The sequence below is a fragment of the Streptomyces sp. ME02-8801-2C genome (genome assembly GCF_033793965.1).
Taxonomy (GTDB): domain Bacteria; phylum Actinomycetota; class Actinomycetes; order Streptomycetales; family Streptomycetaceae; genus Streptomyces.
Genome location: NZ_JARAXP010000004.1, coordinates 403,701 through 518,505, shown reverse-complemented (window position 1 = coordinate 518,505; position 114,805 = coordinate 403,701). Strand labels below are relative to the sequence as shown.

Below are 114,805 nucleotides of genomic sequence, written 5' to 3'. Positions count from 1 at the left end.
CCTCAGGCTGACAGAGCCGGGCCCGGGCATCAGCCCCAGGTAGTCGGTATTTCGGCTGATCCGCGAGGGCCGCTGCGAACCCGACGATGAAGGGGTTACCGGCCGGGCATGGATCTGAACCGCGCCCGGCGCTGCCCGTGCCTTCGATCGGAGCAAGAACTCGTGATCACCCTGCCGCCCGTTTCCCGCACTCCCGCCGTGGCCGCCCGCGCCACCGAACTCTCCAAGGTCTACGGAGAGGGCGACACCAAGGTGGTGGCGCTCGACCAGGTCAGTGTCGGCTTCGGGCAGTCACAGTTCACCGCGATCATGGGGCCCTCCGGGTCCGGCAAGTCCACGCTGATGCACTGCGTGGCCGGACTGGACTCGTTCTCCTCCGGCTCGGTCCGCGTCGGTGACATCGAGTTGGGGTCGCTGACGGACAGGCAGCTCACCAGACTCCGCAGGGACAGGGTCGGCTTCATCTTCCAGGCGTTCAACCTGCTGCCGACCCTCACCGCGCTGGAGAACATCACGCTGCCGATGGACATCGCGGGCCGGACACCGGACCAGGAGTGGCTGGACACCGTCATCCAGATGGTCGGTCTGTCCGACAGGCTCAGCCACCGCCCCGCCCAGCTCTCCGGCGGCCAGCAGCAGCGGGTCGCCGTCGCCCGGGCCCTCGCCTCCAAGCCCGAGATCGTCTTCGGGGACGAGCCGACCGGGAACCTGGACTCGCGCGCGGGGGCCGAGGTTCTCGCGTTCCTGCGTGACTCCGTACGGGAGTTGGGCCAGACCGTCGTCATGGTCACCCATGATCCGGTCGCCGCCTCCTACGCGGACCGGGTCATCTTCCTCGCCGACGGGCAGATCGTCGACGAGATGTACGAGCCCACCGCGGACGGGGTCCTCGACCTCATGAAGTCCTTCGACACCAAGTTCCGCACGCGCTGAGCCCTCCCGGCCGGCACATCCCCAAGTCGCCACCGACCCGCGGCCGTCGCTGTCGCAGCCCGCCGCCGGCCGGCCCACCCCTCTGCTCCCCCCTCACCCACCAGGACCACACCACCATGTTCCGCACAGCCCTGCGCAACGTCCTCGCGCACAAGGCCAGACTCCTGATGACCGTGCTCGCCGTCATGCTCGGCGTCGCGTTCGTCTCCGGCACCCTGATCTTCACCGACAGCTACAAGAACGCTTCCAACAGCCAGACGGCCAAGAGCTACGCCCAGGTGGACGTCCAGGTCGACGAGAACACCGCCTACAACGGTGAATCCTCCGGCATCAGTCCGAAGACGCTCGACGAGGTCGCCCGGGTCGACGGGGTCGCCGACGCCGCCGGACGGGTCGACGGGAGCGCCTACGTCGCCGACAAGCAGGGCGGGCTCATCGCCGGTGGCCTGTTCAACTCGGCCGCCAACTTCGCGCCGGGCAAGGACGGCAAGGACCCCCTCTACGAGTTCACCGACGGCAGCGGGCCCACCCGGCCCGGGCGGATCGCGCTCGACAAGGGCACCGCAGATACGGGCGGCTACCACGTCGGCGACACCGTGCCCGTCGCCCTCACGGGTCCGGCGAAGACGTACAAGCTCTCCGGCATCTTCACCACCGACAACGAGGACGTGGCCGCAGGCGGCAGCCTGGTGCTGTTCGACACCACGACCGCACAGCGGCTCTTCCTCCAGCCGGGCTTCTTCGAGAACCTCACCGTCAGCGCCGCCCCCGGCGTTTCGAGCCCCGACCTCGCCGCCGCCATCAACAAGGTGCTTCCGCACTCCGCGAAGGCCAAGACCGGCCGGCAACTCGCCGATGAACACGCCAAGTTGGTGTCGGGAGACGCGACGACACTCAATGGGATCCTGTTCGCATTCGCCGGCGTCGCGCTCTTCGTCAGTGTCTTCCTGATCGCCAACACCTTCACCATGCTGGCCGCCCAGCGCACCAGGGAACTCGCTCTGCTGCGCGCGGTCGGCGCCTCCCGCAGGCAGGTCACCCGGTCCGTGCTGATCGAGGCGATGGTGGTCGGCGCCGTCGGCGCGGCCGCCGGGCTCGGGCTCGGTGCGGCCATGGCCGCCGTAGCGAGTGCCACGGTCGACTTCGACGGCGGGACACCGGACGGCCCGTTGATCATCACGTCGACGACCGTCCTGGTCGCGGCCGTCGTCGGTGTCCTCGTCACCATGGTGGCCGCCTGGCTGCCGGCCAGGCGCGCCGCGAAGATCCCGCCGGTCGCGGCGATCGGCAGCGCACATCTGCCGGCCACCACGAGGTCCCTGGTCCTGCGGAACGTGTTCGGCGGCATCCTCACGCTGCTCGGCGCGGCGGTCGTCGCCGCAGGTGCAGGGTCAGGCGCAGGTGTCGGCAGCTCCAGGGGCGGAGCGATCGTCGGGTTCGGGGCCTTCCTCACCGTGACGGGTGTGCTCGTGCTGATCCCCTTGCTGTCCCGGCCGCTGATCGCGGTCGTACAGCCGCTGCTGCGGCGCGGCTTCGGAGTCTCCGGCACGCTCGCGGGCCGCAACGCGGTACGCAGCCCGCGCCGCACCGGCGCCACCGCCTCCGCCCTGGCCATCGGCCTCACCCTGGTCAGCGCCCTGACCGTGCTCGGAGTCACCATCGGCCAGTCCATGAACGCGATGACCACGGACATCGTCAAGGCCGACTACATGGTCACGGCCGGTGGAGCACGCCTGGACGCCTCGGCGGTCACCGCCCTGCGCAAGGTACCCGGCGTCAGCGCCGTGTCGCAGGAGCAGCAGGGGTGGATGCAACTCGGCGGCAGCCAGCAGGACGTCACCGCCGTCATCCCGGCGGACCTCGACAAGGTCCTTCACCTCCCGGTGGTCTCCGGCTCGCAGGACACGCTCGCGAAGGGGCAGGTCGCCGTCGACGAGAACCTCGCGCGCTCGCACGGCTGGAAGGTCGGGGACACCCTGTCTGCGGTGTACGAGGACTCCGCCAAGGGCCGCAGGCTGACCGTCGGGGCCGTCTTCAAGTACAACGAAGTCGTCCTGCCGGTCGTCGTCTCCGCAGACGTGATCGACGCGAACGCCCCCGCGACGTCCTTCTCGAAGATCTACGTCACAACGGACGGCACCACGAACGAGAAGGCACTCGCCGACGCCCTCCGCGGCCGTCCCGGGATCAGGATCGACGACCGGCAGGACATCCGCAGCGAGCTCGGCGGCGTCTACGACACCCTCCTGAACGTCCTGTACGGGCTGCTCGCGATCTCCCTGATCATCGCGGTCCTGGGAGTGGTGAACACCCTCGCGATGTCGGTCTTCGAACGGCAGCGGGAGGTCGGCATGCTGCGAGCGGTCGGGCTCGACCGGCCGGGGGTGACACGGATGATCCAGCTGGAGGCCGTGGTCATCTCCCTCTTCGGCGCGGTGATCGGCATCGGGCTCGGTTCCTTCCTGGGCTGGGCCATCTGCGAGATCACCAAAGCGGACATCCCCGGCTACGCACTGGTGCTGCCCTGGGGCCGGTTCGCCCTCTTCCTGCTGCTGGCAGCGCTGGTCGGCCTCCTGGCCGCCCTGTGGCCCGCCCGCAGCGCGGCCAGGCTGAACCTGCTCACCGCCATCAAGACCGAGTAGCCGGAGCGGGCCGCTGCCTGCGGACCACGGACCACTGAGGCGCGCGGTCAGCTTGCGCCGGCCGGCTCGACGCCGTCTTCGGCGGCGGCGCCCGCTGCCGGCGCCGGCTGTGGCGTCGTTCCTCGGTCCCGGCCTGTTGGCTTCGACCGCCCCAGGGCGCCGGCAGCGCGGCCGCCGCCCTGGTCATGGTCGGCAAACTCGTCGAGTCCGCACTCAGCCCGGCAACAGGGCCGGCGCGTCGGACCGATGAGTTTGCCGGTTGCCTGAAGTCTTCCCTGTGACAAGTCCGCCCCGTCGGCGGATCAGGGAACGCCGGATCCGGTGCCATGGAGGTGCCAGGAGAGACGGAGTCCAGGATGAACAATCCGATTCGGCTGTACATGTCGATGTCGCTCGACGGCTATGTCGCCGGCCCGGACGATCGGCCGGGGCAGGAGCTCGGACGTGACGGTGGACGGCTCTTCAACTGGCTCGACGACCGGGAGTCCGACGGTCCGAGCGGCCAGGTCTACCGCGAGGCGACGGCGACCGGCGCGGTGATCTCCGGCCGTCGGACCTTCGAACTCGCCGGCCGCTGGCAGGGCGACCACCACGACGGCGTGCCGATCTTCGTCCTCACCCACGAGGTGGACGACGGGGACGTGCCACCCGGCCACGCGCGTTTCGTCACCGATGTCGAGGACTGCGCCCGCCAGGCTCGCGCAGCCGCAGGGGACCGGCCGGTCATGGTCCATGGGGCGGGGGCGGCCCAAGCACTTCTGCGAGCCGGTCAGTTGGACGAGATGGAGATCCACCTGGTTCCGGTCCTCCTCGGGGACGGCAGACGGCTGTTCGACCACCTGGGCGGCGATCACATCGAACTCGACCTGGTCCGACGGCTCGAGGACCGGGACGTCACACACCTGCGCTACCGGGTACGTCGACCCGAGGAGGCGGCGTGAAGACGCTCTTCGTCTCCTACCGCGTCACCGACCTGGACCGCTCGCTCGGTTTCTACACCACTCTGGGCTACGCCGAACTGGGCAGGGTCCAGGTCGGCGACGCGGCTCAGCTCGTGATCCTCAAGTTCCCCGACGAACCGGCGGCCTCGCTCGAACTGGTCCACCGCCCCGGCGCCGGACCGGTCGACGTGGGCAGCGGTTTCGACCATCTCGCGATCCAGGTGGAAACGCTCGCCACCACCCTGGAGACGCTGGCCGAAGCCGGCCTGAGGCCCGAACCCCTCCAGTACCCCGGCGGCCCCCACGGCCCGAAGACGTCGTGGCTCACGGACCCGGACGGCTACCGGATCGAGCTGGTGGAGTGGCCGTCCGGACATCCCGACGGCATCACGGCAGCAGACTTCGCCTGAGGCGCCGGCAGGTCGTGCGTTTGACCGGGCAGGGCTGGTGAGAGCCACAGCGTCCGGCCGGCCGTTCGGGTCCGTGACGACCTCCAGGTGTGGTCGCTGTCGGCGCAGGTATGCCGGAGCGATCACCGCACCCGCGGACGGCCGGAGTTCGCAGCCCCGCAGCGGCGATCTTTGCTTCCGCTTGGCGCCACGTATACCAGCCGCATAAAACGCGCTCCCTAGTGTCGATCATGTCGATTGGCATGTGCATAAAGAGGTGCACGCGGTAGTGCCACGAGGTGGGTCTACGGGGGCTGGTCATATGTCGGATCTGGCGAAGGAAGCCACATCGATGCACAAGGCCGCGTCGGGACTCCGGACAGTGGGACAGCACACGGCCAAGCCCTTGCAGGAGTTCACGGCGGCCTCGTACGCCCTGGACGCGTTGGGGGCGCTCGGGTCGCTGTTGGGCGCCAAGGCCGAGATAGAGAAGGGCATGACCACCCTGTCCGAGCTGACCAGGCAGCTGGAGGAGGAGTGGGAGGCGGAGGCGAAGCTGATCGGTGACGTGTCCGACGCCTTCGATCTGCTGGATCTGCTGCTGGCGGCTCAGGCCCGGGCGCAGAAGGGCTGAGCGGCCGGCTCATGGTGGACCTCAACCCGCTGCACTACATCAACAAGTTCAACCACATGTTCGGCGACTCGGTCGCCAGTGAACTGGAGTTCCTGGGGATCTCGGATCCGGCGGTGGATCCGGACGGGGTACGGGAGATCGCGAAGAAGTGGCGGCGACTGGCCACCGGCCTGGAGGACGCGTCGGCTTCCGCTGACCGGGCGTTGGCGGACGTCGTGTGGGAGGGAAAGGCGGCCAAGGCCTTCCACAAGCGGTCCAAGGCGGCCGGTAGGAGCGCGACGGAGATGGCGCACTCGCTCCGGGAGGGTGCGAAGGCGCTGGACGACTTCGCGGACAAAGCCCATGAGTTGCTGTCCGAGATCGGTGTGATCCTCGCGGAGATCGTCGAGTTCGAGATCGCCGGCCTGGCGCTGTCCGTCCTGACCGCGGGCGCGTCGGAGGTGGCCTCGACGCTGGTGGCGGGCGAGCGGGCGCTGAAGGTGATCGCGCTGATCGGCCGGATCGAGGAGGAGGGCACAGCCCTCGGCTCTGTCGTACGCGGGGTGATGGAGGTCATCCGGAACGTCGAGCGGACGCTGAAGGCGTTGCAGGAGATCCGGGGCGTGGCGGCGGCCGGGAAGATGGCGATGGACGGGGCGAAGTTCTCCGCGTTCGAGACGCTGCTCAAGGACCCGGCGGCGTTCAAGGACCCGGCGAAACTGGCGGGAATCCTCACCGAGGGCGCGCTGGTCGGCATCGGATTCGGTGTCCTCGGCAAGACCCTCGGGAAGGGCCTCAAGGCGCTCAGGCCCAGCGAACTCGCCAAGCTGGCCAAGGCGTTGAAGCTCGGCGGAAACGATCTGTCAGGGCTCAGGCTGCGGCCCGGTGAAGCCGAGGAACTCGAAGCGGCCATCCAGGCGGCGGAGAAGGAGTGCAAGCTCGACCCGATCGACGTGGCCACCGGCGACATGCTGCTGCCCCAGACCGACGTCGAACTGCCCGGCGTCCTGCCGCTGGTGCTGCGGCGCGCCCACGTCTCCTCCTACCGGTGGGGCGGCTGGTTCGGCCCGTCCTGGGCGTCCACGCTCGACCAGCGTCTGCAGGCGGACGACGACTCCATCACCTATGCGGCACCGGACGGCTCCCGGCTCGTCTATCCGCTCCTGGACGCCGACACCGATGGGCCCGTCTACCCGGGGGCCGGTCCCAGGATGCCGCTGTCCTGGGACACCGAGGTCGACGGCGCCCTGCGCCTGCTCGACCCCGGCACCGGTGTCTCCTACGTCTTCCACACGCCCGGGCCCGCCGACGACGGCAACGCGATAGAACTGCCGCTCCAGTTCATCGTGGACCGCAACGGACAGCGCATCACGATCCAGTACGACCGCACAGGCACGCCCGTGGGCATCACGCACTCCGGCGGCTACCGCATCGCGATAGACCGGCACCGCGAACTGCCCCGCGTCACAGCCCTGCGCCTCCTGAACCCCGACAGCACCAACACCCCCAACAGCCCCGACAACGCGGAGAACGCGGAGAACGCGGAGAACGCGGGCAGCCACGGCACCACCCTGCTGACGTACGGATACAACGAGGCCGGCCGGCTCACCGAGGTCACCAACTCCTCCGGTCTGCCCCTGCGGTTCACCTACGACGCCGAGGGGAGGATCACCTCCTGGACCGACCGCAACGACACGTCGTACACCTACACGTACGACGAGCGCGGCCGCGTCGTCCGCGCCGAGGGCAGCGGCGGCTATCTGTCCGGCACGCTCGCCTATGACGACACCACCCGCACCACGACCACCACTGACGCGCTGGGCAACGTCACCCGCTACGAGCACGACGAGGCGTTCCGCCTCATCCGCACCACGGACCCGCTCGGGCACGTCACCCGTCAGGAGTGGGACGCGAACCACCGGCTGGTGGCCGTCACCGACCCCCTGGGACAGACAACCCGCCCGGTCCACGACGACCTCGGACGCCTGAGCGGCGTCATCCGCCCCGACGGCAGCCGGATCCACACGGAGTACGACGATCTCCATCTGCCCACGGCCGTGACGGAACCCGATGGCACCGTCTGGCGCTATGAACACGACGAACGCGGCAACCGCACCGCCGTGATCGACCCCACCGGCGAGGCAACCCGCTACACCTTCGGGCGCAACGGCGCGATCAGGGGTGTCACGAACCCGCTCGGTGAGCGCGTCGAGATCACCTCCAACGCGGCCGGGCTCCCGCTGGCGGTCTCCGACTCCTCCCGGGTGCTCAAGCGGTACACGTACGACGCCTTCGGCCGACCGGTGCGGGTCGCAGGTCCCGGCGGAGGGACCACCCGCCTGACATGGTCCGTGGAGGGCCGGCTCAACTCCCGTACGGGCCCGGACGGTTCGGTGGAGAGGTGGGTGTACGACGGCGAGGGGAACTGCACGAGCCACACGGATCCGCTCGGCGCGACGGTTCGCTGGGAGTACGACGTCTTCGACCTGCTGACGGCCCGGGTGGATCCCGACGGGACGCGTCACACGTTCTCCTACGACAGCGCACGACGCCTGACGGCGGTGACCGACCCCCAGGGGCTCACCTGGGTCTACCGCTACGACCCTGTCGGACGGCTCGTCGAGGAGACCGACTTCAACGGTCACACCATGACCTACGAGTACAACGCGGGAGGGCTTCTGGTGCGGCGGACCAACTCCGCCGGTCAGACCGTCACCTACGGCTACGACTCCACGGGGCAGCTCGTCGAGAAGGCCGCCGACGGCCGCACCACCCGCTTCGAGAACGACCCCGCCGGCCGCCTGCTGCGTGCCACCGGCCCCGACTCGACACTGGAGTACCGGTACGACGCGGTGGGACGCGTCATGGCGGAGACCGTCGACGGCCGTGTCCTCGCCACCTCCTGCGACGCCGCAGGACGCCGCACCCGGCGCACCACTCCCGCCGGCGTCACAACGACGTACTCCTACCACCCCGGCGGAAACTACGAAGCCCTCACCCTGTCGGGCCGCACGTTCTCCTTCACGCACGACGCGGCGGGCCGTGAGATCCAGCGCACTCTGGACGACCGGTTCACTCTCGCCTTCGCCTGGAACGATCAGGGCCGCTTCACCGGCCAGACCCTCACCCTCCCCGGCAGCGACCAGGCGCGCATCCAACGGACGTACACCTACCGAGCCGACGGACACCTCACCTCCGTCACCGACGAGCACACCGGCAGCCGCACCTTCACCCTTGACCGGGCCGGCCGCGTCACGGCCGTTCGCGCCGCGGACTGGGAGGAGTCCTACACCTACGACGACGCGGGCAACCAGACCCACGCCTCGTGGCCGGATCACCATCCGGGCGGCGAGGCCCGCGGCCCGCGAAGCTACACCGGCACCCGGCTGACCAGCACCGGCGGCACCCGCTACGAGTACGACGCGGCGGGCCGCACGATCCTGCGCCAGAAGACGCGCCTGTCACGCAAACCCGACACCTGGCGCTACACCTGGGACGCCGAGGACCGCCTCACTTCGGTCACCACACCGGACGCCACCGTCTGGACCTACGTCTACGACCCGCTCGGCCGCCGCATCGCCAAGCAGCGTCTCACCGCGGACGGAGCGGCCGAGGAGACCCGTTTCACCTGGGACGGCAGCACCCTCACGGAACAGACCACCCGCGTCACCGGGGCGGCGGAACTCGTCACGCTGACCTGGGATCACGACGGGCTCGCGCCACTCGCGCAGACGGAGACCAGGTCGTCGGCCTCGGCCCCGCAGGAGATCATCGACCAGCGGTTCTTCGCCATCGTCACGGACCAGATCGGCACGCCCACCGAACTCGTCGACGAGAACGGCGACATCGCCTGGCGTACTCGCTCCACTCTCTGGGGCACGACGACATGGAACCACGATGCCACGGCCTACACCCCGCTGCGCTTCCCGGGCCAGTACCACGACCCCGAAACCGGTCTGCACCACAACTACTTCCGCCACTACGACCCGGAAACCGCCCGCTACCTCACCCTGGACCCACTCGGCCTCGACCCGGCGCCGAACCCCGTCGCGTACGTCGACAATCCGCACACCCTGTGCGACCCGCTCGGGCTCACGCCCTGCGACGAGGCCGACGTCACCTGGGGCGGTCGTGTCCGCTACGGTGCGCCCGGCCCGGGCGGACGCGCCACCGGCATGGAGGCCACCATCGAGGCGGACATGACCGGCGGGAAAACCAACCCCCAGGTCAACGTGCCGGGCTACCAGAAGTACATGAAGCTCAACAAGACACACCTGCTCGGCGCCCAGATAGGCGGCTCGAACAAGGACGTACGCAATTTCGTCACCATGCACCGGTTCGCCAACTCACCGGTCATGAGGAAGGTCGAGGACCAGATCAGAGCGGCGGTCGACCGTGGCGAGACCATCGAGTACTCCGTCACCCCCGTCTACCGGTCCGAGGATCCGAGCGACGTCGTACCGCTGGGGCTCACCGTGAACGTCCGGGGCGACAACGGCTTCGCCTTCACCCCCTACGAAGGCGGCAGCGCGACGAACTCCGTCACTATCCTGAACGTCCCCAAGCACTAGAACCGCTCTGGAAACCACCCTCGAAACCGCCCCCGTAACCGTTGCAGAAGGGATCCGGCCGCCATGCACCCCGCGGTGGAACGCCTGACCGAGATCATTCCGCCTGGCGCTCCGCGCCGCCCGCGCGACTGGGCGACCGCCGAGCAACAGCTCGGCACGCCGCTGCCGGAGGACTACAAGGAACTCGTCGAGACCTACGGGGGCGGCGTCTTCGACGAGACCATCTGGCTGCTGGACCCGGAATGCCCCGACGAGGACTACAACCTCCTCGAACAGGCCACGGCACGCGCCGAGATCCTCGCCGATCTGTGGCAGACCGAAGCCAGGCCGACCGAGCTTCAGCACGATGCCGAAGCCCAGGTCCTCCCCTGGGCCTATATCGAGGAGAGCGGCGCGTACCTGTACTGGCTGCGGCGGCCGGCGCAGAAGCCGGGCGAGTGGACGGTCATGCTCAACGAAGGCCGCGGCCCCGAATGGGAACACCACGCCGGCCAGTGCGCCGCCTTCCTCCTGTCCGTCCTGACAGGCGAGGCGGACACCGAGTACTTCCCCGAACTTCCCGCCGAGAGCCACCAGTTCGACTCCAACGACAACATCCTCACTTGACACGCTCCTCAATCCGAAGAGCCGGACGGGGTCGACTCGAACGCGAGGCAGATGTCCTCAGGACGAGGCATCCGAGTTGCCCGCCAGGCCTCGAGAACCTCCTCGTTTCAGCACGGGGCCGCGGTCAGGGTGTCCTCGATGCCGCGCCGGAGTCAGCCTGCGGCGCGGCCCTTGGCAGCGAGCACGATGTGGGTCTGGGTCGTCTGTCCCACGAGCCGGTCCTCGTCGTCGCGCAAGTCGGTCTGGACCACCACGAGGGTCCCGCCGACGTGTAACGGGCGAGCGGTGGCGTGGACATGTCCGGTGGTGAGAGGCCGCAGGAAGTTGGTCTTGGACTCCACCGTGGAGGTCCCGGCTGCTGCGGGGAGGTTGAGGTAGGCGCACACGGCGCCGACAGAGTCGGACAGAGCCATCAGTGCCCCGCCGTGCAGGACGCCGCCCACCGTGCAGAGTTCCGGCGACCAGGGCAGACTGCCGACGGCGCGATCGGCGGTGGCCTCGTGGAGTTCGACGCCGAGCCGGGTCGCGAAGGGCATGGCGGCCAGGAGCTCGGCGGGGCGCGGGCCTGCTGACTCGATGGAGGTCATGGTGTGTTGCCTTTCCTGTGCGGATGGGTGGACGTGTCCTCGGCGAGGATCGGTCGGCGTGTCGTCGGCAGTGCGCCGGCGCGGCTGTCGGGTCGGCTGAGACAACGGATGAGGATGCGCCGTTCGCTGCCGGCGGCGCGGGGGTGCCGTCGGTCGCCGGAGGCTTTGCTGTGGGGCTCCGTCGTCATGGGGCGGCCGGGGGCGTCAGGTGGTCGCGAAGATGCGGTCCAGGTGGTGGCCGAGGACCGCGACGGCCGACGTCGGCCCGCGCTGGCCCACGAGGATGCTGGTCCCCATGGCCGCCGTCATGGCGAGGAGGCTGATCGCCTCCGTGCGCGCGTCGATGTCGCGGCCCGCCAGACCCGTTTCCTGGGCTTTTTGCAGCTGGCTGGTAATGGCGTCCTCGGCGGCGTCGGGGCTGTCGATGAAGGGTTGGGCGGCGAGCGCCTCATCGGTCACGGACAGGATCGCGTACGAGCTGTAGAGGAGGTGAAAGGTACGGCTCTCGTCATCGGTCGGGAGAGAGGCCAGGAGCAGCGCCTCGATGGTCGCGCGCGGGCCGGGGTCCCGACCGGCGGCACCGAGGCGGGCTCCCACCCGCGCGGTGAACCTGTCGGTCAGGTGCTGGAGCCCGTAGAACAGCAGTTTTTCCTTCGTCTGGAAGTAGTACTGCACGAGTCGGAGTGACACTCCGGCTTCGACTGCCACATCACGCATGCCCACCGCGTGCAGTCCGCGCCGTCCGGCGACCCGGATGAGCGCCTCGGCGATCTGGGCACGCCGTTCTTCGTGGTCCACGCGTTTCGGCATGGGGGTGTCTCCGCCCGTCAGTGGTGATGCTCGTCCGGCTCCCCGAACCCGTTTATGGTACCGCCGTATCAACATCATGATACGGTCGTATCACGAAAATCGGATCTCCCCGGAGGCGCCACCGTGCCCGAGAACACGACCCGAAGCCGCCCGCGACGCGACATCGGCCGCTACGTCAACGACACCTTGCGCGACCGCTACTTCGCCACCTGCGACGCCCTCTTCGCCATGGGCGCGCCCGCCCGCTCCGAGACTGACGTCGAGACGAGCTTCGGCACCACACACGTCTACCGGTACGGCCCCACGGACCCCGCCGGCGAATCCCGTACGCCGATCGTCCTGATCCACGGCGCCGGAGGCTGCTCCGCCCAGTGGTACCCCAACACCGGCGGGCTCAGCGCCGAACGCCCCGTCTACGCGCTCGACACCCCGGGCGACCCCGGCCGCAGCGTCCAGCGCGAGCCGATGTGGCAGCCCGAGCGCGCGGCTCAGTGGCTCGACGAGGCGCTCGACGCCCTCGACCTCGACCAAGTGCACCTCGTCGGCTCCTCCTACGGGGGCTGGCTGGCCCTCAACCAGGCGCACCGCAGGCCCGGCAGGCTCGCCTCGGTCACCCTGCTCGACCCCGGCGGCCTGGAGAAGGTGGGCCTGCGCTTCTTCGTCTGGATCTTCGCCAGCCTCTTCGCGACCTTCGCCCCCAAGGCGCTGCGCCCGCGTCTCGCCTCCTGGCTGGAACAGCCCGTACTGGTCGTTCCCGAGCTGCGCGCCTGGATCCACGCGAGCCGTCGGGCCTTCCGGATCCGCCGCCCCGCGCCGCTGCCGCTGTCCGAGGAGGAACTGTCCACCATCCGCACCCCGCTCTACCTCGTACTCGGCAAGCACAGCCTCCTCGTGCACCCTCGGCGCCAGGTGGAACGCGTGCCGCGCCTGATACCGGGCACCCGGGCCGAGATCGTCTCCGACACCGGCCACACACCCCAGTTCGACCACGCCGAGGAGATCAACCGTCGGATGCTGGCCTTCATGGCCTCGATCGACGGACGGATGACGGGTGCTTCTTCCTCCCATGAGTGACTGGGGTCTCAACGCAGAGGGAAGTCCCCAGCGTTGAGCGGCTTGCGGGGGACCTCGTGCTTCCGCGTGCGACGTCTCCGGACGGACGGGCGCGGCCGGCGAATACATCCTGGCCGAACCCCAGGCCATCAGCACCGCCCCCAGCGGCACAGACCTGGTGCCGGAAGCCGCCCTGCCCGCGGTCGGCATCGCCGCACTGCGCGCCCTGCGGGACACCCTGCGCCTGCGCTCCGGCCAACGGCTGCTCATGGTCGGCGCGAGCGGCGGCGTCGGCAGTACGGCGGTCCAGCCGGCCCACGCCTGGGGCGCCCACGTCACCACCGTACCGGCGCCGCCAACGCCCCGTTCTGCCGCGAACTCGGCGCCGACGTGGCCCTGGACTACGCCACCACCCCAACGAACGCCCTCAAAGGGCAGTTCGACGCCATCCTCGACTGCCACGGCTCGTCTGTCCGCGACTACCGACGCGCCCTCCGCCCCGGTGGTCGCATCGCTTCGCCCGCCGCCGACGCCATACCCTTCGCCCTGCTGTCCATCGTCCTGCCAGGTCCACGCGTACGGCTGATCATGGCCAGCCCCCGACGCGCGGACCTGAAAACCCTCGCCGATCACGTCGACAAGCAAGGCCTGCGTCCGGTCATCGAGCGCGTGTATCCCCTGGACGAGATCCAGGACGCCCCCCGAGCCACCGAAACCGGCCATGCCCGCGGCAAGCGCGTCATCCGCCTCGTTCAGCGCCTGTGCTTCCGCCTACTCCCAGGCCCGCAAGAGCCCCCTGACGACCCTCTCATCAGCTGCGAGACGTGGCTCCTGTACCAGGATCGCCAGAGGGGCAGCACCGGCAGAAGCTGGATCCATGAGCGGCCCGGGCCGGGGTGGAGTACCGAGGTTCACACCCCGGCCCGGGTTTCAACGGATGCGCTTCGCGGGCTTGGTGGCGGCGTTGAGCAGGTACTCCAGGGGGCCGCGGCGGAAGAAGCGGGACCAGATCGCGGCGAACAGGATGGCTGCGAGGACGTACATGATCAGGGGCAGCCAGGACTGCTGGGTGCCGGTTCCGGCGGGCGCGGACAGTGCGGTCTGTGCGAGGAAGTGGCCGACGTAGGCGGTCAGGGACATGGTGCCCACGGCGATGACCGGCTTGGCCAGGCGGCGCAGTCGCGGCAGGCGGTCCATCGCCACCGTCGCGCCCACGATCACGAGGATGGCGATTCCGACGCTCCCGATGATGTCGAACGTCGTGCCGCTGTGCGGGCCGGCCGTCAGGAGCATCGACGACGGCATGTCGGGGAACGACCCCCCGTCGGGCATCGATCCGCTGCCGAGGGACATCGACCCGGAGCCGGACGACGACCCGTCCTCCGCGAGGCTCCGCAACGCGCCCTTGCCGGCGAGCAGCAGGGACATGCCGTAGGCGGCCGCGGTGAGGCTGGCGCCGAGCGCGGCCAGGCGCTTCTGGACGGTGGCGCAGGAGAGGTCGAGGCGGCCCAGCGCCATGCCCGCGATGACGAAGGACAACCACGTGAGCGCCGGGTAGAAGCCGGTGAGCAGCAGATCGAGGACGCCGACCTCGCTGAGGTGCCGGAGCGGGTCGTAGGTGTTGATGCTCAGCTGGACCGACGGGGTCAGCAGCGAGTTGAGGACGAACGCCAGCTGCGGTGCGACGAGCGCGAACGCGGCCGCGACGATCGCGAGGGTCCTGGCGCTCAGTCGTACCAGGGGCAGGGCGAGGAGGAAGTAGAGGCCGTAGAAGCCGAGGATGATCACTCCCCCGTACTCCATCGCCATCACGGTGCCCAGCGCCAGCAGGATCACGGCGCGGATCGCGATGCGGGCCCTCGCCTGCCGGCCCGCCTGGCCGGTCTTCGGCTCGCGGCGGCCGGCGAGCAGCATCAGTGAGAACCCGGCGAGGGTGGCGAACAGGACCGACGAGTGGCCGTCCGACATGTATCGGATCCAGCTGGCGACGCCGGTCGTCGCGGACAGCGGGGGGCCGATGTGCACGACGTACATACCGAACACCGCCACTGCGCGGGCCAGGTCCACCCCGACGAGGCGTCCCATCGAGGGACCGGCCGAGGCCGGGGACTCGGGAGAGGTCCGGGGTGGCGGAGGCGAGTTCTCCTGCGGGGCTGACGTCTCCTGCGGCGGCTGTGTCTGTGTCATACGGAGAACCTCGCGTGGGCGTGCTGCCACACGGCACGGGCAGGGCTCATCGGCCGGCCTCCGACCGCGTGCGCTCGTCGAGCAGCCCGGCCCGCTGTGCGAGCAACGCGGCCTGCACCCGGCTCGTCACCCGCAGCTTCGTGAGGATCGCGCTGACGTGGTCCTTCACCGTGCCGGCCCCCAGGTGGATGCGCGCCCCTATGTCGGCGTTCGACAGCCCCTCCGCCACCAGGACGAGGACGTCGCGCTCCCGCGCGGTGAGCAGCCGGACCCGCGCGGCCTCCTCGTCGACGGCCGCCTCGGTGCCGGGGTGGCTGTGCAGCAGCGTCCGCGACGCCTTGGGCGACAGCACCACACCGCCCGCGACCAGGGTCCGCACCAGGTGGGCCAGCTGTTCCGGCTCCGTGTCCTTGAGCAGGAAACCGGCCGCACCGGAGTGCAGCGCGGTCAGGATGTACTCGTCGGCGTCGAACGTCGTCAGCATCGCCACCACCGGCGGATCCGGCATCGTCCGCAACTCGCTCAGGACGGTGAGCCCGTCGACGTCCGGCATCCGGATGTCCAGCAGCACCACGTCCGGCCGCTCCCGCCGGACGGTCTCCACCGCGTCGCCGCCGCTCGCGGTCGCGACGACCTCGATGTCCTCGGACGCGCCCAGAATGAGTTCGAAGCCCGAGCGGACGAGTGCCTCGTCGTCGACCACCACTACCCGGATCACGCGCTCCGCCTCTCCCTCGTTCATGCCTACGGCCCATGCCGACTCGACCCTAAAGTCACGTAGAGCCCTTGCGACCCGGCGAACGGCAGCTCCAGCCACACGGCGGGGTATCACCCACCACTCGGCAGGGACACGGCAGCCTTCTGCCGGATAGTTCACGCTCGGCCCGCAGAGTCGGGCAGCACTGTGCGTATCTCTTGCAGATGGTCCAGTAATGCAAATTTGACGGGTTTCGGCTTCTCATCGCAGACGGGCGCGCGGGGTACGCGGAACTCGGCGCTCGGGTCGAACTGTCGGGCGACGCGGTGCGTGAACGGCTGAAGCGTCTGATCGCCGACGATGTCATTCAGGTGATCGGCAGCGTCTCCCCGACCACGGTGGGCCTGGACAGCTTCGCGTTGGTGGGAATCACGGTGCCGGGACGACCGGGAACTGCTGCGGGTCCTCGACGAGTCGGTGCGTGGCATTCCGGGGAGTACTCGGTAGAGGGGGCCGCCGCTGTCGCCGCTGCGGGCGGCTTCCTGGCCGTCCATCTGCTCGCCCTCCATCAGGTCCTCGGAGTCGTTCCAGTAGAAGAGCACCTTGATGTTGCAGACCGGGCCGCCGGTGGCCCCGGCGCTGGTGAACCCGGACTGGCAGAGGTACTCACCGGGGTAGGTCCAGTGAGGCGCGGCGGTGATGTCCCGCCTCTCGACAGGCTCCGGATACGGCGGAACGCCCGGCCGAGGAAACTCGGCCGGGCGTTCCGGATGAACGGCTACACCTCCGCGGTCAGAGCTCGCCGCGGCGTGCGAGCTGCTTCAGCGCGTTCTCACGGATGATCTCGTTCTCGTCGTCGCGCAAGCCCTCGAGGGCCTCCCGGGCCTCCGCGCCGGTAATGGCGCCGAGAGCCCAGATCGCCTTCACCGCGAGCGCCCGGTTCTCGTCCCAGTCCAGGTACTCGGGAACCCAGCGAGCCGCCTCGCGCAGCGCCGGCACCGCCCTGGGCGAGCGGAGCTTGCCCAGCATGCGCACGACGTCCTCGTGGCGAGTGTGCCAGTCGGCACGGGACAGCTCGATCAACGGCTCCAGGAACTCCTCGCCCGAGGCGTCGGCGGCGGACTTGACGATCAACGCCATCTCGACGTCGTCGGCGTCCCGGCGCTCCATGGCGTCCCGGAGCAGCCGGAGCGCCAGGGCCCCACCGTCGGACTCGCCGAAGTGGGCGAGCACCTCGTCGAGCGTGCGCGTTCGGCCTTTACCCGGTACGAGCACGAGGCCCATGACCAGATCCTGCTCCTCTGGGGTCATCGCCTGACCACCTCCCATGCGGTGATGTTCTCATTGAAGAGCTTGAGCGCCTTACCCCTGCCCAGGCCTATGTTGATCTGGTCGCCCTCTTGCTTGAACTGGGCGTGATTCCTGTTCCATTTGTTCACGGTCTTGATCGAGGGCATGTTCGGGTACGCCGCCCTGACCATCCCGGATTCGTCCCGCACCCCGATCTTTGCGAGGGCCGCGGTGGTGCCCGGCTTCACCGTGAACTTGATGAGAACACCGTCGTAGTCCTCCGAGAACGCCTGCGTAGGGGACGTGAACGTCTCGCCGGTCCCCGACAGACCGCCACCGTCCTTCAGGGTCTGGTAGTGCTCCTCGCTGATCGTCCGGTAGAAGGTTTCCCCGTCGGGGTCGCCACCACCACCATCGGCCTTACCGGAGCCGCCGCCACCGCTGGAGCCACCGTTGCTGCGGGAGGAGCCGCCGGACTTGCCGCCGCCTCCGCCGCCAGAGCTCTTGCCGTTGCCGGCGCTGGGCTTGCGCTGCGGCATGGAGGAAGGCTTGGGTGCCGCCTTCGCCTGGGCCTGCTTGTGGGTGTTGTTACCCGTCTTGCGCTTCGCCGCGGCTGCCGCGTCGGCCTTTCTCTTGGCTGCTTCGGCGGCCTTCTTCTTGGCCCGTTGCGCGGCCTCCTTCTTGGCCCTCTCAATGGCGGCCTTCTTGGCTCTCAAGGCCGCTGCCTCGGCGGCCTTGGCGGCCTTGAGGACGATCTCGGCGGCCTTCTTCGCCGCCTTGAACGCCTGGATGGCGGAGATCGTACGGTCGATCGCCTTGATGACCGCCGGGATCTTTCCGATCTTGCCCCAGGGAATGGCATCGAGGATCAGGCCGCCGCAGGACCACATGTCGCCGCCGAAGCAGGCCATGGCGTCGCTGATGCCGATGAAGTCCTTCAGCGTCGCCCACGCGATGGAGAGGATCACCGAGGACAGCGACTTGCCCATCATGGACTGTGCCTGGGCGACCTGTGCCGGGGACAGTCCCGCGCCGCTGAGGGCGGCGCCCCGCTCCGAGGCGGTCAGGGTGATCGCGAGTCCGCTCGGGTCGGCGTACGTGAGCGGGTTGTTCTGCGCGTACGCGTACCCGTTGGACTGCAGGGGGTCGTTCAGGTCGATCTCCGGGTCGACGGACAGGAAGCGTCCGACCACCGGGTCGTAGAGACGAGCTCCCAGCGGCTGGAAGCCGGAGGCGTCGTTCCGCGTCTGGCCCAGGAACCCCTTGTTGGTCTGGAGGTTCTGCCCTGTCCTGTCGGCACCACGCTGGTTGCCGAAGGGGTCCTGCTTGCGCACCCGCACCGGCATGCCGGTGTTGAGCACGACCTCCGTGTACACACTGCCCTGGTGATCCGTGGCGAGCGCGGTGAGTGTCTCGGAGCCCGTGCCGTTGGCGTAACGCAGGATCGCGCCGTCGGGCGCCGCGTAGGTGCGCTCGGTGCGGACCAGGACGCCGCCCTGCTGGACGGTGACCTGCGCCTCGCCCAGGTCCAGCGTCGCCTGCTTGCCCTGGATGGTCAGCAGGCGGCCGCCGTCGGGCCCGTAGATGTGACGGGTGTCGTTCTGCGGCAGCCACTGCTGGGCCGTGGACGCGGCGTCGCAGGTGGCGAGCACGATCGGCGTCGAGTTCGCGTTCGCCGCGCCCTGCACCGCGAGGCACAGGCCGGAGGCGAAGTGAGTCAGCTGATTGGCAGCGTTGCGCTTCAGGTGCTGGGCGCTGGTGCCGTTGCACTTCTGCAGCTGGAGCGCGGAGCCCGCCGTGTTGGCGGCCGGCTGGAGGCACCAGTTGCCGTAGACCTTCAGGGTGCCCAGGTTCGGGTCCGCCTGCGGGGCCTCCGTCGAGCCGGGAACCGGCTCGAACTGCCAGCTCTGTGCCACCGTGCCGTTGCAGGTGTACAGCTGGATGGCCTGGCCGGCGGACGCGAGACCGGACTTCAGGTCGAGGCACTTCTGGCCGAGACCCACGTACGGGGTCTTGCCACCGGTGCCCTGACCGGTGATCCGGTCCACCTGACCGTCATAGGTCCAGGTCAGTTCCTGCTTGTCACCGTTACCGACCGAGGTGATCGTCTTGGTCTCACCGGTCAGCTCGTACAGACGCGTGGCCTCGGCCTTGACCTGCTGACCCGCGGGGGTCGTGTAGGTCTTCGACACCTTGGTCAGCGTGTGCGGCTGGCTGCCGTCGGCCTTGCCGTAGGCATAGGTGCTGACGGCGTCCTTGGCGGTGTTGCCGGAGAGATCCTTCTCGGTGAGCTTGGTGCGGTTGCCGAGCAGGTCGTACTCGTACTCCTGCCAGTAGCCGGAGCCGTCGGTGCCGGACACGGCATTGAGCGTGCCGTCGGTGTTCTTCGGCGTGGTGCAGCCCTGCGTCGCCGGTTCCTTGTTGGTCCAGGCGGACTTCAACTGACCCATCGGGTCGTAGCTGAAGCACTGACGCTCGTCGATCCCGACGGACTTCTCCTGGATCGAGGTGACGTTGCCGGCCGGGTCGTAGGTGTAGGCCCGGTTCGAGACCAGGGTGCCGCCGACGAGGCTCCTGTCGGCGGTGGTGTCGTTGGGGCCGCCCTTCTCGCGGTGGACCGACTGCTCCTTGAGCTCACCGCTGCTCTCGTCGTACGTGTTCTGCGTCCACACCCGGTACGGCATCGCGCCCAGGGTGGAACGGAGCACCTGGCCGTAGGGCGAGTAGACGGTTTCGGAGCCGTACCAGTCCTTTCCGGAGATCGAGAGCGGCTTGCCGTCCTTGTTGTAGCGGATGACCATCTTCTCGCTGGCGAACTTGCCCGCTGCGGGAAGGGTGGTCTCGTTCAGCATGCCGTTGTCGGAGTACACGTAGTCGTACGTGTAGTCCTTGGCGAAGCCCCACGTGTCGACGATGGACTGCGGCAGGGACAGGGTGGTCGAGGTCGGCTGGTAGTCCTTCGTGTAGCCGTTGACCTTCTGCGTGTAGGCCAGCGTGTCCGTGTAGCGGGTGGCGGTGGCTGGCATGCCCTTGCCGCCCGGAACGTTGTCGTAGGTGAGTTCGGTCAGGACCTTGCCGGTGGAGCTGTTCTCACGCGTCTGGATCGGCCGCGACAGATCGTCGTAGCCGTTCCAGACCTTGACGCCACGGGCGTTGGTCGTGGTCAGCGGACGGTCGAAGGAGTCGTACTCGATCCGGGTCGTGCCCTTGTCCGGGTCGGTCGTGGTCTCCATGTTGCCGCGGTTGTCGTACGTCCAGGTCCATGGGTGCGTCGGGTCCGCCGAGGCGGACGCTTTCACGGGCTGGCCCTGCGTGTCGTACTCGTAGCGCGTCGACGTGAAGCCGCCCGGCGCCGCGGGGTTGAACGTGTCCGTCCGGACAGTGCGGCCGGTCGCGTCGGTCCAGACGCGGTAGGACGAGTCGCCCTGCGGCTGGATGACCTTCGACCAGTCCGAGCCGTACTCGTAGCGGACGGCCTTCTCCGGGACCTCCTGCGAGATGGCCTCGGTCGTGCCCGGGAGCTTGACCTTGAGGACCGGCATCTCCTCGAGCACGCGGCCGAGACCGTCGTACTTGTACCGGGTGATGTTCGGGACGGTGGTGTCCGCCAGCGGCGTGAACAGCTCGCTGCTCGGGGCGTCCTGGTTCAGGTAGGCGTTGTTGGTCTGGTAGATCTCACCGGCCCTGTTGTACAGCGTGTCGGTGATCAGACGGCCACCGCCGTCCGCCTCCTCCTGCGACTGCCGCTCGCGGCCCAGACCGTCGTAGATCGTGACGGACTTCTCGACCCGGTCCTCGTAGCCACGCGTGTACGTGGTGACGTACGGAGGCTTGCGGATCTTGCCGCCGTTCGGGTCGCTCGGGTCCGGCTCCTCGGCCGGGACGACGTACTCGGCCCTGAAGTCCGGCACGCCCGAACCCGGGGCCCGGCCCGGGGCCCAGGCCTCGGCCAGACGGCCCAGCGGGTCGAACAGCGCCTCGCTCACGTGCCCGTTCGGGTCCGTGGTCTTGACCGTGGTGGCGCGGCCCGGCTCCAGCTCCTGGATCTGGCTGTGGCCGAGCTCATTGGTCGTGGTGACCTTGAAGATCTGGCCCGTGGCCGGTCCGATGGACTCGTAGCTGATCGTGGAGGACTTCGGAGGTACCTTGGCCAGCTGCTCCGCGTTGGTCTGCCGGATCACCCGGCCGATCTCGTCGAAACCGGTGGTGCCGTTGGTCTGGAAGTTGGTGCCGGTGCGGTTCAGCGACCACGACTCGGTGGCCAGGGCGCGGGTGGTGGAGATGAGCGACGTCTGGTTCGCGTCGAACGGCTGGCCGTCGTACGCCGTACGCTGCGCCCCGCTGAGGGTGGACAGGTTGGTCCAGTTGGCGTTCGCGCAGGTCGTCGGGGACACCAGGACCTGCTTGGACAGACCGATCAGGTTCTTGTCCGTGCGGTGCAGGTACTCCAGCTTGGTGCAGGACTCATCGCCGGTCTTGGTGGGATCGGCGTCCCCGAGGGACTCCACCAGCGTCGGCAGACCGTACGTCGACTCGTAGGTCGTGTGGGTCTTGACCGTCCGCAGCGTCCGCGTGTCGTCGCCCGTTCCTGAGGACTTCGTGTACGCGATCTCCTCGGGCTCCGTGACCCGCCACGCCTTCAGCGGCTTGAGCCCGTCGCCGAGGTCGCGGCTGGCGAGCTCGGTGGCCTCCGGGATCGTGATGCTGCGGGTCAGCCAGTTGGTGTCCGCGTCCGTCGCGTTGGTGTAGGACAGCTCCTCGGCGATGCGGCCGGCGAAGGCGTCACGGTCGTACACGGGCTGGCCGTTGTACGTGATCGTGTTGCCGTGGACGTCCTTCACGGGGACGGTGTCGCCCATGCCGCGGTAGAAGCGGGTGACGGCCTTGGTCTTCGGGCCGTCGACGCCGGGAATCTCCTCCGCGGGGCTGGTGCCCTCACCGCTGTCGGCCGTGGCCTTGCGCTCGCCCGTGGTGACCGTGGTCTGCTCGAAGCCGGCGAACTGCGAGTAGGTCCGGGTGGACTTCTTCGTGAACTCGGCCTCGGCCAGCTTCCAGCCGGCGTTCTTGTAGTCGTAGCCGGTCAGCGTCGAGTACGAGCCGTCGACGTTCGGCAGCTCCTCGATCGTGTCGACGACGTACTTGTTGAACCAGTCGATGTCCTCGATCTCGGCGTCCGGGTGCCAGAACACCGGGTAGCAGAGACGGTTGTTGGACTTCAGCGCGGCGGTCTCGGTCTTGCCCGGCAGGTTCGTGCTGTCCTGGCACGCGGTCTCGCGGGGCTTGTAGGTGACGACCGTCTCGCCGCCGTACTCGTTGACGACACGCGCGATGCGCAGACGCGAGAAGCCGGGTCGCGGATCCGTCGCGGCGCTGCCGCGGTAGACGCGGTTGGGCATGTCGTCGGAGTTCGACTCGAACCGCACCGCGTTCAGCTTCACCGAGGCGTCGGTGGAACCGTTGCGGGCGTAGCCGGTGCGCTGGATCGACTCCAGCCAGAGCGCGGTGTTGGCGCCGGTCTTCAGGACCGGGAAGCTCTGCTTGAGCTGGTACTCGTCGACGACCTGGCGCGCGGTGGTGTCGGTACGACGCTGCGTCGAGGTGGTGATCTTGTCCAGTTGCTTGCGGGTCCAGAACGTCGGGCCGGCGTTCCAGCACTTGCGGGTGTACGTCGAGGTGACGGCCTTGCAGTTCAGGTCGGCCGGGGTGTCGTACCAGATGCGGTACTTGCCCGGGTCCTTGTCCGTGAACTCCGCTTCCGAGCAGGTCAGACCGGCCTCGGGGTAGCAGCGCTCGGCGACGGTGAAGCCGACGCGGGCCGGCGCCGGCGCGGAGAAGAGCGATTCCTTGCGCTGGCCGTAGTAGATGTGAGACAGGTAGCCGCCGCGGTGGTACTTGACCGGGCCCTTGAAGTAGAAGTTCTTCGCGTAGTAGTTCTCCTCGCGCTCCCAGAAGAGGGACATGGCGTTGCCGTGGATGTCCTCGACGTAGTCGAGGTTCCACCGCCAGGCCTGGAGGCAGGAGGAGTTCTTCCAGTTGGTGGTCCCCGCGCCCGCGTAGCAGGGCTCGCCCGAGTGGTTGCCGTACACCGGCACCGAGAGGACGGAGTCGGTGTACGGGTCGTCGGTGGCGGTGCCGTTGTCCGACCAGTTCGGGAGCTTGTTCAGACCGAAGTGGTAACGGGTGCCGTCCTTGGTCGTGACGACCCAGTACTCGCCGTCCTCGTCCTTCAGCACGCCCGAACGCGGGTCCTTGGACGTGTCCTTGAGCCGCTCGATCTTCGAGCCGTCACCGTTGGCGGTGAACCACTGGCCGACGGGCTTCCCGTCGGAGCCGAGCGGGCCCTTGTCCTTGTCCCACACCAGCTCGGTGGTCATACCGCCCAGCGACAGGGTGGCGTTCTCCGAGCCCCAGCACAGGTCCGCGGTCTTGTGGTCCGTGTTGTTGGCCCCGGCCCGCTTGGAATCCTGGCGGCAGTTGTTGTACGTCCGGGTGATCGAGCCGGCGTTGTAGTCCCAGCCGTCACCGATCCACGAAGCCTGGTTGTTCGTCGACGACGTGCGACCGTCGACCGACTGCGAGTTGTACGACAGGCTCACCTTCGGCATCAGGCCGCCGGCGGTCTCCGGGACCTGCACCTGGTACGAGTAGGTGAAGGCACCGTTCGAAGAACCCGCCGCCCAGGAACCGGAGGACAGCAGCGGCGAGGCGGTGAAGTCACCGGACGCCGAGGAGCCGGTGTCCATCGCGCCGACGACCTGGCGGCCCGAGGCGCCCACGTTCGACGCGAAGGCGGCTGTGCGCACGGAGGCGCCCGAGGCCGTCGGCTGGGCGTTCTCGTCCGGCAGCAGGTTCGCGACCGGAACCGTGCCGGAGAGGATCTGGCGGGTCGCGGCGTTCTTGGTCTTGCCGGACGTCGCCTTCAGCTTGGTCTTGGCCGCCGGCACCTCCTTGACGGTGCTGCGCAGCCGCTCGACCTCGGCGTCCGGCTCGTCCCCGATCGACATGGTCTGGATGCCCGTGTCCGGCGCGCAGTCGTCGGCCTCCGGGGAGTCGATGACGCAGTTGGGCAGCAGGACGAGGCCGAAGCGCTCGGCGGCAAGCTGACCGTAGCGGTCCTCGAAGGCGGTCGTGTCGACGTCGACGAGCACCTGCGCCGTCGGGTCCGCCGTCACCGGCGGCACGATCTCCATGATCATGCCGGGCACGCCGGCGTCCTCGGACGTGGTCGTCGCCTTGACGGCGACCTGCCAGTCACCGGCGATGGTCGCCGGGTCCTGACCGACGGGCACACCGACACCGACCGGCAGGAGCGCCTGAGTGGTCGTGTTCTTGACCTGGACCGTGGTGCCCGGCGTGGCCGTCGACGGGTTCGCCTGGCCCGCATCCGCCGCCCAGGGGTCCGTGGCGACCGGTGCGTAGGCCGTGATCGGGTTCTCCGGCGCCGTGCTCAGCGTCTTCGGAGCCTGCGCGTTGTCGGCGAGCGTGGTGCTCGGCGGAATGTCGGGGAGGTCGACCTCAGAGGTCGTCTCCTCACGGGACATCCCGGGCCCGGGCACCGCCAGGGCCTCGGAGCCCAGGCTGGTCACCGTCAACGTCGAGGACAGCAATAGGACGATCGCCGCGCGGCTTCGCCGACGGCGCCGTCGTTGTGACTCTGTCATGGCCAGGCGATTTCGCCCCAGCCATGACAGTGGACCTGAAGCACGCATACGCGCCGACTCCCACCCAGACGAACAAGACAACGGAGGTGCGGAAACACCAAAGAGCACGCGTCCGGATCAGGCGCGTGCGTGCGCACTCTCTGTCATGCCCGCCACACTTTCAAGATCGGGTAAAGCGAGCAGAGCGGTCTCGACGTGAGATTCACCACGGTGCAATCGCAAACAGACTGCCACATTGCCAATCTTCGCCGCGGATCAGGCATCAGGGGCAAATCGAACGTAATACTCCATCAAATCACCCGAATACCGATGCCTTCACAAGGCATCAGATTCTGACGCGACGACACATAACAGCTTCATAAATCCTTAAAAAATGGACGTTGCATGACCTTCGTGTGATCGTGTGCGCGCCTATGCCCCGTGGTCTGCGCCACGGGGCTGTCTGTGCTGTCCGAAATCCTCTGGTTCCTACGGGAGTAGACCGCCGTGCCAGCGCCGCCTCGTCTTCTCAGCCCATTCGTGCGCACGCGCGCACGGCTGAGCCTCACTCTCGGCCTTGTCCTGGCCGCACTCACCGCCGCGCTCCTGCCCTGGTGGCAGCCGAGCGGGCCCACGACCGCCGACGGCGGCACGCCCGCCACCGATGCCCGGCAGGCGTCGACCGGTCCGCGCGACGAGGCCGCTGCCGCGGCCGAGGCCAGGCGGACCGGGAAGAAGGTGCTCGTCGACACGGCGACCACCGAGAACCAGCTCATCTGGGCACTGCCGAACGGCAAGATGCGCACCCAGATCGACGCCCAGCCGCAGCGTGCGAAGAACGCCCAGGGCAAGTGGGCCCCGATCGACACCACGCTGCGCCGGACGAAGGGTGCCGGTTCGCTGAGCATCCGTCCGGTGAACGCGGTCGTGCCGGTGCGTTTCGCCGGCGGTACCCGGTCCGCGGACCGCGCCGACCGTTCGTACGTCCGCTCCCCGCTGGCCGGCGAGACCGTCCTCGCCGAGGTCGACCTGAACGGCCACACCGTCGCGTACACCTGGCCGGACACCCTGCCCGAGCCGGTGCTCGACGGCCCGCGCGCCCTCTACCCCGAGGTGTTCCCGGGTGTCGACCTGCTGCTGGTCGTGCGCGCCGAGGGCGGCTTCGGCCAGCTCCTCATCGTCAAGGACGAACAGGCCGCGCGGAACAAGGACCTCGCGACCGTCTCGTACGGGCTGCGTTCGAAGACGGCCGTGTTCCGGCAGGACACGAAGGCCAACCGGATCCGGGTCCTCGGCAAGGACGGCAAGGAGGCCGGCAGCATCCCGACCCCGTTCGCCTGGGACTCGGCCGGCCGCGACCCCGAGCTGCCCCCGGGCGCGCCGCAGCGCACCTCCGTGACCACCACGGCCGACGTGCTGAAGCTGTCGGGCCTGACGGGCATCGAGCCGGGCGCGAAGTCCGCCCAGCTCCCCGTCGTCCTCGACGGTGACGGCACCGGCTCCGCGACGCTGAACCTGGACGTCGCGGCCACGGGCCTGTTCACCGACAAGGACACGCGGTTCCCGGTCTTCATCGACCCGCCGCTCAACAGCGACTGGCTGGCCTGGACCGTGGCGTACAAGAAGTACCCGAACTCCAGCTTCTGGAACGGCACGAACTTCTCCTCCGGCACCTCCGACGCCCGCGTGGGTTACGAGAGCGACACCGGCGGTCTGGCCCGCTCCTTCTGGCGGATGAGGTTCTCCACCAGCTACGAGGGCGCCAAGTTCGACTGGGCCACCTTCAAGATCGTGAACAACCACTCCTGGTCCTGCACCGACCGTCAGATGGAGTTCTGGCTGACGGGCGGCATCTCCTCGGGTACGACGTGGAACGCGCAGCCGAGCTGGTCGAGGGTGCTGCAGAAGAAGTCCTTCGCGCACGGCTGGTCCTCGTCGTGCCCGGACGCGTGGGAGTCCTTCAACGTGACCTCGGCGGCCCAGGAGGCCGCGGACAAGGGCTGGGCGAACCTCACCCTCGGCATGCGGGCCACGTCCGAGACCGACACCCAGACCTGGCGCAAGTTCGCCGCGACCGGTGCCCGGATCGAAGGCGAGTTCAACCGCCCGCCGAACCAGCCGACCTCCGGCACCTCCTCGCCGGGCGGTGCGTGCGTGGCGGGCCCGACCGCCAGCGCGCTGATCGGCCGTACGACCATCACGCTGAAGGCCAAGGGCTCCGACCTGGACGGCGCTCCGCCGAAGCTGCGCTTCCGCTTCTGGAAGGACGGCAGCACCACCAAGAAGGAGTACGTCGCCACCGCGGACAGCACCGGGTACGGCAAGATGGTCATCGAGGCGACGGACCCGCTGCTCAGCAGCATCACCACGAACACCCTCTACAAGTGGGACGTGCGCTCCGAGGACTCCACGTACCCGGCCGCGGGCTCCACCTCGACCTTCTACCCGGCCGGCACCGAGCCGTGCCAGATGACCGTCGACCCGACCGCCCCGCCGCAGCCGGACATCACCAGCACGGTGTTCACCGAGTCCACTCCGGACGGCAAGACCTGGGCGCAGGTGAACTTCGGCAAGCCCGGTGACTTCACCTTCACCGCAGCCGGTGCGTCGAAGTTCCGGTACGCCTTCGAAAGTCAGGGCTACGTCGACGCGCCGACCCCGGTCAACGGCAAGGTCACCATCACCGGTGTCACCCCGCCGCACGCGGGACCGGTGACGATCAACGTCTACGCCTACGACGCCAACGGCAACCAGAGCATCCGCGGCGACTACGGCTTCTACCTGCCGCCTCGTGACACCGCCGACGGCCCGATGGACACGGGCGGCGACAACATCGCCGACCTGCTCGTCCTCTACGCGGACGGCAGGCTGAAGAACTGTGTCGGCGCCCCCGCCGACCCGGCCGTCCCCGGCACCGGCGGTGAGTTGTACAACTGCCTCGCCGCGTCCTACGTCACCGCCGGCAAGAAGATCGACCCGGCGAACCACTGGATCGACGCCGCCGGCACTCCGTCGCTGATCGCGCACTACAACGACGCCTACCCGGGCGACGGGTCGACCGACCTGTTCGCCGTCACCCCGGACAAGCAGTTCTGGCTCTACCCGGGCGACGGCTACGGCACCTACAACGTCGACCAGCGCATGAAGATCCGGCTGCCGTCCAACGCCCCGGCGCCGTCCACGTGGACGCAGATGAAGGCGATCGGCGACATCACGGGTGACAAGCACCCGGACATCGCCCTGCGCGCGGGCACCGCGTTCTGGATCCTCTCCGGCTACACCGGCGGCAGCTTCCAGTCCGCCACGCTCATGGAGGGCACCGCCTGGGCCACCACCGCTCGCGACATCGTCAACATCGCGGACATGAACAAGGACAACACGCCCGACCTGCTGTGGCGGAACGTGTCCAACGGCAACATGTACGTCCGCCACGGCAAGCCCGGCCCGGTCGCCGGCAGCGTCGACCTGGAGTCGATCAAGCTCGCGGCCAACTCGGTCAACGGTGACGTGCCGTTCGGCACCAACTGGACCGCGACCAACATCACCGCCGCGATCGGCATCCCCGACGTCAACAAGGACGGGGTGCCCGACATCTGGGCCCGAGACGGCGCCACCGGCACCATGAAGCTGTACAACCCGTCCACCACCAACACCAACGCCCCGGTCAAGACGGTCCTGTCCACCGACTGGAGCACTGTCAAGGCCTTCGGCTGATCCCGCCCGCCCGCTGACGACACCGAGCCCCCGGCGCCACCCGCGCCGGGGGCTCACCCCATGTCATCGGCCGTCCAGGTCGGTCAGTCCTCACTCGCTGTCAGCTTCTCCAGCGCGGCGACCAGCTCGGCACGCCGCTGGTCGGACGTGTTCTTCTGCTCCTGCGATGTCCAGGCGAGCGCGAACCGGTCGACCTGCCGCCAGTCGCCACCGGCCGTTTTCATTTCCTTGACCCGGTTCGCGGCGACTGCCGGCGTCCCGTACTCGTAGATCGAGACGGTGTAGGTGGCAATGAGCTGGACGCAGTCGTTCTTGTGCGGCTCTTTGCCGGCAGCCTCGTTGGAGCACAACCTGGTGTTGTCGGTCTGGTCGCCGAGGTCGACGACGCCGGTCGCGTCGGCAAGTTCGGCCGCGACTTCTTCGGCGGTGAGGCGCTCGGGCTCGTCGTTGCTGGAGCAGGCGGTAAGTGCGAGCGCGGTGATCGCTATTGCGGTGACGGTGTGGCGGTGGCGCATGTTCTCCCCAGGAACGCGATGGTTGCGGAGGAATCATGCCGCACCCGGGACAGGATTGGTTTCCGGGCATGCCTGATCCGGTACTGCCGCGCCTCGCGACAGTCGTTGCCCGCCCCGGCCCACGGCTCGGTGGCCGCGCGAGCAGGGCAAAACGGGCGGTAGGCTGCGGACACGTGATGGTCAACAGACGACAGCCCGAACGGGACCGTGTCCCCCTGTACGGCTTCCAGCCCCCGGTCGGCACGCCCTTCGGCCTCGAGGTGACCACCGTCGAAGCCTTCTTCGCCCAGCACGACGACTGGCCGTGGAACCCGCCGGTCCCGGGCCGGGCCACGTTCCACTACCTCATCGCGGTCACCGAGGGCGAGTTGTCGCACGACGTCGACCACGTCACGCGGACCGCGGCCCCCGGACAGTGGCTGTGGGTGCGCCCCGGGCACACGCAGTGCTGGCACCCGCCGGGCTCCGCAGGCGGCCCGTTCATCCTGTTCGAACCGGAGGTGCTGCGGCCCGACATCGCCCGCCTCCTGGCCCCGCTCACCGCGCACGACGCCCCGCCCCTGCTCACCCCACACCCCGACGACGCAGCATGGCTGCAGCAGACCGCGCTCCAACTCCTGGACGAACACCGCGCGTTGGGCCGCCGCCCGCTGGACTCCCACCACGCGCTGCGGCGCAGCCTGCTCGAAGCCCTGCTCCTGCGCCTCGCCTACTCGCCGGGCGTCCCCCGGGCCACTCCCCCCGCTGCTCCCGACACACCTACAGGCGGTTCCTGGACACCCTGGAACTGCACTTCCGCGAGAAGCACCGGGCCTCGGAGTACGCCGAACTCCTGGGCTGTTCCGTACGCACCCTCAGCCGCGCCACCCAGCAGGCGACCGACAAGGGGGTACGCGACCTCATCGACGAACGACGCCTCCTCGAAGCGCGTCGCCTCCTTGGCACCGCCGGCTGGAGCGCCCGCGCGGTGGCCGCGCATCTCGGCTTCGGTGACACCTCCAACTTCGGCCGCTTCTTCCGCCGCCACACCGGCCTCGCCCCCGCCGCCTACGCGGCCCGCGAGGTGACGGACCGTCCGGTCACGGACGGCTCCGGCGGGCCGAGGGCCTGTTGAGCACATCGCGCAGGTAGCGGCTGGTCACACTGTCCGCGCTGTGGGCGACCTGTTCCGGGGTGCCGGTGGCGACAATGCGCCCGCCGTCGACGCCGCCGCCGGGCCCGAGGTCCACGACGTGGTCGGCGTTGGCGATCATTTCGAGGTCGTGCTCGATGAAGACGACAGTGGCGCCGTGGTCGACCAGACGTTCCAGGACGGTGAGCAGGACGCGCACGTCGAGGGGGTGCAGCCCGACGCTGGGTTCGTCCAGGACGAACAGGGCGTCGTGCTGGTCGCGGTCGAGTTCGGAGGCGAGCTTGAGTCGCTGAGTCTCACCGCCCGACAGGGCCGGAGTGGCTTCGCCGAGCGTGAGATATCCGAGCCCGAGGTCCTGCAGAATCTGCAGGCGGGAGCGGACCTTCTTCAGGTCGCCGACGTGCTCGACGGCCTGGGCGACGGTACAGGCGAGCAGCTCAGGCAGGGTCGGTCCGGGCTCGTCGTCACTCCCCTGCGGGGTACGGCGGATCGCGTCGGCCTCGGGGGCATAGCGGCGCCCCTCGCAGTCGGGGCAGACGATGTCCACGTCGGGCAGGAACTGGACGTCGAGTTCGATATGGCCGGTTCCCTCGCAGGTGGGGCAGCGCAGGCTGCCGGTGTTGTACGAGAAGTCGCCCGCCTTCAGGCCCCGGTCCCTGGCGGCCGGGGTGGCGGCGTACGCACGGCGCAGATCGTCGAGGACACCGCTGTACGTGGCCACCGTGGAGCGGACGTTGATGCCGATCGGGGAGGCGTCGACGACGTTGACGCGGGTGATGCCGTCGGCGATCAACTCACGTACGTGTGAAGGGAGTTCAGCGCCTGCCGCGTGGGCCTTCAGGGCCGGGACGAGGCTTTCCAGTACGAGGGTGGTCTTGCCCGAGCCGGAGGCGCCGCTGACGGCGGTGAGCCGTCCGCGAGGGATGTCGAGGTCCAGGGCGTGCACGGTGTGCAGCGGGGCCGTCCTCACCTGGATGCGGCCCGTCTTGAAGACGTCGTCCGCGTCGGGGCGGGCGCGCACGAGGATGTCCTCGCGGCCGGTGAGGAATCCACCGATGCGGGAGTTCTTGTCACCGCCGATGCCGGCCAGGGTGCCTTCGGCGATGACGGTGCCGCCGTCGCGCCCGGAGCCGGGCCCGATCTCGATGAACCAGTCGGCCTGGCGCAGGACCTGGGTGTCGTGGTCGACGACGACCACCGAGTTGCCGTCGGCGAGCAGGCTGCGGATGACATCGAGCAGCCCGTCGACGTTGGCGGGGTGCAGGCCGATCGAGGGCTCGTCCAGGATGTACAGGACGCCTGTGGTGCGGTTGCGGACGGCGCGGGACAGTGCGACGCGTTAAATGAACGTTTCCGCAGGTCAGGTGCCTGCCGAAGTGGGGCGGGTGGGACTCGAACCCACGGCCGACGGATTATGAGTCCTTTGAGGATCTTGGCGGTCCTTGCCGATCATTGCCGATTCACGCCGTTCTTGCAGGTCAGACGCGCCGATCCGTGTCAGCCCTGTGCAGTGCCTGTCTGCCTGTTCCTGTCCTGGTGGCCCCCCGATGGCCCCTGGCAGTCGACGAGTTGGACACTTGCCACAGCAGCAGCCGCGTCCACCCAGTTCAGCCAAGGGGCTGGAACCCTTCGCGCAGCGGAGTCCCTTACCGACGCGATGATGCTCCATCCCAGGCCACCGGGGTGGAGCATCGTCCCTGACCTCACTGGTCGATCCCGCCCACCGGACCGCGCATCGAGCTGGGTAGCGGCGCGTCGATCGGGTCAGCCGAGGACGTAGCTCTCATCACCGAAGTCAGCGACGATCTTCAGCTTGCCGCCGAGCGCCTTGACGTACGCGGCGAGGGTGTCGACCTCGCTGCGCTCCAACTGACCCTTCTCGATGCGCGAGACGCGGGCCTGGGTGACACCCATGGCTTCGGCGACCTGCACCTGTGTGGTGTGCTGCCGCTTCCGCAACTCGGCGAGGCGGTGCACACGAGAGGCCAGGACCATCGCCTGCGCCCCCTTCTGGATCTGGTCCTTTTCGGCATCGGTGAAGGCGAAATCCTCGGCCAGATCTCCCCAGGAGACGGCCTGCGGGTCCTTGAGGTGATCAGTCATCGTGCCCCGTCCTCTCCATCGATTCGCTTCAGATGCTCCGCGTACGCCTGCTCCGCCTGGGGCACCGCCACGCGGTACCAGCCGGACCAGTTGCCTGCCGTGTCACCGCCGACCAGGATCACAGCCTGGCGGTCCGGGTCGAACACGAACAGCAACCGCACTTCCGTGGCCCCTGCCGAGCCGGGGCGGAGCTCCTTAAGGTTCGACAGCACCGAGCCCTTGATCGTGTCCACCAGAGGCCGGCCCAGCGCGGACCCTTCCTCCTGAAGGGCAGCGACAGCCTGGCTGACCTGAATCAGGGTGTCGCGGTCAGTACGGCGCAGGCCGTGAAGCCACGAAAGAGCCGGCTCAACCACGACGATCTTCCACGTCACGCATGAGCCCCATCTGCAATTATTACGCTTGCAGCATACACCACTGACGTCATAACGGGAGGGACGCGGTTCTCGCAGTCACCTGCGTGCTCGACGACACGCCACGACGGCAGGAGTCGTCCCCGACATTTGGCCGGGCAGTGCTGCAGTCCGACGCGAGGGCCCTCGCGGAGACGTCGCGGGCGCGGCCGGTCAGCCGCGTTGCCGGCGGGCGCGCAGCGCCGCCCAGTGGCGCAGGCGCTCGGTGATCTGGGCTTCGTAGCCGTTGCGGGTGGGCTGGTAGTACGTCTCGCGGTCCATGTCGTCGGGGAAGTAGTCGTCACCGGAGAAGCCGTCGGCTGTGTCCGGGTCGTACCGGTAGTCCTTGCCGTAGCCGAGGTCTTTCATCAGCCGGGTCGGGGCGTTGAGGATGTGGGCGGGTGGCATGAGTGAACCGGTGTGCCGAGCTGATCGGTGTGCGGCGTTGAAGCCGCGGTAGACGGCGATGGACTTGGGGGCGGTGGCGAGGTGGACGACGGCCTGGGCGATCGCCAACTCACCCTCGGGGGAGCCGAGTCGCTCGTACACGTCCCAGGCGGCGAGGGCCTGCTGGACGGCGTGCGGGTCGGCCATGCCGATGTCCTCGTTCGCGAAGCGGACCAGGCGGCGGGCTACGAACAGCGGGTCCTCGCCGCCGTCGAGCATGCGGGCGAGCCAGTACAGGGCTGCGTCCGGGTCGGAGCCGCGCATCGACTTGTGCAGCGCGGAGATCAGGTTGTAGTGGCCCTCCTGCGCCTTGTCGTACAGCGGGGCCCGCTGCTGGATGTGATGGGCGAGCCCGGCGGTGTCCAGGGTGGTTTCGGTGTCCGGGAGGGCTTGGAGCTGTTCGGCCATGTTGAGGAGGTAGCGGCCGTCTCCGTCGGCCATGGCGATCAGCGCGCGGCGGGCGTCCTCGTCCAGGGGCAGAGGGTGACCGGTGAGCTGCTCGGCGCGGTCGAGGAGCGTGGACAGTGCGGCTTCGTCGAGGCGTTTGAGGACGAGGACCTGGGTGCGGGAGAGGAGGGCTCCGTTGAGTTCGAAGCTCGGGTTCTCCGTGGTGGCGCCGATCAGGGTGACGGTGCCGTCCTCGACGTAGGGCAGGAAGCTGTCCTGCTGGGCGCGGTTGAAGCGGTGGATCTCGTCGACGAACAGCAGGGTGCCCTGGCCGATGCCGCGTCGGCTTCGTGCGGTGGTGAAGACCTTGCGCAGGTCGGCCACGCCGGAGAAGGTGGCCGACACCGGTTCGAAGGCCAGGTCGCCGGCGTTCGCGAGGAGGCGGGCGATGGTCGTTTTCCCGACGCCGGGCGGGCCCCACAGGATGGCGGAGCTGAGGCGTTGCTGGGCGACCATGCGGCCCAGCGGGGCGTCCGGGGCAAGGAGGTGGTCCTGCCCGACGACCTCTTCCAGCTGGGTGGGGCGCAGGCGGTCGGCGAGGGGCCGGGCGGGCTCCTCGCCGAAGAGCGGCAGGGTCGGTTCCATCGGTCTCTCGGGTCGGAAGCGGACGTATCAGGACGCGGTGAGTGGTGCACGGGGCGCTGACAGGCGTCGGCTCAGCCTCTCGCGGGGAAGCTCGCTGCGCTCATCGGGCACTGGGCCGGTCGCGTCGCGGCAGCCGCTCGGCGACCAGGTCGTAGGAATCCTCGACCGCGTCTGCGATCAGCCGCTCGGTGATGCCGGGTCCCGGCCCCAGCGAGATCCAGTGGCGTTTGTCGAGGTAGCGGCCCGGGATGATCGAGGCGAAACCGCGCTCCAGTGCCCGCGCGTGCTCAGGTTCGCACTTGACCGTGATGATCTGTTCGTCCGGGTCGTCGGTGACGATCAGGAACACCCTGCCCGCGACCTTGTACACGTCGAGTCCCGGGGTGAAGGGGTAGCCGTGGCTGACGTCGGCCAGGGCCAGGGCCGCGCGGCGGGCGGTGTCCTGGAGCCGGTCACCTGCCGTGCTCACCTGGCCTTCCGCGTGCCGGTGCCGTAGGTGTGCGGGTCGACGGGCTGCTCGGCCTTGGGCAGGTGGGCGACGACGAGCCGGTAGGAGTCGGTGACGAGCTCCCGGACGAGCTCCTCGTCGACGCCTTCTCCGCTCTCCAGGGTGATCCAGTGCTTCTTGTTCATGTGGTAGCCGGGGGTGATGTGGCTGTACTGCTCCCGCAGGGCGTGGGCCTCGCCGGGGTCCGCCTTGAGGATCACGACGGGCCGCCCCGGGACTTCGGTCATCAGAAGGAACACCTTGCCGCGTACCTTGAAGACCTCCCAGTCAGGGCCGAAGGGATGTTCCAGCTCGGCTCCGGGGAGTTCCTCCGCGCAGTCGGCGGCGGTCGTGTGCAGGGTTGATCCGTTCATGGGTGGTGTGCCTCCTGGGGTGGTGACGGACTGTGGCATCGAAGGAAGCGGAGGGCGCGCCGCGCGGGCGGTGGCACGTCCCATCCTTGCGTCGAAACCGACGACAAGGGCTGTAGGCTGCGGACACGTGATGGTCGACAAGCGACACTCCGGGCCGGGCAGACAGGCCGGACCAGTTGCGGTTCCGCTGTACGGTTTCCAGCCCCCGGTCGGTACTCCGTACGGCCTTGAGGTGAGTACCGTCGAGGACTTCTTTGCCCAGCACGACGACTGGCCGTGGAATCCGCCTCGCCCGGGCCGTGCCACCTTCCACTACCTCATCGGGGTCACCGAGGGTGAGCTGCGGCACGACGTCGACCATGTCACGCGGACCGTCGCGCCCGGCCAGTGGCTGTGGGTGCGTCCCGGGCACGCGCAGTGCTGGCATCCGCCCGGCGCGGCCCGCGGCCCGTTCATCCTGTTCGAACCGGACGTGCTGCGGCCCGACCTCGCCCGCCTCCTGGCACCGCTCACCGCGCACGAGGCCCCCGCCGTGCTCAGCCCACACCCCGACGACACCGCCTGGCTCCAGCAGACGGCACTCCAACTTCTGGACGAACACCGCGCGCTGGGGCGCCGCCCCCTCGACATCCACCACGCCCTGCGCCGCAGCCTGCTCGAATCGCTGCTGCTGCGCCTGGCCAACTCCCCGGGCATCGCCCCCATCGGCACGGCCACGGCAGGCACTGGCCGTGCCGACCGGTACGGGTGCTTCCTGGACGCCTTGGAGCTGCACTTTCGCGAGCTGCACCAAGCCGCCGACTACGCCGAACTCCTCGGCTGCTCGGTCCGCACCCTCAGCCGCGCCACCCGGGACTCCACCGGCAAGCGGGTACGTGAACTCATCGACGAGCGGCGCCTGTTGGAAGCCCGGCGCCTGCTGGGAGGTGCCCGGTGGGATGCCCGGACCGTGGCCGTCCACCTCGGCTTCACCGATCCCGCGAACTTCGGCCGCTTCTTCCGCGACCGCACCGGCCTCACCCCGGCCGCCTACGCAGCCGGTGAGGCTGCGACCGGCCCCCCTCTTCTCCCTCGTTGACAATGTGAGCGGTGACCGGCCGAGTCTCAGTCGGCTGCCTCGACGGTGACGTCGACCGCGCCGTCGTACTTCTGCAAGGCACCGGCCCCCGAGTCGATTTCGCCGAGGACGATGATGCCGGGGGCCGGGATAAACTCGCCGTCTTGGTCGTAGAAGATGGCGATGTCGGGACCGGGTGACCAGTAGGCGATGTTGCCGATCTCGTAGCTGGACCGCGGCTCGCCGCCCGCGGCGAGAGACCGGGGCAGGTGAGCGTACTTCTCACGCTTGAACAGGTCGTTCATCGGCAGCGTCAGCGGAAGCAATGCGGCAAAGTCGCGTGCCGTCGGATTGTCGTCGAGGGTTGCGTGGAGGACGGCCCCTCCGGCAGTCAGTCGGCAACGCGGTCCCCGCCGCGAGGCCGCCGCCGTCGCTGACTCCGGTGACCATGATCCGCTCGGGGTCGATCCCGAGCTCGGCCGCGTCCTTCGCCATCCACACCAGCCCCGCGTAGCAGTCCTCGACCGGTGCGGGATCGGGGTGATCCGGCGCCAGTCGGTACTCGACCGACACGACGACCGCACTCCCATCGATCACATGGGGAAGGCTCCTTCGGAACCGACGGGAGCGGCGACGCTCATCGCCGGGCTGAGGCACCCACCACGCACGGTGTGTGCGATGACCTTGTCGCGTCCCGCGATCAGGTTTCAGTCGTCCAGGACGACGACATGCTTGCCCGGAGTCCCGCCGGATTCGAGGTCGGCCTGGGCGTCGCGGACCTGTTCCAGGCCGTGGTAGGTCTTCGCGACCGGGACGTTGAGACGTCCGGCGGCGATGGCCTGGAGCTGGTGGGCGAGGACGTCGGCCGGGAGGTCGGCGGCCTGACCGCTGTAGGAGGTCAGCCCCACCCCGCCCGGGATCATGAACGGGCTGAAGTCGGGGATCGTCCACTGGCCCGCCAGGGCTCCGGTGAAGCAGACCGTGCCGTGGCGGCGGACGGCGTTGAGGGTGTCGGGGAGGGCCGAGCAGCCGACCAGTTCCAGGGCGGCGTCGACGCCGTCCGGGATCAGCTCGCGCACCTGGTCGGCGAGGATGCCGTTGTCGACGAGGGGGTGGTCGACGCCTGCGGCCCTCAGTTCCCCTGACCTCGCCGCGGTGCGGGTGGTGGACAGCACGGTCGCTCCCAGATCCTTCGCGATCGTGGCCGCGCTCAGCCCGACCGTGGAGGTGCCGCCGCGGATCAGCAACGTCTGCCCGGCCTTGAGGTCCAGGCCGGTGGTCAGCGATCCGTAGGCGGTCTGGAACATCTCCGGCAGCGCACCGACGACCTCCCACGGCAGGCCGGTCTCGAACGGGATGACCTGTGCCGCGGGGACGGTCACGTACTGGGCGTAGGCACCGTCGTACGAGCGGCCCATGCCGCCCATCATCGTGGCCACCTGCTGTCCCGGCCGCAGCTCGCTGTCCTCGTCGGCCTCGTCGACCACGCCGACGCCCTCGATGCCGGGTACACGCGGGTAGGTGACCTCCGCGTCCGACTCGCCTCTGCGGGTGGTGACTTCGGACTCGTTGACGCCGAACGCCTTCACCCTGATCCGCACCCAGCCGGGCTTGCGTACGGGCACCGGCACATCCTTGATCTCCAGTGCGTCGAGGCCGCCGGGCCGGGTGACGACGACGGCCCGCATCGTCGCCGGTGCGGCGTCGCCGGCTGCTGTTGGTTGACTCATGTCGAGCAACTCACTCCCTGTTGTCCCCTGCGCTGTTCCGTATCGCCCGCCGGCCGTCAGGGGCGGTCGATGCCTTCCCACAGGTCGAGGACCTGCTGGTAGTGGGCGGTGCCCTCGAAGGGAGAGTTGCCGACGGTTTCCGAGGTGGGCTTGTCCGTGACCGCGGGCCACAGACGGGAGTGCTCGCCGGTGGCGAAGTCGAGCACGATGTCGCGGATACGGGTGTCCCGCTCGGCCTGCTCGGGGCTGCGGCCCGGCTTTTCCTGACCGACCAGGGCGTACATCTCGGTGCCGTGCACGGCGGGCGCGCCCTCGGCGGGCCCGATCAGGAGGAGGTGGGCGTTGCCGCCGGCGGCGGCGTGGGCCAGGGCGCCGCGGGCGGCGGGAATCGCGAAGAGGTAGTCCGCCATGACCGCGGCGCGGACCTCGGCCGGGGTACGGCCGCCCTGGTCGTAGGCGTCGACGATCTTCTGCGCGCGGGAGCGGGAAATACGCCACCCCGCGACCTCGTCGACGACGCGGTCGACGGTGCCCGGGTCGAACCGGTCGAGGTCGTTCGCCACCCACCAGCCCATGTCGTCGCTGGCCATGCTCAGCAGGATGTCGACGTCGCGGTGCGCGCCCGAGGCGAGGACGTCCATGGGGTGGGCGTGCACCACCGCGCCGGGCTGCCCGAGGTCCAGGACGACGCCGGTGGCCTTGTTGTCCACCCCGCCGCGGACTCCGAGGTCCGTCGGGGCGACCTTGCGCAGGGCGTCCCGCAGCGAGAGCGGGTCGAGGTCCAGCAGCTTCTCCGGGTTGTCCGCGACGCCGAGTTCGGTGACGAACAAGTGCGCGAGCTCCTCGGCCCACCAGGCCGGGATGGAGCAGGCGGGCCCGCCGGAGAATCCGGCCAGGCGCCGGTACAGGCCGTCCGCGGAGGAGGCGCCGAGCAGACCGAAGGTGGAGTAGGCGCCGGCGCTGTGGCCGTAGACCGTGACCTGGTCGGGGTCGCCGCCGAAGTGAGCGATGTTCCGCCGGACCCAGGTGAGCGCGGCGATGATGTCCTGGAGGAAGAGGTTGCTGGCCTCGGCGAGCTTCCCGCCGTACTGCGAGAGCGAGAGCGGGCCCAGGGCGCCGAGCCGGTAGTTGACGGACACGCCCACCACGCGTCCCGTCGCGGCGAGACCGGCGGCGTTCGAGGTGATCTGGGTGTTCGCGCCGTACTCGAATCCGCCGCCGTGGATGTACACGGTCACCGGGAGCGCCTTGTCGGCCGGCCGCTCGGGGGCCCACACGTTCAGGTTCAGGCAGTCCTCACCCATCCCGCTGTCCGCTTCGAGCCAGTCGCCGCTGTCGGGCTGGATCGCAACGACGCCCTTCCGGTCGTACGGGAGACTCGGATCGAAGTCCGCGACCACGGGGCGGCGGTACCGCTCGGCGGTGGCGTAGGGGATCCCCCACCAGGACCGCACCCCTGGTGCGGTCGGAGCCTTGGGCACGATCTCGGTCATGGCGTGAGATTCCTTCCGGTGGGTTCGGGTGCTTCGCGCGGCGTGTCGGCGGCTGATCGCTCGCGGTGGCGCTCCCCAAGCATTCTCTGGACTCCGGTAAATCGCCGGGCGGACAGCGGTCACCTGATGGTCATCAGGCGACACCTGTCTGCTCGTCCTCTTCTCCTGGCCCGTCGCCAAGCAGGCGAGGGCGACCTGAGACCCTGCCGTCAGCGGGTCCCCTGACTCGACACGCCGACTTGCCCAGGTAAGCCGGTGCAGCTCGCGGGCCCGCGCATGCCCGCTGATCATGCTGCTGCATCGGACGGTGATCTTCCTGGCCTCGCCAGGGATGGAGTCGGCTACAGAAGGCGTCGGGTGTGGTGTGACATGACGGGGGAGGGCTTCGTCGATCTTCTGAGGTTCGTTCTCGGGGGCCGTACCTGCCCTAGAAACAGTGCAGGGTCGGGCGTCACACCGGCCTGACGGCCGAACCGCAGGGCTCTACCCAAGAGGGGCGAGTAACCCGTCCTGGCGGTTTCCTCTTGGGGCAGTTTCCCCACCCCTGGACGTCATCGCAGATGGACCACAGCGGGGCGACAGTGTCTGCACAGCGCGATGGCGGCCCTGCCGCACAACCGGCTAATGGGACAACGAACCGCCCCGTAGACACCGTCGACCGGACACGACCGCGCCGTCCCGGCCCCTGTACGGCCCCTGGGGCTTGGCATCGCCCCTCAGAGCAGTCGCCCGAACGACGACCGGTAACCGCGAGCACCTACTCCGCCGCAGGTCAGATGGGTTGGAGCTCCCCCGACCGCACCGGACTCCAAACCCCACGAGCAGCGGATTCGGTCCGTTCAGGCAAAGTTGACGGCCCGGCACCCAAAAAGGAACGTTTCCGCAGGTCAGAAGCCTGCACAAGTGGGGCGGGTGGGACTCGAACCCACAGCCGACGGATTATGAGTCCTTTGGGGATCTTGGCGGCCCTTGCCGATCAACGCCGATCCGTGACGTTCTTGCAGGTCAGATGGGGTGAACCGTGTCGACGCTCCCCTACCTTTGTCGGTCTGTTCCTATCCTTGTGTCCCCAACGCGTCCCCAACGGGTCCAGAATGGACGACTTCACGGGGCGCAAGGCCGATCCCGCCAGCTCGGAGACCGGTCCTGAACCCACCCGCAGCGGATTGCCCTTCCGAGTCGCCCGCCCTCACAGCAGGGGCGCTCCTGTCGCTGCGCGGACCTGGGTTTCCGTTACTCCCGGCGCGATCTCCTTCAGGGCGAGTCCGTCGGGGGTCACGTCGATGACCGCGAGATCGGTGATGATCTGCTGGACCACGCCACGGCCGGTCAGCGGCAGGGTGCACTCGGGAAGGATCTTCGGAGAGCCGTCCTTGGCGACGTGCTCCATGAGCACGATGACCCGCCGGGCTCCGTGGACGAGGTCCATGGCGCCGCCCATGCCCTTGACCAGCTTGCCGGGGACGGCCCAGTTGGCCAGGTCGCCGTTCTGCGCGACCTGCATGGCGCCCAGGACCGCAACGTCGAGATGACCGCCGCGGATCATTCCGAAGGACAGTGCCGAGTCGAAGAACGAGGCGCCCGGCAGCGTGGTGACGGTCTCCTTGCCCGCGTTGATCAGGTCCGGGTCGACCTCGGCGGCGGACGGGTACGGGCCGGTGCCGAGGATGCCGTTCTCGCTGTGCAGCACGACGCGGACACCGGCGGGCACGTGCTGAGGGATGAGCGTCGGCAGGCCGATGCCGAGATTGACGTACTGGCCGTCGCGGAGCTCCACGGCTGCGCGGGCGGCCATCTGGTGACGGGTCAGACTCATGCCGCCGCTCCCGGGTCGCTGACGGTGCGTTTCTCGATGCGCTTCTCCACTCCGGGGGCGTGCACGACGTATTGCACGAATACTCCTGGGAGATGGATGTCGTCCGGCGCGATCTCGCCCGGCTCGACTAGTTCCTCGACCTCCGCGATCGTGATCAGACCCGCCATGGCACACAGCGGGTTGAAGTTCCGCGCGGACTTGTCGAACACGAGGTTGCCGTGCCGGTCGCCCTTGGCAGCGGCGACGAGGGCGAAGTCGGTGACGATGGCCTCCTCCAGCACGTGGGGCCGTCCTGCGAACTCCCGGGTCTCCTTGGCGGGTGAGGCCACCATGACGGTGCCGTCGGGGGCGTAGCGCCACGGCAGGCCGCCCTCGGCGATCTGGGTGCCGACCCCGGCGGGGGTGTAGAACGCCGGGATGCCGCAACCGCCGGCGCGCAGCCGCTCGGCGAGCGAACCCTGCGGGCACAGCTCGACTTCGAGTTCGCCCGACAGGTACTGGCGGGCGAACTCCTTGTTCTCCCCCACGTACGAGCTGGTGGCGCGGGCGATCCGGTGGTCGGCCAGCAGGGGGCCCAGTCCCCAGTCGTCGACGCCGCAGTTGTTGGACACGACCTGAAGGTCGCTGACGCCGGTGCGTTGCACGGCGGCGATGAGTGTCGTGGGTATGCCGCAGAGTCCGAAGCCGCCCACGGCGATGCTGGCCCCGTCTGTGATGCCGGCGACCGCGTCGTCGGCCGTGATCACTTTGTCCATGGTCGTGCGTCTTTCGTTTGTTGACCTCTGGAGACGACGCCGGCCGTACGACCGGCGTCGAAGAAGGTGCGTGGAGCGACCGGGATGCCGGGCGCCGTCAGTCCCGGCCCGGGTGACGGGTCGGGACTGACGGCGCCCCTGGCGACGTCCGGTCCGATGCGGACGTTTATGCGGACACCACGTTGTTGCGCAGTCGGCCGATCCCTTCGATCTCGACCTCTACGACGTCGCCCGGCCGCAGGTACGTGCCGGAGACGAACCCCACGCCGGCGGGAGTGCCGGTGAGGATCACGTCGCCGACTTCGAGGGGCGCGGAGGCGGAGATGGCCGCGATGATCTCGGGCACGGAGAACAGCATGTTCCGGGTGTTGCTGTCCTGACGCAGTTCGCCGTTGACCCGGGTGGTGACGCGCAAGGAGAGCGACTGAGGGAATTCCTCGATCGTGACCAAGGCGGGCCCTATCGGTTTGAAGGCGGGAAAGCTCTTGCTGCGCAGGATGCCCGAGGGATCGCTGAGGGCGCCGCCGGTCATCGCGGCGAACTGCACGTCGCGGGCGGAGACGTCGTTGGCGACGGTCAGCCCCGCGACGTGGCTCCACGCCTGTGAAGCGGGGATGTCCTGGCCCGGCTTGCCGATGACGACGGCGAGTTCGGCTTCATAGTCGACGTGATCGGGCGCCTCGGCCGGCAGGATGATGCTCGAGTGCGCGCCGACCACCATGTCGCCGCCGATGGAGCCGAACATTACCGAACTCGGCAGGGCCAGCCCCGCCTCCTCTGCGTGGTCCCTGTAGTTCAGCCCTACGAGCACCACTTTCCCCGGGGTGCCCACGGGGGGCAGCAGCCTGGTCTCCTCGGCCTGGAGAGGGAGCCTTCTGCGGACCGGCGCCGTCCGCGCCAGGCCGATGTCGTCTCTGAGCAGGGATCCGGCATCAGGGTGAGGAAGATCGAGTACCAGGAGCTCGTCGCCCTCACCCCGGGCCAGCCCGTACTGGGTGCGGTAGAGACGCAAGGTCACGCACTTCCCGCGAGGATGGTCGTCGTCCTGCGCGACAGGCGCCACACCTGCTGCTCGTCGCGTACGAATCGGTCCGTCAGCCGCGAAACCGCCCGCGGGGACGTCCTGTCCGTGCCGAGGTGGAACAACTGGATGAGCGTCTCCGCCTTGGCCACGTCGGGGGTCAGGAGCCGGAACAGGGGCTCCCCGGGCAGGTGCAGGCGCCTGACGCCGTCGGTCTCCCGCTGGGCCAGGGCGGCGCGGAGCGCGTCGCCGAAGATGACGGTGTCGCCGAGGATCAATTCCCCGTCGTCGGTGAACAGTTCCAGCGCCTTGGTGGCCTGGCCGCTGTCGACCAGCTGCAACGACGTGGTGACGATGTCCAGGCAGGCGGTGCGCGCCTTCAGGAAGTCGGCGTCGGACTCCTGGCCGACCACCAGGGCCTGCGCGGTCACCATGTCGGGGTCACCAGTGCGGCCTGGGACTCGCCGGCCCTCAGCCTTGCGAGCATCTCGTCCGGGTCGAAGGGCACGCCGACGGGGTTCCTCCGGAAGGAGTCCGACTCCATGAACGCGGTGCCCTCGTCCGCCGTGTCGAAGTTGTCGATCTGCAGCTCGATGTTGTTGCCGTCCGGGTCGGCGTAGTACAGCGAGGTGGTCGTCCCGTGGTTGATCACGGTGACGGGCTTGATCCCGTTCTCCGTGAGCCGCTCGTAGTTCTCGAGCAGATCGAGCAGCGACGCGTAGGTGAAGGCGATGTGCATCAGGCCGTGCGGCGGCAGGGTGGACAGGTCGGCCGGAAGCTCGGCCGTGCTCTTGCCCGAGCCCGCGAGTTCCTCAGCGCCGTCACCGCCGTGCTCCGCCGCCAGCCTGGCGATCCCGTCCGGGTCGGTCAGCGCGATCCGGTGGTGTTCGTCGTCGTACGTGAGGAACGCCAGAGCCGGGTTCTCGTGGACGACCCGCGCCTGCAGTACATCGAGGTACCAGTCCCGCATCTGCGGCAGCTGCCGCGTCCACAAGACCACGTGCGCCAGCTTCTCCGGTGAGGCCATGGCCTTCTCCTTGTCCGTCGGTTCTTGCCATGACTGCGCTCGCGCAGGTCATGGCGGGGCCGGGCAGGGTCGTGACTTCGGGACCACCCGACCCCAATGGGCACTTGGCGTACCGGGAAAACCTGCGAGGGGCAGCAACCCAGTCGCCCTGTTAATAGAAGTCACTACGACTCTCACTGTCACTTCGTAAAAACTAGTGACGTGTGCAAACCTAGCTGCGAGTTCACGGATGTGCAAGCGGCCTCATTCGGCATGGTCCAACCGCGCGCAGTCGGCGCACGCGCGGTCCCGCGCCGTTCCGCCATGGAGTGCATGGAAGCCGGGGCGGGCCGAAGCCGCGAAGAATGGTCGGCGCAGGCGCCTGACGACCGGCGCCTGCGTGCGTGCCGCGGCCGTTCACCAAAGCCGTGGACACCTGGCATGCGTACTGCCGGGCCGGGGGGTACTCATCGATGTCAAGGCGGGGCGTGGCGAGCCGCGGGGGGATCAGGGTGACGGCGCGGCGCAGCAGTGCCACTGGCTTTGCACGGAAACCGTGTTGGACTGCGACGGGGCGAGGTCGCACAGGCCGGCGCGGGCGATCCCGATGCACTGCAGTCCCTGGCCGGGCGGCTGGCGAAAAGTGCGCCCAGGCGATCGGCAGCGACGGACCCGCCAGGGCTGGCTCGGCAGTTCACTTTCCCGGCGGGCCGGCCGCAAGCGAGGACCAGAACTACGGAAATAGTAGTCGATAGGGGATGACGAGTGGCTCGGGTAGTCTGGGGACATGCGAGAGAAGCAGATCCCGGCCCGAGAGGACGAACGGTCCTGCAGCGTTGCCCTGACCCGTGCTTTCGAGTTCCTCGGTAAACGCTGGAACGGCATCCTCCTGGCGACCCTGATGGACGGGGGGCCGGCGGGCTATGCCGAGCTGAGGCGTGCAGTCACTGGGATCAGCGACTCGGTGTTGTCCGACCGCCTCAGCCAGCTGGGCGCCGCGGGCCTGATTGAACGCGTCATCGATGGAGGCCCTCCGATCTCGGTCACCTACCAGCTGACGCCCAGAGGGCATGCACTGCTGCCCGCCCTGCAGGAGCTCAGCGCCTGGGCAGAGAAGAATCTCGACACCGCGGACAACTGACAAGAGGTCCGTGTTCACCCTGCTCGGTCTGATGACCAGCGTGATCACGACCACTTGCCCGCCTCCAGCACGCCTGCCTGATGAGTGAGGCCTTTCCGGGCGCCGGACCATTTGGTTCGGCGCCTGACGGCTTACGGCGTGCTGGTGAGTTTGCTCATCACCTCGGCGAGCTGCTGTGCGGTCAGTGGGGCGGCGGGGAGGGGGTGGGCAGCTTGGGTGCGCAGGCCGTCGAGCGTGAAGGCGATGCCGCGGCGCCAGAGGTCGGGGGCGTGGCCCCTTGCGGCGCGAGCCAGTAGGGAATTGGTGCCGAAGAGGAACAGCAGGTCCTCGTGTGCGAAGTCGGGGCGCAGGGCGCCGGCCTGCTGGGCACGTTCGATGATGCGCGCGGCTGCGGCGTTGGTGCTCTCGCAGACCGCCATCAGGCGTAGGGCATTGGGGTAGCGGCCGATGACCACGTCCCTGATGGCGGCGTCGGTGATCTGCAGTTCGCAGACCGTCTCGATGTAGTACGCGAACCCAGCCCAGGCGTCCTCGTGGGCGAGTGCGCGCTCGGCTGCTTCGCCCAGGCGGGCGGCAGCAAGGTCTGCGACCACGTCGTCGATGAGCGCCTCGCGGGAGCCGAAGAGGTTGTAGAGGGTGCCGTGACTTACGCCGGCGCGGCGGGCGATCTCCTTCAGCGGAGCGTCCAGGCCGCGCTCGTTGAAGAGCTCGGCCGCTGCTGCGCGCAGCTTTTCCGCGTTGCGTTGCGCGTCGGCCCGCATCCGGCGTTCCTCCTCCTGGTCGTGTGCCCGGCCCATGGTCTCATTCGCCCACCCCACGGAACTTGACCATAGGGTCAACTTCCATGCTAAGGTCCGGGGCGCAAGTTGACCAGAGGGTCAACATATCTAAGGCAAGGAGCAGTTCCATGTCCAAAGTGATCGCCGTGTTCGGCGCCGGTACTGGGCTCGGAGCGTCCGTCGCCCGCCGCTTCGGCCGCGAAGGTTTCCGCGTCGCCCTGGTCGCCCGGCGCAAGCAACGGCTGGAGACCCTCGTCGCGCAACTCGCCGACGAGGGCATCGCGGCGGTCGCGTTCCCCGCCGATCTTTCCGAGCCAGCGGAGGTTCCGGCCCTGGTCGAGGCCATCCGGGACCGCTTCGGCCGCATCGACGTCGTCGAGTACGGGCCGTTCGGTGGCACCCAGTCCTTCGTCCCGGCTGTCGCCCTGGACGCGGCCACGCTGGAGAACCTCTCCAAACTGTTCCTGCTCACCCCGGTGGAAGTGTTCCACGCCGTACTGCCGGAGATGCGCGAACGCGGTGACGGTGCAGTCCTGATGACCACCGGCTACTCGGCGGTGCAGCCGATGGCACACCTCAGCGGTCCGGGCCCGGTGATGTCCGCCGCCCGCAACTACCTCTACTCCCTCAATGCCGAACTCGCCGACACCGGCGTCTACGCCGGCACTCTCACCATCGCCGCCCTGATCGCAGGCAGCGAGAGCGCCGCGACCTCCACGGCCCCGGCCGATGCGCCGGCGGACGCGGACGTGGCCGGCCCGGCGATCCCCACTGTGCATCCGGACCAACTCGCCGAGCACTACTGGGACATGTACACGCGCCGCGACCGCGTCGAGCTGGCCCATCCCGTGGAACTCACTCCGCAGGCGAGTGCCGCTGCGTAACGCGTCTGCACGCGCTCCGCATCCCCTGGCCGTTCGTTCCGTCTCGGCCTTCTCATGGCCGAGTACCGCAAGCTCGCTCCAGGGCCGGAGTTGCACGGGCAGCGCGCGGGCCACGGAGGTACGCTCCGCCAGCTCCGTGCGCAGGATCTGGTCATCGGCCGCGGTCTGACGCAGGGCGCCGACGACGGCTAGGACGTCGGTCTTCAGCTCGGCGATTTCTCAGCGTCAGCGGCCGGCAGTTCCTGAGCTTCCGGAGTTGCCGGGGAAGCCGATTCTCACTGTCCGACGTCGGGCCGCGGGCGCAAGCCCGGTCGTACGTTCTGCGGATCCGGGTCGTGCTGAGGGAGTGCGTTGCGGGTCATCTGCGCCTCTACATCGAGCGCGACGGCAGTCGGCGCCCCGAGGGAGTACCCATGCCCCAGGCTCAGTGCGCGCTGGGAGGCTCACGACGCGAAGCCCTCGATCCGGTGGCGCATCGCCTCGTAGCCGAAGATCCGCCCGGGGAGGTTACGGCTGCGGGGTGGCGTGGGCGCGCGTGTCGAACAGCAGCCCACTCGGCCGGGCGCGACGCTCCAGGACGCGGATCGCGGTGACCGCGGAAGGAGAAGCGGCCCAGGGGCTCACCTCCCCTGGCCGGCGGAGCGGTGGTTGCCGAGATCCTCCGTCGCTCGGCGTATGCCGACACCCGTTAGGTACGCCACCCGGCATGCGTGTTCGATCCGCTTCAACAGGTCGAGGCAACAGGGAAGACGACTGAGACCACCACCACATAGAAGTCACTAGTTTTTATGGAGTAACATCTAGAAGCAGAGCTACTCAATCTAGTGAAGGTGCCCGTCATGTTCATCGCCACCCTCGCGGTCTCCATACCGCTGACCCTCATCCTGATCGTCTCGGCGATGGGGAAGGTGCGGCGCGATCCGAAGCAGATGAGCACCATTCAGGCGGTGGGTTTCCCCGCCGACAAGCTGTGGTTGCTGGCGGCCGCCGAAGTGGCCGGGGCCGTCGGTCTCGCCATCGGCCTCTTCTGGTGGCCGCTCGGTGCGGCAGCGGCGGTGGGCGTGATCCTCTACTTCGTCGGAGCGACGGCTGCGCACCTGCGGGTACGGGACTTCAACGTCACGGCGTCGGTGGTGCTCCTGCTGGCAGGCGCGGCCGCCCTGGTCCTCCGCGTGCTGTCTGCCTGAACCGCACGCCTGGCCGATTTCGCGAAGCCCGTCACGCAACATCCCGCCATAGGAGGTCACCCGTGGTCACCGCTACGAACCCCGTCCAGTTCGGGGTGTTCCTCAGCCCTCAGTCCATCGACATCGGCCGCCTGCGCGAGCAGGTACAAACCGCCGAAACGGCCGGCATGGACTACGTGTCCATCCAGGATCACCCCTATGTGCCCGTCTTCCTGGACACCTTCGCGTTGATCGGCACATTGATCGGCGAAACGGAACGGCTGCGGTTCATGCCCAACGTGGCCAACCTGCCGCTCCGCCCGCCCGCCATGCTCGCCAAGACCAGCGCGACACTCGATCTCCTGTCAGGCGGCCGGTTCGAACTCGGCCTCGGCGGCGGGTACAACTGGCCGGGCATCGTCGGGATGGGCGGCCCGCATCTCACCCCCGGCCAGGTGGTGACCGCCGTCGACGAGGCGATCAGCGTGCTTCGCGCGCTGTGGACACCGGGACACAAGATCAACCTGCAGGGCAAGCAGTACGCGGTGGAAGCGGAGACCGGCCCCGCGCCGGCGCACGACATCGGCATCTGGCTCGGCGCAATGGGGCCCCGGATGCTGGACCTGCTGGGCCGCCGGGCCAACGCGTGGATCGCCCCCATGGGCACCGGGTACGAGACCAAGCCCGCCGCGCAGAACCGCATCGACACCGCCGCGACGGCAGCCGGGCGCCGGCCCACCGAGATCCGACGAGTGATCCAACTCGTGGGGTCCGTCACCGACCGCGCCATCACCACGGAACGACCGCGCACAGGGCCGGGCAACCAGCCCATCCGCACGACACCCGAGTACTGGGCCCGCATCATCGCGGAGTTCGTTCACCAGGAGCGGTTCGACACCGTCAACTTCATCCTGGAGCACGACAGCATCGAACAGATCACCCGGTTCGCCACCGAAGTCGTCCCCGCGGCACGGGCCGCCATCGCGCAGGGGGCGGGCGACCATGGCACGCGTCATTGACATGCTCCTCGCCTTGAAAGGCGAGGATTCTGGCCTTCTCTACCGGTTGCCGTGCCGCTACGCGGCGCGGTTTGCGGTGGGGAATCCGTGGCTTCCTGTTTCTTCGCGCTGTGCCGGGATCGCTCCTGGTCTTACCGGCGCTCCGCAGGCTGTTACCGCCAGTCCGGCGGCCTGTTTGACGTTGAGTGCGGCGTTGTGGTCCCGGTCGTGGAGGGTGCCGCAGGCGGTACACGTCCATTCCCGGATGTGCAGGGGTTTGGGACCGTCCTTGACGCCGCAGGTGGAACAGACCTGACTCGTCGGCTCGTACCGGCCGATCTTCACCAGGGTGCGCCCGTACCGCTCAGCTTTGTATTCCAGCATGGTCACGAACGCCGTCCAGCCCGCGTCATGCACGGACTTGGCCAGCCAGGTGCGCGCCAGCCCCGCCACCGACAGATCCTCCACGGCGATTCCTTGGTTCTCGGAGATCAGCCGGGTGGAAAGCTGGTGGTGGAACTCCTTGCGTGCGTCGGTGACCTGGGCGTGAGCGCGGGCGACCTTGAGACGTGACTTCTCCCGGTTCTTCGATCCCTTCTGTTTGCGGGACAGGTCCTTCTGGGCTTTCTTCAGCTTCTTCTCCGCCCGGCGCAGGAACCGGGGTGAGTCGATCTTCTCGCCGGTGGACAGCACGGCGAAGTGGGTGAGGCCGAGGTCGATGCCGATGCTCTGGTCCGACTCGGGCATCCGGGCCGCGTCGGCGGCGGGGTCGGTGTCGATGACGAACGAGGCGAAGAACCTGCCCGCACTGTCCTTGACGACGGTGACGGAGGTGGGGGTGGCGGGCAGGGTGCGGGACCACTTCACCTTCACCGCCCCGATCTTGGGCAGGTTCAGCCGGCCGGTGTCGGTGATGTTCCAGCGGGCGTTGGCGGTGAACCGGATCGACTGCCGGGTGTCCTTGCGGGACTTGAACCGGGGCGCGCCCAGCTTCGGGCCCTTGCGGGTGCCCTTGAGGGAGGCGAAGAAATTGCGGTAGGCGGTCTCGGCGTCGCGCAGGGACTGCTGCAGGACGACCGCGGACACCTCACAAAGCCAGGACCGCTCCACGGTCCGTTTCGCTTCGGTGATCAGACGGGTGGACAGTTCACCGGCCGTCGGGAAGGGCCTGCCCGCTCTGCGGGCGTCCTCGCGGGCGCGCACGCAGTCGTTGAACACGACGCGGGCGCACCCGAACGCCCGCGCCAACGCGACCTGTTGACCGGCATCCGGGTACAACCTGAAGGTGTACCTGAGCTGCATGACGATCACACTAGGCAGATCGAACAGGGACTGTCACCGGGAACATGCGAGCGAACCTTCACCGTCACCACAGCACAGCCCGGCTCCGCCGGAACGACACCGCGACACTCCGTGTCGCAAGCATCAGATTCGCTTCACCCCCGGGGTGAACCCCGGAGCACTGCGAATAAATCCCGGTAGCCCGGGAACCGACCACCACCCTGCGGAGGCAGAGACCATGACACCGGACTGCGAGCGTGTTCCGGCCGGAGCGGAGGCAGCACGATGAACGCCTCCTGGCTGCCCGGGTCGTTGAACAGCAGGGTGCTGCGCCCCGGCGACCCCGGCTACCCGATGCACAGCTCGACCTACACCACCCGGGCTCACCCCGCCGCGGTCCTGCTCGCGCAGGACACCGACGACATCGCCACCGCACTGAACGCCGTCCGCACCGCGGGTGTGCCGGTCTCCGTGCGCAGCGGCGGACACGCGTTGTCCGGCCGGTCCTCCAACGACGGCGGCCTCGTGGTGGACCTGTCCCGCCTGAACAAGGTCGAGATCCTCGACCGGGAGCGGCGCCTGGTGCGCGTCGGCGCTGGGGCACGCTGGGGCGAGGTGGCCGAACGCCTGGCCGGCGCGGGGCTGGCCATCAGCTCCGGCGACCACGGCAACGTCGGGGTCGGTGGCCTGGCCACCGGCGGCGGCATCGGCTGGCTCGCGCGAAGCTACGGGCTCACCATCGACCACGTCGTGGGCGCCGACGTCATCACCACGGACGGCCGTCGGCTGCGCGCGGCCCCGGACGGCGACACCGACCTCTACTGGGCACTGCGCGGCGCCGGCGCGGGCGTCGGTGCCGTCACCTCCTTCGACATCGAGGCGGTCGAGCTCGGTGACGTGGCCATCGCCCAACTCGCGTTCACTGTCGACGCGGACGGCCGCGCGCTCACCGACTGGGCATCGGCACTCACGGCCTCACCCCGCGAACTCTCCGCCGTCGCCACCCTGATGGGACATGGGGGCGACCTCGTGCTCAGCGTCACGGCCGTGGTAGCCACCGCCGACGAGTCCGCCGTCCGCGACGCCCTCGCCCCGATGCTCGACCTGCGCCCACTGCAAGCCACCGCTCAACTGGCCCCGTACACGGCCCTGGTCTCCTCCGCCCAGCAGCATCGCAACATCGGCCAGCAGCAGGTGACCTCGACGACTGCGATGCTCCGGGACGTCGACGACGCCACCGCGTACGCGCTGGCGCAGGTGGCCCGCGATCCGCACCAACCCATCCTGCAGTTCAGGTCTCTGGGTGGTGCCGTCAACGACATCGAGCCCGGCACGACAGCGTTCGCGCACCGCGCCCACCAGTTCCTCGTGGTCGGCGCCGTTCCCGGGAGCGACCAGGCAACCCAGCTGGCCAAGGCATGGGATCCACTGCTCCCGCATGCCGACGGGGCGTACATGGGTTTCGAGACGCGGACCGACAGCGAGATCTTCGATCGCGTCTACCCGGGCATCACAGGCACCCGGGTGCGCGACCTCTGGCGCACCTACGACAGCGACGGCATCCTGCGTCCCCTGCGGATCGATACCCACGCCGACCAGCCGTAGCCAACGTAAACGGACCAGGCACCCGGCGTCCTTGGCCGTCCGCCGTCGAGTCGCTGCGCCGTGCCACCGAGCATCACGCGAACCACCGGATTGGCGTGATGCGTGGGAACATGAACCTCGGTCTGGCGATGCGCCACGTGACGTTCCGCCTCGGCGACTCCCTCATGCCGCCCGCCCCGCCGCACGGCGGTTCCATGACGATGGCCAGCGTCGGATCGGCCGTCCAGGACGGCTGCGACAAGCTGCGGAAGCAGGCCGTCAAGCTCGCCGTCGAGGACGCGAAGTCGCCGCTGCACGGCGTCGCCCCGACACCGTCGTGGTCCGCGCAGGCCGATTGCACGTCAAGGACCACCCCGCACGCGGCGAGACCTACCAGCAGTTCCTGACCCGCAACAAGCTCACCCACCTCGACGCGATGGGATCCTTCACCCGGCCCACAGGACCGGAACGGCACTCCCTGTTCGCCTACGGCGCGGTCTTCGCCGAGGTAGGCGTCGACGCCCGGCTGGGCCTGGTACGGGTACGGCGGATGCTCGGTGTGTACGACGCGGGCCGCATCATCAGCCCCAAGCTGGCCGACAGCCAGGCCCTGGGCAGCATGGTCGGCGGCATCGGCCAGGCACTGCTGGAGCACACGGTCACTGACCACCGGGACGGCCGCATCGTCAGCGCCAGTCTCGCCGACTACCTGGTGCCCGTGAACGCCGACGTCCCCGACCTGAAGGCCATCCATCTCGACGGGGACGACCGCGAGGCCGACCCCATCGGCGTCAAAGGCCTGGGAGAGATCGTGCAGGTCGGGGTTGCGCCCGCCCTCGCCAACGCCGTCTTCCACGCCACCGGCCGCCGCATCCGCGAACTGCCCATCACCGCTGAAGCCCTGCTCTGAACAGCCAGGCACCCTGAAGAGCCAGGTGCTCCTCCGACCGTCCGGCGGTGGCTGAGCGGACCGCCGCCGGACACCAGGGCCGTCGCCGTGCCGCGTCCCTCCCCCGGACGCCAAGGCGACGGTCCGCCCACACCGTCATCCCTCACGTCCGTCGTCTCACACGGAGACCCCCCATGCTGAACATCGCAAACACGCTGTACGCCTGGCGCCGCGGGGCCCGCCATTTCGCCCTCGCCACGGTCGTCCAGGTCAGCGGCAGCGCACCCCTGCCTCCCGGTACCGCGCTCGCCGTCGACACCGACGGCACGGCGGTCGGCAGCATCTCGGGCGGCTGTGCGGAAGGAGCCGTCTACGACCTGTGCCGACAGATGCTCCAGGACGGTGGCAGCCCCGTACGAGCCCGTTTCGGCTACTCCGACGACGACGCCTTCGCCGTCGGCCTGACCTGCGGCGGCGAGATCGACGTCCTGATCCAACGCGTCGAGCCGACAGAGCAGCCCCACCTGACCACCGCCCTGGAAGAAGTGGTAGGGGGCAGACCCGCCGCCCTGGCCCAGGTCGTCGACGGCCCCGGCGACCTCCTCGGCCGCACCCTGAGTCTTCTCGGCGACGGCAGCACATACGACGGCACCCTGGGCAGCGAGGACGAGGACCGAGTGGTCGTGGCACAGGCGCGCGCTCTGCTGAGACCGGGCCGCACCGCTAGGATCGACGTCGGCGGAGATCCGGACACCTGCCCGAGAAGGCTCTCAGTCCTCATCCACACCCACGCCGCTCCTCCCCGGATGCTGATCTTCGGCGCCGTCGACTTCGCCGCCGCCCTCAGCCAGGCCGGACGCTTCCTCGGCTACCGCGTCACCGTCTGCGACGCCCGCCCCGTCTTCGCCACCGCCGCCCGTTTCCCGCACGCGGTCGAGGTCGTCGTCGACTGGCCCCACCGCTACCTCGCGGCCACCGAGGTGGACGCACGCACCGCGATCTGCGTCCTCACCCACGACGCCAAGTTCGACATCCCTCTCCTGAGCCTGGCGCTGAGTCTCCCCGTCGCCTACGTCGGCGCGATGGGCTCCCGTCGCACGCACAAGGACCGCATCCAACGACTGTGAGGGAGGCCGGCGTCACCGTGGGGCAACTCAGCCCCCTCAACTCCCCGATCGGACTGGACCTCGGCGCCCACACTCCCGAGGAAACAGCTATCTCCATCACAGCCGAGATCATCGCCCACACCCACCACGGCACCGGCCGGCCCCTGTCCAACGGCACGGACCCCATCCACCCGGCTCACGACCGCCCCCTCGCAAGAGAGACCCCCCACTTCCTCAACGCCGGACCTACGTCCACGCACGGAGAAGACCCGGCGAGCGTCCCTCACGGTGGTAACCCCGCAATCCCGCACGGAAGCTCCCCGGGCGGCCGGATAGAGGGCCCGCGGACGGTGGTCAGCAGCCCCCTTCGAAACCCTGCGTCCCCAACACGTCCCCAGGATCACGAACACGTCCCCAGGATCACGAAATAAAGCCGAGGGGATGCTGCCAGCTCGCCGGTACAGTTCCTGATCATCAGCATTACCGCAGGTCAGCGCGGCGTCTGCTCGGCGTCGGAGCAAGAGTCTCGCCCCGCTCAGAAGTCACGAGCAGCGGATTCAGTCCGTTCAGGCAAAGTTGACGATCCGACAGGACAAAATGAATGTTTCCGCAGGTCAGGGGCCTACAAAGGTGGGGCGGGTGGGACTCGAACCCACGGCCGACGGATTATGAGTCCATTGGGGAGCTTGGCGGTCCTTGCCGATCAGTGCCGATTCACGCCGTTCTTGCAGGTCAGACATGCTGATCTATGTCAGCCCTTGGCAGTGCCTGTTGGTCTGTTCCTGCCCTTGTGGCCCCTCAACGGCCCCTGGAGGTCGATGAGTTCGACGGTCGTCACGGAAGCAGCCATGTCCGCACAGTTCAACCACGGGGCTAGAACCTGCGCACAGCGGATTTCCCTTCCAACGCGCAAAGGCCCCGACCCTCTACTCCGGGCGGAGCCTCTGCGGCCACTTCCGCAGGCCAAACGCTGTCTCGTCCCCCTATCCAACTCAGTCGACTTCTCCCAGAGCGAGCTGACGGGATCGGGCGGACGTCTGACCCTCGGGTGGTCGGCCCTGTGTCGGTCGGCTGTGGTCAGGCTTCCGGGCGCCGTGTCGCCGGCTGATCGCTGCTGCCGTGCGCCAGCGAGGCGCGAATCCCCTGGCGGCAGACGTCGAGGATTTCGTCCGCCAGCGGAGAATCGTCGGGGCATGCCCGCGACAACATGACCGCGCCGACCGAATGGGCGAGCATGTCGATCAGCGTGGTGCGGTCCACGCGCGGGTCCGCATCCCCCGGCGTGTCGCCTGGGGCCTGAAGGACCGTCAGCAACTGCTCGATCCCGGCGGCGAACTCCGCTTTGATGCCCGCCGGCTGACGTGCGGCATCGCCGCCGAGGGCCGCGATGGTGCACCCGTCGCCGCGCCCGTCGCGATGCTCCCGGGAGACGTAGCTCTCGACGAACTCGGCCGGCCCCAGGCCTACTGTCCGTGCCGCGATCTGCGAGAGCCCGCTCGCGGACGCTTCGGCCATCAGATCGGCCTTGGAGCGGAAGTGCTTGTAGAACCCGCCATGGGTGAACCCGGCGGCCGCCATCAGCTCGGCCACGCCGACACCGTCGTAGCCGCGCTCGCGGAACAGCCCGGCGGCTGTCGCGACGATGTGCGCACGGTTCTGCTCCGCCTGCATCTTGGTTACTCGCATGTCCAGCCGCCCCTTCCACGGTCGACGCTCGACGGTCAAGCATACATAGATGCCGATCGACATCTAAAGGCTTGACTTTTTATATGTCGATCGTCATTCTATTGCTCATCCCTCCAGAAAGGCTCAGGCCATGAGTGACACGCATGTGACCGCACCGACTCAGTACGTCGAGGTCGACGGCGACCGGTTCGCGTACCGGCGCTGGGGCAAGCCCTCCGGCGTCCCGATCTTCCTGGTCCAGCACTTCCGCGGGGGGATGGACCACTGGGACCCGCTGCTCACCGACGGCCTGGCCGAGGGCCGTGAGGTCATCCTGTTCAACGGGCGCGGCATCGCCTCGTCATCCGGCACACCGCGCAACCGGATGGAGGACATGGCCGACGACATCGCCGCGGTCATCCGGGCGCTGGGGCTGGAGCAGGTCGACCTGCTCGGCTTCTCGATCGGCGGTTGGCAGGTGCAGGAGGTCGCGCTGCGCCACCCCCAGCTGGTGCGCAAGCTCCTCCTGGTCGGCACCGGCCTGCGCGGCGGGGACCCGACGATGGACCCCAAGGTGCCCGAGGTGGCGCTGAATCCGGTCCCCGGTCTGGAGGACTTCCTCTTCCTGTTCTTCGGCCGTTCCGAGGCCGCGGTCGAAGCGGGCCGGGCCTTCTGGGAGCGCCGCCACCAGCGGGCCGACCAGGACCCTCCGAGCTCGCCCGCCGTCGGGCAGGCGCAGTTCGAAGCCGCCACCGCCTACGGGGAACCGCTGCCCGGCGAGAACCCCTACACCTTCCTGAACGCGATCACCCAGCCGACCCTGGTCCTCAACGGCACGAACGACGTGATGATCGCCTCGATCAACTCCTGGCACCTCGCGCAGAGCATCCCGAACGCCCAACTGCTGATCTACCCCGACGCCGGGCACGCAGCGCACTTCCAGTACCCCGAGCGGTTCCTGAAGCACGCCCTTCAGTTCCTCGACGAGTAAGCAGCCGCGCCCGAAAGGCGAACGGCACGTCCTGGGTGTGCCCCCACCCCCGAAGAACCACCTGACGAGAAGAGACAGACATGAAGATCGAAGGTTCGGTAGCTCTGGTGACCGGCGCCAACCGTGGCATCGGCAAGGCCTTCGCGGACGAGCTCCTCGCCCGCGGCGCGACCAAGGTGTACGCGGCTGTCCGCGACGTCACCACCATCACGGACCCGCGGCTCACGCCCGTCGCCTTGGACGTCACGGACCCGGCAGCCGTCGCCGCGGCCGCTGCCCAGTTCGCCGACGTCTCGATCGTCGTGAACAACGCCGGTGTCGCCAGCGCCAACTTCCCCCTCTCCGCCTCGCTCGACGTGGCGCGCAGCGAGCTGGAGGTGAACTACTTCGGGCTCATCTCCATGACGCAGGCGTTCGCCCCGGTCGTGGCGGCCAACGGCGGCGGCGCCTTCGTCAACATGCTCTCGGTCGCCTCGTGGGCGGCATACCCCGTAGCCGCCACGTACGGGGCGTCGAAGGCAGCCGCGTGGAGCTACACCAACGCCGCAAGGCAGCAGCTCAAGACACAGGGGACCGAAGTCGTCGCCGTCCACGTCGGGCCGGTCGACACGGACATGCAGGCCGGCTTCGACGTCCCCAAGACCCCGCCGGCCGACGTGGCCCGCAGCGCCCTGGACGCGCTGGAGGCAGGCCGGCCCGAGGCCATCGTCGACGAGATGAGCCGCAACGTGAAGTCCACGCTGCACGACGACCAGGCCCTGCTGTACCCGGCCATCGAGGCGCAGCTCGCCGAGCAACTGGGCGACTGACCCACGGGAGCGCCGGCATCGAGGCCGAGGCCGCGGCCTGGCCCCCGCAACGGTCACCTGGGTGTGGTCGAGGCGGGTGTCCGGTACCGCCGCGGGTAGCGGGCCACGAAGTCGGACTTCTGCGCGCAGCCGACCTCCAGCATCGCCGCGTACGACTGCTCAGGAACTCCGGGGCCCCCCGCACGCCCCCAAACCCTTCCTGCGCTGCCCACCACGCAACAAAACATTATGTTCGTAATGTAATCCGCCGAACTCATGGCGGATGCCGACACCCCGAGGAATCACGCATGCTCAACAGCCTGTGGACCCCCACCGTCGCCGGAAAGATTTCCCTACCGCACCGTCTGGCGATGTCCCCCCTGACCCGCAACAGGGCCACCCCGGACGGCGTGCCCACCGATCTCAACGCCGAGTACTACGCCCAGCGCGCCTCGCACGCCCTCATCATCACCGAGGGCACCCAGCCCTCCGCCGACGGCCAGGGCTATATGACGACCCCGGGCATCTACACCGAGGCGCACATCGCCGGCTGGCGCAAGGTCACCGACGCCGTACACAAGGCCGACGGACGCATCGTCATCCAGCTCATGCACGTCGGGCGCATCTCGCACCCCGACAACACCCCCCACCACCGCCAGCCCGTGGCCCCCTCCGCGATCAAGCCGGCAGGCCAGATGTTCACCGCCTCCGGGATGCAGGAGATGCCGGAGCCGCGCGAGCTGACCACTGAGGAGGTCGCCGCGACGGTCGAGGACTTCCGGCGCGCCGCCGCGGCAGCCATCGCCGCAGGCGCCGACGGCGTCGAGATCCACGGCGCCAACGGCTACCTCATCCACCAGTTCCTCTTCCCCACCACCAACCAGCGCACCGACCAGTACGGCGGCTCCCTCGACAACCGCATCCGCTTCGCGGTCGAGGTCGCCACCGCCGTGGCCGACGAGATCGGAGCCGACCGCACCGGCATCCGCTTCTCCCCCGGCAACCCCTTCCAGCTCGGCGACCTCACCGAGGACGACACCCACGAGCTCTACCCGCACCTCGTACGCGCCCTCGCCCCCCTCGACCTCGCCTACCTGCACCTCGCTCACGGCGGCGACGAAGAACTCCTGGGCACGCTGCGCGAGTTGTGGCCGAACACACTGATCCTCAACCGCGCCGGCACCGACATCGCCACCCGCGCCAAGGACATCGACAACGGCGTCGCCGACGTCATCACCGTGGGCTCGATGGCCCTCGCCAACCCTGACCTCGTGGAGCGCGTACGCGTCGGCGCTCCCCTGAACGACCCCGACCCCGCCACCTTCTACGGCGGCGGCGCGGCCGGCTACACCGACTACCCCACCCACGCCGCCTGACCACAGCCCCCAGCGCCGGAGGGAGTCGCCTTCCTCGGGCGCTTCGGCGTACGCACGCCAGGGCATAGATGCTGAACGTCCGCGCGCGTGACGAGCGCGGGTCCTGGGGTGCGACCCGAGCGGCAACGTCGTCGATCACGGTGAGCACCCCGTCGGTGTACGCGCGTCGGGTCGCGTCCGCGCCGCGAGCGATCTCGTCGAGCAGGGCGGCCGACGGGCAGCCGTGCTCAGAACTGTCACGGTGCTGCACCGAGAGACAGGCCCGCAGGATCTGCTCCATCCCGGCCTGGCCGGGCACCGCCGCACCCACAGCCTCGCACTGCGCGCGCAGCTGGTCGGCGACCGCCGTCGCGACCAGATCGTCCTGGAGTCGAAATGGGCGTAGAACGCACCCTTGGTCAACCCCGCAGCGGCCATCAGCGCAACGATCCCCGAACCGTCGATCCCGTCGCTCTTGAACCGACGCCCAGCGGTCTCACCGGACGATCGGCCCCGATCTGGCCGACGTCAGCGCCGACGGCGCGATCACCAAGGCCCCGTGCGGCGGCGACCAGGGCCGTCGCAAGGGTGAGCCAGATCCACCGGTCAGTGGCCTGAGGTCACGGCGAGCGGGCCGAACAGGTTGACCTCCAGTTGGAGACGGACACCGGAGGTGTCGGTGTCGAGCACGGAACCGACGCGGGCGATCCCGGTGTTGTCACCACGACGCTCACGTCCTGCGCGATCCCGGCGGCGCGGGTTACCTAGGCGGGGCCCGTCACGTCGAGGTGGAGCGGGATCAGCCGGGGGGCGTCGGCGACGATCGTGCGAGGGTCGCGGGCGGCGGCGTAGACCTTCGCGGTACCGCGGTCGAGCAGTTGCCGGACGAATTCGCGGCCGAGGCCCGGTTCGCGCCGGTGACCAGGGCGATCTGGCCGCCGAGCCGAGTCACGAGACCTTCTCCGTGAGGGTTGTGGGGCGGTATCCGGCGCCACGATCCACCTGCGGTTGGTGGGAGCGTGACGTCGGATACGGCCGGCTGGGCGTGGAATCCGGAAGATCGCCGGACGGCGACGAGCTAAGTGGTACTCAGGCGCCGAGATGCCGGCGCAGCCACTGGCCCATCTGCTCGATCGCCTGGTCGACCTCGGGTACGCGGCCGGCGCCGAGGATGAAGGAGTGTTGTCCCTCGGGCATCGGGTGGACCTCGGAGGTGACCTTGAATTCGGTGAGCCGGTCGGCGAGTGCGGCGCCGTCGCCGGCGAGGGTCTCGTACTCGCCGTAGTGCACGACGGTGGGCGGCAGGCCGGTCAGGTCGGCGTTAATGATGCTGATCTTCGGGTCGGCGAAGTCCAGGTCCGGGTCCTGCAGCAACGCTGCCCGCATCTGCTCGAGGATGTTGCGGCTGAGCATCTTGTCGTGTTTCTCGTTCTCATCCACCTTGGGGTCGACGAGGGTGAAGTCGGTCCACGGCGAGATGCTGACGATCGCACCGGGGGTGGGCTCGCCCTTGGCGAGCAGCCGCAGGGGCAGCATGACGGCGAGAGTGCCGCCGATGGAGTGGCCGGTGCTGCCGATGTTCTGCGGCTGGTAGCCCTGCGCGAGCAGCCACCGGTAGGCGGTCTCGACGTCGTCGAGCTGTGCCGGGTAGGGGTGTTCGGGGGCATGGCGGAAGTCCACGACGAGCGAGCGGATCCCGGCGGCCTTCGCGATGTGCCCGGCGGCCTTGCGGTCCGAATGCATGGAGGCGGTGACGGATCCGCCGAAGTGGAAGTGCAGCAGCGCCCGGTCGGGGGCGGCGCCGGCGGGGATGGCCCAGAGGGCGGGGACGCCGTCGGCGTCGACCTCGGCGTAGGTGACGTCTTCCGGTTCGGTGGACGCCAGGTGGTGCGTCTCGGCGATGTCGCGGACGACGCCCAGGTCCAGGCCCGGCGTCATCCACTTGGCGCGCACGCCTTCCAGGAACTGCGCGAACTGCTGCGCCTGCGGACTGACTCCCATGATGAGACTCCTGTCTGCGCTGGGCACGCTCGTCGTGCCCAGCCGGTTCGGTGATGCGAGAACGTGCAGGTATGCCGTACGGCCTTTGTATTGCGATCGTGCGGAAACAGGGCCGGAGTGAGCCGGCGGCGAGGAGTCAGCGGAAATCAAATGATGGTCGTACGTTCAAAGGGGCCGGAGGCGGCGCTCGCCCCGACCCCAGGCGGCTGTCAGAACATCGTGTTGTCGTTGGCGGCGGTCTCCGGCACGTCCTGCGCGGAGTCCCAGTGCTCGACGATCTTTCCGTCCCTGACCCGGAAGAGGTCGAGGACCGACCGGCCACGCTCGCCCGGTGCGTCGACCTGGTGACTGTGCACGGCGACCAGATCCCCCTCGGCGATGACCCGTTTCCGTGTCACGCTCAGCTGCGGCGACCGCTCGAAGTACCCGCCCAAGCCGGCTTTCGCGCCGTCCGCGCCGTCGGAGAGGAGCGGGTTGTGCTGGTGATACTCGGCGCCCAGGTAGGTGTCGATGGCGGTCAGATCCTTGCGGACCAGCAACTGGTCGAAGAATTCGGTGACGAGTCGCTTGTTGTAGGCGGTGAACCAGCGCTGCCCGACCGCCTCGGTCCGCGGCTCGCTGAGCGTGGCGAACATGTCGTTGCCGCTGGCCGTGGTGGCGGGCACTTCCTGAATGATGTCCCAGTGCTCGGCGATCTTGCCGTCCTCGAAGCGGAACAGGTCGAACACGGCCAGACCCTCGGTGCCCGGCACCATGACGTAGCGGGCGTGCAGCAGCACCAGATCGCCGTCGGTGATGCTCCGGCGGGGTTCGAAGGCGGCCTGCGGGAACTGCTGTCGCATGGCGCCGCTGAAGTACTTGAGGGCGTCGGCTCCGTCGGGCGCCAGGGGGTTGTGCTGGATGTAGGAATCGGGCGACACGACCCGATCGACGATGGCCGTGTCGCCGAGGACGAACACGTCATGCAGCAGTTGGCTGGCAACGTGTGCCTTGCTGTCCCGGACGGTCAGCACGATCTTGCCGGTGGTGCGGCCGGTCTCGCCGAGCGCGTGCGCCTTCGCGGCCTCGGCGAGCGGGAAGGTCGCCTCGATGTGGGCGCGCAGTGCGCCGGTCTCGACGAGGGCGGCGATGGCCTGCATGCCGGCCTGGTCGGCCTCGACCAGCAGCGACTCGTAGCGGATCCCCCGCTCGGCGATCGCCGCCAGTTCGCCGGCGTCGACGGGCACCGGAAGGATCGAGACGAGGGTGCCGCCCGGGCGCAGCACGGCCACGGATCGGGCGCGGGCGGCGGAGTCATGGGAGACCGGGTCGAGGACCACGTCGATGTCGCTGAGCACCTCGGTGAAGTCGACGCTGTGGTAGTCGATGACCTCGTCGGCACCGAGGGATCGCAGGAAGTCGTGTTTGGCGGCGCTGGCGGTGCCGATCACGTACGCGCCGCGGGCCTTGGCGATCTGCACGGCGAGGTGACCGACGCCGCCGGCCGCCGCGTGGATCAGGACTCGCTGCCCGGCCCGGACGCCTGCGGTGTCGACCAGTGCCTGGTAGGCGGTCAGCGCGGCCAGCGGCAGCGCACCGGCCTGGACGTGGTCGATGCCGGCGGGCTTGTGCGTGAAGGCGCGGGCCGGCCCGGTCACGTACTCGGCGTGCGAGCCGACTCCGCCCGGGTAGGGCAGCATGCCGAAGACCTCGTCGCCGGGCTTGAACAGGGTGACGCCCACGCCGACGGCCTCGACGACGCCGGAGACATCCCAGCCGAGCACCAGCGGCATCCGGGCGATGGTCGCGGACCGGGCACGGTTCCCCCAGTCGGTCGGGTTGACCCCGGCCGCGTGGACGGCGACCAGGATCTCGCTCACCCCTGGTGCCGGTTTGGGCAGCAGGGTCTCCTGCAGCACGTCGGGGGTGCCGTAGGTGTCCTGGCTGATGGCTCGCATGGTTTCGGTGTCCGTCATGGGCCCAGCCTGGCCGCCGGTCACAGGCCACTACAATGGCGTGATCGCCAATTTTCGACGGGATCCTGCCGTGATCAAGGTGCACCGCGTCGTTGTTCTCGCCTCGCACGGGGTGTACCCGTTCGACCTGGGCATTCCCCACCGCGTCTTCGGCGCCGCGGACGGCCGCTACGAGGTCGTGACCTGCACCATCGACGGTCAACCGGTGCGCACCAACGCGGACTTCTCCATCGCCGTCGAGCACGGCCCGGAGGCGTTGCGCACCGCCGACACCGTCATCATCGCGCCGTTCCAGACCAGCAACCCCGGCCGTCAAACGCTGGTCGACCTGGCGCAAGTCCTCGCGTACGTGGCCCCCGGCACCCGGATCGCGTCCACCTGCACCGGCGCCTTCGTGCTGGCCGCGGCGGGGCTGCTCGACGGGCACCGGGCCACCACACACTGGCACGCCACGGGCCTCTTCCGGGAGTGGTACCCGCAGGTGGAACTCGACCCGAACGTCCTGTTCGTCGACGAAGGCGACGTGCTGACCTCGGCCGGTGCCGCTGCCGGCATCGATGTCTGCCTGCACCTGGTCCGCAAGGACCACGGCAGCGAGATCGCCAACCGTGTGGCCCGCACCTGCGTCGTCCCCCCGTGGCGCGACGGAGGCCAGGCGCAGTTCATCGAACACCCGGTCCCCGACGCAACGGCGAACGACACGTCCGCCGCCCGGCAGTGGGCGCTGCAGAACCTGCACAAGCCGCTGACCCTGAGCGACCTTGCCGAGCAGTCGAACATGAGCCAGCGCACCTTCGCCCGCCGCTTCAAGGAAGAAGTCGGCTTGAGCCCCGTACGCTGGCTCATCCAGCAACGCGTCGACCGGGCCCGGCAGTTGCTGGAATCCACCGACCTGCCGGTCGACGACATCGCCGGCCAGGTCGGCTTCGCCAGCGGCACCTCGCTGCGCGAACACCTGCACGCCGCTATCGGCGTCACACCACTGGCCTACCGGCGCACCTTCCGAGGCCCACTGGCAACGAGCCGTGCCGCCGCGGCGGATGCCCGGCGGGACGGTCAAGTATGTCGCCCTGGATCGTAAAATTATGTACGTCATACCATCGGCTGTGCCGGGGACCGGTATCGGTCGCGGGTATGACAGCAAACGCACCCGCGAGTCGAGCCGTGTCCTAACACGCTGATCCTCAACCGAGCCGGCACCGACATCGCCTCCCAGGCCAAGGACATCGACAACGGCATCGCCGACGTCGTCACCGTGGGCTCGATGGCACTCGCCAACCCCGACCTGGTCGAGCGCATACGCGCTGGCGCACCCCTGAACACCCCCGACCCCGCCACCTTCTACGGCGGCGGCGTGGCCGGCTGCACCGACTACCCGACCTACGCCGCCTGACCGGAACGCCTTGTGCCCGAGGAAGTCGCCTTCCTCGGGCGCTTCGGCGTACGTCCGACAAGCCGGGCACCGATGTTCCGGCAAGGCCCGAGAGATCACGCCGCGCGGCTCCGATCAGACTCGTCGCACCGGACGTGGACTCGGCCCACCTCCCATGATTAGGGCATCCCCGGCGAAGGCATCCTGGTCGAGGCCGACCACGCCGGCAGGAGGGCCGTCGTCGGCCCGGTCGAAGCCGGCGCCATGCGTACCCACGTCGAAGCGGTATGCCTTCTCGCCGCAGCCGCCAAGGCACCACGCCCTCGGGGTGCGACCGCACCACGGGCAAGGACGAGCAGGTTCGAGACACGGCTGGCGGCGCCGTCGAGGCTGGCGTACGTGATGTGGTCGTCACCGAAGACGATCGCGGTGCGCTCGGGATATCGAGACGCTCCGTCATGTCGCCACAACGACCCATGACTTGCCGTCCGAGCGGCAGCAGAACGGTCGCGCCATTACCTGTCGACCATAATATTACATACGTCAGACCATATGACCGGTGGGGCCCATCCCCACGAGGAGGACGGGCCACCGGACACGGGGAGCGGCGGTCAGGAACGGGCATCAACCGGACGCTCGGCCGGACGGTTCTCCGGGGCGTCGGTGCCCCCCTTGCCGCCGGTGATGCCGATGGCCCGGGCCACGACCGCCAGGACCAGGGCTGTGGCGACGAGCACGGCGCTCACCACCAGCGGCGAGCGGTAGCCAAGGTCGGCGCCCAGGGCGAGACCGCCCAGGGCGGGTCCGGCAGCAGCGCCGACGTTCAGCGCGGCGGTGGCGAAGCCGCCGGCCAGCGTGGGGGCGTCCGAGGCCGTGTAGAGGGCCTGCGCGATCAGCGTGGAGCCCACGCCGAACGAGAGCACGCCCTGGACGAAGACGAGGATCAGCGCCACGACCGGGTTCGCGGCCGTGAGGGCGAAGAGCAGCCAGCCAGCCAGCAGGGCCGCACCACCGACCGCCAGCACCTGGCCGGGACGGCTGTCCGCCAGCCGGCCGCCCACGTTGACCCCGACGAAGGACCCGAAACCGAACAGTGCCAGCGTGGCGGGCACCCACCCGGAGCTCAGATCCGTCACGTTCGTGATGACGGGCGTGAGGTACGTGAACGAGCAGAACGTCGCTCCGTTGACCAGCGCCCCGAGCACGAGCGTCGTGATCACCGGGGGCGTGCGGAGCGCCCGAAGCTCGTGGCGGACGCTGGGAGCCGCGGGGTCGACGGGCGTCGCCGGCACGGACCACAGCACCGCGAAGACCGCGGGGGTGGAGACGATCGCGACACCCCAGAAGGCCGAGCGCCAGCCCCAGACCTCGCTGAGTACGGCGCCGAGGGGGACACCCGCGATGCAGGCGAGGGTGACTCCGCTCAGGAGCACCGAGGTCGCCCGGCCCTTGACCTGGGGGCCGGCCATGCTCGCCGCGGTCGCGAGGCCAACGGCGAGGAAGCCCGCATTGGCCAGTGCGGCGATCACCCGGGTGACGAAGAGGACCTCGAAGCTGTGGGTGAGGGCGCCCACGACGTGGGCCAGGAGGAAGGTGATGAGGAAGGCGAGCAGCGCCCGGCGGCGCGGCCATCGCAGGCTCAGCATCGCGACCAGCGGTGCGCCGACGATCATGCCGACGGCGAAGGCCGAGGTGAGCGAGCCGACGGCCGGGAGGGACACGCCGAAGTCGGCGGCCATGTCCTCCACCAGCCCGGACAGCATGAATTCCGACGTTCCCTGGGCGAATACGGCCAGCCCGAGAACGTAGATGGCGAATGGCATGAAGAAGCTCCAACTACATCGCAGAAAAGGGAGACGCGACGCATGCACGGAAGGTCATGCGGTCGCGTGGGAGACGTCCCGGAGAGAACTCCGGGCGTGATCCCGCGATGCGGTTGATCCATGGCGGATGCACGACGCACTGCTCGGCGACAGGCCGGAAAAAGCAGGGTCGTCAGAGGGTTACGCGATCAGCCACCAGATCACCGGTGGCCCGCTTCTTTCCGCCTCAGGACTCGACATGCCTCTCAACATAGCAACGCCCGGATCGCCGTGTCGAACGCTTTGGACACCCTCGGCGTCCGGCCTCTCCGCTGTCCCCGAACGGGTACGGCACCGCCGGCGCGGGCCCGTCGCCCCGTAGAGAAGGAGTGTTCGTGACCACCCATCAAACGGCCATGATCATGGTCGGTCTGGCGCTGATCCTGGCGCTGGCGCACGTGCTCGGGCGCCTTGCACGGCGGTGCGGCCAGCCGGCCGTCCTCGGCGAGATCGTCGCCGGCATCCTGCTCGGTCCGACCCTGTTCCACGGCGCCCTCTCCGACGCGGTGTTCCCCTCGGACGTCCGGCCGATGCTCAGCACGCTCGGCAACCTCGGCGTCGCGCTGTTCATGTTCCTTGTCGGGCTCGAGCTCGACCACCGGCTGCTGCACGGACAAGCGCGCCGCGGTCGGGGTGTCCGTGGGGTCGATCGTCTGCTCTTTCGGCCTCGGCGTGCTGCTGGCGGTGTGGCTGTGGAACGACCATGCGGTCGGCAACCGGCTCGGCTTCGTGTTGTTCATCGGCGCGGCCATGTCCATCACGGCCTTCCCGGTCCTGGCCCGCCTCCTCACCGACCGGGGCATCCAGCACACCAGGGTCGGTGCGCTGGCGATGGCGAGCGCGGCCGTCGGGGACGTCGTCGCCTGGCTGCTGCTCGCGGCCGTCCTCACCTTCACAGGGAGCCAGAGCTCCTGGCAGGTGCTGCTGGTCCTGCCGTACGCCGTGGTCATGATCGCGGTGGTACGGCCGCTCCTCGGCAGGTTCCTGGCCACCCGGGAGCCGAGAGGGCCGGGTGGCGGGGAGCGTGAGCCGGGTGCCGCGACGCTCGGTGTGCTGACGGTGCTGCTGCTCGTCTCCGGTGCGCTGAGCGAGCGGTTCGGGCTGCACTTCATCTTCGGCGCGTTCCTCGCCGGCGCGATCGTGCCGCGCCACGGCACGGAGCGGCTGCGCGCGGCGGTCGTAGACCGGTTCGAGACGATCACCTGGATGCTGCTTCCTGCGTACTTCACGGTGGCCGGGCTGAAGGTTGACCTGAGCACGGTGGACGCGGACGGATCCGGCGAGCTGGGCCTGATCCTCCTCGTGGCGATCGGAGGCAAGTTCGGCGGCGCCTACCTCGGAGCGCGGGTCGCGGGCCGGACCGGGCGGTCGGCGACGACCCTGGGCATCCTCATGAACACCCGCGGTCTCACCGAACTCATCATCCTCGGCGCGGGACTACAACTGGGGCTGCTCGACGCGAAGCTGTACTCGCTCATGGTGGTCATGGCCCTCGTCACCACCGCCATGACCGCGCCTCTGCTGCGCTGGGCCTACCCGCGCCAGATGGTCGACGCGGATCTGCGGGAGCTGGCCACGGAGTGGCAGGCGGCGGCACGGCTCGCGGAGCCCGCCCGGCCCATGGGCGGGAAGCCGTCGGAGGCGAAGCGATGATGCCCACGCTCCTGACCGGGCTGGTACCGGAAGCGGCCCTGACCGCCGAGGAGCTCGGCGACGTCCCGGACGCCTGGATCTTCCCGGAGGAGGCGGCTGTGCTGAGCAGAGGACCGCCGACGGCGGGAGTTCGCCACCGTACGGCACTGCGCGCGGGTCGCCCTGACCTCCCTCGGCCGGCCGGCCGGACCGATGGTCCCGGGGGAGAGGGGTGCGCCGACCTGGCCGGAGGGCGTGGTGGGTTCGATGACCCACTGCGACGGCTACCGTGCCGCTGCCGTGTCCCGGAGGCTCGATGTCGCCGCCCTGGGCATCGACGCCGAACCCCACGCGCCACTGCCGCCGGGTCTTCTCCGCCGGATCGCGTCACCGTCCGAGCGGGGCCACCTGACGGCGCTACGCCACACCCGTCCCGCGCTCCACTGGGACCGGCTGTTCTTCAGTGCGAAGGAGTCCGTGTACAAGGCGTGGTTCCCCGCCGGGGGCCCGTCGCCGTCCTTCTCCTACTGGCTGACACTCATCTCCACCCACGTGGTGGCCAACTCCGTGTGCGTGATCGTCTGCTGCTGGTACGGCCTGCGCACGAACGACCGCCCCCTCGCCACCGCTCTCTGGCTGTTCGCCTCAGGCACCGCGCTCGCCACGCTCTTCTGGATCGGTCGGCTGCTCCGCCTCATGCTGGACGTGTCGTGGGGTCTGCCGTACCTCCCGCTCCTGATCAACCTGCACGCCCTCTTGCGCGCGACAGCCATCCTCGTACCCACCGCCGTCACGCTCGCCCTCACCCTGGCCAACGCCCGCACCGTGTGGCGCCTCTGGCCCCTCTGGCACGAACTGGTGGCCGCCGTCCCCCATGTCGTCCTGACCAGGCGCCGCACGCGACTCCTCGAACTCGTCTGGCCACCGGTACCACACAGACTGCTCGCCTACCGCAAGCTCATCGAGATCCGGGACGCCATGTTGGAACTCGATCATTACGTTCCACCCGAGCTCCCCCTGCTCGCCCGCGACCATGTCCGCCCCCTGGACCTCACACCCGTCCAGGCCGACGCGGTGGTCCTGGCGTGTGTGATGAAGGAGGCGCACCAGGCAAGGCTCGCGGGCAGCCCCCGGTGCGAGTCCCCTGCAGAATCGTTTGACCATGGGAAGCCGCCGCTATTCCCCACCCGCCAGGAGCACGCGTCAACCCTCACGGCCGAGAAGACCCACCTGATCGGGCTGGCCCGGGCCTACACCTCGGCACCCGTCCGCTCGTTCGTCACCTCTCCGCACAGGCGCGCGCCGAGGCACCGGGAGGGCTGAGGCGTTCACCTGAACGCGAAGCGCCCCGGAGAAGGACTTTCCTCGGGTCAGAACGATTGTGCTACGGCCGCCGCCCGAAGTTCGAGCAGCTCCGCCACGCCCGCGGCCACGTACCCGCCCCGGACCCGGCGCCTCGCACGACGATCCAGTCTTCCGCCAGGCCGAGATTGGGTCACCTCGGAGCCGGCACCGCAGGACGAGATCCTGCCGTCCCGGCACCTCACAAGTTTCACCGCAGACCGGTATACGGTCCTGGCTGCCGCCAGGCTCTGACCGTCGAACACACCGAGCTTGTCGAAGGGCAGTCGGCCCGCGGACACAATCCTCCCTGGGCCGTTTCCAGTACGGGCAGTTTCCCGCGCCCTACGAGAGGGCGGCAATTCCACGCATGCGCTGCAGACGTCCCCGGCCGCATCGGCGCCATCCACCACCCACAGCAGCGCGCCTCGCGGGCGGCTTTCCGCATACCTTCGGCCTCAATGCGGCCTCAACCCCGCCCTCGACCTCTCGTGCAGGCCGCCGTTACGGCCCACGCGAACCAAGGTCCGCCCCGTTCTCGCAGGTCAGGGCAGCATTACCCAAGTCGCCGCAGACACAGTTGAACTTGTGAGCAGCGGATTCAGTCCGTTCAGGCCAAGTTGACGATCCGGCAGGACAAAATGAACGTTTCCGCAGGTCAGAAGCCTGCACAAGTGGGGCGGGTGGGACTCGAACCCACGGCCGACGGATTATGAGTCCGCTGCTCTAACCGGCTGAGCTACCGCCCCATTACGGCGCGTCGCGCACATTTGTGCGCGCCGTCTGCCGCAGCATAGCCGCTCATACGATCTCCTGCTTCGGATGGTCGGCTTCGCATGACCATGAGGACCTCGGTGCGGCTCGCACGGTTCCGCCGGGCATGAAAAAGGACCCCAACGGGGTCCTCGTTCAAGCGCTCTCCCGACTGGACTCGAACCAGTAACCTGCCGGTTAACAGCCGGCTGCTCTGCCAATTGAGCTACGGAAGATCGAAGCTCCCCCGACTGGACTCGAACCAGTAACCTGCCGGTTAACAGCCGGCTGCTCTGCCAATTGAGCTACGGAGGATTGCCTCGTTTGCATCGAACGCACCTCCCTGGGTAGTCGCCAGGGGGCGTGTGCTCGCTGCGACACATACATTAGCGCAAGCAGGGGGGTGCTCCGCCAATCGGTTCGCCGCGTCCCTGCCCGCCACGCACCTGCAGTCCCCTTACTCACCAAGGAAAGGTGGCCGTCATGCGCTACCGGCTCACGTTCGTCGCCGGACTGGCCCTGGGTTACGTGCTGGGCACACGGGCCGGGCGCGAGCGCTACGAACAGTTGAAGAAGTCAGGCCAGCGGATCGCGCAGAACCCCGCCGTCCGCAACACCGCCGAATCGGCCGCGCTGCAGGGGCGGGAGTTCGCCGGCAAGGCGTTCCACACCATGAGCGAGAAGGTCGGTGACCACGTGCCCGACTCCGTCTCCGACCGGGTGCGTTCCCTGCGTGAGCGCAACGGCTCGGGGGGCGCCTCGGACGACTGGGGCACCAGCAATACCTGAGCCGGGTCCCGGCGTGCGGGTGTTGGCATGACCACATCTGCGCGGCCGACACGCCGCTGGGCACCGACAACGCAAGGGCTGTGTCCCACGGATGGCCGACCCGGCGCGTTCACCTCTCCGCGTACGGCAGAATTTTCGCCATGGGGATAGTCGCCGGGTTGGACAGTTCGCCCGATTTCACTCGTATCGTCGTCTGCGACGCGGACACGGGGACCGTGTTGCGGCAGGGCTATGCGCCACATCCGGTGGAAGGCCCCGAGGGCGGGGGCGGCGGGCGGCCCTCCGACGTCGATCCGCAGGCCTGGCTGCTCTCCCTCGGTGAGGCGGCCGGCGGTGGGCTGCTCGAGGGCGTGCAGGCCATCGGGGTGTCCGCGCAGCAGAACGCGCTCGTGCCGGTGGACGCCCAGGGCAACACCGTACGACCGGCGATGGTCGGCGGGGACAAGCGGGCGCAGGTCGCCGCCGCCGATCTGATCGACGCGCTCGGCGGGCGTGAGGCGTGGGCGCAGGCCGTGGGGTGTGTGCCGCAGGCCGGGCAGCCGGTCACCAAGCTGCGGTGGCTGGCGAGGAACGAGCCGGAGGCCGCGCAGCGGACCGCCGTGCTGATGCAGGCGCACGACTGGCTGGTGTGGCAGCTTCTCGGGCGGCCGGTGCGGCGGACCACCGACCGGGGCGGGGCTTCCGGGACCGGGTACTGGTCGGCCGCGATGGGGGCGTACCGCGGTGATCTTGTCGAACTCGCGCTCGGGCGGCAGGCGATGCTGCCCGAGGTGCTCGGGCCTTCCGACGCCGCCGGTACGACGCCCGAGGGGCTGCTCATCTCCGCCGGGACCGGGGAGACCATGGCCGCCGCGTTCGGGCTCGGGTTGGGGCTCGGGGACGTCGTGGTGTCGCTCGGGGCCTCCGGGTCCGTGATGGCCGTACATCCCGAGGCCCTCTTCGACTCGACCGGGATGATCACCTCGCTGGCCGACGCGACCGGGCTGCACCTGCCGGTCGTCACGACGCTGAACGCCGTGCGGACCTTGCGGGGGACTGCGGAGTTGCTCGGGCTGGGTGACTTGGAGAGTCTGTCCGACCTTGCGATGAAGTCGACTCCCGGCGCTCACGGGCTGGTGATGCTGCCCTATCTGGAGGGTGAGCGGACGCCCGCTCTGCCGCACACCGCCGGCACGCTCGCGGGGCTGCGGCGGGAGTCCATGAAGGCCGAGCATCTGGCGCGGGCCGCCTTCGAGGGGATGCTGTGCGGGCTCGCGGACGCCTTGGATGTGCTGCGGGGGCGAGGGGTCGACGTACAGCGCGTCTTCCTGCTCGGGTCGGCCGCCGAGCTGCCCGCCGTGCAGGCCGCGGCTCCGCCGCTGTTCGGGGCGCAGGTCGTCGTACCGCAGCCCGCCGACTACGCGGCGATCGGTGCCGCGCGGCAGGCCGCGTGGGCGCTCGGGGTGTCGCAGGGCACGCTCGACCCGCGTACCCCGCCGGCCTGGCAGGGGGCCTCCGCGCAGGTGCTGGAGCCCGGTGAGGAGTTGGCCGTGGGGCAGGCGGTGCGTCAGCAGTACGTGTCCGTGCGGGAGCAGACGCATCCCGGGGCGTTTCGTAGCTGAGGGGGAGCGAACAGCTTCCCCCGCTCGGCGGGTTCTTAATCCGCTCTTGGATTAATCGGTTGAAGTAACACGGGTGGAGTGTCAGACGATGGGTGCGTGGGGCACTCCCCATCGTCCGTAACGGACAAACGTCCGTCACGGACAAACCGCCGACTCCGAGAGATTCAGCGTGCTCATACGACTTCTGCGCACTTACCTGAGGCCCTACAAGAAACCCATCGGACTGCTCGTGCTGCTCCAGCTCCTGCAGACCTGCGCGACCCTGTACCTGCCCACGCTCAACGCGGACATCATCGACAAGGGCGTGGTGAAGGGCGACACCGGCTACATCCTGCTCTTCGGCGCGATCATGATCGGCATCTCGCTGGTGCAGGTCTTCTGCAACATCGGCGCCGTGTACTACGGCGCCCGTACGGCGTCGGCGCTCGGCCGGGACGTGCGCGCCGCCGTCTTCGACCGCGTGCAGTCGTTCTCGGCGCGCGAGGTCGGGCAGTTCGGGGCGCCCTCGCTGATCACCCGTACGACCAATGACGTCCAGCAGGTGCAGATGCTCGCGCTGATGACGTTCACGCTGATGGTGTCGGCGCCGATCATGTGCGTGGGCGGGATCGTGCTCGCGCTGGGGCTGGATGTGCCGCTGTCGAGCATCCTGGTCGCCGTCGTGCCGGTGCTGGGCATCTGCGTGACGTTGATCGTGCGGCGGCTGCGGCCGCTGTTCCGGACGATGCAGGAACGGCTCGACACGGTCAACCGGGTGCTGCGCGAGCAGATCACCGGCAACCGGGTGATCCGCGCCTTCGTGCGGGACGAGTACGAGAAGGACCGGTTCGGGACGGCGAACCAGGAGCTGACCGACGTGTCGCTGGGCACCGGGCGGCTGCTCGCGCTGATGTTCCCGATCGTCATGACCGTCGTCAACGTGTCGTCGATCGCCGTGGTGTGGTTCGGTGCTCATCGCATCGACAGCGGTGGGATGGAGATCGGCGCGCTGACGGCGTTCCTCGCCTATCTGATGCAGATCGTCATGTCCGTGATGATGGCCACCTTCATGTTCATGATGGTGCCGCGCGCGGAGGTGTGCGCCGAGCGCATCGAGGAGGTCCTCGGTACGTCGTCGAGCGTCGTACCGCCGACCGCTCCGGTGGTGGAGCTGCGGCGGCACGGGCATCTGGAGATCCGTGGGGCCGGGTTCCGCTATCCGGGCGCCGAGGAGCCGGTGCTGAAGGGCGTCGACCTGGTGGCGCGGCCCGGTGAGGTGACCGCGGTGATCGGGTCCACGGGCAGTGGGAAGTCGACGCTGCTGGGGCTCGTACCGCGGCTGTTCGACGCGACCGACGGGGAGGTGCTCGTCGACGGCGTGGACGTGGCCACCGTGGAGCCGAAACTGCTGGCCAGGACGGTGGGGCTGGTGCCGCAGAAGCCGTATCTGTTCGCGGGGACCGTGGCGACCAATCTGCGGTACGGACATCCCGACGCCACCGACGAGGAGCTGTGGCGCGCGCTGGAGGTCGCGCAGGGCAAGGAGTTCGTGGAGCGGCTGGAGGGCGGGCTCGACGCGCCGATCGCGCAGGGCGGTACGAATGTGTCGGGCGGTCAGCGGCAGCGGCTCGCGATCGCGCGGACGCTCGTCCAGCGGCCCGAGATCTATCTCTTCGACGACTCCTTCTCGGCGCTCGACTACGCCACGGACGCCGCTCTGCGGTCGGCGTTGGCGCGCGAGACCGCCGAGGCGACCGTCGTGATCGTCGCCCAGCGCGTCGCCACGATCAGGGACGCCGACCGGATCATCGTCCTCGACGAGGGCCGGGTCGTCGGCACCGGCCGCCATCACGAGCTGATGGCGGACAACGAGACCTACCGGGAGATCGTCCTGTCCCAGCTCACGGAAGCGGAGGCCGCCTGATGGCCGGGCCCATGGGGCGCATGATGGCCGGAGGCGGCCCCGACCAGAACTCACTGGACTTCAAGGCGTCCAGCAAACGCCTCCTCTCCCAGTTCAGGCCCGAACGGGCCACGATGTACGTGATGCTCTGCGCGGTGTTCGTGAGCGTGGGCCTGTCGGTGGTGGGCCCGAAGATCCTGGGGCGGGCGACCGACCTGGTCTTCGCCGGCATCGTCGGACGGCAGTTCGAGAGCGGCAGCACGAAGGCCGAGGTCCTCGCGTCCATGCGGGAGCACGGCCAGGGCGGTATGGCCGACATGCTCTCCGGTACGGACTTCACGCCGGGCAAGAGCATCGACTTCGGCGCCGTGGGTGAGGTGCTGGGGATCGCGCTGGTCGTGTTCGTCTTCGCCGGGCTGCTGATGCTGGTGGCCACGAGGCTGGTGAACCGGGCCGTCAACCGGACCGTGTCCCGGATGCGCGAGGACATGCAGGCGAAGCTGTCGCGGCTGCCGCTGTCCTACTTCGACAAGCGGCAGCGCGGTGAGGTGCTGTCCCGCGCGACGAACGACATCGACAACATCGGGCAGACGCTCCAGCAGTCGATGGGGCAGCTCATCAACTCGCTCCTCACGATCATCGGCGTACTGGCGATGATGTTCTGGGTGTCCTGGCTGCTGGCGCTGGTCGCGCTGCTGACCGTACCGCTGTCGTTCTACGTCGCCACGCGCGTGGGCAAGCGGTCGCAGCCGCACTTCGTGCAGCAGTGGCGGACCACCGGCAAGCTGAACGCCCACATCGAGGAGATGTACACCGGGCACACCCTCGTGAAGGTGTTCGGGCGGCAGGACGAGTCGGCGCAGCAGTTCGCCGAGCAGAACGACGCGCTGTACGAGGCCGGGTTCAAGGCGCAGTTCAACAGCGGGGTCATGCAGCCGCTGATGATGTTCATCTCGAACATCAACTATGTGCTGGTCGCCGTGGTGGGCGGGCTGCGGGTCGCCTCGGGGGCGTTGTCGATCGGTGACGTGCAGGCCTTCATCCAGTACTCGCGCCAGTTCTCCATGCCGCTGACGCAGGTCGCCTCGATGGCGAACCTGGTGCAGTCCGGTGTGGCGTCGGCCGAGCGGATCTTCGAACTGCTGGACGCGGAGGAGCAGCAGGCCGATCCGGTGCCGGGGGTACGGCCGGAGGAGTTGCGCGGGCTGGTCTCGCTGGAGCACGTGTCCTTCCGGTACGAGCCGGAGAAGCCGCTGATCGAGGATCTGTCGCTGGCGGTGGAGCCCGGGCACACGGTCGCGATCGTCGGGCCCACGGGGGCCGGCAAGACGACTTTGGTGAATCTGCTCATGCGGTTCTACGAGGTCTCCGGCGGCCGGATCACCCTCGACGGGGTGGACATCGCGTCGATGTCCCGGGACGAACTCCGGGCCGGTATCGGCATGGTGCTCCAGGACACCTGGCTGTTCGGCGGGTCCATCGCGGACAACATCGCGTACGGGGCCGCGGGTTCACGCAAGGTGACGCGCGGGGAGATCGAGGAGGCGGCGCGGGCCGCGCACGCGGACCGGTTCATCCGTACGTTGCCCGACGGGTACGACACCGTGATCGACGACGAGGGGACCGGGGTGAGCGCGGGTGAGAAGCAGCTCATCACCATCGCGCGGGCGTTCCTGTCGGATCCGGTGATCCTGGTGCTGGACGAGGCGACGAGTTCCGTGGACACGCGGACCGAGGTGCTCATCCAGAAGGCGATGGCCAAACTGGCGCACGGGCGGACGTCGTTCGTGATCGCGCACCGGCTGTCGACGATTCGGGACGCTGACACGATTCTGGTGATGGAGAACGGGGCGATTGTGGAACAGGGGGCGCATGAGGAGTTGTTGGGGGCGGACGGGGCTTATGCACGGTTGTACAAAGCGCAGTTCGCGGAAGCCGTGACCGAGGTGGATTGATCTCGCCCCCGCCGCCCCTACCCGTCCCATCACTGGGGGCTGCCGCCCCCAGACCCCCGCTTTCGGCCCTAAGGGGCCTCGTCCTCAAACGCCGGACGGGCTGGTAAGTCAGCCCGTCCGGCGTTTGTAGAGCGGGGCTTCAGTCCAAGTAGCCCCGTAGCTGGTCCGCGAAGGCGTGGTCCCTCAGTTTGTTCAGGGTTTTGGATTCGATCTGGCGGATGCGTTCCCGGGTGACGCCGAAGATGCGGCCGATCTCCTCCAGGGTGCGTGGGCGGCCGTCCGCCAGGCCGTAGCGGAGTTGGACGACCTTGCGTTCCCGCTCCCCCAGCGTCGACAGGACCGCCTCGAGGTGTTCCCGCAGCAGCAGGAACGCCGCCGACTCGACCGGCGACGCGGCGTCCCCGTCCTCGATGAGGTCGCCCAGCGCGACATCGTCCTCCTCGCCCACCGGGGCGTGCAGCGACACCGGTTCCTGGGCCAGGCGCAGCACCTCGCTGACCCGCTCGGGCAGCAGCTCGAGGTGGGCGGCGACCTCCTCGGGCGTCGGCTCGTAGCCGCGTTCCTGGAGCATTCGGCGCTGGACGCGGACGACCCGGTTGATCAGTTCGACCACGTGTACGGGCACCCGGATCGTCCTGGCCTGGTCGGCGAGGGCGCGGGACATGGCCTGGCGGATCCACCAGGTGGCGTACGTCGAGAACTTGTAGCCGCGCGCGTAGTCGAACTTCTCGACGGCGCGGATCAGGCCCAGGTTTCCCTCCTGGACCAGGTCGAGCATCGTCAGCCCACGGCCCACGTACCGTTTTGCCACCGACACCACCAGGCGCAGGTTCGCCTCGATCAGCCGGCGCTTGGCCATCCGGCCCATGACGACCAACCGGTCCAGGTCCAGGGCCAGTTGACTGTCCAGGTCGGAGGCGAGCCGGAGTTTCTCCTCGGCGAACAGACCGGCCTCGACCCGGCGGGCGAGCTCGACCTCCTCGGCGGCGGTGAGCAGCGGGATACGACCGATCTCTCGCAGGTACTGGCGGAACAGGTCGGAGGAGGGCCCGCTGGTGTCGGCGCGGGCGGGGGTACGGGCACGGAGCCGTTCGGCCGGCTCGCCGGGATCGGTGGAGTCGACGGTGTCGCCAGGGTCCGTCGATTCGATGGGCTCGACCTGTTCTGCCGCGTCGAGCGCGTCCGGCGGGGGTTCGTCCAGGTCGGGCGGGCTGTCGGTTCCGGTCGTCTCGGGGTGGTGTGCGGCGCGGCTCTGCGGAGGCACGGCCGCGATGACCTCGGAGACGTCCGTGGCATCCGTGACGTCCGCGTTCTCGGCGTCGGGCTGCGGCGTCGGTGCGGTAGTGCTGTCGGTCTGGGTGAGGGTCTGGGTCTGCACGGGGGCGACCTCCAGGATGATCGCTGCTGAGGCGTACGGCAGCGGTACTCGGGGGGCGGATTGGGCGGCCTCACCGCTGTCCGTCCCGTACGCGTTGAGCGGAACCGCGGGGGTGTCGGACCCGTAGGGGACGGGTCGGCCGCGCTCCGAGGACTCAGGCACCGGAACCCAGTGTGGAGTACGACACATCGCCGCCACGAGGGGCGTGCGACGACTTTTTGGGGCCGGTCCGTGACCACGTGGTTACCGTCGCGTCAAACTCGAGTGCCCGTTCGGGGTCCGACCTGGCACGATCGGCGCGTGTCCGGTTCCCTGTGCTCAACTCACGTGTACGAAACGCATATCACCGTCCGCTGCGAATCCTCCGCCGAGGCGGAACTGACAGTGGCGTTCGAGGGGCGGTAGCTGTGAAGCCCGCTCAGAGTGCCGCCGCGCCCTTTTCGCGCAAGGCCTGGTCGTACTGTTGGAGTACCCACAGTTCGTTCTGTACGGCGGCCAGTTCGGCCGGGTCGCCGTGGGTGGCCAGGCGGGTGTGGGTTACCTGGACCTCCTGGATGCGGCGTTCCACCGCTCTGCGGCGGACCATGACCAGCTGGTCGCTCGCGTACACGTCGTCGACCGTTCTGCGCATGATCGCCTCGACCGCCAGCTCCGTCACCATGGAGCGGACCGTGTTGTCGGGGGCCACCTCGCGGACGCGGACCAGGTACTCCTGGGGGTCCTGGACGCCGTACTCCGCGCCGCCCGCTTCCATGATCGCCTGGCGGACCGCCGCGTAGGGGGCGGCCGTGAACTCGTCGATGCCGTAGGCGTCGAAGGCCGGGGAGACCAACTCGGGGCGCTGGAGGGCGAGTTTGAGGAGTTCGCGTTCGGTGGCGTAGACCGGGTTGCGGAGGTTCAGGGCCGGGCCTGAGGGGCGCGCGGAGGTCTGCTCGTACTGGTGGGACTGGCGTGGCTGACCGGTGGGGGCCGGGCCCTTGCCGCCTCGGTCGCGGGCCCAACGGGCCAGCTGGGCCACCCTCTTGACGACGAACTGAGTGTCCAGGATGCCGAGCATGCCGGCGAGCTGGACGGCCACCTCGTGCTGGGCGCCGCTGTTCTTGATGCGGGCCACGATCGGCGCCGCCTCGTCCAGGGCTGCGGCGCGGCCCGCCGGGGTTTCGAGGTCGTAGCGGGCGGCGATCTGGCGCAGGGCGAACTCGAAGAGCGGGGTGCGGGGTTCGGCCAGGTCGGCTACGGCCTGGTCGCCCTTGGCGAGGCGCAGGTCGCAGGGGTCCATGCCGTCGGGCGCGATCGCGATGTAGGTCTCGGCGGCGAACTTCTGGTCGTCCTCGAAGGCGCGCAGCGCCGCCTTCTGGCCGGCCGCGTCGCCGTCGAAGGTGAAGATCACGCGGGCGCTGCCGTTGTCCATCAGCAGTCGGCGGAGGATCTTGATGTGGTCGGTGCCGAAGGCCGTGCCGCAAGTCGCGATCGCCGTCGTCACGCCGGCCAGATGGCAGGCCATGACATCCGTGTAGCCCTCGACGACGACCGCGCGGCTCGACTTCGCGATGTCCTTCTTGGCGAGGTCGATGCCGTACAGGACCTGGGACTTCTTGTAGATCGCCGTGTCGGGGGTGTTCAGGTACTTGGGGCCCGTGTCCGCCTCGTACAGCTTGCGCGCGCCGAAGCCGACGACCTCGCCGCCGATGTCGCGGATCGGCCACATGAGGCGGCCCCGGAAGCGGTCGATGGGGCCTCGGCGGCCTTCCTGGGCGATGCCGGACAGCAGGAGTTCCTTGTCGGAGAAGCCCTTGCCGCGGAGGTAGCGGGTGAGGTGGTCCCAGCCCTGGGGGCTGTAGCCCACGGAGAAGTGTTCGGCGGCCGACTGGTCGAAGCCCCGCTCCGCCAGGAACTTGCGGCCCGCGTCCGCCTCCGGGCTGGTCGCGAGCTGCTCCGCGTACCACTGCGCGGCGATCTTGTGGGCCTCGACCAGGCGGATGCGCTCGCCGCGCTGGTGGGCGGGGTTGTAGCCGCCCTCCTCGTACCGCAGGGTGATGCCGGCCTGACCGGCCAGGCGTTCGACCGCCTCGGAGAAGGAGAGGTGGTCGACCTTCATCACGAACGTGATGGTGTCGCCGCCTTCCTGGCAGCCGAAGCAGTGGAACAGTCCCTTGCTCGGGCTGACCTGGAAGGACGGTGACTTCTCGTCGTGGAAGGGGCACAGGCCCTTGAGATTGCCGCCGCCCGCGTTGCGCAACTGGAGGTACTCGGACACGACGGCGTCGATCGGGACCGCGTCCCGAACCGCCTTCACGTCCTCGTCGTTGATCCTTCCGGCCACGCGGTGATTCTACGGGGGCGGTACGACAGTGCTGTGACAGTCGCGGGCGGTCGGGGGCTCGGTCAGGGGCGCGGCCGCGGTTACGGGACCAGGCTTTCCAGCGGTACGTGCGGGGCCGCCAGAGCCTCTGTGTCCACCTGGGACCGGGAGCGGATGAGCTGCTGGATGGGCTCTGTGACGTCCCACACGTTCACGTTCATCCCGGCCAGCACCCGGCCCTCCTTCACCCAGAAGGCGATGAACTCGCGCTTGCCCGCGTCCCCCCGGATCACCACCTGGTCGTACGAGCCGGGGGGCGCCCAGCCCGAGTACTCCATGCCCATGTCGTACTGGTCGGAGAAGAAATAGGGGACGCGGTCGTACGTCGATTCGCGGCCCAGCATCGCGCGGGCCGCCGCCGGGCCGCCGTTGAGGGCGTTGGCCCAGTGCTCGACACGCAGCGTGGTGTCGAACAGGGCGTGGTGGAAGGCGGCCACGTCACCGGCCGCGTAGATGTCGGGGTCGGAGGTGCGCAGACGTTCGTCGACCGCGATGCCGCCGCCGTACGCGCGGTCGGCGAGGGTCAGGCCGGCCGCCTCCGCGAGAGCTGTGCGCGGTGCGGCGCCGATGGCCGCGAGGACGTCGTGGGCGGGGTGCTCCTCGCCGTCGTCCGTACGGGCCGCGAGGACCATGCCGTCCTGGCCGACGATCTCGGTGAGGCGGGCCCCGAAGTGGAAGCGGACGCCGTGCTCGCGGTGCAGCTCGGCGAAGAGGGTGCCCAGCTCGGGGCCGAGCACCGCGTGCAGCGGGGTCGACGACGGCTCGACGACGGTCACCTCCGCGCCGTACTCCCGCGCCGCCGCCGCGACCTCCAGGCCGATCCAGCCGGCGCCGGCGATCACGATGTGGCCGTTGTCCCGGCCCAGGGCGGCGAGGACGCCCTTGAGGCGCTCTGCGTGCGCGAGGCGGCGCAGATGGTGGACGCCGGCCAGGCCGGTGCCGGGGATGTCGAGGCGGCGCGGCTCGGCACCGGTGGCGATGAGCAGTTTGTCGTAGTTGACGAGGGTGCCGTCGTCGCCGAAGCGGACCGTCTTCGCCGTACGGTCGATGGCGTCGACGGTCTGGCCGAGGTGGAGTTCGATGTCGTTGCGCGCGTACCACGCGGGTTCGTGGACGAAGACGCTGTCGCGTTCCGCCTTGCCGAGGAGGTAGCCCTTGGAGAGCGGGGGCCGCTCGTACGGGTGGTCGCGTTCGTCGCAGATCAGTATCACGCGGCCGGTGAAGCCCTCCGTCCGGAGCGTCTCGGCCGCCTTGGCGCCGGCCAGTCCGCCTCCGACGATGACGAATGTCTGATCCGCGTCGACCACTTCATGCCTCCTCGTAATAACGGGTGCCACGTGTCGCCCGTGTCGCGTGATGCTGGTGCCTTGTGTGCGGGTGCCCCCTGGCGAGCGTCCCGCACGGAGTGTGATGGGGGAAGAGGGTGTGGCCCGATCAGGCCACGCAGGGTCACATCTGTGTCATATGCGGCTGGTCAGGCGCGCGTGCAGCGAACGCGCCGACGCGTCGGTGAGGGACGCGATCTGGTCGACGATCACCCGCTTGCGTGCCCGGTCGTCGGCCGCCGCGTCGAACAGCGCGCGGAACTGCGGGTCCAGGCCCTCCGGGGCGCGCGCGGTGAGCGCCTCGGCGAGTTCGGCGACGACGACGCGCTGGTCCGCGCGCAGCAGTTCCTGTTCGGCGCGCTGCATCACGTACCGGTCGGCCACCGCCTTGAGGACCGCGCACTCCAGGCGGGCCGCGCGCGGGACGACCAGTTCCGCCGCGTACCGCGTGAGCCGGCCGCTGCCGTACGCCGCGCGCGTGGCGCCCTCCGCGGCCAGGCAGAAGCGGCCGATGAGCTGACTGGTGGCGTCCTTGAGGCGGGCCTGGGCGACGGCCGTGCCGTCGTAGCCGTGCGGCCACCACTCCTGGTCGAGGAGGCGGTCGAGGGCCTCGGCGAGTTCGGCGGGGTCGGTGTCCGCGGCGACGTACCGGCCCGTGGCGACGCGGAAGACCTCCTGGCGCTCGGGCTCCGCGTGCAGGCAGTTGGGGTCGATGTGACCGGCGTGCAGGCCGTCCTCGACGTCGTGCACCGAGTACGCCACGTCGTCCGACCAGTCCATGACCTGGGCCTCGAACGTCGTCCGCGTACCGGGGGCGCCTTGGCGGACCCAGTCGAAGACGGGCCGGTCGTCGTCGTATACGCCGAACTTCGGGGAGGCCGGGTCGGTGGGGTGCGCGCCGCGCGGCCAGGGGTACTTGGTGGCGGCGTCGAGGGTGGCCCGGGTCAGGTTGAGGCCGACGCTGACGAGGTCGCCGGAGGAGGAGTGGGCGCCGGTGGTACCGGTGCCGGTGGCCGCGGCGCGTGCGAAACGTTTCGGTTCGATGCGGGTGAGGAGTCTGAGGGACTGGGCGTTGCCCTCGAAGCCTCCGCAGTCCGCCGCGAACTCGTTGAGCGCCTGTTCGCCGTTGTGCCCGAAGGGCGGGTGGCCCAGGTCGTGGGAGAGGCAGGCCGCCTCCACGAGGTCGGGGTCGCAGCCGAGGGCGGCGCCCAGTTCGCGACCGACCTGGGCGCATTCCAGGGAGTGCGTGAGGCGGGTGCGCGGGCTGGCGTCCCAGACCTGGCTACGGGTGCCCGGTGTCACCACTTGCGTTTTTCCGGCGAGGCGGCGCAGGGCGGAGGAGTGCAGTACGCGGGCGCGGTCGCGCTGGAAGGCGGTGCGGCCCGGACGTTTGTCCGGCTCGGCCGCCCAGCGGGCGACCGCCGTCGGGGCGTAGGGGGTGGGGGTGTTGTCGTTCTCGGGGGGCTGGGCGGTGGGGGTCGTGTTGGTGCGTGTGCCTTCCATGGTTCGACAGTAAGGGCAGGTACTGACAATTGGGGTGGGTGTGTACGTGCGGCGCGTTGTGACTGATCGCGCAGTTCCCCGCGCCCCTATCGGGCCGAGGCCAACTCTCTGGTCGCGGATGTTTCCGGGGCCGCTACCGCCTGGTCGTAGCGGTGGAGGATCAGGCGGGCCATCGCCGGGTGGGCACCCAGGGGGGCCGCGGCGATCCAGGGGGCTGCCTCCGCGCACTCCGTGGCGAAGCGGCCCGGGGCGGTGAAGTACGAGGCCACGGCGACCCGGTGGCGGCCTTGGGCAGCGAGGGCGCGTACGGCGGCGGGGACGGTCGGCGCGGCGGTGGTGGCGTACGCGGGTACGACGGGCACGCCCACGTACTCGGCGAGGAGCTTGGCCGTGCGGCGGGTGTCGACGTCCGACTCCGGGTCTCGGGAACCCGCGGCGGCGAGGACGACCGCGCTCGAGCGGCGCTGCGCGTCGGTCATCCGGGTACGCCAGCCGGCTTCGACGAGGCGGGCGTACAGGGTTTCGACGAGCAGGGGGTGCGGGCCGAGCGGGGGCGCCACGCGCGTGCGTGCCGATGACGCCGCGGCCATCTCCGGGATGTCCTGCTTGATGTGGTAGCCGCGGCTGAGCAGCAGCGGTACGAGGACGGCCTCGGCGGTGCCGAGTTCCGCGAGCGTGTCCGGGAGCAGGGGCGCGTTCAGCTCGATGTGCCCCAGGCGCACGGGCAGGTCGGGGCGCAGTTCGCGGACGCGCTCGGCGAGCGCGCTCACGGTGCTCAGGGCTCGCGGGTCGCGGCTGCCGTGGCCGACGAGGACGAGTGCGGGCGGGGTGGGGCGACGGCTGCCGTCGAGCGAGACGAGGCTGAGCTGGCTGCCGAGCTGGCTGGTGATCCGGTCCATGATTTGCGCCGTACTGTCGAGGTGGGCGCCTCCGGGCGGCCGGGGGCTCTGCTGGGGCTGCGTGGACTCGTCGTGCGGAAAGGGCGACGCCGTCATGTATCGATCGTGACGGTACGAGGTTGCCGCGCCGTTGCGCGTTGGTCACGGGTCTTTTCCGAGGGTTCACGGTGGGGTGAGGCGCGCGGTGAGGTGTGCTGCGAGGTGGCTTGACCTGGGGTTATGGGCCTTGGAGTGAGGCTGGTCACGCCGGGGGCGGTGAACCGGGGCGGGGCTGGGGGCGTCTTTCCTGATCTAGGGCCGCGCAGGTCGCAGAGGGCTGCGGGTCGCGGCGAAGGCCAGCTGGGAGGGGCGCCGTCCGATGAGCAGTCCTGAGGTGCGTGGGTCGGGGGTGCCCTTGCGGTCACGGGCTCGGCTGCGGCTGCGGGCGTGGGTGCGGGTGCCTCGTACGCGTGCCGGGCAGCGGCGGGCCGTGCAGGTCGTCATGGCGCTGTGTGTGGTGGCGTTGTTGCCGGCCACGTGGATGTTCGTCGCCGCGAGTGGCCGGTTGCGCGATGTGTCGGACGCGCCGCGTACCGACGTCGCCGTGGTGTTCGGGGCCGGGTTGTGGGGCGGGGAGCCGTCTCCGTATCTCGCGCACCGGTTGGACGCGGCGGCGGAGCTGTATCGGGCGGGGCGGGTCAAGGTGGTGCTCGTCACCGGGGACAACAGCCGCGAGGACTATGACGAGCCGGATGCGATGCGGGCGTATCTGACGCGCCACGGGGTGCCGGACGGGCGGATCGTGAGTGACTATGCCGGGTTCGACACGTGGGACTCGTGTGTGCGCGCGAAGAAGATATTCGGGGTGGACCGGGCGCTGCTGATCAGTCAGGGGTTCCATATCCGTCGGGCGGTCGCGTTGTGCGAGGCGGCGGGGGTGGAGTCGTACGGGGTCGGGGTTGAGGCTCGGCATGATGTGACGTGGTACTACGGCGGGGCGCGGGAGATTGTCGCGGCGGGGAAGGCGGTGTTGGACGCGGTGTTCAAGCCGGATCCTCGGTTTTTGGGGCCGGCGGAGGTGGGGGTGCGGCGGGCTTTGGGTGGGTGAGCTCGCCCCCGCCGCCCTTACCCGTCCCATCCCTGGGGGCTGCCGCCCCCAGACCCCCCTTTCGGCCCTGAAGGGGCCTCGTCCTCAAACGCCGGACGGGCTGGTGTGTCAGCCCCTCCGGCGTTTGAGGAGCGGGGGTTCGGGGGCAGCGCCCCCGAGGATGGGACGGGTAGGGGCGGCGGGGGCGAAGAACCTCACCGGCGCTCCCGTCCCCCCGGGAGGTGCCCGTGTCTGGTGTGTAACGGGGGGCGTTTCGGGGTGTAACACGGGCGTCGCACGCTGGCGGTATGGAGACCTCCGTGACGCCCACGCACTGCCCGTACTGCGCCCTGCAGTGCGGTATGAACCTCACGCCGGCAGCAGGCGGGGGCGTCACGGTCGCCGAGCGCGTCGACTTTCCGGTCAATCGGGGTGCGCTGTGCGGCAAGGGCCGTACCGCACCCACGCTGCTGTCGTCGGCCCTGCGCCTCACCGAGCCTCTCGTCCGGCGGGACGGCGTACTCGTACCCGCCTCCTGGGAGGAGGCGCTGGACCGGATCGCCGAGGGACTGACCCGCACGCGTACGGAGCATGGCCCGGACGCGTGCGGTGTCTTCGGCGGGGGCGGGCTGACGAACGAGAAGGCGTACGCGCTGGGCAAGTTCGCGCGGGTCGTCCTCGGCACCTCCCAGATCGACTACAACGGGCGTTTCTGCATGTCGTCCGCCGCCGCAGGGAACAAGGCCTTCGGGCTCGACCGTGGCCTGCCGTTCCCGATGGAGGACATTCCGAAGACCGGGTGCGTCATCCTCGTCGGTTCCAATCCCGCCGAGACCATGCCGCCCGCCCTCCGCTACTTCACCGAACTCAAGGAGAACGGGGGGACGTTGATCGTCATCGATCCGCGTCGGACCCGTACCGCCGAGCAGGCCGATCTGCATCTCGCGCCGCGTCCCGGTACCGATCTCGCCCTCGCCCTCGGCCTGTTGCACCTGGTCGTGTCCCAGGGGCGCACCGACGAGGCGTTCATCGAGGAGCGGACCAGCGGGTGGGAGGAGACGCGGGCGGCGGCGATGGCCCACTGGCCGGAGTACGTGGAGCGGATCACCGGCGTGCCCGTGCCCCAACTCCGGGAAGCCGTACGGATGTTCTGCGAGCCGTCCGACGCCATGGTGCTCACGGCTCGCGGACCCGAGCAGCAGTCCAAGGGTACGGACACCGTGAGCGCGTGGATCAACCTGTGCCTGGCGACCGGGCGTTCGGGGCGGCAGTACTCCGGATACGGGTGTCTCACCGGGCAGGGCAACGGGCAGGGCGGGCGTGAACACGGTCAGAAGGCCGACCAGTTGCCCGGCTACCGCAAGCTGACCGACCCGGAGGCGCGGCGCCATGTCGCCGGCGTGTGGGGTGTCGACCCGGACTCCCTGCCCGGGCCCGGGCTGAGCGCGTACGAACTCCTCGACGCGCTCGGCACCAGCATCCGCTCCCTGCTGCTCATGGGGTCCAACCCGGTGGTGTCCGCACCCCGGGCCGGGCACATCCAACAGCGCCTGGAATCCCTGGACTTCCTCGCCGTCGCGGACGTGGTGCTGTCCGAGACCGCCGCGCTCGCCGATGTAGTGCTGCCCGTGACCCAGTGGGCGGAGGAGACCGGCACGACCACCAATCTGGAGGGGCGGGTGCTGCTGCGCCGCCAGGCCGTCACTCCCCCGCAGGGTGTGCGAAGCGATCTGTATGTGCTGCACCAACTCGCCGCGCGGGCAGGCGTGGAGAAGGGGTTCCCGGTGGACCCCGAGGAGGTCTTCGAGGAGTTGCGCCGGGCCAGCGCGGGCGGGATCGCCGACTACTCGGGGATCACCTACCAGCGGCTCGCCGAGGAGAACGGCGTCTTCTGGCCGTGCCCCGCACAGGACGGCGACCAATCGGACAGCGATCAGTCGGACAGCGATCAGTCGGGCGACGCTCGTCCACTGTCCGCCGTGCATCCCGGTTCCCCTCGCCTCTTCCTCGACCGGTACGCCACCGAGGACGGGCGGGCCCGGTTCGCCCCCGTGACCTACCGGCCGCTCGCCGAGGAGCCGGACGCCGAGTACCCGGTGCTGCTGACCACCGGGCGGGTCGTGTCGCAGTACCAGTCCGGGGCGCAGACCCGGCGTGTCGACGAGCTGAACGCCGCCGCGCCCGGACCGTTCGTCGAGCTGCACCCCCGGCTGGCCGCACGGCTCGGCGCCGGGGAGGGCGACGCCATCGTCGTCGTGTCGCGGCGCGGGCGGGCCGTGGCGCCGGCGCGGATCACCACCTCGATCCGCCCCGACACCGTCTTCATGCCGTTCCACTGGCCGGGCGAGGGCCGGGCCAACACGCTGACCAATCCCGCCCTCGACCCGACCTCGCGGATGCCGGAGTTCAAGGCGTGCGCGGTACGGCTGGAGGTCGCTGTCCAGGGCTGACCTGGCCGCGTGCCGCTAGCTCACCGTCAGAACCGTGGCCGCGTCCCTCCCGTACGCCGCGACTTCGGCCTCGGTGAAGTCGCGGCGTTCCGTGAAGCCCAGGCCGACGACTGCGACGAGTTGCGTGTGGTCGTCGGTGGCGTAGACCGGGACGGCGAGCGAGCCTCTTGCCCGCACGGGGCGGCCACCGACGGCCGCGACGCCAGTGGTGTCGGTCTGGAAGTCGGGGATGACGACGGTTTCCCGGCGCTGCGCGGCTGTGCCGGCCATGCCCTTGCCGAAGGGGATGACGGCGGTGATGTTCTGCACGGCCACCGGCAGGTTGTGGGCGGCGACCAGCACGATCTCGCGATCCGCCCCGGCCGGACCGGCAGAGTCGGGCAGGTGGACCGAGCCGCACCAGCCGCCGTTGCGCTCAACGAACTCGGTGAGCCAGGCGGCCACTTGAGGACGGGCGTTCCTCAGAACGGTTTCGTTGAGGTCGGGGTCGAGGTCGGGGTCGGGGGTCACAGCGGTGGGTGGGTTGGCCGCGTCGGTCAGGGGGGGCTCCTCTGCGTACGAGGTGGGGGGAATGCCTGCTACCAGGTGACCGGGAGGGCGCGTACGCCGTGGACCGCGCGTCCCTCGTGGGCGTCCACCTCCGCCGGGGCTGTCAGCCGTAGGCCGGGCAGGCGGTTGAAGAGGGTGGGCAGGGCGATCTGGAGTTCGGCGCGGGCGAGGGACTGGCCGAGGCAGTTGTGGAGGCCGTGGCTGAACGTCAGGTGGTGCTGGGTGTCCCGCGTGATGTCGAAGGTGTCCGGGTCCGCGAAGGCGCGGGGGTCACGGTTGGCCGCCTGGAGCGAGACGACTACGCCTTCCCCGGCCCGGACCGTGACTCCGCCGATCTCCACGTCCTCGGTGGCGATGCGCCGGATGCCGATGTGAACGATGGTGAGATAGCGCAGGAGCTCCTCGACAGCGCCCGGCACCAGCTCAGAATCGGCGTGCAGCGCGGCCAGTTGGACCGGGTGGGACAGCAAGGTCACCACGCCGAGGGACAGCATGCTCGCCGTCGTCTCGTGGCCCGCGATGAGCAGCATCACCGCAAGTCCCGCCGCCTCGGCGGCAGTTGCCTCGCCGGTGGCCACCTGTTCCGTCGCGAGCCTGCTCAGCAGGTCGTCGCCGGGTTCGGCGGTCTTGGCGGCGAGCAGCTCCATGAGGTACCCGAACAGCGCGCCCCAGCCCGCGCGCATCGCCTCCGGGCCGTCGGTCACGGTGGCGAACGCGGCGGCGTGGCGGTGGATGAACTCCCGGTCGGCGTACGGCACTCCGAGGAGTTCGCAGATGACGAGCAGCGGCAGCGGGAGGGTGAAGTTCTCCACGAGATCGACGGTGGGGCCCTTGGCCACGAGGTCGTCGATGAGTCGGTCGGTCAACTGCTGGATGAAGGGCCGTAGTTCCTCGGCCCGGCGGAACGTGAAGTCGGGGATCAGCATCCGGCGCAGCCGGGTGTGGTCGGGCGCGTCCATGGCGAAGAGCTGCCCGGGGGTACGGGGTGGCGGGGTCGGCTGGAGGCCGGGGAACCCGTCCCGGTGGTTCTCCGCGCTGAAACGGGCGTCCGAGAGGACAGCCCGGGCGTCCTCGTGCCGGGTGACCAGCCAGGGGGTGTTGCCGCCCCAGAGGGCGATACGGCTGATGCGGCTCTGCTCGCGCAGGAGGGCGTATTCGGAGGGTGGGTGGAGGAGGGCGGTGCGGTGCATGGGCAGCGGCGGGAAGGTGGTGGTTTCAGACATGGGTGGGTCTCCGCGTTGTGGTGGGGGGTGTGGGGGCGGGGATGTGCGGATGCGTTGTGCGGGGCGGGGTGTGCGGGTGGGGGGTGTGTGCTTGGTGGTGGGACCCGGGCGTCAGACGTGGTCCGGCGGTGTGGTCGCGGGCAGGCCGGCCAGTCTCAGGAGTAGGCCCTTGACCTCTGTCGCGGTGATGGCCTCGCTGCTGTGTTCCGGTGTGGAGCAGAGCAGTACGGGACCGTGTTCGGGGTCGCTCGGGACGCGGCCGTGGCTGCCGCGGACCGCCGAGGGGTCCAGCGGGACCGTCTGCATGCGGTAGCGGAACCCGAGTTTTTTGCGGGCCAGTTGGCCTGCCGCGCGTAGTTTCACCGATGGGTCGGTGTCGTCCCACAGGAGTTCGGCGGGGTCGTAGCCGGGCTTGCGGTGGATCTCGACCTGGCGGGCGAAGTCGGGGGCGCGGTCGTCGTCGAGCCAGTAGTAGTACGTGAACCAGGCGTCCGAGTTCGCCACCACGACGAGTTCTCCCGAGCGTTCGTGGTCCAGGCCCTGGGCCGCCTTGCCCACCGGGCCCAACACCTGGTCCACGCCGTCGAGTTCACCGAGGATCTTGGCGACCTCGCGTACGTCGCCGGGGTCCCGTACGTACACGTGCGCCACCTGGTGGTCGGCGACGGCGAAGGCGCGGGAGGTCCAGGGGTCGAGGTACTCCATGCCGTCCTGGGTGTACACCTCGAGGAACCCGGCCCGGCGCAGCTCACGGTTGATGTCCACGGGGCGGGAGACCGGGGTGATGCCGTACTCGCTCAGCGCGACCACCGTGGCGCCCGCTGCGAGGAAGTGGTCGATCAACGGGCGCAGGGCGTCGTCGAGTTGGCGGGCCGCGCGGAGAGACGCCTCGGACTGGGGGCCGGAGCGCTGGGGTTCGTAGTCCATCTGCGGGATGTAGACCAGGGTCAGGTCGGGGTCGTGTTCGTCGAAGATCTGTCGGGCGGCGCCCAGGATCCACTGCGTGGAGGGCATGCCGGCGTTCGGGCCCCAGTAGGTGAACAGGGGGAACGGGCCGAGTCTGTCGGTGAGTTCGTCGTGCAGGGAGGGTGGCCAGGTGTAGCAGTCGGGTTCCTTGCGGCCGTCGGAGTAGTAGACCGGGCGCGGGGTCACCGTCCAGTCGACGTCGGCTCCCATGGCGTACCACCAGCAGATGTTGGCGACCTTGTAGCCGGGCGCGTGCTTTCGGGCGGTGTCCCAGATCTTCTCGCCGCCGACGAGGGCGTTGTGCTGTCTCCAGAGGAGCACCTCACCGAGGTCGCGGAAGTACCAGCCGTTGGCCACCGCGCCGTGGGTGGAGGGGAGTTCGCCGGTGAGGAAGGTGGACTGGGCGGTGCAGGTGACGGCGGGGAACGTGGTGCCGAGGCGGGCCTTGAAGCCCCGGTCGCCGAGGGCGGCCACGGCGGGCATGTGGCGCAGGAGGGCGGGGGTGAGGCCGACGATGTCCAGGACGACGAGTCGGTTGGTGTTCGGGGTGTCGGTCATGAGTGCTTCCTTGCGGCCGGTCATGAGTGGTCCTCTTTGAGGCCCAGGCCGGTCAACCGGTCGCGGGCCCAGGCGAGTTCGGCGGCGATGCCGTCGGCGAGGTCGGCGGGTGGGCGGGGCAGGACGGACCAGGTGTAGGTCTCGACCTCGATGTGGTCGCAGACGGCGTTCGGGCCGCCGAGCAATCCGGTGAGGACGGTGGTGAGTTGATCGGCTGTGGTGCGGAGGGGCGGTTCGGGTTCGGCGTGCAGCGGGGCGTGGAAGTGCGTGCGCCAGGGGGTTCGGATGCCGGGCACGGCCGGAAGCCCCTCGCCGTCCAGCGCGTCCGGCAGGTCGTCGACGCCGACCACCCTGCCCTCGCTGATGGTTCGGGTCTGGTGCAGGAATCGGCGTTCGGCCAGTTCACGCAGGGCCGCGCGGGCTCGCGGTTCGTTCGGGTCGGGGGCCTCGACCGCGCAGGACGCCTGGAGCTTGACGACCGGCAGTCCTGCGTCGGCGAGCCGTCCGAGGGCTTCTCCGGGGTCCTCGAACTGGACGGCGAGATGGCAGGCGTCCAGGCAGACCCCGAGATGGTCGCGGTCTACGTCGGCGAACTCACGTACCGCCTGCGTGGTGGTCTCCACGACGCATCCCGGTTCCGGTTCGAAGCCGACCCGGATACGCCGCCCTGTTTCCGACTCCAACTCCCTGAGGCCCAGTGCCAGTTCGTCAAGGGCCCGGCGGGCCGCGTCCGCGCGTTCGGTCGGCCAGGGGGTGCGCCAGCCGAGCGGGAGGGTGGAGATGCTGCCGCGTCGGGCGTCGTCGGGGAGGAGGGCGGCGAGGACGCGGGCGCAGTCGAGGGTGTAGGCGAGGCGGGCCGGGTCGGCCCAGTCGGGGAGGTAGACGTCTTTCTTGACGACCTCGCGGTGGAATCCCTCGTACGGGAAGGCGTTGAGGGTGACGGTCTCCAGGCCGCGTGCCACGAGTTCGGCCTTGAGGGACTCCAACGCTCGCTTGTCTGCGGCGAGTTCGGTGACAGCTGGGCGGGCCAGCCAGAGGCCGATGCCGAGTCGGCCGACGCCGAGGCGTTCCCGTACGGGTTCGGCGTGGGCGGCGAGCTGGGCGACGACTCCGGCGAGGTCCTCGGCCTGGTGGACGTTGCTGCAGTACGCGAGGTGGACGGGGGTGCCGTCGGGGTGGCGGAAGCGCATGAGCGGGTCACTCTCCCCCGCGTCGGATGGAGTTGCCCTCGAACGACGAGGTCTCGTCGGGCTTCGGCTCACCGTCGGTGTCGTCCAGGTCGAGGCGGCCGCTCTGGCCGTAGAAGGCGACCGGGTTGCGCCACAGGACGCGGTCGACGTCGTCGTCCGTGAAGCCGTCGGAGAGCATCGCGTCGCCGGTCTTGCGAGTCTTCAGCGGGTCGGAACTGCCCCAGTCGGCTGCCGAGTTGACGAGGACGCGGTCGAGTCCGTGTTCACGCAGGATGCGGACCATGCGGTCCTCGCTCATCTTCGTTTTCGGGTACACGGAGAAGCCGGCCCAGCAGCCGCTGTCGAGGACCATGCCGACCGTCAGCTCGTTCAGGTGGTCCAGGACGACGAGTTCGGGGGCGATGCCCGACTCCCGTACGACGTCCAGGGTCCGTCTGGTCCCGGCGGCCTTGTCGCGGTGCGGGGTGTGGACGAGGGCGGGCAGGCCGTGTTCCAGGGCGAGTTGGAGCTGTCGGGCCAGGACCTCGTCCTCCTCCTTCGTCATCGAGTCGTAGCCGATCTCGCCGACGGCGACGACCCGGTCCTTGGCCAGGTAGCGGGGCAGTTCGTCGAGGACGGGGAGGCAGCGCGGGTCGTTGGCCTCCTTCGGGTTGAGGGCGATCGTGCAGAAGTGCTGGATGCCGAACTGGGCTGCCCGGTAGGGCTCCCAGCCGAGCAGCGAGTCGAAGTAGTCGTAGAAGGTGTCGGGCGAGGTGCGGGGCTGGCCGAGCCAGAAGGCGGGCTCGACGACGGCTCGTACCCCGGCCGCGTGCATCGCCTCGTAGTCGTCGGTGGTGCGGGAGGACATGTGGATGTGGGGGTCGAAGATGCGCATGGTCACACGGCTCCGTGGGTGGTGGTGACGGGGTGCACGCGGGGCAGGAAGCGGGCGATGTCCTCGGGTACGGGGCGTCCGGCCGCCGTCCGTTCGCGTGCGAAGTCGGCGAGCATGCGGGCGAGTTCGGCGTCCGCCCGTTCGTCGAGGCCGGAGATACGAGCGAGCGGGATCTCCTGGAAGACGCACTTCAGTACGGCCTGGCGGTATTCGTCCGCCGGGAGGTGGGCCGCCGCGTAGGGGCCGAGGGCGGCCTCGATGAGCGTGTTGTCGTTGCCGCGCAGGGTCTGCCGTACGAGGTCCAGGAACCGGCCGGTCCCGTCGCGGTCGACCTGTGGCAACGCCCGTAGGACGGCTCGTTGTTCGGCGGGGTCGCCATGGCGGTGGAGGGCTGACACCTCGTCGACGAGAGGCTGGTCGCGCAGCGCCAGCGAGGCCATGAGCAGGGCTCGGACGGCCTCGTCGACGGTCCGGCCGTCGGGCAGCGGGGCGCGTCCGCAGTGGCGGCGGACGGCGGGGAAGAGGGTACGGATGGCGGCGGGATCGGCTGCGACTTCGGCCAGGGCGGCATCGAGCCAGGCGCGGGCCTCGGGGGTGAGGGGAAGGGGAGGCGGGAAAGGGGCACGGTCGGAAATCGGCATGGGGGTTTCCAGAACGGAAGTCGGAGAATAAACGGGGTCCGGGAAATCCGGGGGGTCGGCATGACCAACGCGTCAGTTCCAGCTGGTCCAGCCGGTCGAGCAGATCCAGCAGGGTCAGCGGAGAGGGCAGATCCAGCGTGGCTCGAGAAAGGCCGGAAAAGGGGCAGTGAAATAGGCGTGGTGGGTGAATGGCAAGGACGCCGGCGGAATGCGGCTCAGGAGGTGAGCAGGCTCCGGGCCTCGGCTCGGCGCAGGAACTCCAGGGAACTGCGGGCGAGTTCGGGGGCGTCCAGGGCGCCGCCCTGGATCTCGACGGACACCAGACCGCGGTGACCGAGGTCGGTCAGCGCCGCCAGTACCGGCGGGAAGTCGATCTCGCCCGCGCCGAACTCCAGATGCCGGTGGACTCCGCGCACCATGTCCTCGATCTGGACGTTCAGGAGGTGCGGCGCGGCCAGGGCAACGCAGTCGAGCAGTGAGGGCGCCTCCACGCAGTGGGCGTGTCCGACGTCCAGTGTGAGACCCAACAGCGGGTGCCCGCCGAGGAGTTCGCGCAGCCTCAGACACTTCGCGACGGTGTCGACGAACATGTGCGGCTCGGGTTCGAAGGCGAGCGCGACCCCGTACGCCTCGGCTGTCTCCAGTGTCGCCCCGACGTTCGCGGCCAGTCGCCGCCAGGCCTCCGCCTCCGGGACGTCGTCCGGCCCTGGCCCGCTGCACAACTGGACGGTGGGAGAACCGAGTTCGCCGGCGATGCGGACGGCGCGCCGCAGCAGGTCGACTCGGCGTTCCGGCTCGCCGGTCATCAGTGTCGGCTGGTGCTTGCCCCAGGGGTCGAGGAAGTAGGGCGCCCCGGTCTCGACCGTGACGGTCAGTCCGAGTCGCGTCAACTGTTCGCGCAGGCGCGTGATTTGGCGGGCGAGGTCGTCGGCGTACGGGTCGAGGTGGTTGTGGTCGAGGGTGAGGGCGACACCGTCGTAACCCAGGTCGGCGAGAATGCCGAGGATGTCGGAGAGGCGGTGGTGGGTGAACCCGTTGGTGCCGTACCCGAATCTCAGGCCCATCTTCCGCCCTTCGTCACATGGCTCATGTCGGGGAAACCCGTCTCGCGAGGCGCTGGGCCACCGGATGCAGGACGCCCAGGAGTGCGGCGGCTACGGGCGCTCCCGCGCGCGCCGTGAGCGCCGTCTGCAGGGGGACCAGGGCAAGGATGCCCGCTCCCACCGCGCGCCGGACGGAAACAGCGCTCGGATCGCGTACGGCACGCACCTGGGCCCTGCCGTACGTGCCCAGGTAGGCGATAACTCCCGCGGATGCGACGGCGGTTCGGGCGGCCGTGGCGCGGGGCAGGGCGCGCCGGGGCGGCAGTACCGCGGGGAGCAGGGAGGGCAGCACCGTCGACAGGGCCGTGGCCGACGACACGGCCAGCGTGGTGGCGGGCAGCCGCGCCGGCGCGCCGGAGATCTCGTGGCGGCTGAGGACGGTGAGCGTGTAGGTGTGCACGCCGGTGAGGAGCGCGGGTGCGGCACCGCGAGCGAGCGCGCCGGCCGCGCCGCCCCCACCAGCCCCGTATGACGGAGGCTTGCCGCCGCCCGCCACCGCACCCGCCAGCACGTCGAGCGCACGCGCGCCCGCCATCGCCGCCGGGCCGGCCGGAGTCGACTTCAACTTCAGGTCGTACGCCCATATCAGCGCCGTCAGCGGCAGGGCGATTCCGAGTCCGCGTCGGCCGCCCGACAGTGCGGCGAGGCCCAGGCCTGCGCCGGTCAGACCGGTGGCGACGGCCAGCGCGGTCCGGCGCGGTACCCGGCCGGAGGGCACCGGGCGGGCGGGCCGCTCGACCGCGTCGACGGCCGCGTCGGCGTAGTCGTTGAGGGCCATGCCGGCCCAGTAGAGACAGACGGAGGAGGCCATCGCGCCGGCGGTCCGGGGACCCAGAGGGCGGCCTGCCGCGGTCGCGCCGGCCAGGATGTCGCCGGGGACGCTGAGCGCGGCGGGGGCTCGAACAAGGCTCAACAGGTCTGAAAATCCGGGGAGTTGAGACTTGACACTCAGTAAGGGTTGTCGAAAAACGGTTGGGGGAAGCGCTTTCCGGTCACTCATAGCCCAATGATTACCGAAAATATTTGAAAACGAATGCCCTCAACGGATATTGCCCCTTGTGAGGAACCTGACAAGATTTTGATATTGACACGTCTCACCCAGAAGCGTCGTGGCGCGGTCCACGGCTGCGCCAATCCCCGCCCGCGATACGTCTGCCGCGCGCCCGCAGCCGGGCAGCGACGACCGGGCCGGCGACGTACACCCAGGCGAGTTCGGCGCTCCCGTCGGCGTCGAGGGTCACCTGCCGCGCCACCCGCTCGTACAGGCTGCGCGGGTCGCCCGGAACGCACTCCTCCAACTCGTCGAGGGCGGGGAGCAGTTCGTCGTACGCCTCCGGTAGCGCGGTGACCAGGTCACCGTGCACGACGCCGCCGGGTTCCGCCACGGCGTACGGGTAGCCCGGGCCGTCGTACAGCGCCGCGTCCGCGAGCCGCGCCGGGCCCGCCGACCGGATACGGCCGTACAGGTACCGGTCGTGGTTGACCTCGCCGGGGCGGAGGGTGCCGTAGACGAAGAACGGGAGTCGCAGTCGCACCTGGCGGTCTCTCAATCGTGAGCGTGACCCCCGACAAGCGTGAGTCCGTGGCAGCGGGCTCGTGGGGATGGGGAAACGATTCTCGCCATAAGTCGGGGTGAAGCCGCGAACGCTATGGACACGACATGTCATGAACCCTTAAATCTGACCGATCCCCACCGTTGTCACGACCGTCGTCACGACCACCGTCACCACCGCCGTCACGACCACCGTCACGACCGTCTTCACCCCAAAGGAGACCGATGACCTCCCGTCTTGCCGCGGCCGGTGTGGCCGCAACCAGCGCCGCTCTGCTCGCCGCCGCACTCTCCCCCACCGCCGACGCGGCCGACTCGGCCGAGAAGCCGACCAGGGCCACCGCGATCAAGAACGCCGTCTCGGTGCTCGTGGACCAGGCCGCTCACCTGGGCCTGACCTCCGTACAGAGCACCGCAGTTCGGGACGTCGTCATCGACAAGGACGGCAGCCAGCACGTCCGGTACGACCGCACCTACCGCCAACTCCCGGTGCTGGGCGGTGACTTCGTGGTCCATCTGGCGCCCGACGGCGCCTACCGCAGCGCGAGCCGCGCCACGGCCCGCCCGATATCCCTCGCCACGATCAGCCCGGCGGTGTCCGCCCCGAGGGCCGCCGACCTGGCGGCGTCGGCGCTGCGCGCGGCCAACCTCGGCGAGGCGCTGAAGAAGATAACCTCCAAGCCGCGCCTGGTGGTTGACGCCCTGCACGGCGCCCCAAAGCTCGCCTGGCAGACGGACGCGGTGGCGCTGGACTCATTGGGCAACCCGGTCGCCCGTACGGTCGTGACCGACGCCCGGACCGGCGCCCAGATCGACGCGTGGGACAGCATCGAGACGGCGACGGGCGACGGCCAGTCCCTGTACGGCGGCACGGTCCCGTTGGAGACGACGGTGTCCGGATCGACGAACCAGCTCAAGGACCCGACGCGCGGCAACACGTACACGGGCGACGCCGCGAACGGCACCGACCTGTGCATATTCGGCATCTGCATCCGCCGCGCCCCCGCCACGCTCTTCACCGACGCGGACAACCACTGGGGCACGGGTACGACGGCGGACCGGGCCTCGGCGGCGGTGGACGCGCAGTACGGCACCGACGAGACCTGGGACTACTACAAGGACACGTTCGGGCGCAACGGGATCAAGGGCAACGGGGTCGGCTCGTACAACCGCGTGCACTACGGGAACAGCTACAACAACGCGTTCTGGGACAACACCTGCTTCTGCATGACGTACGGCGACGGTGACGGGACGACCTTCGGCCCGCTGGTCTCGCTGGACGTGGCCGGGCACGAGATGACGCACGGCGTGACCTCGGCGACGGCCAACCTGACGTACTCGGGCGAGTCGGGCGGCCTCAACGAGGCGACGTCGGACATCTTCGGCACGCTGGTGGAGTTCAACGCGGCCAACTCCACAGACGTCGGGGACTACTTGATCGGCGAGAAGATCGTGAAAGCGGGCTTCGGACGGTCGGCCCTGCGCTACATGGACCAGCCCTCGAAGGACGGGAACTCGGCCAACTGCTGGAGTTCGGGCGTCGGGAACCTGGACGTCCACTACTCCTCGGGCGTCGCGAACCACTTCGCGTACCTGCTGGCGGAGGGCAGCGGCGCGAAGACGGTGAACGGGGTCAGCTACAACTCCCCCACGTGCAACGGCTCCACGGTCGCGGGCATCGGCCGGGCCAAGCTCGGCGCGATCTGGTACAAGGCGCTGACCACGTACATGACGTCGTCGACGAACTACGCCGGCGCGCGCACGGCCACCCTGAACGCGGCGCGTGACCTGTACGGGACGGGCAGCACGGAGTACGCGGCTGTGGCGGCCGCGTGGAGCGCGGTGTCGGTGGGCTGAGGCGGCGGCTCGCTTTCGGTGGTCACTCCGGCGGGGCGGTGGGCAGGTTCGCCGGGGTGACCACCGAGTTGTCCGTCCGCTAGCCCTGCCGGGTCGGGTCGTTCGGCGGCTCTCACCAGCGGTGGAGCTCTCACCAGCGGTCGAGGTGGAAGCGCGCGTTCATCGGCTGGAGGGCGAGCGCGGGTCGTGGGCGCACCGCGTCGGGATCCGCGAGGCGCAGTCGGTGGGCGGACCAGATCGCGGCCAGCAGCAGAACGCTCTCCACGGTCGACAGCGCGGCACCGACACAAACGCGCGGGCCAAGCCCAAAAGGAAAATACGAACCCCGGGGAATGTCCGACGCCTCTTTCCCGAGCCAGCGTTCCGGCACGAATTCTCCGGCATCGCGCCAGTAGCGGGGGTCGCGGTGATTCACCCACTGGCTCACCGTGACCGTCGTACCCGCCGGAATGAGATGGCCGCCGATTTCCACATCCACCCGGGCGTCTCGGCTGGTCACCCAGACAGGCGAGTACAGGCGCAGCGCTTCTCGTAGCACCGCGTCCGTGAAGGGCAATTCCTGCAACAGCTCCATTCCGTCGGAGTTCCGCACGAACGCCTTTTCGGCCTCGCTGTGCACGCGTTCCGCCGCGTCTGGGTGCCGGGCCAGTAATACGCTCGCCCACACCACGGCGTCATTGGTGGTTTCGAATCCGGCCATCAGCAGAGTGGCCAGTTCGTCACGGATCTCGGCCTCGCTCGGCGCCGGGGTGCTGTAAAGCAGCGCGTGCAGAACGGGCGCCGCCTTGGGGTCGACGGCTTTCGGCGAGGAAACGACCTGCTCGAGGGTCCTGATGACCCGCTTGAGATGGCGGCGAATCCGCAGCTTGGGAGGAGTGGGCACCCACTCGGGCAGGACCACCGGCGAGGCCGACAGATCCATGATGGGGGCGACGAGGCCGGCGACGTCCGCGATCTGCTCGTCCGTGTACTCGTCGCCGAACAGCAGCCGTGTGACCAGCCTCAACGTGACCCCGGAGACGTCCTGTTGCAGGTCGCGCACCTGGCCGGGACGCCAGGACGCGAGCATCCGCCGTGCCTGCTCCCGCATGGTTGCTGCGGCGGTGGCCGACAGCTCACGGTCGAAGGCACCGTGGATGCGCCCGCGTCTGACACGCCACTCCTCGCCGTCGCTGCTCATGGTCGACAGCGGCAGCGACTGCCGACGGCCTGCGCGCCGGGTCCCCGGACCCTGCTTGACGAAGTCCGAGTTCCTGTCGACCAGCATGCGCACGGCGTCCTCGGGGGACGCCAGCAGAACATTCTTGGGACTGAGCCTCACCGTGTCGCCGTACTCGCCGGCGCAGTGAGTGAGAAAGCCCAGTGGGTCCGCCGAGAAGTCCGTCAGATTCCCGAGCACTCTTCCGCCGTCGGGCCCCGGCATCTCGGTCAGCGCACGCACCGTCATAAGACTCCCGTCCGATCCGCAGAATCAGCCGCAGCGCATCGCGAACGCCGGGGTGCGGTTCTTCACACCCCGGCTTCGCATATTGCCTCGCCGGTCAGTAGTACATGTACGGAGCCGTGAGCCGGTCCTTGCGTACCAGTCGCGCGAACAGCGCGCCTGTCAGAATCAGCTTGCGCATGGCAATGCACCCCCTGGGCTTTTCGACGGGTGTACCGGGCATTGGACATGTTGACGCTATGTATAACTGTTGCGCCGGTCAACACAGTGAAATGGCCATAGTCGGCGGCCGACATAAAGTGACGGGTTGTCGTTCGGTGACGCCGACGCGGCCCTACAGGGGGCGAAAGGGTCGACAGGGGCGAGAGAGGCGACAGGCGCGTGCTGGCTACCGGACCTGCGGCGACTGTCCGGCAACCGCCGACCGCCACACCCTTGTTAACTTGAACCCTGTACGAAACCCTCGTACGACCGCGTACGCTGCGACCGGGGAGACGATGTCAAGCATGTCCGAATCCGAACAGAGAATCGACACCTCGGTACCGCACTCCGCCCGTATCTGGAACTACTGGCTGGGCGGCAAGGACAACTACCCCGTGGACGAGGCGGCCGGCGACGCCTACACCGCCGTCTTCCCCGGCATCGTCACCATCGCCCGCAGCAGCCGCGCGTTCCTGGGCCGTACGATCCGCCACCTGGCCGGGGAGGCGGGCATCCGCCAGTTCCTGGACGTCGGCACGGGCCTGCCCACCGTGGACAACACCCACGAGGTGGCCCAGTCGATCGCCCCCGACGCGCGCATCGTGTACGTGGACCACGACCCGCTGGTCCTGACCCACGCCCGTGCGCTCCTGACGTCGACCCCGGAGGGCGCGACGGACTACGTGGACGCCGAGCTGTACGACACGGACCGCATCCTGAAGGCGGCGGCCAACACGCTCGACCTCACCCGCCCGACCGCCCTGATCCTGAGCGGCATCCTGGGCCACGTCCCGGACCACGCCGTGGCGCGCGGAATCGTCCGCGACCTGATGGCGGGCCTCCCGTCGGGCAGCTACCTGTCGTTGAACGAGGGCTCACGGGGCACGGATCCGGCTTACGAGGCAGCGCAGGACGGGTACAACGAGACGGGCGCGGTGCCGTATTTCCTGCGGCCGGTGGAGCAGATCGAGGCGTACTTCGAGGGGCTCGAGCTGGTTCCGCCGGGGGTGGTGTCGGTGCCGCTGTGGCGGCCGGAGCCGAGCGCGTCGGGGGTCGCGGCACCGGCGATCGGCCAGCATGGCGGGGTGGGGCGCAAGCCCTGACCCGAGCACATGATCGTGAGTTGTGGCGCGCCGAGTCCAGCTGCTGCGGTCGGCGCGCCGGAGAATCGGGGGGTGGCGGGTCTCGAGTCGCAGGTCGCGCGGGCTCAGTCCTGCTTGGGGGCGGCCTGCTGGACCACTTCGAAGGACCAGAGCGTCGACGCGGAGGAGGCGGGCTTGGGCTGCTCCCCGCCGGGGGACGCGGGGCGGTGGGCCGACTGCATCGGGCCCGCCATCCAGGCCTGGAAGTCCTCTTCACTGCGCCACCGCGTGTACACCAGGTAGTCGTCGGTGCCCTCGACGGGCCGCAACAGCTCGAACCACTCGAACCCGTCCGACCCCTCGACGGCCCCGGCCCGCGCCGCGAACCGCTTCTCCAGCGTCTCGCGCTGCTCTTCGGAGACCGTGAGTACGTTGATCTTTACGATGCTCATGACGCCCATCTTGCCGCAGGGCGTCGCCGACGGTTTGGTGTGGGGGCGGAGGGTGTGGCGGGGTCGGTGACAGGCGCGGGGTGCGGTTCCTGCTTGTTCGTCGCCTGATACGTCGCCTGAGTCGCCATCTGATTCGTCGCCTCGCCCACGCCGCGTACGACGTCCAGCTCGCACCAGACGAGCTTGCCGACGGTCAGTTCGGTCACGCCCCAGCGGTCGGCGACGGCACCGACGATCAGCAGTCCCCGCCCGAACATCTCGTCCGACGCGGCGTTGCGTGCGCGCGGCAGTAACTCGCCCCGGGGGTCGGAGACGCTGACGCGCACGGCGCGCTCGGTGAGGGCGAGTTCGACTCGGAAGAGACGGTCACGAAGACACCCGTGCAGTACGGCGTTTCCGCCGAGCTCGGAGACCAACAGGGCGGTGTCCGGGGCGAGTTCGGGGTGCCCCCAGTCGGTGAGGAGGCGGTGGGCTCGGCGGCGGGCGAGGGTGACGCTTTTGGGGAAGGGGGTGTAGTCGAGGCGGTCGTAGCGGAGGGGGGCGTCTTCGGTCACGGGGTCTCTTTTCGGGCAGGGGGAGCTGCGACGTGCGGTAAGTGGCTCCGCTCAGCGAGCGGTTCGTCACCGACGGTAGAGGCAGCCTGAATTATTCCGCAAGCTACTCCCGGAGTAATTCCTCCAATCGAGTTTGCGGAGCCTCGTGACAGCACGTCAGACTGGCCGGGCACCGATGCCAGGAGGAGCACCGACGTGACCGCACGCCAATCGACGCAGGGCTACAGCACATCCACCGTCCTGGGACGCCGACTCGGCGGCGAACTCACCAAGTTGCGCACGGCAGCCGGCCTCAATCAGACCCAGGCGGCCAAGACACTCACCGCATCCACGACCAAGGTCGCGAAAATGGAGGGCGGATGGGTCCCCATTCGCGACCCGGACATCCGGGCGCTGTGCGAGTTGTACGGGGTCCACGACCCCGGGGCCATCGGCGGCTTGCTGGAACTGGCGCGGGTCGACCGCGAGCGCCGCAAGGCCAAGGGCTGGTGGGACGGCTACACGATCCACGGAGTCATGCAGGAATACGTCACGTTGGAGAGCGCTGCGACGGCCGTCAAAGCGTGGCAGCCTGCGTTCGTACCCGGCCTACTCCAAACACCGGAGTATGTACGGGCGTTGAGGAACGGGCCCACAGCTGAGCTCGCCAAGGGACCCGACCCGGACGAAGAGTTCATCTCGACCCGGCTGTCCCGGCAGCAACGCCTGACCAACGACCCGCCGCTCTCGCTACACGTCGTGATCTACGAAGCGGTACTTCGTAACTTCCCTGGTGGAGCACCGACGGCCGCAGGCCAACTGGAGCACCTGACGCGGCTGGCCGAACTGCCAAGCCTCACCCTCCAGATCTTCCCGTTCGGCGCTGGGACACATCCCGGCCTGAACGGCTCGTTCAACATCATCTCGTTCGCAGCCCCCGGCGCCATGGACGTCGTATACGTGGAGGCTCCCTTCGCCCAGCGCTGGGTGGAAGGCGGAGAGGCTACCGCTGACTACGATGAACTGTTCGAGAAGATCGCTGAACGCTCTCTCAGTGAGCAGGAGTCGGTCTCGTTCCTCCACAAGCTTTGTAAGGAACTGTGAACCGTGACTGAGTACAGGTACCGCAAGTCCAGCTACAGCGACCAGACAGCGGAGTGCGTCGAGGTCGCCACCAACATCCCCGCAACCATCGCGATACGGGACTCCAAGACCCCCTCAGACCCGCCCCTCCGCCTCCACCCCGCCGCCTGGGAGACATTCCGAACCGCCGTCACCGCCGACCGCCTGCGCTAATCGCCCTCGCAAGCCCTCGCCTTGAACTCCGCCACCGGGACGGTGACCGCAGCCTCGGCGCCCTCGTAGCGGACCGTTCCCGGTGTCAGTCGATCCCGGTCGGCCAAAGTGAAGGACATGCTGCTCGACGACCACGAGTCGTCCTTGGTCCAGCCGTACAGGGTGTAAGTGGTTTCCCCGGTAAGGGAGTTAAGAGGTTTGGTCGCTGTCCAGCCGGTGGCCGGGGCGTCCAGGGGCCAGGTGGTGAGGCCGGGCTCGAGAGGGCTGGCGGCTGTCCAGGAACCGACCGTCACCTCCTTGTCGGGGTCCTCTCTGTCCACGTACAGAGTCGCGCCGTCGATGTGATGTCCGCAGACCATCATGACGCCGACCAAGTGACCATCCTTGGTCACCGATATGCCCGCTACGGCGTCAACGGGGACCGTGCATCCCGAAGTTGCCGCCAAGGCCGCGCAGGCCGCGAAGGCGCCGGTGAAGCGCTGGACGATCGGTTTCCGCCACGATCTTGTCCACTGCAAGGTGCCCCCCTGATCCGGGGAGTTTTTCGTACCCCCTGTACACCGGACGATAGGGACGATCCGCATCGAGGCGCGGCGCCGCCGCCGACCCGTTGTGCACTCGTTGTGACCTCGTGGCCCCGGTCCTGAGCCAGATCACCAAGAGAGCCTGCAGCAAGGACGGTCAGACGTTGGGGACCTGTAGCTTGTCCCAACTGGTCTTGCCGGGGATGCCGTTGGCATCGGCGCCTTCGAAGCCGAGCTTCTGCTGATAGGCGGCGTAGGCCTTCACATCGCCCGGCCCCCATACGTCGGCGTTGGCGCTCGACTGGTACCGGTTGCACCCTTCGGCGACGAGCCGATGGTGCATCGCCGCGATGATCGGCGATTTCTTTCCGGCGTGGAAGAACGACGCACCAGGGAACGGCTCGGTTTCCGACACGGGGACGGGGTGGGAACCCTTGAAGTGGTCGTACGCCTCCTGGGTCGCCGCGAGGACCTTGCCGTAGAGCTTTTCCATGTGCGGGCCGGCGCATTCGGTCGAGGCCCAGTGGTGGTGGTAGAAGAGGTTGCTCTTGCTGGGGCGTTCGCCGATCACCTTGGCGAAGAGCCAGCCGGCGAGACGTGCGGCGTTCTTCCAAGTGACCTCGGCGACCGTCCAGCCGGGCCCGAGCGTTGCGTTCGCCATTTCGATGCTGATCGAGCGCTGGTTGCCGGCCACGTTGCCGACGGCCCAGGCGTACTCGTTCACCTTGACGTACTGGGCGACTGCACCAGCGGCGTCAATGTCGAAGTGGGCCGAAGCCGGACGCTCCTTCCAGAGGTCGAGCAGACCCTGGTGCGAATACCGGCCGGCGTTGTGGTGCAGCGTGACCGACGTCTTCTTGTAGGCCTTATGGGTGACGTGGCCCGTGGCGCTGAGTTTGTCGATGAAATTCGCGACGGAACGGTCGTAAGCGATGGTGGCGGTCACTTGGGGGCCTCCGCGTCGTTTTCGACGCCCTCCTCGGCGAAGGCGACGAAGTCGCTCTCCGGAAGGGCGTCGAGGTCGTCGGTGCCGGGTCCGTCGGCGGTGTCGGTCTTCTTGAGGGCCGCTTTCAGGTCCTCTTGGTCGAAGTTCTTCTCGGGCATGACACCATCCTTTCAGTCACCACAACCCTGTGTCGCCGGTTCTCGAGTTTTAGACGTTGGGGACCTTTAGCTTTTCCCAACTGGTCTTGCCGGGGATGCCGTCGGCATCGTCACCTTTGAAGCCGAGCTTCTCCTGCCAGGCGGCGTAGGACTTCACATCGCCCGGGCCCCATACGTCGGCGTTGGCGCTCGACTGGTACCGGTTGCAGCCCTCGGCGACGAGCCGCTGGTGCATTGCCGCGATGATCGGCGACTTCTTTCCGGCGTGGAAGAACGACGCACCAGGGAACGGCTCGAAGTCGGCGTGGCTGGCGGAACCACCGTCCATGTACTGCTTGTAGGCCCCGTTCGTGAACGTGGACCATTGCTTCCAGTTGTGCGCGTCTTTGATGGCCTTTGCCGTCTTGGCGTTGTAGAGCGGATCCTTGAGCTTTGCTTCAATCCTGAGCGTGTCCGGTGGGGAAAACTGCCCTGGGTGCTTGAGCGAGCGTATCTGGAAGAGACCAATGGACGGTCCCCACTTGTGGTCGACCAGATGCTGGTCTCCGATGACGACGGGGTCGCCTTTGGACTCTGCCATGGCGACGGCCGCTGCGATTTTGATGTCGCTGCCGGTGAATCCCGCCTGTGCGGCGAGGGCGCGTAGCTCGGCCAGGGACTTTTTCATTCCCGAGGCCCCTCTCACTTGTTGATCAGGAGCCATTTCCGCATGGCCCAGCAAGGTGTCGGATCGAGAACCGGGTACGGCCGGAATGATCAGTCGGGGAGGGGCATTGCTGGAATACGGCAGCCGCGTCTGCGGCAAGTCACGAAATCCCGCTACGAGCTTCCCCTGATTGGCACGTACACAGATGGAGACCAGAGGTCTTGGCCGCGCCTACGTGGGGTGCGAGCGGCTTTACGAGGTGGGAAAAATGGATCATTTCCAATATATCACAATGTCAGGTATGGGGCAATCAGGGGCTACTCGGGTTTAATTCGCAGAGGCTGCGCGAGCGCGAGGGAGGGGATCGCCGTGGGAATCGGCTACAAGACGTCCTGGCTGGCTGTGCCCGGCGGCGACAACGAGCAGGTCGCCGACGCACTCGGGCTGCTTTCACGCGTGACGATGGACTGGGAGGCGGGGACAGACGCGGCGTACCGGCGAGGTGTCTTCGTGGCCACGCCCGTGGACGGCTGGACGCTGGCTCACAGCCGAGTCCACCTCACAGCCGGAGTTGTGGACTACGGTCCCTCCCTCCTCGCCTGGCTGCGGTCACTCGGCCACCAACTGGGCGACCTTCAGTTCTTCCACACCGATCGCATCTTCGAGAACCACGCCTGGGCGAGAGTCGAGGCCGGCGAAGTCGTCCGGGCCTACTGCTATGACGGTGGCGTGCCCCTGCGACTCGGTGAGCCGACCGAGATCGAGCGCCAACTCGGTGTCGGTATAAGGGGGATGGAGGAGGGGCATTCGTCCTGGGGCGACGCCGAGTGGGACGACTGGTACGCCGCCATGCCCGTCGAGAGGCACGTCATGGCCATTGCCAAGGCCTGGGGAATCTGTCCTCCCGAGATCCCGGACGCGCCCCCGACGGGCGTTGGCATCTACGGCTTTCCGCCCGGCACCGAGTGACGGGCCACTATCCCCCGTACGCCCGCGCCGCCCGTCCCTCCCTCAACGTCCGCCCCCACCACACCACTTGGTCCAGCATCGTCTTCGCCGCCGCGTCCGGGCCCGACGGGTCCCTCAGTTGTCCCCCGTCATCGAAGGACGCGCCCGCGTTGTGGAAGGAGACGGTGTCCCGGACCGTCGTCGCGTGGAGTTCCGCGAAGACCTGGCGGAGGTGTTCGACCGCGCGGAGGCCGCCGGAGACGCCGCCGTACGAGACGAAGGCGACCGGTTTGGCCTGCCATTCCGTGTAGTGCCAGTCGATGAGGTTCTTCAGGGCGGCCGGGTAGGAGTGGTTGTACTCGGGGGTCAGGACGATGAACGCGTCGGCGGACGACAGTTTCGGGGTGATCGTCGCCAGTGCGGTCTGCGTGTCCGCGTCGGCCGCGAACGTCGTCGGGAGCGCTGTTTCCGCGACGTCCACGACCTCCGCCACGAGGTCGTCGCGGGCCGCGAGCCGGTCCAGGATCCAGGCGGCCACGACGGGGCCGAAACGACCCTCGCGGTTGCTGCCCACGACCACGGTCACACGTACGGGTTCGGGTTCGAGTTCGACAGATTCAGTCAGTGTCTGCATGCGCCACAGCCTCGTACCTCAAGCTTTCTTGAGGTCAAGTCGTCCAGCCATCGCCCTCCCCGGTCACCCGTTCACACCCCCGACTGGGCCCTTCGGGTTCTTTTTCGCGACACTCCGGCCGTACGGCGATGACCTGCCGAAATGTCGACGCGCGCGCCACTCCCGGGCGTCCCGCGCCGCCCGTTCACCGTATTTCTGACGGGCCTTCAGAGAGCGCGTCCGGGTCCCTGCCACTTACCTCGGTAGTAGACCATCCACCCCGTTCGCGAGCTGTCGGAGGGAGCAAGCCCATGCGACGTACCGCCGCCCGCCTGCTGACCGGTATAGCGCTCACCGTCACCGTCGCGGGCGCGGTCACGGGCGTCGCCTCGCCCGTATACGGCAGTACCGGCGGTGGTGGTGGTCTGGAGGTGTACCCGAAGACCGTCACCCCCGGCGCCCAGGTCACCGTCAACACGACGGCCTGCGGAACGGGCGGGACCGCCGCCGGTGATGCCAGCGCGGTGGGCGCCGGGGCCTTCGTTCTGGCGCCCGGTACGCACCAGGAGGTCGCCGTCGGGCAGTTCCGGGTGCCGCCGGGCGCGCAGCCGGGGACGTACGAGATCGTCGCCCGGTGTGATCGGGAGGGGGGCGGGTCGCAGGTGAGTGGTGATCTGGTCGTCACGCTCACCTCCACCCGGGAGCCCGTGCGGCCTCCCGTACATCCCAGGGGGAGTGTGAAGACGGGGGTCGGTGGCGCGCTCGGCCCCGACCCCGTGCAGACCGCGGGCGGTGTGGCGGCTCTCGCCGTCGCCGCCGCGGGCGGTACCTGGCTCCTGCATCGCCGGGCGAGAGGCGACAGGATCTGACGGACACCCTCCGCCGTCCGTCCGCCGGTACCGCATGTCCCCCTCCCTCCGGGTCCGACGCCCCTCGCGGCCCGGAGGGGGGCCAGGGGCGAACTTCGGGAGGCTCGCTGTGCGTCGCAGATTCGCCAACCTGGTCATAGCCCTCGTCACCCTCGCCGCCCTCTGTTCCGGCGCCTGGCTCGTGCGCAGCGGCGGGCAGACGCACGCCCCGCCTCAGCCGTCCGCCGCCCAGGCCCGTACGCAGCCCACCGGCCCGCAGCCCACCGACAAGCCTGCTGTACCGGCGGAGTCCGCCGCCCCCGCGCTCCCGCCCTCCCCGCCCCTCCGTATCCGCATCCCCGCCATCGGTGTGAACGCCCCGCTGATGGGCCTCGGCCTCACCGCCACCGGCAGCCTGGAGGTTCCGCCCCTCGAGCGGGAGGATCTCGCCGGCTGGTACGAGGCCGGCACCGTCCCCGGTGAGACGGGCACCGCGATCGTCGCCGGGCATGTCGACAACGCCGACGGCCCCTCCGTCTTCTACCGGCTCGGCGCCCTGGAGAAGGGCGGCACGGTGGAGGTCGAACGGCTCGACGGGACCACCGCCCGCTTCGTCGTCGACGCCGTGGAGGTGTACGACAGGGACCACTTCCCCGACGAGAAGGTGTACGGCGCCGCGTCCCGCCCCGAACTGCGCGTCATCACCTGCGGCGGAAGTTACACGCCGGAAACGGGATACGAGGGGAACGTCGTCGTCTTCGCCCATCTCACCGGCGGCGGCACCGGCGACGGCCGGCGCCCGCTGAGCGTCATCACGCCACCCACTGCTGGTACGCCAGATTCGCCACGAGCGTGAACACCACGACCAGCAGCACCACCCGTACGAACCCGCTCCCCTTCTTCAGTGCCGTATGCGCCCCGACCATCCCGCCGACGAGGTTGAACGCGGCCAGCAGCGCGCCCAGCTGCCAGTACACCGTGCCCTGCCAGGCGAAGATCGCGAGGGCGCCCGCGTTGGTGCAGCAGTTGACGACCTTGGCCGTCGCGGAGGCCGTGACCAGGTCGAGGTGGAGCAGCGCGGTGAGCGCGAGGACGAGGAAGGTGCCCGTGCCGGGGCCGATGAGGCCGTCGTAGAAGCCGATGCCGAGGCCGGCGAGTCCGATCGCGGCGAGGACGCGGCGCGCGGAGACCGGGGTGGTCGCCGGGGCCGTGCCGAAGGCGGGCCTGAAGATCACGAAGGCGCCGACGCCGAGCAGGACGACCATGATGACCGGCTTCAGCGTGTCCGTGCTCATGCCGGCCGCGACGAACGCCCCGGCCGTCGATCCGGCGACCGCGGCAAGACCGATGCGCACCGCGAGGCGTACGTCCACCGGCGCCTTGCGTGTATACGTAACGGCCGCGCCCGTGGTGCCGACGATCGCCATGGCCTTGTTGGTTCCGAGCGCGTACTGTGCCGCCGACGACGTGTCCGGCAGCCCCAGCAGCAGGACGGGCATCATGAGCAGGCCGCCACCGCCCACGACGGCGTCGATCCAGCCGGCCGCGAGGGCGGCGAGGCAGAGGGCGGCGATCATGGGCAGCGATATGTCAGGCATGATCGTGAGCTTATGTAACGGGCACATGCGGGCACCACTCATTACTGGAAGCTTGAGGACTTCCAGAGCTTTCGCCTCCCACCGCGCCAGGCGGATGGGCGGGTAGCGGTCGAGCGCCTGTCGGCCGTATCGTTCACGCACCTCACAGCCCCCTCGCGCACGCCCACCGAACCCTCACACCCGCCGGCCGCCCCCGCTGAGGGAAGCGTGCCCCCCGGGAAACAGACGTGATGCTGCCGGGTAACACCGGCAACGCACGCTGCAGTACATGACCTCGAATGCGCGTGTGGTGGTGATCGGCGCCGGGCTCGCGGGCGTGCGACTCGCCCGGCGGCTCGGTGAGCTCGGCCTGTCCGCCTCGGACGTCGTGCTCGTCGGTGAGGAGGAGCACCGCCCGTACAACAGGGTGCTGCTCGCCGAGGTCCTCGCCGGGCGGTACGCCCCCGAGGTCATCGCCCTGCCGACGCCGGACCGGCTGGTCCGCGCCCGGGCCGAGCGCATCGACCAGGCCGAGCGGACCGTGCACTTCTCGGACGGGACCTCGATCCGCTACGGGACGCTGGTGCTGGCGACGGGCTCCAACCCCGTACTCCCGCCCCTGCGCGGGCTGTTCACCCCGGACCACGAACTCCCGGAAGGCGTCCACGCGTTCCGCACCATGGACGACTGCCTCGGCCTGTCCGAGGCGGTACGGCCGGGGGCGCGGGCCGTCGTCATCGGCGGCGGGCTCCTCGGTGTCTCCGCCGCCCGCGCACTCGCCGTACGCGGCGCGCAGGTCGTTCTCGCCCAGCAGGCCGAGCGGCTGATGGAGCGTCAGCTCGACCCCGGAGCCTCCGAGTTGGTGCTGCGGCACCTCAAGGAGCTGGGCGTCGAGGTGCACACCGAGTGCCGGGTCCGCAATGTGCGCACTGTGGGCGGCCGGGTCCGCTCGGTCGAGATGGCCGACCACTACGCGCTCGACACCGACCTCGTCGTACTGGCCTGCGGTGTCTCCCCCCGGGTGGGGCTCGCGCGGGACGCGGGGCTCGCCCTGCACAAGGGCATCCTCGTCGACGACGAACTGCGCACCTCCGACCCGCACATCCGGGCCCTCGGGGACTGCGCCCAGCACCAGGGGACGATCTACGGGCTGGCCACCCCCGCCCTCGAACAGGCCGAGGTCCTGGCCGAGTTGCTGGCCGACGAGGCCGGGGACACGGGCGCCCGTTACACCGGCACCCGGGCCCTGACCCGGCTGACCCTGACCGACTTCACCGCCGACACCGGCAACCCCTTCGACCTCGCCGCGTTCGGCGAGCCGGACCCCCGCCCCGGCGACGACGTCATCCAGCTCGCCGACGCCACCCGGGGCACCTACCGCAAGGTCGTCGTCCGTGACGACCGGCTGGTCGGCGGGGTGCTCGTCGGCGAACTCGGCACCGTCGGCGCCCTCGCGCGCGCCTGGGAGGGAGCAGAGCCGCTCCCCACTGACGGCGGCCCGTTGCTCCACCTGCTCACCAACGATGGAGGCTCCTAATGACCGCCACTGATGGGGCCACCCCCACGATCGTCCTCGTCGGCCACGGCATGGTCGGCCAGCGTTTCCTCGAAGCGCTCGCCGAGCGCGGTCTGACCGCGCAGCACCGTGTGGTCGTGCTGTGCGAGGAGCCGCGTCCTGCATACGACCGCGTTGCTCTGACCTCGTACTTCTCGGGCAAGACGCCCGAGGACCTCTCGATGACCGACATGGCGTTCATCGAGAAGGAGGGCATCGAGCTGCACATCGGTGACCCCGCCGAGACCATCGACCGCGAGGCGAAGCGGGTGACCGCCCGCTCGGGCCTGGTCGTCGACTACGACGTCCTGGTCCTGGCCACCGGCTCCTACCCCTTCGTGCCGCCGGTCCCGGGCAAGGACGCCAAGGGCTGCTTCGTCTACCGCACCATCGACGACCTCCTCGCCATCGAGGAGTACGCCAGCACCCGTACGACGGGTGCTGTGGTCGGCGGTGGTCTGCTCGGACTTGAGGCGGCCGGCGCTCTGAAGGGTCTCGGACTCACCTCCCACATCGTCGAGTTCGCGCCGCGCCTGATGCCGGTGCAGGTCGACGACGGCGGCGGCGCGGCGCTGCTGCGCACCATCGAGGACATGGGCCTGTCCGTCCACACGGGCGTGGGCACGCAGGAGATCGTCGTCGACGAAAACGGCGCGGTCACCGGTATGAAGCTGTCCGACGGTTCCGAACTCGCCACCGACCTGGTGGTGTTCAGCGCCGGTGTCCGCCCCCGCGACCAGCTGGCCCGCGAGTCGGGTCTCACGGTCGGCGAGCGCGGCGGCATCGCGGTCGACGAGCAGTGCCGTACGGTCAACGACCCGCACGTCTTCGCGATCGGCGAGTGCGCGCTGGCCTCCGACGGCCGGGTGTACGGCCTGGTCGCCCCCGGTTACGAGCAGGCGGAGACAGCGGCAGCCGCCATCGCCGCGGACGAGGCCCAGGAACTGCTGACGTTCACGGGTGCCGACCTCTCCACCAAGCTGAAGCTGCTCGGCGTCGACGTGGCGTCCTTCGGCGACGCGCACGGCACCGCCGAGGACTGCCTCGACGTCGTCTACTCCGACTCCCGCTCGGGCCTGTACAAGAAGCTCGTCATCGGCCGCGACGGCACACTGCTCGGCGGCATCCTGGTCGGCGACGCGGAGGCCTACGGCACGCTGCGCGCGTTCACCGGTACGGTTCCGCCGGTCTCCCCCGAGTCCCTGGTGCTCCCGGCCGGCGCCGGCGGCCCGGTGCAGCTCGGCCCGACCGCGCTGCCGGACTCCGCGATCATCTGCTCCTGCAACAACGTCACCAAGGGCACGATCCGCGGCGCGGTCACCGAGCACAACTGCACCACCGTGCCCGAGGTGAAGAAGTGCACCAAGGCCGGTACGACGTGCGGGAGTTGCGTCAAGGTCCTCGGCCAGCTCGTCACCGCCGAGCTGGAGGCGAGCGGTGTCGTCGTCGACAAGGGCCTGTGCGGCTGCTTCTCGCAGACCCGCGAGGAGCTGTACGAGATCGTCCTCGCGCTGCGCATCAACACCTACCAGGACCTGCTGGACCGCTACGGCCGCGACAATGCCAAGGGCGGTGACGGCTGCGACATCTGCAAGCCGGCGGTCGGCTCGATCATCGCCTCCCTCGCCCCGGTCATCGGCGCGAGTGTCCACGTCCTCGACGGCGAGCAGGCGGCGCTGCAGGAGACCAACGACCACTTCCTCGCCAACCTGCAGAAGAACGGCTCGTACTCCGTCGTCCCGCGTATCCCCGGCGGTGAGATCACCCCGGAGGGTCTGATCGTCATCGGTGAGATCGCCCGCGACTTCGGCCTCTACACGAAGATCACCGGCGGCCAGCGGATCGACATGTTCGGCGCTCGCGTCGAGCAACTCCCGCTGATCTGGACGAGGTTGGTGGATGCCGGCTTCGAGTCGGGTCACGCTTACGGCAAGTCGCTGCGCACGGTGAAGTCCTGTGTCGGCCAGACCTGGTGCCGCTACGGCGTGCAGGACTCGGTCCGGATGGCGATCGACCTGGAGCTGCGCTACCGGGGCCTCAGGTCGCCGCACAAGCTCAAGTCGGCGGTGTCCGGGTGTGCCCGCGAGTGCGCCGAGGCCCAGTCCAAGGACTTCGGCATCATCGCCACCTCGGGCGGCTGGAACCTGTACGTAGGCGGCAACGGCGGCGCGACCCCGCGCCACGCGGACCTGCTGGGCCAGGACCTGAGCGACGCCGAACTGATCAAGCTGATCGACCGCTTCCTGATGTTCTACATCCGCACCGCGGACCGGCTGGAGCGCACGTCGACCTGGCTGGAGCGGATTCCCGGCGGTCTGGACCACGTACGCGACGTGGTCGTGGAGGACTCCCTCGGTATCTGCGAGGAGCTGGAGTCGCTGATGGCCGCGCACGTCGCCCACTACCGCGACGAGTGGGCCGACACCATCAACGACCCCGAGAAGCTCGCCCGGTTCGTGTCCTTCGTGAACGCGCCGGACACCCCCGACCCGGTCGTCGGCTTCGTCCCCGAGCGCGACCAGATCAAGCCCGACCTGCCGCTGCTGTCCATCGGCCTGCGCCCCGCCGATGACGTCCTGGAAGGAAGCGCCCAGCGATGACCCTGGCCCCCGAGACGACCGACCTGAAGATCCAACTCCGTATCAACAGCAGCGACGGCAGCGCCGACGGCGAGGACAGCTGGTTCACGGTCTGCGACCTGAGCCTCCTGCAGCCGGGCCGCGGCGTGGCGGCCCTGCTGCCCGACGGGCGCCAGGCGGCCATCTTCCGCGACCGCGCGGGCAGTCTGTACGCCATCGACAACCGTGACCCGTTCGGCGGCGCGGCGGTCCTCTCCCGCGGCCTCACCGGCACCCACCAGGGCCGCCCGTACGTCGCCTCGCCGCTCCTGAAGCAGCGCTTCGACCTGGAGTCGGGCCGCTGCCTCGACGACGAGACGGTGGCTGTGACGGCGTACGAGGTGCGTACCGCCGCCTGACCCACCCGAGCGATGAACGCGAAGCGGCGCCCCGGCCGAAGTCGTCCGGGGCGCCGCTTCGCGTTCACGACTTGAGGCCCTCGTACGTCACCCCGGTGAGCTGCTCGGACGCGGCCCAAAGCCGTTCCCCCGCACGGTCGTTGAGCGTCCAGGAGGCCCGCCACGACTTGGCGGGCGCACCGCGCCAGCCCAGGATCCGGGGGCCGATGAACGCGTCCGGGCGTACGTCCGGTGCGGTGGCCGCGTACAGCGTGGGCAGGGCGCCCGCCTCGGCGGACTGGGCGAAGTAGCGGTTGCCGATCTCCATGAACCGCTCGGCGCCCTTTTGGCCCTGCATCTTCGGCGCGGCGGTCTGGAGGTTGGTGGCCGCGTACCCGGGGTGCGCGGCGGCGACCACGACACCGGAGCCGATCGCGGCCAGCCTGCGCGCCAGCTCGTGCGTGAAGAGCAGGTTGGCCGTCTTGGAACGCCCGTACGCGGTCCAACGCCGGTACCGTTGCTCGCTGTTGAGGTCGTCGATGTCGATGTTGCCGAGCAGGTGGGCCCCGCTGGAGAGGTTCACGATCCGGGCGCCGGGCGTACCGAGCAGCGTCGGGAAGAGCAGCCCGGTGAGCGCGAAGTGCCCGAGGTGGTTGACCCCGAACTGCGTCTCGAACCCGTCCGCCGTCTGCCCGTACGGCATCGCCATCACCCCCGCGTTGTTGACGAGAAGGTCGATCCGCTCGTACGGAAGCCGGTCCGCGAACTCCCTTACGGAGCCCAGGTCCGCGAGGTCCAGCGGCCAGAACTCGGCGATGGCGTCCGGCACTTGCTCCAGCAGCCGCCCCACCGCCTCGTTCCCGCGCTCCTCGCTCCGGCAGGCGAGCACCACCCGGGCCCCCTTGCGCGCCAACTCCCGTGCGGTGACGTACCCGAGGCCACTGTTGGCACCGGTGACGACGGCGATCCGGCCGCTCTGGTCGGGGATGTCCTGCGCGTTCCAGCCCGGCATGTTCGGATACCTCCATGAGCGGCGAGTGGCGAGCGGCCAGAGGTCCGGCAGGCCCGGGTCCGGATCCGGATCCAAGCGTGCTCCCGAAAGGCCCCCGATGGCCAGATCCCGGTCCGTGTCGCCTCCCGCCGCTGATCTCGCCGGAGGCGCGTCAGGGCTTGCGGCCCACTCCGCAGTAGGCGTCGACCGCCGTGGCGGGAGCGGCGGGGCCCCGGAGGTCGGGACGCCACTCGGGTACCTGGACGACGCCCGGGGCCACCAGGTCGAGGCCGTCGAAGAACGCGGCGATCTCCTCGACGCTCCGTACGTAGTAGGGGACGGCGCCACTCGCGTTGTACGCGTCCGACGCGGCGATCATGCCCTCGCTGGTGGCGGTGCTGTCGCTGACCACCAGATGGCTGCCCGAGGGCAGGCCCGCCATGAGCCGGTCGACCAGGTCGCGCGCCTCCTTGTGATCGGCGACATGGCCGAGCGTGTTGAGGATCATCAGGCCGACCGGCCGGGAGAGGTCGAGGGTGTCGGCTGCGGCCTCGAGGATGGTCTCGGGGGCGTACAGGTCGGCGTTCAGATAGACGGTCCGGCCCTCGGGGGTGCTGCCGAGCAGGGCGTTCGCGTGGGCCAGCACGATGGGGTCGTTGTCGACGTACACGATCCGGGCGTCGGGGGCGACGCGCTGCGCGACCTCGTGGGTGTTGTCGGCGGTCGGCAGGCCGGT

At 69.3% G+C, this 114,805-nt stretch carries 93 protein-coding genes, 3 tRNA genes and 11 pseudogenes (1 of these 107 running past the window's edge); 47 read left to right on the top strand and 60 right to left on the bottom strand.

The window, feature by feature from the left end; all coding sequences use genetic code 11:
* Positions 1-108 precede the first annotated feature (108 nt).
* The 4 genes from PV396_RS15580 (at position 109) to PV396_RS15565 (ending at position 4,926) form a co-directional block, all read left to right on the top strand.
* Positions 109-933, top strand: a complete 825-nt coding sequence (locus PV396_RS15580; protein ID WP_416071406.1) for an ABC transporter ATP-binding protein — start codon at positions 109-111, stop codon at positions 931-933.
* Positions 934-1,049: 116 nt separating this feature from the next.
* On the top strand, positions 1,050-3,575 hold the full coding sequence (locus tag PV396_RS15575; RefSeq protein WP_319204916.1) for an ABC transporter permease: 2,526 nt from the start codon (positions 1,050-1,052) through the stop codon (positions 3,573-3,575).
* Between the two features lie 356 nt (positions 3,576-3,931).
* Positions 3,932-4,516 (top strand): dihydrofolate reductase family protein, encoded by a 585-nt coding sequence (locus PV396_RS15570; protein WP_319204914.1) that lies wholly within the window; start codon positions 3,932-3,934, stop codon positions 4,514-4,516.
* Positions 4,513-4,926: a VOC family protein gene (locus PV396_RS15565; RefSeq protein ID WP_319204912.1), complete on the top strand. Its 414-nt coding sequence runs from the start codon at positions 4,513-4,515 to the stop codon at positions 4,924-4,926. The genes PV396_RS15570 and PV396_RS15565 overlap by 4 nt, the downstream gene beginning before the upstream one ends.
* Before the next feature lie 2 nt (positions 4,927-4,928).
* On the opposite strand, the pseudogene PV396_RS45130 reads toward PV396_RS15565, so the two are convergent.
* Positions 4,929-5,010, bottom strand: a pseudogene (locus PV396_RS45130) (IS5/IS1182 family transposase); the annotation flags it as partial.
* 247 nt (positions 5,011-5,257) lie between these two features.
* On the opposite strand from PV396_RS45130, the gene PV396_RS15560 reads away from it, so the two are divergent.
* The 3 genes from PV396_RS15560 to PV396_RS15550 all read left to right on the top strand — a co-directional run bounded on the left by PV396_RS15560 (position 5,258) and on the right by PV396_RS15550 (position 10,695).
* Positions 5,258-5,539 (top strand): hypothetical protein, encoded by a 282-nt coding sequence (locus PV396_RS15560; protein WP_319204910.1) that lies wholly within the window; start codon positions 5,258-5,260, stop codon positions 5,537-5,539.
* A gap of 11 nt (positions 5,540-5,550) precedes the next feature.
* A complete protein-coding gene (locus PV396_RS15555; protein WP_319204908.1) occupies positions 5,551-10,089 on the top strand; it encodes a DUF6531 domain-containing protein in 4,539 nt (1,512 codons plus the stop codon).
* A 63-nt stretch (positions 10,090-10,152) separates the two neighbouring features.
* Complete coding sequence (locus tag PV396_RS15550; protein ID WP_319204906.1) at positions 10,153-10,695, top strand: SMI1/KNR4 family protein; 543 nt, start codon at positions 10,153-10,155, stop codon at positions 10,693-10,695.
* 152 nt (positions 10,696-10,847) lie between these two features.
* Here the strand turns inward: PV396_RS15550 and PV396_RS15545 are convergent, their stop codons facing one another.
* Complete coding sequence (locus tag PV396_RS15545) at positions 10,848-11,282, bottom strand: PaaI family thioesterase (protein WP_319204904.1); 435 nt, start codon at positions 11,280-11,282, stop codon at positions 10,848-10,850.
* A gap of 204 nt (positions 11,283-11,486) precedes the next feature.
* Positions 11,487-12,092: a TetR/AcrR family transcriptional regulator gene (locus tag PV396_RS15540; protein WP_319204902.1), complete on the bottom strand. Its 606-nt coding sequence runs from the start codon at positions 12,090-12,092 to the stop codon at positions 11,487-11,489.
* Between the two features lie 123 nt (positions 12,093-12,215).
* On the opposite strand from PV396_RS15540, the gene PV396_RS15535 reads away from it, so the two are divergent.
* Both PV396_RS15535 and PV396_RS45125 read left to right on the top strand, forming a co-directional pair.
* On the top strand, positions 12,216-13,166 hold the full coding sequence (locus tag PV396_RS15535; RefSeq protein ID WP_319204900.1) for an alpha/beta fold hydrolase: 951 nt from the start codon (positions 12,216-12,218) through the stop codon (positions 13,164-13,166).
* Between the two features lie 66 nt (positions 13,167-13,232).
* A pseudogene (locus PV396_RS45125) lies at positions 13,233-13,877 on the top strand (zinc-binding dehydrogenase); the annotation flags it as partial.
* A gap of 198 nt (positions 13,878-14,075) precedes the next feature.
* On the opposite strand, the gene PV396_RS15530 reads toward PV396_RS45125, so the two are convergent.
* Both PV396_RS15530 and PV396_RS15525 read right to left on the bottom strand, forming a co-directional pair.
* On the bottom strand, positions 14,076-15,332 hold the full coding sequence (locus PV396_RS15530) for a DUF418 domain-containing protein (protein ID WP_319204898.1): 1,257 nt from the start codon (positions 15,330-15,332) through the stop codon (positions 14,076-14,078).
* A 46-nt stretch (positions 15,333-15,378) separates the two neighbouring features.
* A complete protein-coding gene (locus PV396_RS15525; protein WP_319204896.1) occupies positions 15,379-16,074 on the bottom strand; it encodes a response regulator transcription factor in 696 nt (231 codons plus the stop codon).
* A 218-nt stretch (positions 16,075-16,292) separates the two neighbouring features.
* On the opposite strand from PV396_RS15525, the gene PV396_RS45120 reads away from it, so the two are divergent.
* Entirely contained in the window at positions 16,293-16,871 is a 579-nt protein-coding gene (locus tag PV396_RS45120; protein WP_416071422.1) for an Lrp/AsnC family transcriptional regulator, read from the top strand.
* Here PV396_RS45120 and PV396_RS15515 read toward each other — a convergent pair.
* Positions 16,822-17,340, bottom strand: a complete 519-nt coding sequence (locus PV396_RS15515; RefSeq protein WP_319204892.1) for a HEAT repeat domain-containing protein — start codon at positions 17,338-17,340, stop codon at positions 16,822-16,824. The genes PV396_RS45120 and PV396_RS15515 overlap by 50 nt on opposite strands.
* Positions 17,337-24,860 carry a ricin-type beta-trefoil lectin domain protein gene (locus PV396_RS15510; protein WP_416071421.1) on the bottom strand — a complete coding sequence of 2,508 codons (7,524 nt, stop codon included), beginning with the start codon at positions 24,858-24,860 and terminating at the stop codon, positions 17,337-17,339. The genes PV396_RS15515 and PV396_RS15510 overlap by 4 nt, the downstream gene beginning before the upstream one ends.
* An 897-nt stretch (positions 24,861-25,757) precedes the next feature.
* Here PV396_RS15510 and PV396_RS15505 point away from each other — a divergent pair.
* Entirely contained in the window at positions 25,758-28,673 is a 2,916-nt protein-coding gene (locus tag PV396_RS15505) for a DNRLRE domain-containing protein (protein WP_319205547.1), read from the top strand.
* Positions 28,674-28,756: 83 nt separating this feature from the next.
* Here PV396_RS15505 and PV396_RS15500 read toward each other — a convergent pair whose 3' ends face one another.
* On the bottom strand, positions 28,757-29,188 hold the full coding sequence (locus PV396_RS15500; RefSeq protein WP_319204888.1) for a hypothetical protein: 432 nt from the start codon (positions 29,186-29,188) through the stop codon (positions 28,757-28,759).
* Between the two features lie 176 nt (positions 29,189-29,364).
* Here PV396_RS15500 and PV396_RS15495 point away from each other — a divergent pair.
* Positions 29,365-30,302, top strand: a pseudogene (locus tag PV396_RS15495) (helix-turn-helix domain-containing protein).
* Here PV396_RS15495 and PV396_RS15490 read toward each other — a convergent pair.
* The 6 genes from PV396_RS15490 to PV396_RS15465 form a co-directional block, all read right to left on the bottom strand.
* Entirely contained in the window at positions 30,268-31,518 is a 1,251-nt protein-coding gene (locus tag PV396_RS15490) for a hypothetical protein (RefSeq protein ID WP_319204886.1), read from the bottom strand. The pseudogene PV396_RS15495 and the gene PV396_RS15490 sit on opposite strands and share 35 nt — an antisense overlap.
* 566 nt (positions 31,519-32,084) lie before the next feature.
* Positions 32,085-32,423 carry a helix-turn-helix domain-containing protein gene (locus PV396_RS15485; RefSeq protein ID WP_104780727.1) on the bottom strand — a complete coding sequence of 113 codons (339 nt, stop codon included), beginning with the start codon at positions 32,421-32,423 and terminating at the stop codon, positions 32,085-32,087.
* The gene (locus PV396_RS15480) at positions 32,420-32,797 is read right to left on the bottom strand and encodes a type II toxin-antitoxin system RelE/ParE family toxin (protein ID WP_319204882.1); all 378 of its coding nucleotides are present in this window, start codon (positions 32,795-32,797) and stop codon (positions 32,420-32,422) included. Before PV396_RS15480 ends, PV396_RS15485 begins: the two co-directional genes overlap by 4 nt.
* Positions 32,798-32,989: 192 nt before the next feature.
* Positions 32,990-34,294 carry a replication-associated recombination protein A gene (locus PV396_RS15475; protein WP_319204880.1) on the bottom strand — a complete coding sequence of 435 codons (1,305 nt, stop codon included), beginning with the start codon at positions 34,292-34,294 and terminating at the stop codon, positions 32,990-32,992.
* A gap of 100 nt (positions 34,295-34,394) precedes the next feature.
* Entirely contained in the window at positions 34,395-34,763 is a 369-nt protein-coding gene (locus PV396_RS15470) for an MmcQ/YjbR family DNA-binding protein (protein WP_319204878.1), read from the bottom strand.
* On the bottom strand, positions 34,760-35,155 hold the full coding sequence (locus PV396_RS15465) for an MmcQ/YjbR family DNA-binding protein (protein WP_319204876.1): 396 nt from the start codon (positions 35,153-35,155) through the stop codon (positions 34,760-34,762). Before PV396_RS15465 ends, PV396_RS15470 begins: the two co-directional genes overlap by 4 nt.
* A 232-nt stretch (positions 35,156-35,387) precedes the next feature.
* Here PV396_RS15465 and PV396_RS15460 point away from each other — a divergent pair, with 232 nt between their 5' ends.
* Positions 35,388-36,233, top strand: a complete 846-nt coding sequence (locus PV396_RS15460) for an AraC family transcriptional regulator (protein ID WP_319204874.1) — start codon at positions 35,388-35,390, stop codon at positions 36,231-36,233.
* Between the two features lie 26 nt (positions 36,234-36,259).
* Here the strand turns inward: PV396_RS15460 and PV396_RS15455 are convergent, their stop codons facing one another.
* From PV396_RS15455 to PV396_RS15415, 9 genes and pseudogenes are all read right to left on the bottom strand, one after another.
* Positions 36,260-36,607: a cyclophilin-like fold protein gene (locus PV396_RS15455; RefSeq protein WP_319205545.1), complete on the bottom strand. Its 348-nt coding sequence runs from the start codon at positions 36,605-36,607 to the stop codon at positions 36,260-36,262.
* A pseudogene (locus PV396_RS15450) lies at positions 36,591-36,818 on the bottom strand (alpha/beta hydrolase); the annotation flags it as partial. The gene PV396_RS15455 and the pseudogene PV396_RS15450, both read right to left, overlap by 17 nt.
* A gap of 101 nt (positions 36,819-36,919) precedes the next feature.
* Positions 36,920-37,942, bottom strand: a complete 1,023-nt coding sequence (locus PV396_RS15445; protein ID WP_319204872.1) for an alcohol dehydrogenase catalytic domain-containing protein — start codon at positions 37,940-37,942, stop codon at positions 36,920-36,922.
* A gap of 56 nt (positions 37,943-37,998) precedes the next feature.
* On the bottom strand, positions 37,999-39,435 hold the full coding sequence (locus PV396_RS15440; protein ID WP_319204870.1) for a carboxylesterase family protein: 1,437 nt from the start codon (positions 39,433-39,435) through the stop codon (positions 37,999-38,001).
* A 1,189-nt stretch (positions 39,436-40,624) separates the two neighbouring features.
* Positions 40,625-41,251 (bottom strand): CoA transferase subunit B, encoded by a 627-nt coding sequence (locus PV396_RS15435; protein ID WP_319204868.1) that lies wholly within the window; start codon positions 41,249-41,251, stop codon positions 40,625-40,627.
* Positions 41,248-42,006, bottom strand: coding sequence for a CoA transferase subunit A (locus tag PV396_RS15430; RefSeq protein WP_319204866.1), 759 nt, complete (start codon positions 42,004-42,006; stop codon positions 41,248-41,250). Before PV396_RS15430 ends, PV396_RS15435 begins: the two co-directional genes overlap by 4 nt.
* Positions 42,007-42,172: 166 nt before the next feature.
* Positions 42,173-43,024, bottom strand: coding sequence for a fumarylacetoacetate hydrolase family protein (locus tag PV396_RS15425; RefSeq protein WP_319204864.1), 852 nt, complete (start codon positions 43,022-43,024; stop codon positions 42,173-42,175).
* Positions 43,021-43,461 carry a nuclear transport factor 2 family protein gene (locus PV396_RS15420; RefSeq protein ID WP_319204862.1) on the bottom strand — a complete coding sequence of 147 codons (441 nt, stop codon included), beginning with the start codon at positions 43,459-43,461 and terminating at the stop codon, positions 43,021-43,023. Before PV396_RS15420 ends, PV396_RS15425 begins: the two co-directional genes overlap by 4 nt.
* Complete coding sequence (locus PV396_RS15415) at positions 43,455-44,054, bottom strand: VOC family protein (protein ID WP_319204860.1); 600 nt, start codon at positions 44,052-44,054, stop codon at positions 43,455-43,457. Before PV396_RS15415 ends, PV396_RS15420 begins: the two co-directional genes overlap by 7 nt.
* Positions 44,055-44,820: 766 nt before the next feature.
* Between PV396_RS15415 and PV396_RS15410 the strand changes: the two genes are divergently transcribed.
* A complete protein-coding gene (locus PV396_RS15410; RefSeq protein ID WP_319204858.1) occupies positions 44,821-45,174 on the top strand; it encodes a helix-turn-helix domain-containing protein in 354 nt (117 codons plus the stop codon).
* A gap of 131 nt (positions 45,175-45,305) precedes the next feature.
* Here PV396_RS15410 and PV396_RS15405 read toward each other — a convergent pair whose 3' ends face one another.
* Positions 45,306-45,992 carry a helix-turn-helix domain-containing protein gene (locus PV396_RS15405; protein WP_319204856.1) on the bottom strand — a complete coding sequence of 229 codons (687 nt, stop codon included), beginning with the start codon at positions 45,990-45,992 and terminating at the stop codon, positions 45,306-45,308.
* 89 nt (positions 45,993-46,081) lie between these two features.
* On the opposite strand from PV396_RS15405, the gene PV396_RS15400 reads away from it, so the two are divergent.
* From PV396_RS15400 to PV396_RS15385, 4 genes are all read left to right on the top strand, one after another.
* On the top strand, positions 46,082-46,837 hold the full coding sequence (locus tag PV396_RS15400; protein ID WP_319204854.1) for an SDR family NAD(P)-dependent oxidoreductase: 756 nt from the start codon (positions 46,082-46,084) through the stop codon (positions 46,835-46,837).
* Positions 46,838-46,891: 54 nt separating this feature from the next.
* Entirely contained in the window at positions 46,892-47,029 is a 138-nt protein-coding gene (locus PV396_RS15395) for a hypothetical protein (RefSeq protein ID WP_319204852.1), read from the top strand.
* A 647-nt stretch (positions 47,030-47,676) separates the two neighbouring features.
* Complete coding sequence (locus tag PV396_RS15390; RefSeq protein WP_319204850.1) at positions 47,677-48,024, top strand: DoxX family protein; 348 nt, start codon at positions 47,677-47,679, stop codon at positions 48,022-48,024.
* Positions 48,025-48,086: 62 nt separating this feature from the next.
* Complete coding sequence (locus PV396_RS15385; protein WP_319204848.1) at positions 48,087-49,022, top strand: LLM class flavin-dependent oxidoreductase; 936 nt, start codon at positions 48,087-48,089, stop codon at positions 49,020-49,022.
* Positions 49,023-49,079: 57 nt separating this feature from the next.
* On the opposite strand, the gene PV396_RS15380 is transcribed toward PV396_RS15385, so the two are convergent.
* Complete coding sequence (locus PV396_RS15380; protein WP_319204846.1) at positions 49,080-50,303, bottom strand: RNA-guided endonuclease TnpB family protein; 1,224 nt, start codon at positions 50,301-50,303, stop codon at positions 49,080-49,082.
* A gap of 264 nt (positions 50,304-50,567) precedes the next feature.
* On the opposite strand from PV396_RS15380, the gene PV396_RS15375 reads away from it, so the two are divergent.
* From PV396_RS15375 to PV396_RS15365, 3 genes and pseudogenes are all read left to right on the top strand, one after another.
* Entirely contained in the window at positions 50,568-51,887 is a 1,320-nt protein-coding gene (locus PV396_RS15375; RefSeq protein WP_319204844.1) for an FAD-binding oxidoreductase, read from the top strand.
* 116 nt (positions 51,888-52,003) lie between these two features.
* A pseudogene (locus tag PV396_RS15370) lies at positions 52,004-52,776 on the top strand (xanthine dehydrogenase family protein molybdopterin-binding subunit); the annotation flags it as partial.
* Positions 52,777-52,949: 173 nt separating this feature from the next.
* A pseudogene (locus tag PV396_RS15365) lies at positions 52,950-54,052 on the top strand (XdhC family protein); the annotation flags it as partial.
* Positions 54,053-54,938: 886 nt separating this feature from the next.
* On the opposite strand, the gene PV396_RS15360 reads toward PV396_RS15365, so the two are convergent.
* Positions 54,939-55,610, bottom strand: a complete 672-nt coding sequence (locus PV396_RS15360) for a TetR/AcrR family transcriptional regulator (RefSeq protein WP_319204842.1) — start codon at positions 55,608-55,610, stop codon at positions 54,939-54,941.
* A gap of 67 nt (positions 55,611-55,677) precedes the next feature.
* Between PV396_RS15360 and PV396_RS15355 the strand changes: the two genes are divergently transcribed.
* The 4 genes from PV396_RS15355 (at position 55,678) to PV396_RS15340 (ending at position 59,066) form a co-directional block, all read left to right on the top strand.
* On the top strand, positions 55,678-56,517 hold the full coding sequence (locus tag PV396_RS15355) for an alpha/beta hydrolase (RefSeq protein ID WP_319204840.1): 840 nt from the start codon (positions 55,678-55,680) through the stop codon (positions 56,515-56,517).
* An 80-nt stretch (positions 56,518-56,597) separates the two neighbouring features.
* The gene (locus PV396_RS15350) at positions 56,598-57,326 is read left to right on the top strand and encodes an SDR family oxidoreductase (RefSeq protein ID WP_256915185.1); all 729 of its coding nucleotides are present in this window, start codon (positions 56,598-56,600) and stop codon (positions 57,324-57,326) included.
* A gap of 287 nt (positions 57,327-57,613) precedes the next feature.
* Positions 57,614-58,681 (top strand): alkene reductase, encoded by a 1,068-nt coding sequence (locus tag PV396_RS15345; protein WP_319204836.1) that lies wholly within the window; start codon positions 57,614-57,616, stop codon positions 58,679-58,681.
* A 223-nt stretch (positions 58,682-58,904) separates the two neighbouring features.
* Positions 58,905-59,066, top strand: coding sequence for a hypothetical protein (locus tag PV396_RS15340; RefSeq protein WP_319204835.1), 162 nt, complete (start codon positions 58,905-58,907; stop codon positions 59,064-59,066).
* 683 nt (positions 59,067-59,749) lie between these two features.
* Here PV396_RS15340 and PV396_RS15335 read toward each other — a convergent pair.
* The 3 genes and pseudogenes from PV396_RS15335 to PV396_RS15325 form a co-directional block, all read right to left on the bottom strand.
* Entirely contained in the window at positions 59,750-60,661 is a 912-nt protein-coding gene (locus tag PV396_RS15335) for an alpha/beta hydrolase (protein ID WP_319204833.1), read from the bottom strand.
* 209 nt (positions 60,662-60,870) lie between these two features.
* Positions 60,871-61,629 (bottom strand): annotated as a pseudogene (locus PV396_RS15330) (nuclear transport factor 2 family protein); the annotation flags it as partial.
* Positions 61,630-61,662: 33 nt separating this feature from the next.
* Positions 61,663-62,598: pseudogene (locus PV396_RS15325) on the bottom strand (NADP-dependent oxidoreductase); the annotation flags it as partial.
* 88 nt (positions 62,599-62,686) lie between these two features.
* Between PV396_RS15325 and PV396_RS15320 the strand changes: the two are divergent.
* Both PV396_RS15320 and PV396_RS15315 read left to right on the top strand, forming a co-directional pair.
* Positions 62,687-63,697: a GlxA family transcriptional regulator gene (locus PV396_RS15320; protein WP_319204831.1), complete on the top strand. Its 1,011-nt coding sequence runs from the start codon at positions 62,687-62,689 to the stop codon at positions 63,695-63,697.
* 87 nt (positions 63,698-63,784) lie between these two features.
* Positions 63,785-64,009 (top strand): annotated as a pseudogene (locus PV396_RS15315) (alkene reductase); the annotation flags it as partial.
* Positions 64,010-64,599: 590 nt separating this feature from the next.
* Here PV396_RS15315 and PV396_RS15310 read toward each other — a convergent pair.
* Entirely contained in the window at positions 64,600-65,811 is a 1,212-nt protein-coding gene (locus PV396_RS15310) for a Cmx/CmrA family chloramphenicol efflux MFS transporter (RefSeq protein ID WP_319204829.1), read from the bottom strand.
* 395 nt (positions 65,812-66,206) lie between these two features.
* Between PV396_RS15310 and PV396_RS15305 the strand changes: the two are divergent.
* The 4 genes and pseudogenes from PV396_RS15305 to PV396_RS15290 form a co-directional block, all read left to right on the top strand.
* Positions 66,207-66,401, top strand: a pseudogene (locus PV396_RS15305) (cation/H(+) antiporter); the annotation flags it as partial.
* A gap of 82 nt (positions 66,402-66,483) precedes the next feature.
* Positions 66,484-67,503: a cation:proton antiporter gene (locus tag PV396_RS15300; RefSeq protein WP_319204827.1), complete on the top strand. Its 1,020-nt coding sequence runs from the start codon at positions 66,484-66,486 to the stop codon at positions 67,501-67,503.
* A gap of 162 nt (positions 67,504-67,665) precedes the next feature.
* Positions 67,666-67,728 (top strand): annotated as a pseudogene (locus tag PV396_RS15295) (phosphopantetheinyl transferase); the annotation flags it as partial.
* Positions 67,729-67,749: 21 nt separating this feature from the next.
* A complete protein-coding gene (locus tag PV396_RS15290; RefSeq protein WP_319204824.1) occupies positions 67,750-68,805 on the top strand; it encodes a DUF6545 domain-containing protein in 1,056 nt (351 codons plus the stop codon).
* A gap of 693 nt (positions 68,806-69,498) precedes the next feature.
* On the opposite strand, the gene PV396_RS15285 is transcribed toward PV396_RS15290, so the two are convergent.
* The 3 genes from PV396_RS15285 to PV396_RS15275 all read right to left on the bottom strand — a co-directional run bounded on the left by PV396_RS15285 (position 69,499) and on the right by PV396_RS15275 (position 69,891).
* Positions 69,499-69,572 (bottom strand) — tRNA-Ile (locus PV396_RS15285).
* A gap of 167 nt (positions 69,573-69,739) precedes the next feature.
* Positions 69,740-69,812 (bottom strand) — tRNA-Asn (locus PV396_RS15280).
* A gap of 6 nt (positions 69,813-69,818) precedes the next feature.
* Positions 69,819-69,891 (bottom strand) — tRNA-Asn (locus PV396_RS15275).
* A 168-nt stretch (positions 69,892-70,059) separates the two neighbouring features.
* Here PV396_RS15275 and PV396_RS15270 point away from each other — a divergent pair.
* The 4 genes from PV396_RS15270 (at position 70,060) to PV396_RS15255 (ending at position 75,803) form a co-directional block, all read left to right on the top strand.
* Positions 70,060-70,365 (top strand): YtxH domain-containing protein, encoded by a 306-nt coding sequence (locus tag PV396_RS15270; protein ID WP_319204821.1) that lies wholly within the window; start codon positions 70,060-70,062, stop codon positions 70,363-70,365.
* Between the two features lie 140 nt (positions 70,366-70,505).
* Positions 70,506-71,966 (top strand): FGGY family carbohydrate kinase, encoded by a 1,461-nt coding sequence (locus PV396_RS15265; protein ID WP_319204818.1) that lies wholly within the window; start codon positions 70,506-70,508, stop codon positions 71,964-71,966.
* A 169-nt stretch (positions 71,967-72,135) separates the two neighbouring features.
* Positions 72,136-73,869 carry an ABC transporter ATP-binding protein gene (locus PV396_RS15260; protein ID WP_319204816.1) on the top strand — a complete coding sequence of 578 codons (1,734 nt, stop codon included), beginning with the start codon at positions 72,136-72,138 and terminating at the stop codon, positions 73,867-73,869.
* On the top strand, positions 73,869-75,803 hold the full coding sequence (locus PV396_RS15255; RefSeq protein ID WP_319204813.1) for an ABC transporter ATP-binding protein: 1,935 nt from the start codon (positions 73,869-73,871) through the stop codon (positions 75,801-75,803). Before PV396_RS15260 ends, PV396_RS15255 begins: the two co-directional genes overlap by 1 nt.
* Positions 75,804-75,942: 139 nt before the next feature.
* On the opposite strand, the gene PV396_RS15250 is transcribed toward PV396_RS15255, so the two are convergent.
* The 6 genes from PV396_RS15250 to PV396_RS15225 form a co-directional block, all read right to left on the bottom strand.
* Complete coding sequence (locus PV396_RS15250; RefSeq protein WP_319204811.1) at positions 75,943-77,343, bottom strand: RNA polymerase sigma factor; 1,401 nt, start codon at positions 77,341-77,343, stop codon at positions 75,943-75,945.
* A 256-nt stretch (positions 77,344-77,599) separates the two neighbouring features.
* Positions 77,600-79,504 (bottom strand): DNA primase, encoded by a 1,905-nt coding sequence (dnaG, locus tag PV396_RS15245; protein ID WP_319204808.1) that lies wholly within the window; start codon positions 79,502-79,504, stop codon positions 77,600-77,602.
* Positions 79,505-79,584: 80 nt separating this feature from the next.
* On the bottom strand, positions 79,585-80,850 hold the full coding sequence (locus tag PV396_RS15240; RefSeq protein WP_319204805.1) for an NAD(P)/FAD-dependent oxidoreductase: 1,266 nt from the start codon (positions 80,848-80,850) through the stop codon (positions 79,585-79,587).
* Positions 80,851-81,003: 153 nt separating this feature from the next.
* Complete coding sequence (locus tag PV396_RS15235; RefSeq protein WP_319204802.1) at positions 81,004-82,371, bottom strand: deoxyguanosinetriphosphate triphosphohydrolase; 1,368 nt, start codon at positions 82,369-82,371, stop codon at positions 81,004-81,006.
* An 86-nt stretch (positions 82,372-82,457) separates the two neighbouring features.
* Positions 82,458-83,366, bottom strand: a complete 909-nt coding sequence (locus PV396_RS15230) for a sirohydrochlorin chelatase (protein ID WP_319204800.1) — start codon at positions 83,364-83,366, stop codon at positions 82,458-82,460.
* 195 nt (positions 83,367-83,561) lie between these two features.
* Positions 83,562-83,753: a hypothetical protein gene (locus PV396_RS15225; RefSeq protein WP_319204798.1), complete on the bottom strand. Its 192-nt coding sequence runs from the start codon at positions 83,751-83,753 to the stop codon at positions 83,562-83,564.
* On the opposite strand from PV396_RS15225, the gene PV396_RS15220 reads away from it, so the two are divergent.
* Entirely contained in the window at positions 83,752-84,357 is a 606-nt protein-coding gene (locus PV396_RS15220; RefSeq protein ID WP_319205541.1) for a vancomycin high temperature exclusion protein, read from the top strand. The two genes, PV396_RS15225 and PV396_RS15220, sit on opposite strands and share 2 nt — an antisense overlap.
* Before the next feature lie 287 nt (positions 84,358-84,644).
* The gene (locus PV396_RS15215; RefSeq protein WP_319204796.1) at positions 84,645-86,786 is read left to right on the top strand and encodes a molybdopterin oxidoreductase family protein; all 2,142 of its coding nucleotides are present in this window, start codon (positions 84,645-84,647) and stop codon (positions 86,784-86,786) included.
* 15 nt (positions 86,787-86,801) lie between these two features.
* On the opposite strand, the gene PV396_RS15210 is transcribed toward PV396_RS15215, so the two are convergent.
* From PV396_RS15210 to PV396_RS15170, 9 genes are all read right to left on the bottom strand, one after another.
* Positions 86,802-87,296, bottom strand: coding sequence for a GAF domain-containing protein (locus PV396_RS15210; protein WP_319204794.1), 495 nt, complete (start codon positions 87,294-87,296; stop codon positions 86,802-86,804).
* A 68-nt stretch (positions 87,297-87,364) separates the two neighbouring features.
* Positions 87,365-88,558 (bottom strand): cytochrome P450, encoded by a 1,194-nt coding sequence (locus PV396_RS15205; RefSeq protein WP_319204792.1) that lies wholly within the window; start codon positions 88,556-88,558, stop codon positions 87,365-87,367.
* 111 nt (positions 88,559-88,669) lie between these two features.
* Positions 88,670-90,082 carry an alkaline phosphatase family protein gene (locus tag PV396_RS15200; protein ID WP_319204790.1) on the bottom strand — a complete coding sequence of 471 codons (1,413 nt, stop codon included), beginning with the start codon at positions 90,080-90,082 and terminating at the stop codon, positions 88,670-88,672.
* Between the two features lie 20 nt (positions 90,083-90,102).
* A complete protein-coding gene (gene eboE, locus PV396_RS15195) occupies positions 90,103-91,272 on the bottom strand; it encodes a metabolite traffic protein EboE (RefSeq protein ID WP_319204787.1) in 1,170 nt (389 codons plus the stop codon).
* A gap of 7 nt (positions 91,273-91,279) precedes the next feature.
* On the bottom strand, positions 91,280-92,146 hold the full coding sequence (locus PV396_RS15190; protein WP_319205538.1) for a TatD family hydrolase: 867 nt from the start codon (positions 92,144-92,146) through the stop codon (positions 91,280-91,282).
* Between the two features lie 2 nt (positions 92,147-92,148).
* Positions 92,149-92,787: an EboA domain-containing protein gene (locus PV396_RS15185; protein WP_319204784.1), complete on the bottom strand. Its 639-nt coding sequence runs from the start codon at positions 92,785-92,787 to the stop codon at positions 92,149-92,151.
* 215 nt (positions 92,788-93,002) lie between these two features.
* Entirely contained in the window at positions 93,003-93,851 is an 849-nt protein-coding gene (locus PV396_RS15180; protein WP_319204781.1) for a sugar phosphate isomerase/epimerase family protein, read from the bottom strand.
* A 22-nt stretch (positions 93,852-93,873) separates the two neighbouring features.
* Positions 93,874-94,803, bottom strand: coding sequence for an SCO3242 family prenyltransferase (locus PV396_RS15175; protein WP_319204779.1), 930 nt, complete (start codon positions 94,801-94,803; stop codon positions 93,874-93,876).
* Between the two features lie 181 nt (positions 94,804-94,984).
* Complete coding sequence (locus PV396_RS15170; RefSeq protein WP_319205537.1) at positions 94,985-95,419, bottom strand: gamma-glutamylcyclotransferase family protein; 435 nt, start codon at positions 95,417-95,419, stop codon at positions 94,985-94,987.
* A 248-nt stretch (positions 95,420-95,667) separates the two neighbouring features.
* On the opposite strand from PV396_RS15170, the gene PV396_RS15165 reads away from it, so the two are divergent.
* Positions 95,668-97,299, top strand: coding sequence for a M4 family metallopeptidase (locus PV396_RS15165; RefSeq protein WP_319204777.1), 1,632 nt, complete (start codon positions 95,668-95,670; stop codon positions 97,297-97,299).
* A 130-nt stretch (positions 97,300-97,429) separates the two neighbouring features.
* On the opposite strand, the gene PV396_RS15160 is transcribed toward PV396_RS15165, so the two are convergent.
* Positions 97,430-98,722, bottom strand: coding sequence for a cytochrome P450 (locus tag PV396_RS15160; protein WP_319205535.1), 1,293 nt, complete (start codon positions 98,720-98,722; stop codon positions 97,430-97,432).
* A gap of 118 nt (positions 98,723-98,840) precedes the next feature.
* Positions 98,841-98,924, bottom strand: a complete 84-nt coding sequence (locus PV396_RS45115; protein ID WP_416071420.1) for a cittilin family RiPP precursor — start codon at positions 98,922-98,924, stop codon at positions 98,841-98,843.
* A 325-nt stretch (positions 98,925-99,249) separates the two neighbouring features.
* On the opposite strand from PV396_RS45115, the gene PV396_RS15155 reads away from it, so the two are divergent.
* Entirely contained in the window at positions 99,250-100,047 is a 798-nt protein-coding gene (locus tag PV396_RS15155; RefSeq protein WP_416071405.1) for an SAM-dependent methyltransferase, read from the top strand.
* Positions 100,048-100,151: 104 nt separating this feature from the next.
* On the opposite strand, the gene PV396_RS15150 is transcribed toward PV396_RS15155, so the two are convergent.
* Both PV396_RS15150 and PV396_RS15145 read right to left on the bottom strand, forming a co-directional pair.
* On the bottom strand, positions 100,152-100,478 hold the full coding sequence (locus PV396_RS15150; RefSeq protein ID WP_319204773.1) for an antibiotic biosynthesis monooxygenase: 327 nt from the start codon (positions 100,476-100,478) through the stop codon (positions 100,152-100,154).
* Positions 100,475-101,032 carry an ATP-binding protein gene (locus tag PV396_RS15145; protein ID WP_319204772.1) on the bottom strand — a complete coding sequence of 186 codons (558 nt, stop codon included), beginning with the start codon at positions 101,030-101,032 and terminating at the stop codon, positions 100,475-100,477. The genes PV396_RS15150 and PV396_RS15145 overlap by 4 nt, the downstream gene beginning before the upstream one ends.
* 195 nt (positions 101,033-101,227) lie before the next feature.
* Here PV396_RS15145 and PV396_RS15140 point away from each other — a divergent pair, with 195 nt between their 5' ends.
* The gene (locus PV396_RS15140) at positions 101,228-102,115 is read left to right on the top strand and encodes a helix-turn-helix transcriptional regulator (protein WP_319204770.1); all 888 of its coding nucleotides are present in this window, start codon (positions 101,228-101,230) and stop codon (positions 102,113-102,115) included.
* A gap of 3 nt (positions 102,116-102,118) precedes the next feature.
* On the top strand, positions 102,119-102,307 hold the full coding sequence (locus tag PV396_RS15135) for a DUF397 domain-containing protein (protein ID WP_319204768.1): 189 nt from the start codon (positions 102,119-102,121) through the stop codon (positions 102,305-102,307).
* Here the strand turns inward: PV396_RS15135 and PV396_RS15130 are convergent.
* From PV396_RS15130 to PV396_RS15115, 4 genes are all read right to left on the bottom strand, one after another.
* Positions 102,304-102,681, bottom strand: coding sequence for a hypothetical protein (locus tag PV396_RS15130; RefSeq protein WP_319204766.1), 378 nt, complete (start codon positions 102,679-102,681; stop codon positions 102,304-102,306). The two genes, PV396_RS15135 and PV396_RS15130, sit on opposite strands and share 4 nt — an antisense overlap.
* Positions 102,682-102,988: 307 nt before the next feature.
* Complete coding sequence (locus tag PV396_RS15125) at positions 102,989-103,777, bottom strand: peptidoglycan-binding protein (protein WP_319204764.1); 789 nt, start codon at positions 103,775-103,777, stop codon at positions 102,989-102,991.
* Positions 103,774-103,935 carry a hypothetical protein gene (locus PV396_RS15120; protein ID WP_319204761.1) on the bottom strand — a complete coding sequence of 54 codons (162 nt, stop codon included), beginning with the start codon at positions 103,933-103,935 and terminating at the stop codon, positions 103,774-103,776. The genes PV396_RS15125 and PV396_RS15120 overlap by 4 nt, the downstream gene beginning before the upstream one ends.
* 49 nt (positions 103,936-103,984) lie before the next feature.
* Positions 103,985-104,602 (bottom strand): peptidoglycan-binding protein, encoded by a 618-nt coding sequence (locus PV396_RS15115; protein WP_319204758.1) that lies wholly within the window; start codon positions 104,600-104,602, stop codon positions 103,985-103,987.
* A 348-nt stretch (positions 104,603-104,950) separates the two neighbouring features.
* Here PV396_RS15115 and PV396_RS15110 point away from each other — a divergent pair, with 348 nt between their 5' ends.
* Entirely contained in the window at positions 104,951-105,550 is a 600-nt protein-coding gene (locus tag PV396_RS15110; protein WP_319204757.1) for a hypothetical protein, read from the top strand.
* A gap of 7 nt (positions 105,551-105,557) precedes the next feature.
* On the opposite strand, the gene PV396_RS15105 is transcribed toward PV396_RS15110, so the two are convergent.
* Positions 105,558-106,163 (bottom strand): NAD(P)H-dependent oxidoreductase, encoded by a 606-nt coding sequence (locus tag PV396_RS15105; RefSeq protein ID WP_319204755.1) that lies wholly within the window; start codon positions 106,161-106,163, stop codon positions 105,558-105,560.
* A gap of 290 nt (positions 106,164-106,453) precedes the next feature.
* On the opposite strand from PV396_RS15105, the gene PV396_RS15100 reads away from it, so the two are divergent.
* Complete coding sequence (locus tag PV396_RS15100; protein WP_319204753.1) at positions 106,454-107,011, top strand: hypothetical protein; 558 nt, start codon at positions 106,454-106,456, stop codon at positions 107,009-107,011.
* Positions 107,012-107,120: 109 nt separating this feature from the next.
* Entirely contained in the window at positions 107,121-107,846 is a 726-nt protein-coding gene (locus PV396_RS15095) for a class F sortase (protein ID WP_319204751.1), read from the top strand.
* On the opposite strand, the gene PV396_RS15090 is transcribed toward PV396_RS15095, so the two are convergent.
* Positions 107,803-108,588 (bottom strand): sulfite exporter TauE/SafE family protein, encoded by a 786-nt coding sequence (locus PV396_RS15090; protein WP_319204749.1) that lies wholly within the window; start codon positions 108,586-108,588, stop codon positions 107,803-107,805. The genes PV396_RS15095 and PV396_RS15090 overlap by 44 nt on opposite strands.
* Before the next feature lie 268 nt (positions 108,589-108,856).
* On the opposite strand from PV396_RS15090, the gene PV396_RS15085 reads away from it, so the two are divergent.
* The 3 genes from PV396_RS15085 to nirD are packed head-to-tail and all read left to right on the top strand — an operon-like array spanning position 108,857 to position 113,099.
* Positions 108,857-110,104 carry an NAD(P)/FAD-dependent oxidoreductase gene (locus PV396_RS15085; protein ID WP_319204747.1) on the top strand — a complete coding sequence of 416 codons (1,248 nt, stop codon included), beginning with the start codon at positions 108,857-108,859 and terminating at the stop codon, positions 110,102-110,104.
* Positions 110,104-112,722 carry a nitrite reductase large subunit NirB gene (nirB, locus tag PV396_RS15080; protein ID WP_319204745.1) on the top strand — a complete coding sequence of 873 codons (2,619 nt, stop codon included), beginning with the start codon at positions 110,104-110,106 and terminating at the stop codon, positions 112,720-112,722. Before PV396_RS15085 ends, nirB begins: the two co-directional genes overlap by 1 nt.
* A complete protein-coding gene (nirD, locus tag PV396_RS15075) occupies positions 112,719-113,099 on the top strand; it encodes a nitrite reductase small subunit NirD (RefSeq protein WP_319204743.1) in 381 nt (126 codons plus the stop codon). Before nirB ends, nirD begins: the two co-directional genes overlap by 4 nt.
* A gap of 64 nt (positions 113,100-113,163) precedes the next feature.
* Here the strand turns inward: nirD and PV396_RS15070 are convergent, their stop codons facing one another.
* Together PV396_RS15070 and PV396_RS15065 are read right to left on the bottom strand one after the other, a co-directional pair.
* Complete coding sequence (locus PV396_RS15070; protein ID WP_319204741.1) at positions 113,164-114,090, bottom strand: oxidoreductase; 927 nt, start codon at positions 114,088-114,090, stop codon at positions 113,164-113,166.
* A 151-nt stretch (positions 114,091-114,241) separates the two neighbouring features.
* Positions 114,242-114,805, bottom strand: the 3' portion of a protein-coding gene (locus tag PV396_RS15065; RefSeq protein WP_416071419.1) for an SAM-dependent methyltransferase. It continues 264 nt past the right edge of the window; only the last 564 of its 828 coding nucleotides appear in the window; the start codon falls outside the window, past its right edge; its stop codon occupies positions 114,242-114,244.

Bases quoted from the DNA above. Each gene is read 5' to 3' on its own strand.
- PV396_RS15230 (WP_319204800.1), bottom strand. From the start codon at position 83,366: ATGACGGCGTCGCCCTTTCCGCACGACGAGTCCACGCAGCCCCAGCAG.
- PV396_RS15160 (WP_319205535.1), bottom strand. From the start codon at position 98,722: ATGCCGGGGCCCGACGGCGGAAGAGTGCTCGGGAATCTGACGGACTTC.
- PV396_RS15510 (WP_416071421.1), bottom strand. From the start codon at position 24,860: ATGTCCCGTGAGGAGACGACCTCTGAGGTCGACCTCCCCGACATTCCG.
- PV396_RS15270 (WP_319204821.1), top strand. From the start codon at position 70,060: ATGCGCTACCGGCTCACGTTCGTCGCCGGACTGGCCCTGGGTTACGTG.
- PV396_RS15120 (WP_319204761.1), bottom strand. From the start codon at position 103,935: ATGCCCGAGAAGAACTTCGACCAAGAGGACCTGAAAGCGGCCCTCAAG.
- PV396_RS15485 (WP_104780727.1), bottom strand. From the start codon at position 32,423: ATGACTGATCACCTCAAGGACCCGCAGGCCGTCTCCTGGGGAGATCTG.
- PV396_RS15515 (WP_319204892.1), bottom strand. From the start codon at position 17,340: ATGACCCCAGAGGAGCAGGATCTGGTCATGGGCCTCGTGCTCGTACCG.
- PV396_RS15115 (WP_319204758.1), bottom strand. From the start codon at position 104,602: ATGAAAAAGTCCCTGGCCGAGCTACGCGCCCTCGCCGCACAGGCGGGA.
- PV396_RS15570 (WP_319204914.1), top strand. From the start codon at position 3,932: ATGAACAATCCGATTCGGCTGTACATGTCGATGTCGCTCGACGGCTAT.
- PV396_RS15220 (WP_319205541.1), top strand. From the start codon at position 83,752: ATGGCGCTGTGTGTGGTGGCGTTGTTGCCGGCCACGTGGATGTTCGTC.
- PV396_RS15435 (WP_319204868.1), bottom strand. From the start codon at position 41,251: ATGAGTCTGACCCGTCACCAGATGGCCGCCCGCGCAGCCGTGGAGCTC.
- PV396_RS15560 (WP_319204910.1), top strand. From the start codon at position 5,258: ATGCACAAGGCCGCGTCGGGACTCCGGACAGTGGGACAGCACACGGCC.
- PV396_RS15090 (WP_319204749.1), bottom strand. From the start codon at position 108,588: ATGCCTGACATATCGCTGCCCATGATCGCCGCCCTCTGCCTCGCCGCC.
- PV396_RS15085 (WP_319204747.1), top strand. From the start codon at position 108,857: ATGACCTCGAATGCGCGTGTGGTGGTGATCGGCGCCGGGCTCGCGGGC.
- PV396_RS15440 (WP_319204870.1), bottom strand. From the start codon at position 39,435: ATGACCGAGATCGTGCCCAAGGCTCCGACCGCACCAGGGGTGCGGTCC.
- PV396_RS15575 (WP_319204916.1), top strand. From the start codon at position 1,050: ATGTTCCGCACAGCCCTGCGCAACGTCCTCGCGCACAAGGCCAGACTC.
- PV396_RS15215 (WP_319204796.1), top strand. From the start codon at position 84,645: ATGGAGACCTCCGTGACGCCCACGCACTGCCCGTACTGCGCCCTGCAG.
- PV396_RS15375 (WP_319204844.1), top strand. From the start codon at position 50,568: ATGAACGCCTCCTGGCTGCCCGGGTCGTTGAACAGCAGGGTGCTGCGC.
- PV396_RS15350 (WP_256915185.1), top strand. From the start codon at position 56,598: ATGAAGATCGAAGGTTCGGTAGCTCTGGTGACCGGCGCCAACCGTGGC.
- PV396_RS15335 (WP_319204833.1), bottom strand. From the start codon at position 60,661: ATGGGAGTCAGTCCGCAGGCGCAGCAGTTCGCGCAGTTCCTGGAAGGC.
- PV396_RS15400 (WP_319204854.1), top strand. From the start codon at position 46,082: ATGTCCAAAGTGATCGCCGTGTTCGGCGCCGGTACTGGGCTCGGAGCG.
- nirD (WP_319204743.1), top strand. From the start codon at position 112,719: ATGACCCTGGCCCCCGAGACGACCGACCTGAAGATCCAACTCCGTATC.
- PV396_RS15445 (WP_319204872.1), bottom strand. From the start codon at position 37,942: ATGAGTCAACCAACAGCAGCCGGCGACGCCGCACCGGCGACGATGCGG.
- PV396_RS15185 (WP_319204784.1), bottom strand. From the start codon at position 92,787: ATGCCGATTTCCGACCGTGCCCCTTTCCCGCCTCCCCTTCCCCTCACC.
- PV396_RS15525 (WP_319204896.1), bottom strand. From the start codon at position 16,074: ATGAACGAGGGAGAGGCGGAGCGCGTGATCCGGGTAGTGGTGGTCGAC.
- PV396_RS15100 (WP_319204753.1), top strand. From the start codon at position 106,454: ATGCGACGTACCGCCGCCCGCCTGCTGACCGGTATAGCGCTCACCGTC.
- PV396_RS15310 (WP_319204829.1), bottom strand. From the start codon at position 65,811: ATGCCATTCGCCATCTACGTTCTCGGGCTGGCCGTATTCGCCCAGGGA.
- PV396_RS15225 (WP_319204798.1), bottom strand. From the start codon at position 83,753: ATGACGACCTGCACGGCCCGCCGCTGCCCGGCACGCGTACGAGGCACC.
- nirB (WP_319204745.1), top strand. From the start codon at position 110,104: ATGACCGCCACTGATGGGGCCACCCCCACGATCGTCCTCGTCGGCCAC.
- PV396_RS15380 (WP_319204846.1), bottom strand. From the start codon at position 50,303: ATGCAGCTCAGGTACACCTTCAGGTTGTACCCGGATGCCGGTCAACAG.
- PV396_RS15475 (WP_319204880.1), bottom strand. From the start codon at position 34,294: ATGGAACCGACCCTGCCGCTCTTCGGCGAGGAGCCCGCCCGGCCCCTC.
- PV396_RS15395 (WP_319204852.1), top strand. From the start codon at position 46,892: ATGGCCGAGTACCGCAAGCTCGCTCCAGGGCCGGAGTTGCACGGGCAG.
- PV396_RS45115 (WP_416071420.1), bottom strand. From the start codon at position 98,924: ATGCGCAAGCTGATTCTGACAGGCGCGCTGTTCGCGCGACTGGTACGC.
- eboE (WP_319204787.1), bottom strand. From the start codon at position 91,272: ATGCGCTTCCGCCACCCCGACGGCACCCCCGTCCACCTCGCGTACTGC.
- PV396_RS15165 (WP_319204777.1), top strand. From the start codon at position 95,668: ATGACCTCCCGTCTTGCCGCGGCCGGTGTGGCCGCAACCAGCGCCGCT.
- PV396_RS15390 (WP_319204850.1), top strand. From the start codon at position 47,677: ATGTTCATCGCCACCCTCGCGGTCTCCATACCGCTGACCCTCATCCTG.
- PV396_RS15530 (WP_319204898.1), bottom strand. From the start codon at position 15,332: ATGACACAGACACAGCCGCCGCAGGAGACGTCAGCCCCGCAGGAGAAC.
- PV396_RS15430 (WP_319204866.1), bottom strand. From the start codon at position 42,006: ATGGACAAAGTGATCACGGCCGACGACGCGGTCGCCGGCATCACAGAC.
- PV396_RS15150 (WP_319204773.1), bottom strand. From the start codon at position 100,478: ATGAGCATCGTAAAGATCAACGTACTCACGGTCTCCGAAGAGCAGCGC.
- PV396_RS15155 (WP_416071405.1), top strand. From the start codon at position 99,250: ATGTCCGAATCCGAACAGAGAATCGACACCTCGGTACCGCACTCCGCC.
- PV396_RS15360 (WP_319204842.1), bottom strand. From the start codon at position 55,610: ATGTCGATCGGCATCTATGTATGCTTGACCGTCGAGCGTCGACCGTGG.
- PV396_RS15505 (WP_319205547.1), top strand. From the start codon at position 25,758: ATGCGCACCCAGATCGACGCCCAGCCGCAGCGTGCGAAGAACGCCCAG.
- PV396_RS15555 (WP_319204908.1), top strand. From the start codon at position 5,551: ATGGTGGACCTCAACCCGCTGCACTACATCAACAAGTTCAACCACATG.
- PV396_RS15200 (WP_319204790.1), bottom strand. From the start codon at position 90,082: ATGACCGACACCCCGAACACCAACCGACTCGTCGTCCTGGACATCGTC.
- PV396_RS15290 (WP_319204824.1), top strand. From the start codon at position 67,750: ATGACCCACTGCGACGGCTACCGTGCCGCTGCCGTGTCCCGGAGGCTC.
- PV396_RS15355 (WP_319204840.1), top strand. From the start codon at position 55,678: ATGAGTGACACGCATGTGACCGCACCGACTCAGTACGTCGAGGTCGAC.
- PV396_RS15265 (WP_319204818.1), top strand. From the start codon at position 70,506: ATGGGGATAGTCGCCGGGTTGGACAGTTCGCCCGATTTCACTCGTATC.
- PV396_RS15420 (WP_319204862.1), bottom strand. From the start codon at position 43,461: ATGGTGACCGCGCAGGCCCTGGTGGTCGGCCAGGAGTCCGACGCCGAC.
- PV396_RS15500 (WP_319204888.1), bottom strand. From the start codon at position 29,188: ATGCGCCACCGCCACACCGTCACCGCAATAGCGATCACCGCGCTCGCA.
- PV396_RS15545 (WP_319204904.1), bottom strand. From the start codon at position 11,282: ATGACCTCCATCGAGTCAGCAGGCCCGCGCCCCGCCGAGCTCCTGGCC.
- PV396_RS15235 (WP_319204802.1), bottom strand. From the start codon at position 82,371: ATGGAAGGCACACGCACCAACACGACCCCCACCGCCCAGCCCCCCGAG.
- PV396_RS15540 (WP_319204902.1), bottom strand. From the start codon at position 12,092: ATGCCGAAACGCGTGGACCACGAAGAACGGCGTGCCCAGATCGCCGAG.
- PV396_RS15205 (WP_319204792.1), bottom strand. From the start codon at position 88,558: ATGTCTGAAACCACCACCTTCCCGCCGCTGCCCATGCACCGCACCGCC.
- PV396_RS15190 (WP_319205538.1), bottom strand. From the start codon at position 92,146: ATGCGCATCTTCGACCCCCACATCCACATGTCCTCCCGCACCACCGAC.
- PV396_RS15345 (WP_319204836.1), top strand. From the start codon at position 57,614: ATGCTCAACAGCCTGTGGACCCCCACCGTCGCCGGAAAGATTTCCCTA.
- PV396_RS15105 (WP_319204755.1), bottom strand. From the start codon at position 106,163: ATGCAGACACTGACTGAATCTGTCGAACTCGAACCCGAACCCGTACGT.
- PV396_RS15580 (WP_416071406.1), top strand. From the start codon at position 109: ATGGATCTGAACCGCGCCCGGCGCTGCCCGTGCCTTCGATCGGAGCAA.
- PV396_RS15180 (WP_319204781.1), bottom strand. From the start codon at position 93,851: ATGGGCCTGAGATTCGGGTACGGCACCAACGGGTTCACCCACCACCGC.
- PV396_RS15410 (WP_319204858.1), top strand. From the start codon at position 44,821: ATGCGAGAGAAGCAGATCCCGGCCCGAGAGGACGAACGGTCCTGCAGC.
- PV396_RS15255 (WP_319204813.1), top strand. From the start codon at position 73,869: ATGGCCGGGCCCATGGGGCGCATGATGGCCGGAGGCGGCCCCGACCAG.
- PV396_RS15070 (WP_319204741.1), bottom strand. From the start codon at position 114,090: ATGCCGGGCTGGAACGCGCAGGACATCCCCGACCAGAGCGGCCGGATC.
- PV396_RS15550 (WP_319204906.1), top strand. From the start codon at position 10,153: ATGCACCCCGCGGTGGAACGCCTGACCGAGATCATTCCGCCTGGCGCT.
- PV396_RS15415 (WP_319204860.1), bottom strand. From the start codon at position 44,054: ATGGCCTCACCGGAGAAGCTGGCGCACGTGGTCTTGTGGACGCGGCAG.
- PV396_RS15465 (WP_319204876.1), bottom strand. From the start codon at position 35,155: ATGAACGGATCAACCCTGCACACGACCGCCGCCGACTGCGCGGAGGAA.